Source organism: Pseudomonas sp. KSR10, assembly GCF_022355455.1.
GTDB lineage: Bacteria > Pseudomonadota > Gammaproteobacteria > Pseudomonadales > Pseudomonadaceae > Stutzerimonas > Stutzerimonas stutzeri_E.
The window spans coordinates 172631-286947 of sequence record NZ_JAKOEN010000015.1; the positions used below are offsets into that span (position 1 = coordinate 172631).

Genomic DNA, 114317 nt, shown 5'->3' on the forward strand with positions numbered 1-114317 from the left:
GAGGCGGGCGTTATAGGGATCATTCACGCCTACGATCTGAACCTGGGCACGCATCAATGGCGCGCTGCTGGAGGTAACGAAACCTCCGGTCGGCCGGGCCAACTTGGCCATGAACGACGCGGCAGCAACGATGGACGGCTCCTCGACCACCAGAGGAATCAAAACGTCACGCCCGTTGATTTGAAAGTTGCCGGCAATCGCGTAGGGCAACTCGAACGTACCCACGACGTTTTCGATCATGCCCTCGGCAATCTCCAGGGGCAGCGCCCCGGAACCACGCAGCAGAGCGGCGTCCGCGTCGGACAGGGAAAGCAATTGCTGGATATGTGTAAGGCGGTCGGCGGGCGTGAGGTTTCGGAAATTGGGCAAGCGGGAATCGATGGACATCGGGGCGCTCCTGGGGAGTCGGTTGTTATTGGATGAACCAACGTTATCCCCATCTGTAACCTTGAAAGAAGGTACAGTTTCGAGAGACAGTTGACCTTCATTAACCAGAGTTCGCCATGGCCCGTCAGACGCTTGCCCAAAAGGTTGCCAATGCCATCGCACGGCAAATCGCAGACGGTGCCTTCAAGGCCGGCGACAAGTTGCCGTCGCTACGCGAGTACATGCGCCTGCATCGGCTGTCAAAAAACACCGTGATCACCGCGTATGAGCACCTGGCCGCGCAGGGTCTGGTCGAGGGCCGTCACGGCAGTGGATTCTTCGTATGCGATGTCGTCCCATCGATCGGCTTGGAGGACGAGGAGTCAGAGCCCTATACGCGTGCCCTGGACACCATCTGGATGATGCGCCAACAGTTCGTCCGCGAGCCGGGTCATTCGCATCTGGGCGAAGGCTTCCCGCCCGTGGAATGGCTGATGGACATGCGCCTGGACAAGTTTCACCGCCAGGTCGTTCGGGGCGGGGTCACCACCCTGTTTCGCTACGGCACCCGTCTGGGCAATCCGGCGCTTCGCCACCGGCTGATCCAGAAACTGGCGGATTACGCCATAGCCGTTTCACCCAGGCAGGTCGTGACGACCCTGGGTGCCAACCACGCCATGGACCTGATCATCCGTCGTTACGTTGCGCCGCGTGACGTGGTGCTGGTCGAGGATCCGGGATACTACCCCCTGTTCGGCAAGCTGCAGCTGCAAGGCGCGCGCATGCTAGGCGTACCGCGCCATGCCGATGGGCCGGACCTCGACGCGCTGACGCGCATCCTCAAGAGGCACAAGCCCAAGTTGTTCTTCATACAGTCGGTTGGCCACAACCCCACCGGCTCGGACCTGTCACCCGCCAAGGCCCATCGACTGCTGCAAATGGCGGAGGTGCATGACCTGCTGATTGTCGAAAACGATGCCATGGCCGACTTCAAACCCAGCTCGGCAGTCAAGCTATCGGCCCTGGATCAGTTGAACCGCACGCTGTATTTGGGCAGCTTTTCCAAATCGATCTCGGCGGCGCTGCGCGTCGGCTTCATCGCCGGCAGCAAGCAGCGCATCGAGGAACTGGCAGATCTCAAAATGCTCCTGCACAACAGCGGCGCTGAATACAGCGAGCGCACCATTGAAGTGATCCTGGGAGAAGGGCACTTTCTGAGACATCTGGCGCGTCTGCAGAATCGACTGCACGAGGCCACGCAGCGCGGCTTGGAAATTCTCGACGGGCTGGGCGCCGAGGTCTTCTGCCGGCCGGAGCAAAGCCTGTACCTCTGGGCCCGCTTTCCCGGCATTGAGAATACGAACGAATTGACCCGGCACTGCCTAACCAAAGGCGTAATGTTGGCGCCAGGGTCGATCTTTGCCGTGAACCGCAACGTCCCGGTACCCTGGACGCGTCTGAATGTGGCCTACCTGGACGATCCGGCATTCCGCAACAGCTTGCAGACCTAACCAGTCTTGATAACGGGAGACGTCCGTGACCTTTGACGAAGCGGTTGCCGCTGTGACAGATCAACTGGAGCTGTGCCTGACCGGGCTCACGCTCGATCGGAAGGGAGAGTGTCTGATCCTGCACGCCAGGCAGGCGGAGCCCTCTGTGGTATTGCTGTGCCAGACATGACAGTGGTGCAGAAGGTCACATAACGCCGCCGCTTGCGGCCGGCCAGTTACCGACCGGCCGGTGTGCCGTAATCAATTGCTTGATCGTGTTGCCGCCTGACGAGGCTGCTTCGAATGGCTGCATGGGATAATCTTGCGTCACGACAACCATGAAGCGGCGAGCTGAACGATGGGTTTTGAGCAACTAGCTGAGCTACGGGACCGCCTGCGGGCTGAAAAGCAGCAGGTGAAGACTGAAAGTACGAAGCAGCGCAAGCGGGAGCCGGCCTTGCAAACGAAGCCTCGTGAGCAAGATCCTGCGGTGGAAGCAATATGGCGATTGCAGAAGCATTTTCCGTTGGCCTTCCCGGTCAACCCGGCCCCCAAGGTCCCGCTCAAAGAGGGCATTCTCAAAGATGCCGAGCAACACTTGGAGCTGCTCGGAATATCCAGCGAACAACTCAAGTTGGGCATCGCGACCTGGTGCAGGGGGAGCCGATATTGGGCAAGCATGATTGAGAATGCTCCGCGTCTCGACTTGAACGGCCAGGCGGTTGGCTCGGTGACAGCCGCTCAAGCGCTACACGCGAAGCAGCAGGCTAAGCGGCAACGCGGACAAGCGCGACGCACTCAGTCAAAGGTGAAAGAACCTCTCCCTGCAGCCGATACTATTGCGCAAAAGACTGCGGATTAAATCAATTGCGTCCGGCACCGAGACGCCCGATCAGCCCAGCACTGGCAGCATGTAATAAGAGGAATGATTAGGCGACTCGAGGGAACTGAAGCCCGGCTAGCTCGTTACTACCGATAAGGGGGCTAAGCCCTGGCGTCGGCTTCCCCTTCGGTCACGCTGCGCTTCTTAAACTCGCTTATCGCGCTGTCCAGTTCATGCCAGTTCCATGGCGCTTAGCTGCTTGGGGCAGCAGTACGAGTGCGCTCGTGAGCCCAGGTTGGCGAGGGCTCAGCTCAGGTGCTTCTAGATCGTGTCACTCGGTATTGATGACCGTCGCTCTGAGCAGACAATATTTCTAAGTGGACACGCTTAAAGACCTAGCAGATAGCCACCGAGCACGATCAACAGCATCAGTCCGGAGGCCTTCAGCATACGGTTGGATGTGATCAGCCTAACGAATGCCGCGTTTTTCCTCGCACGCTTCTCACTGATCTCGGACGCGGCATCAGGATGCAGATCGCCGATGAATGCTCGGTTGCTGTAGAGCAGATACCTCGCTTGTTCAGCTTCAGAGGCAAGCGGGCAGGCAATACCGTAGACGTTCCGACCTTCCGCATTAGGCCCTATTGGCGCTACGAATGAATCGACTCCGTAACGTCGAAGTGCTGAGTTCAGATAGTCGGCCTGGCCTTCGTCTGTGGTTTCATGTACGTAAAACATCCTGTGTCTCGTTAGTCGCAGAGCGGTGGTGACATTGATAACCGCTCCAGGGCTCGCTGATCTGGAGCCGGGACGACATATTAGCTTGTTGTAGCGATATGGCGCGGTGTTTCAGGACCTGGTGATCGATAATGCGGTTAGACGCTTACTCGGGGCGTAAAGCAGTGCTCTAGATTGACCAGAGCGACCATTAGGCGACGCAGTTCGACGTTACGGTCACAGCCCTGATCGCTCTGTCGCGCTCATGCTGGGTGCTTAGGAGCCCCACGAATATGGAACCACGGCTGGAGCGAAGGCGCCCAGGATCGTTGCGTTGCGGTTATTGTCTCGGGCCATAACCGTCAGCGGGCTTGTGGCCACTTCTATGTAGGACAACAGCAGAACGCCGCCCCCTAAACCCGTCGCCCCACCAACTGTTCGGCCAGCCGGTTAATCTGGTGTACCACATTGGCCGCGTCTCAGTCGGGGGAGCCGCTGGCCGCCCAAGCTCCGGGCTGTTGCGCGACCAGTTGCCTTGGCGGCATGGCGAGAAATCGAATGAGCAATGTTCGAAGAGGTGCTCCACTATGCTCGACAGCCCCGGCTACCGACAGCAGTGTAGCTTGCACAGGCAGGACGCAGTGCAACGTCGGTAGAGCTTGCGGAGGTGTGTTGCAGTGGAACGGCCCCTGTCGGGGCCATTCTCATCAGCTCGAACGTTAGCGAACCCTGAAGCGATTCACCAAGGCCGTTAGGCGGGCATTGGTGCCAAGTAGGGACTCTGTGCTTCGGTCGACGCTCACGCCGCTTTCGACCAGCTCTTCAACCACGTGGCGCACAGCGACCATGTTCCGGTTGATCTCCTCGGCCACGGCGCTTTGCTCTTCGGCGGCTGTCGCGATCTGAGTACTGAGGTCGTTGATGTGAACGACCGAGCTGGCCATCTCGTCCAGCCCGACAGTGACCTGAGCGGTCTTGTCGGCTGTCGCCTGGCAACTGACCTTGGTTTGTTCCATGGCCTGCACGGCAGAGCCCACAGCTTCTTTCAGGCGTTGGAGCGTTTCATTGATTTCGGACGTGCTCTGTTGGGTACGTGCGGCGAGTGCGCGGACTTCGTCGGCGACGACTGCAAAACCACGGCCCTGCTCGCCGGCTCGTGCCGCTTCGATCGCGGCATTGAGTGCGAGTAGATTGGTTTGTCCGGCGATGTCACCAATGACGCCCAGTACATCGTTGATGCGCTGGGCGTCGGCCTGCATCGCCTGGACCTTGGCCGTCGCGCTTTCCACTTCGCTGACCAACGAGCGCACGCTGCTGGATGCATCGTCAACCACCAGCTTGGATGAGATCGCGTTGTGGTTGGCCGTTTTGGTGAAGGTCGCCGTGTCGCTGGCGCTGTGAGCAACCGACTCGGCAGTCGAGCTCATTTCGTTGATCGCCGTAACGGCTTGGTCCGTTTCCGAGGCATGCCGGGCAAGCGCATCGTTGGTAGAACGTGACAGCTGCTTGAGTTGCGCGATCTCGGACTGGATCTGGGTGGTGGCGTCACTTACGTCGATCATCATCTTCTGCAGGTAGCCGATGAATCCATTGACGGAGCGTCCGACCTGGTCGACCTCGTCTTCACCCTTGATATCGATACGCTTGGTCAGGTCGGCGTCGCCCGCGGACAAGGAATCGATGTTTGTCCTTAGAACGCCAAGTCGCTTCATGAGCTGGTTGATCGCAACAAGCATGAGGACTAGCAGGACGAGCACCATTGGAATTTGCAGGGATGCAAGCGTCCTGAGCATCGCATCGCTTCGTGCCTCGAGCTTGGCGGTCGGTAGGGCGGCGGCGAGGAACCACGGCGTACCATCGACAGGTGCCATGAAGAAAGTGAATTCTTCTCCGGTCTTGTTCGTGAATACCTCCCGTCGTAGCGGTTGCGGCGGACTGGCGAGCGCCTTCTGTACGGTCGCGATGAAGGGCGACTGGCTGGCCATGTCGGAAACGTTGCGCAGCACCATGTCCGAGCCCAGCTGCGGCTGGTTGCTGAGGATCTTGCCATCGGCTTCGACGATCATGACTTCGCCTTCGATCTCATCCTGCTTTTCTGCAACCAAGCGGTTGAAGAAGCCAAGGGTGAGATCGATCGTCGACACGCCCCAGGGGGAGCCGTCCTTATAGATGGTCATGGCGCAATTGGTACGTGGCTCCGCACTGGCGTCGTCCTGGTACGCGGCTGCCCAGACGCATTTGCCGCGAGGTGCCTGCATGCCGGCCCGGTGCCATGGCTCCTCGAAGTAGTTACGCGACTCTGGCGAGTTCCAGTGGGTATTGACGATAAGCTTCCCCGACGCGTCCCGGTGGTAGAAGGTGCTGTGCTTTGCGCGGCCTGGCGTGCGGACCTCTGGGAGCGGCCAGATGCCGCCGCCGAAGACCTTGATATCACCGTACTGGTCGACAAGGCCGGGCAGGACCCGATCGATCCCGTCACTGTCGAGCATCGGCACCGTCTGGGTGATGCTGCGTGCTTGCGCCTCGACTCGCGCCAGTTCCATCGCGATGTGCTCGCCAATCTCAGTGACCTGGGACATGACGATGGTTTCGCCCGCAGCCATGAGTTGCGGGGTAACGAAGCGCTTGACGCCCAGCATCGTGAGCAGCATGACCAAGAGAACGAAGCCGATGAAGGCGGTTGTGTAGCGAGCTTTAATGGTACGCATGGATCCTGAACCTGTAGACAGCCGGCCCGACCCGGGCGTGGCGATGGCTCCCTATCGGCTAGTTGACCGATTAGTTAAGAAAAGGGCGACTGGCGGTCATTGTGGTTCGGTGCTCGATACGCCCAGCGACCGATGCGCTTGTGCCGAAGTCCAGGGCGTCACTGATTCACAGGGCCGGGGGGTGGGCTTATGGTCGACAATGGAAGCTGAGCATGCTTCCCTGAAGCGTCCAGTCGCTAATGGACGAACGCATATTCGCTCGCGGTCGTGAAGCGCCACAGACCGCATTCAAGGGTGCATAGGAGCCTTAGAGTGTCAACAGGGAAGCAAGACAGTCACCGGTTTTCTAGGCCGCTTGCCGTACCGGTCGAGCAGTCGCGGATGCCCGCTCTCGTTGTTGGCTTGGAGACGCGGCGGCAGGTGGTTCTGGTCGGGTATCACAGACCAGACCGGTGCCGTCGTCGCTTAACCCAACAGTGCATCGATACGTGAACTGGCCCGCTTGACGGCTTCATCGAGTTGATCACCGCCGATGGCCGTGTATTCCAGACTGACCGTTGCCACATCGTGGATGCCCAGCATGCCCAACACTGCAGTAAGGTAGGGCTCCTGGAAATTCATGTGTATGTAAGCTCCCCCTTCACCGTACCCATGGCCGCCTCGCACGAGCAGCAGATACGCTTTCTTGTCGAGCAATAGACCTGCGTAGGGGCTGCCGGGTGTGCCGGGCACCAGGCGGGTAGTGATTCCCATACGAATAATCTGATCAATATAGGCTTTCAGCGTACTGGGCACCGACAGGTTGTGCATGGGGCAGCCGATCACGATCTGGGTGGCTTGCTTCAGCTCGCTCACCAGTTCGTCGCTGAGCGCCAAGATGTCTTTCTGTTGAGAGTCCCGGCCCTCGGGCGGTGTGAAAGCGGCCTGGACCCAGCGCTCATCCACATGTGGAATTGGCTGGTTGCCCAGCTCGCGGTAGACGATTTCGCCGCTCGGGTATCGAAGGCGCCAAGAACGCACAAAGCGTTCTGTCATTTGCCGACTGTACGACGCACTGCGCTGCGGGCTGGTGTTGATGACGAGCAATTGTTCCATGAGCGACTCCTTGGTCTTTCGATATCCAGAATTACCGTTGCACCAGTTCGGGCAGCGAATCCGGTCTGAGGATCTGGGGCAGTAGTCGTGGCTCGGCTTCACCCGCTCCGTACCACAGGTACAGCGGAACGCCTGAGCGACCGTGGCGTTCTAGAAATGCGGTGATGACGGGATCGCCATTGGTCCAGTCGCCACGCATCACTTCAACCCCGGCAGCGGCAAAAGCCTGTGCGGTTGCGTCACGGTCGATGGCGACTTGCTCGTTCGCCTTGCAGGTGATGCACCAGTCAGCGGTGAAGTAAAGGAACACCGGTACCTTATCAGCACGAAGTTGGGCCAGTTGCTTCTCGTCGAACACGTGCCGCTGCACATCCGAAGCCGGTGCGGTTTGCCCTGTTACCAGACTCCAGCCCAGGCCGAGCGACAGGATCAATGCAACAGCAGCGGGTAACCAGGCGTTGCGTTTCAGTTTCTGCTGCCAGAGGCCAGTCAGCCAGAGCCCGAGTGCAAGCAGCATGGCGCAGCCCAGGGATGCGACCAGTGCATTGGCCGGCACCTGATGGCTAAGTACCCAGAGGAGGGCGAGCGCGGTGAGAAACATTGGCACCGCGAGGACGTGGCGCAAGGTTCCCATCCAGGGGCCGGGTCTGGGCAAGCGTCGTTGTAGCGAGGGGACGAACCCCAGCGCCAAGAAGGGTAACGCGATTCCCAGACCAAGCCCGGCGAATACCAGCATGGCTGCGGCAGTCGGTAAAACCAGCGCAGCGCCCAGGGCTGCTGCCATGAACGGCCCGGAGCAAGGCGTGGCGATGAAGGCCGCGAGCGCGCCGGTCCAGAATGCACCGCCGACGCCGCTTTGCTTGGTTAGCTTGGCTCCAGCATCGATCGCTGCCAGCTCGAACAGCCCGGCCAGATTGAAGGCGATGGCGGTGGTAAGCAACATCAGGGTCAGAATCACGCTAGCGTTCTGCAGTTGGAAGGCCCAGCCGACCTGGGCGCCAGCAGCACGCAGGGCGAGTAGAACGGCGCCGAGCAAGACGCACACCAACACCACACCGCTGGTGTAGGCCACGGCGTCGCGACGAGCTATAGCCGGGCTGATGCCAGAGCGCGCCAAGCTCAAGGCCTTGAGGCTCAGGATAGGGAAAACGCACGGCATCAAGTTCAACAACAGTCCGCCGGCAATCGCCCCGGCCAGCGCGAACAGGATGACGCTCAAGCCGCTGTCGGGCGCGCTCGCCGGGCTGCCGCGTTTCGCATGTATATCCAGCCCCAGGTCATCACTCAGTTTCAGCGTGGCCTGGAAAGCATCGGGTACTTGAGCTCCCGCGCGGGTTTCCAGAATCAGTTCATCGCCGCGGCGCTCAACGCGTTGGGGAGCTGCGTTGTCGATCGCCCCCTTGGTTGCTGAAAACAGATGAGGATTCCGGATCGAGACGCCGGCTGGAAGGGGCACGCGAAGGCTTAGGCGATCGCCGTCCACGTCATAACTGGCCGGCGCGGCCAGTGGCCTGGGCAGCGCCTGGCGCCAGCTGGCGAAACGGGCTGCGACGCCCGGCGACTGATGACCGTCGCCGACATGCAATGTCATGCCCAGCGAGGCCCGCTCAGGGACGCAGGCGTCGTACCGACAGGCCAGATATTGCATATCCACACGGATCGGCAATGCGGTCCCGTCTGGCAGGTTGTCTTCGAGAGACAGGTCTACAAGCAACGCATAGGGATGCTCGTAGACATGGTTCATCAGACCTTCGATCAGCAGCGTTTGCGGCAGCGGATAAGCGGGATCGCCCACCGTTACACCGTCCGGCAGATGCCAGGTGAACTTGGCGGGGAGACCGACATCGCCTGGTTGCTTCCAGTAGCCATGCCATTCGCCCTGGGGTTCCATGAAGATCGCCAATGTTGTGGTCGACCCGGATGAAGGCGCCTCGGTTGAAGCGATCAGCGAGGAGGCGATCAATACATCGTCCGGCCCAGGCATCTCGGCTGCCAGGCTAGGCAGATTGAAAGCGCACAGGCAGAGGCAGAGCAGAAGCCTGTTTAGCGATAGCAGTGGCATGCGGTTCCTGACGAAGGTATCGAGTGAACAAAGAGAGGAGGCATCATGGCGCCTCCTTCCGCAACCGCGGGGCGCAACGGGTCAGGGCAGCGCTTTTACGGTCTCTACGAGATTGCTGTCCTGCGGTTTGAGGATGCTGGTGACACGGCCTTGCGCATCCAGGAGTACCACCGTCGGGATGTCCCGAATGGCGAAGGCACGAAAGAGCTCGTCCTGCTCGTCGAGCGCCAGCGGCAGAGTGGTCGGTGTGGTGTTCTTGTAGTCCTGCAGGTCGCTGGCCGAGACCCACAGGCCTGAAGAAACGCCCAGCCATTCCATGTCGCTCTGGCCCATCAGGTTGTCCACATCCTTGCGTACCCGTAGGCAAGCCTGGGACGTCTCGGGCCGGCTTTCCTCGAGATAGGACTCGCACCAGGGGGCGAAGAACACCAGCGCACGTGGTTTGTCACCCTTGCCCAGCTTCACATGATCACCGTCGAGGGTTTCGATGCTCAGGTCGGTCACGGTGTCGCCCACGCCGAACTGCGGCGTTTCGGGCGCTGTGTTGGCCTCCGAGTGACTGGCGGAGGCCGTCTGCTCCGATACGGCACGCTCCAGCGCAGCGTGCAGCGCCTGATCATCGAGGTGACCAATATGGGATATCAGTCCATCCCGGCCGATCACCACATGCTGGGGGGTTACCCGTAGGTTGAGGTCCGCCGCCAGGCTGCCGTCATCGATCACGATCGGCATGGTCAACTGATGCTCCTTGCGGTATGCGCGGATCGAGTCAATGTCGTCGCTGAAGCCGGTGTTTACCGCGATGACCTGCACCTTGTCGCCCATCGTCTGTTGCAATTGCTCGAAGCCGGGCATCTGCTGGCGGCAAGGCACGCACCATGTGGCCCAGAACTTCAGGTAGACCGGCTTGTTACCGTACAGCTCAGCCAGATCGATTTTTTTTCCATCGATGGTTTCCAGCACAGCAACCGGCCCGGGATGTCCGATCAGCGAAGCGCCGGCGGTGCGTGCCCGCCGCTCACCCTCATCGTCGAGACTGTCGTCGGCGTGAGCCGAGTGGAACACGAAACCGAGCACGAGCAGTGCCGCGAACTGCTTGATGAATGACAGGAAAGACGGTGATTGCAAGGGGAACTCCTAGACCGGGTTGGGCATGAAATAGGTCGTTGTAGTGCTTCATCATATGGATTGAAGGTTCAATAAAAAGGCCCATGAACGGCAAATCTGGCTGTACCATCGGCGCGCCTGTACCGCTTTCGAACGCCAGGCCTCCTTTCGTCTTTTTGTCAACGCCAGCGGGTGATGGATGCATGGAAGATTTGCGCATTGAACTCAACCGCGAGGCGGGGCTTTCCCTGGTTGAGCAAATCGTTGGAGCCATTGGCAGATCGATCGGCGAGGGGCATTTGTACGCGGGTGCTCGCTTGCCATCCTGGCGGGACCTCAGTGTTCAACTAGGCGTAGCCCGTGGCACCGTGCGGGCGGCTTATGAGCGATTGATCGACGATCAGTTGATCGTCTCCCGGGGCGCTGCGGGTACCTTTGTCGCGCAGCCGTTACCTGCGGTCCGGGCGATTGACGCCAGCAGTTTGCGCTCGCCATTACCGGACTTCTACCAGCATCCATTCAGCAACGCACCCATGGTGTTCCAGGCTGGCATACCCGCGCAGGACGTTTTTCCCTACAAAGTATGGTCACGCATTGCCGCGGGCGCGGCCCGTCAGGCCGCAATGGCTCCGGTCAGCTACCCGGACCCTCGCGGCGAGCCCGGTTTGCGGACCGAGATCGCCGCCTATCTTTCGGTGGCGCGAGGCGTCATCTGTGCGCCAGAGCAGATCGTCATCACCTCGGGCTACTCGGGTGGCCTAGGGCTGATCCTGCATGCGCTCGGTTTGCGAGGGCAGACGGCATGGATGGAAGATCCCGGCTATCCAATGACCCGAACGGCGCTTTCCATGGCGGGGATCGAGTCGGTACCCGTCAGGGTTGATGCACAGGGTTTGAACGTCGAAGAGGGTATCCGACACGCGCCGAACGCGGCGTTGGCAGTCGTCACCGCAGGGCAGCAGGCACCTCTGGGTGTGACGTTGTCGCTGGCACGGCGCCTTCGCCTGCTGGAGTGGGCTGAGAGGAATGGCAGCTGGATCATAGAAGATGACTACCTGAGCGAGCTGCAACTCGCAGGTCGAGCGGCCCCGGCTCTTGCCTCCCAGGATCGTTCAGGTCGGGTCATTCACATTGGCACTTTCAGCAAAACCATCAACCCGGGTTTGCGCCTAGGGTTTGTCGTGGCTCCGGCATCCTTGGCAAACCGGGTCGCAGACACAGCGGCTGCGCTGGCACCTGCGGCGTCGATCGCCAGCCAATGGGCGCTCGCCGAGTTCATGCGCAAGGGCCATTACCTGCGCCACCTGCGCAGAATGAAGCGCACCTATGCCGCCCGGTTGGCCGCTCTACAGCGTGCCTTGAACGTTCCAGGCACGAGCGAAGCGATGGCCGGACTTGCTTTGCTGTTGCACTTGCCTCGAGGCACGGACGACGTTGCCATCAGCCAGGAGGCGTTGGCATTCGGGATTGCGCCGTTACCGTTATCCATCTGGTATGCCGATGCTGCACAGGCCCAAAGTGGATTGCTGTTGGGCGTGACCAATGTTCCAGCCGAAGGCATTGAGGATTGCTGCAGACATCTGGTTCAGCTCACTGAATCACTGATATAGGCGCGGATTCCCGGCCCAGAATACGGTACCAGGCCGTTTGCAGGTTGATTACCGCAGGTCGGCGGTGCTCGGAAGAAAGCCGGTATCGATTGGTCTTGCAGAAGCTCACCGCACCGTTGGATGGCTTGCTGGCGGTATGGCTGTCAGGCGGCGGCCCGGGCATCGCCGTCCGATGCGGATCAGGAGGCCCTGTCGTTACGAAACACATCGCACCGTTCGCGAGGGGATTCATGCTGCGTCTGGTCGGCCGAAGCGTTATCGCTCACATCTCAGGTCCCGTTGAAATGCAGTGCGTTGCTCGATGGGTTGGGCTGTCATTGAATTTTCATTCATGAGGGTTCTCATGGACGGTGTTTACATCATCCGATCCAGCCAGTAGCGAGTATTGCGCCCGGCCCACGTAAGCTCATGTAGTCACTGTACTTTTCTGGTGCTTCGAGAAAGGAATAGACAATGACCGTCAAAGCGACGAGTAACGCAGGCGACAACCCCAGAACGGACTCGAATTCCACAAGAGCGTGGGAGCAGGCGGCTGAGGGGGCCAAGGAAGCTGGCATAAATTGGGAGCGTCCAGCAGACGACAAACGCTCAGCACAAGAGATTATCGACGATACGCCGCTGCTGAAAAATCTGGGAAACCAGAGCGGCGTGAAGGACAAGTTGAAAGAGCGCGTCGGCGATTTCGAGAAAGATGCCGATGCGGCGTACCGGGCCGCGCAGGTCCTGGAGCATATCGAGAAGTTCGACGAAAGCGGCAACCGTATCGCCAGCAACGATGTGGATAACGGCAGAGTAGACGGGTTCACTAGCAGCGGCGAGGCGAGACATGCCACCGAAGCGGGTCGACTGCAGGACTTCGGGAAATATGGCTTCACCCACCTCAAGGGTGAGCTCAACGATGTCAGCACTGTTGGCGACGACACCGAAGCCCGAGAGCAGGCCGAGGCCGCCGGCATCCAATGGGAACGTCCGGACGGGGATGACCGCTCAGCGCAAGACATCATCAATGACAATCCCCTGCTCAAGAACCTAGGTAACCAGAGCGGCGTCAAAGACATGCTCAAAGAGCGGGTCGGCGATTTCGAAAACGATGCCGATGCCGCTTACCGAGCCGCTCAGGTACTGGAACATGTCGAGAAGCTTGATGGCGACGGTAACCGCATCATCAGCGGCGACATCGGCAACGGCAGTATCAATGGCTTCACCAAGAGCGGCGAGGCGAGGGCGAACACCGAGGCCGGACGTCTACAGGATTTTGGGAAGTATGGATTCTCTCACCTCAAGGGGGAGCTCAATCAGGTGTCCGCTGCAGCGGATGACAAGCAATCACGCGAAATAGCCGAGAAGCTGGGAATCAAATGGGAACGTCCCGAAGGTGATGAGCGCTCTGCCCGGGACATCATCGACGACAGCCCGTTGCTGAAAAACCTTGGGAACCAGAGCGGCGTCAAAGACATGCTCAAGGAGCAGGTTGGCGACTTCGAGAAGGGTGCCGATGCCGCTTACCGAGCGGCTCAGGTTCTCGAGCATATCGAGACGATGGACAGTTCAGGCAAGAAGATCGCCGGGAAAGATGTCGGCAATGGGAGTGTCGATGGCTTCACTAAGAGCGGCGAAGCGAAGAACGGCACGGAGGCCGGGCGTCTTCAGGACTTCGGCAAGTTCGGTTTCTCCCACCTCAAAGGCGAACTCAAGGACCCGGCGTCGGCCGCCAATGACAAGGACGCTCGCGAACAGGCGGAACAACTCGGCATCGTGTGGGAGCGGCCGGACAGCGATAATCGCTCGGCACAAGACATCATCAATGGCGATCCATTGCTGAAGCATCTCGGGAACCAGAGCGGCATCAAGGACATGCTGAAAGACCAGGTCGGCGATTTCGAGAAGGATGCCGACGCCGCGTTCAGGGCTTCGCAAGTACTCGAATTTATCGAAACACATGACAGCGACGGAAAGCTTTTGTCTGGAAGCGATGTGGGCAATGGCAGCATTGACGGCATCACCAAGGATGGCGAAGCGAGGAATGGCACCGAAGCAGGCCGCCTCCAGGACTTCGGTAAGTACGGTTTCTCAAGCCTCAAGGGACCTGAGGCTACCGAAGACAGCAGACTGGATTTCGAACGCAAGAGCGCCGGTCTGCCTTTGGATTCCGAAACGGATGTGGCCAACCTGGAAACCACGACTGCCGATCCGAATGACAAGAATCGCAAGTTGACCGTAGGCGAGCTGACCTGGCAGAACCTGATCAGCGAATGGAAGACCGGCATCGACAACGGCAGCATTGCAAAGGACGACGACCGCGCCAAGTTGTACAACGCCTTGCGCGCCCAGGCTGCCAGCGAGAATGGCCTGGACATGGTGACGCTGGACATGTCGATGGGTCAGAGCACGTCCAAGGTCAACGGCGAGGACTTCGCCTCGATCATCGATCGAGCCAAGGTTGATGAGCAAACGGCCGAGCTGTTCGGCTCCAGCATTGTGCAAAAAGATTTCCAGGCCCAACAGGGCAAGGCCCTTGACGCGCTGCCGGACAAAGACGCGGTACTCGACAAGCTTGAGAAGATGGCCTTCTCCGAGGAGTACTCGCGCTACATTGCCGATCTGAAGGAGAGCGGCAAGGCTGATCTGGCTGAAGCCGATATCGGCAAGACCTACGCATCGCTCGCTGCCTTCGATCCGGACAAGGCCGCACAGTTTTCGCAGCACATGATGATCGATGCGACGACCATGGACCTGGACAAGCTGCTCGCCGATCCCTCCGGAATCAATGACGAAAACACGGTACTTGCGACCCAGGACACCATCAAACCCCTTCTGACTGCGCTGAAGAGGGGTGGTGTCGACATGCCCCGCCGTACTGTGGAAACCGAGCGTTTCGTGCAGGAGTTTCTTGGCAACAAGCAGACCGCCAAAGCGTTCGGTGAGGCCTTGAAGGAACTGGGCGCGACCTTTGCCAAAAACGGGACCGTGACCGCGGCCGATATCGACAAGGTCATGGGCAAGGACATCTACAAGACGTTGGGTGAGGGTGCCCACGGCAGCATGTTGAAGACCATCACCGAGCTCAATAGCAACGGCGTGCTCGGGTCGGCAGGCGGTCTGATTTCGCTGGCCTCTGGCATCTATCAGATCGCGGGCAAGGGCGGCACGCTGGCGGACACGCCAGAGGAGCGACTGGCCATCGCCAAGGACTTCGTCAGCGTGTTGGGCGCAGGGCAGCACTTCGTCAACTTGGGCAGCAATATCGTCGACAGCGTCCGTGGCACTCACGTCAATCAAATGTTGGGGCTCGACAAGTCCTTGCCGCAGATATTTGGAAAGGACGTGCCAGGCGGTGCCGGTCGTAACATGGGGCTGGTCGAAGGCGATTTGCATAAGATTCTCACGGACTTCAACACCGCCGTTGATGCCGCACCCATCGAAGACAAGGACAAGCTGGCGAAGAAGCTTGATCTGACGCCCGATCAGTGGGATCAGCTTAACGCCGGCTTCCGCGACGGCTTCGCCAAGAACCCGGGACTCAACGGCAGCACGCCGACCACCCGGGGCGTCTCGGCCTTTCTTCGGGTAATGGATGCAGGGGCCAATACCTTTACCGGTGTGGCCGACCTTGTGCTCGGGGGACTGAAGATCAAGTCAGGACTAGCCAGCAACGACAAGGTTGCAGTGGCGCAAGGGGCTATCACCGTGGCCGCCGGAGCATTCAACTTCGCTGGCGGTGGCGCACAGATGGCGGCGCTTCTGGGCTCCAATGCCGCCCGGGCCATTGCCGCGCCGCTACTGTGGGTAGGCGCCGCACTGACCGTGGCGTTGACCCCGTTCCTGATCGTCGAGGACATCAAGCACAACAATCGCATGGACGCCCATCGCGACGACCTGCAGCAATTGTTCGCTGATCTGGACGAGCAGGGTCTGTTGACCGAAGACGGGTTGCAGCGCTTCGAGTTTCTTGACCAGTACATGTACAGCTATGGCCAGCGTGACGCGCCGGACGACCAGAGCATCTTCGAGTACCGCGAAGAGGAGTACGAGTTCTTCGTTGAGGATGGACATCTGCCATCGCCAGGCTTTGACTACATCACACACGTGGACTACGACGGGGACGGAAGTAACTTGCAAACCCAGATGGATGAGGGAAGTACCGTAGCGAGTTGATCCATTTGTTCGGCCCCCTCGATCAAGGAAACCGAAGCACCAAGCTTGCCCGAGTGGCCCCTGGCCGTTCGGGCTTTTTTTTGCACTGACGGCCGATTGCTCGCGTGCATGATGGCGGTCGTCAGTTCTGGGAGGCGCTTGGCCAGAAGGGGCGTAAACGGCTCTACCGTCTGTCAGGTACGTGTCAATAAACTGCTCTGCATCAAGCATCTCGCCATATTACCGTCACCTTTGGCCTTCATCCTGAAAATGCAACGGACAGCGCAGCCCAACGGGGTGTTTTGTTCGTAAGCAGTGTGCAGGTTGCAGCCGAGCAGTCGCGGTTTGCGCATGTCCTTCTATCCCTTCAAGGAGACATCGATATGAGTACTGTTGCCCCTTCCAGCACCACCAGCGCAGACGCCGCAATCGCCAAAATGGAAGCAGCGTTCGACGCCGCTATCGAAAAATCGGCCAAGATCACCGAGATCACCACCGAGAAGAAGACTGAGCTCGACGCCACCAAACAGCGTCCTCAGAACTGATTCGCGACCGGGCGGCGAACAGTCGTCGCCCGGCCGTTCAGCATCGATTTCTTCATCATGTGGCGAGTAGAACGCCCCATGAACACCGCTCCGGGGCTCGAATCCAATGACTGCCCAGATCCTCACCACCCACTCGGCGCCGACGCCACCGCGATTCGTGGTCTCGGCCGGCGCGCATGCTGGTGCCTCATTTCTGCTTACCGATGAGCGCTGTCGGATCGGCAGCGACCTGACCTGCGATGTAGTGCTCACTGACGCCGTGATCGCGCCCGAGCACTTCGCGCTGCAACTGGTCAAGCGCAAGGGGTTGCGCGTCGAAGCCGTTGGTGCCGATCTGCATGTCGACGGCACCCATGTCGCGCAGGGCTGCGGGTACCTTGGTCGGCTACCTGTCACGCTCAGGATCGGTGAGGTGGAGATGCACATTTGCGCGGGTACCACTGGTGCGATCGCGACGCCGCTGCAGAGCTGGCTGGATCGTCGCGCTGCGGTGTTAGCCGGAAGTGTCGCGGGTCTCGGGTTGTGCCTGTTTCCTTTTCTGGCCATGAGTGGCGCTTCGTCGCGTGTAGAGCCAGAGCAGCCCGCCCAAACATCCATAAGCGTTGCCCCAGCGTCTGCCGACCCTACCGAAGAACTGCGCGCCCGGTTGGCAGACGCGAATCTTCAAGCGCTACGCCTGGATGTTCAGGGCAGCTACCTGCAGGTGACCGGCGCGCTCGATGCCGACAGGATGCAACGGTGGCGCGATGTCCAGCGTTGGTTCGACCAAACCTACGGGCACAGCCATCTGCTGCACGGTGCGGTCAGCCCGGCCGCGCCGATCGAACCGCCTCGCGTGCGGGTGCAAGCGATCTGGACAGGGGAAAACCCCTACGTGATCGGCGAAAACGGACAACGCTTATACCCGGGTGCAGCAGTGGACGGTGGTTGGGTGCTGGCGAGCATCGAAGCCGAGCGCCTGCTGCTGCGTCGCGATGGCGCCGAGTTCGTGCTGACCCTATGAGCCGACAAACGCTAGACATCCACCGGAGCTCATGGCGATGAGAATCGATCCCCATCGACTTGGTCGTTCAGCGGGCCCGGACGTGTCGGCAGCAACCACTGCCGATGCGGTGCGGCGTTTCAATCCGGTCGTCAACGGTACCGCTGGTGACACCTTCGAGCGCTTGCTGCGTACAAGGCGCGGCGCTCAGACTCGGTCCCTGATCAGCGCGTTGGAGCGGGCAACGATGCCCATCATTGACGATCCGGCGCTGCTCGGCGAAAGCCGTTCGCTGGAAGTTCTTCAGTACCTGCTGGACCAGGTGCTGCCATCGTTGGAAGGCGACGCTGAAACCTTGGAAACCCTCGAGTGCATGCTGCTGGAAGAGTGCGATCAGCAGATGGCGCTTCTCGAATGGTTATCGCCGGATCCGATTTCATGAGCATTCACCACCACGAGGCCGCGCAATGGCTACAAGTGCGTGGCGATCTTTACTCGCGCGCGGGACAGCCCCAGCGCGGGCTGGCAATGCTATTGCTCGCCGTGCGCCTTGCCCCCACGCAGCCTTCCATTCTTCGGACGCTGATTGGTGGCTTCCTTGCTGCGGGTGATGGCCGCCGCGCGCTGCTAGCGATCGATCAGCTGGCCTTGCTCGAAGGCGAAAAGGCCGACCACCAGTTATTGCGCAGCCGGGCCTTATGGATACTCAACCGGCGTGACGATGCGCGCGAGTGTTTTCACCGCTATCTGGCCTGGAGAACCGAATGACCCTGGCTCCGTTGAATCGCCTGGCGCAACTGGCTGCTGGTCGCAGCGACGTGGTGATCGCCGCGTTCATGCTCCTCGCTGTGGCGATGATGATCATGCCGCTGCCGACCTGGCTGGTAGATCTGCTCATTGGCATCAACATCGCGTTCAGTCTGTTGATCCTGGTTGTTGCGTTTTACCTGACCCGAGCAGTGGACTTTTCCGCCTTGCCGCCAGTGATCCTGCTGAGCACCTTGTTTCGGTTAGCGTTGTCGATCACGACCACTCGCCTGATCCTGTTGGAAGGCGACGCTGGCGAGATCGTGCAAGCCTTTGGCGAATTCGTCATTGCCGGTGAAGTGCTGATCGGCCTTGTGGTATTCCTGATCATCACGGTTGCGCAGTTTCTGGTGATTACCAAGGGTTCGGAACGCGTGGCCGAAGTAGCCGCCCGCTTTACGCTCGACGCGATGCCGGGCAAGCAGATGAGTATCGACAATGATCTGCGCAACGGCGACATCGATCAGCAGGAGGCGCGCACGCGGCGCTCCCGTCTGGAGCGCGAGAGCCAGCTCTACGGAGCGATGGATGGCGCGATGAAGTTTGTCAAAGGCGACGCGATCGCCGGCCTCGTGATCCTCTTCGTCAACCTGTTCGGCGGTTGGATGATCGGTATGCTCAAGCGTGGAATGCCGTTTGACGAGGCCCTTCATACCTATTCACTGCTGACCGTAGGTGATGGTCTGATCGCCCAGATTCCCGCGCTGTTGATTGCCGTTGCGGCGGGCACGGTAGTGACCCGCGTCGCGTCTGAAGACGAGCGCGACCTGGGTACGGAAATCGTCGGTCAGTTGGGTGCCAACTCGCGGGCGCTGGGGCTGACGGCCGTCATTCTTGGCGGCATGGCGATCGTGCCGGGCTTCCCCGCCCCTGTGTTTCTGGCCCTGTCTGCGATTCTTGGCGCCTTCGCCTACCGTCTGGCGCGTCGCGAGCGGCCAGTACAGGCGGCCGGTGCCGACCCGGTGCTCGAAAGCCTGGTTGCGACGCCGCCGGCTGCGCCGCAGGTTGGACCGGCCTTGGTGGAAAGCGATGACCGGAACTGCCGCGTTACGCTGTGGCTGGGGGCTGCGCTGGAGCGTGATCTGGTCCTCGACGCTGTAAGAGCTCAGGCGGGCGAAGCGCGTCAGCAGGTCATGGATGAACTGGGCATCGAGCTGCCGCGTGTCGGTGTGCGATGCGATCCGAGCGCAGCGCAGGGCCGCATCGGTGTCGATATCGATGGGGTGCCGATCGCCGAGGCGAGCGTCGCGCCGGGCTGTCTGCAGGTACTTGACGACACGGTGACGCTGTCACTGGCCGGCTTCGACGCACAGAACCTGCCGCCTTTGATCGGGCGGCGGGAAACTTTATGGGTCGAACGAGGCGCACGCACTGCGCTGAATGAGGCAGGAGTGGCCTGCCGGGGAATCGACGAAGCGCTCGGCGCCTATCTGGCGCACACGCTACGGCGGTACGCCGCGGAGTTTCTCGGTATCCAGGAAACTCGCCAACTGCTGTCGCGAATGGAAGCTGAGTATCCTGAGCTGGTCAAGGAAGCCCAGCGCGTCGTGTCGTTGCAGCGCACCTCCGAAGTATTTCGGCGGCTGCTGGACGAAGGCATTGCACTGCGCAACTTGCGCGGCGTGCTCGAAGCGCTGGTGGAGTGGGGCGGGCGCGATCTTGAAATTCATGTGTTGAGCGAGCATGTCCGTGCGGCACTGTCGCGTCAGATCTGCCACCGCCACGCCGACGGCAACCGCGTCATCGCAGCCTTTACCCTCACCCGTCCGTTGGAAGAGGCGATCAGACAGGCGCTACGTCGTAGCGATCGCGCCCAGGCATTGCCCGAAGCCCTCTCTCGTGGCGTGTTGTCCCAGCTCCAGGGGCATTACGACGGACTGAGCGGCAACCTGGAACCGGTGCTGATGACATCACCAGACCTGCGCCGCTATCTGCGCCAATTGGTTGTCCGGCAAGGGCTCGATATCGCCGTACTGAGCTTCCAGGACCTGACCCGCGAATTTTCCGTGCAGCCACTCGCGCCTGTGGAACTGCCGCGGGGCTATAAACCGTTGCCAGAACGCGCCCCTGCGTCAATGGCAGCCTCTTGAGCCGGCAAGGAGCGCCCATGCCCGAACGTTTCCTGAACGCTATTCGTTGGCTGACTGCGGCCACGTACCGGCCGCTGTGCTGGTTGGTGCTTGCCTTCGGATTGATGCCGGTCATGGTTCAGGCCCGCCCGGTCACGATCGATCCTGGCAGTGCCCAGCAGATCGGCCTGACGCCGGGGGAAGGGCGGGTGCTGCGCTTTCCTGCGGCCGTTGAGTCACTGTTTGTCGCCGATCCGACGATCGCTGACGTACGCGTCGTCTCCGACGGCGTCGCTTATGTCTACGCCAAGGCGGTTGGCAATACCGATCTGATCGCTCTGGGGCCAGAACAACAAACACGCGGCACGGTCAGTCTGGACGTTCGGCCCGACGGTGGTGGCAAGGTGCGTGTCGATCTTGCCGGGCGCCGCGCGTTCGCAACCGGAGAAGCGGATACGGTGCAGTCTGCGCTGGCTACCCAGGCTTCGTTGGACAGCCAGGCTATAGAAGGCCAACCGGCCATCAATGCGACCACTTATGCCGGCTCGCCACAGGTCAACATCCGAGTTCGGTTCGCCGAGGTTTCACGTCAGCAGTTGCTCAGTTATGGCGTTAACTGGAACGCCTTGGTCAACGCCGGCAACTTCTCCTTCGGCCTGGTGACCGGTGGCCCGTTGGCCAGCGCGGCAGCCAACGGGGCGACCAACCTGATCGGTGGCGGTTTCAGCTCCGGCAGCGGCAGTGTCGACGTGCTGCTCGACGCGCTGCAGAGTAACGGTATTCTCGAGATTCTTGCCGAGCCGAATATCACGGCCATGACCGGGCAGACTGCAAGCTTTCTGGCGGGCGGGGAGATCCCGGTGCCGGTCCCCGTCAGCAACGAGCTGGTGGGTATCGAATACAAACCTTATGGCGTCTCGCTGATGTTCACCCCGACGCTGCTACCCGGCGAGCGGATCGGTCTGCGGGTGCGACCTGAGGTCAGCAGCCTGGATGGCAGCAGCACGGTTGAAATCGCCGGGCTGACGGTGCCGACGTTCCGTATCCGCCGCGCCGATACGCGGGTAGAGGTAGGCAGCGGACAGACCTTCGCCATTGCCGGGTTGTTCCAACGCAATAACTCGCAAGATATGGATCGCCTGCCGCTACTGGGAGATATGCCGGTGCTGGGCAGCTTGTTTCGTTCCCGGCGCTTTCAGCAGAACGAGACGGAGCTGGTCATCCTGATCACGCCGTATCTGGTCGAGCCGAGCGGCGAGCGCGACTTGGCGACACCGCTGGACCCGGCGGGCACCAATCCCGCCTGGCAACTGGCTGGCGCGTCAGCGTTCACGCGTCGTACGGAGTTCGGCTTCCATGTTGAATGAGATCCGCTTTTTTTCTGCAACGGTCGTTTGGGTGGGGCTGGTTGCGATGCTTGGCGGCTGCGCTACTGAGCTGGACTCACCACACTATTCGGCAGGGTTCGATGTGGACCTGCCCGGCGACTCGCGGCCTTTTCCCGATACGTGTCTGGCCATTGCCAATGGAACGAATTCGCCCCGCCTGCCGGTCGGTTGCGCCAATGCGCTCAATTTGCAGCGGATGGTCGAGCGGCCTGATGACCTGCGTCGCGGTCGCGATACCGGACCGTCCTTCGCGGCGCCAGTTGCCCAGGCCGCGGAGCGCTACTTGCGTGGCGATAACGAAGATGAGCGCGAGCGCAGCCGGCGTCTGGAGCAGGAGAGCAGCACAGGCGCACCCTGACAGGTCAGAGTTGGGTAGAGGTCAACAAGCCGACGGCACGCGCGCGGGCCGCGGGATCTTTGATAGAACGGATCGCCCGAGCTTGAGCGAGCAACTCGCCGCGCTCTGCCTTGGGTAAACCAGCCAGCGCATCAGCTGCGGATTGATCATCACCAAGCAGGGTCAATACCAGCATTTGCTGGCGCACGTGATGCGGTTCGGATAATGGGGATTCGGTAATCGCCGTAGCCTCTGCTCGTGCTCGCTGGGCTTGACCGTCAAGTGCGAATGCCAACGCCAGGTTGCTGCGAATGTCCAGGTCGCCGCCCGCATGCGCCAGTGCGGTTCCGTAGGCGGCTTGGGCTTCAGTGAACGCGCCGGACAGCACGTACGCGGTTCCGAGACGGTTATAAGCTACCGCCGTGTCGATCTGCGGCGCGGCGGCTTGGAGAGACCGTACGGCGCGCTCGACGCGACCCTGCTGCAGGTCCGCGGTGCCCAGCCCGAGTAGCGCCTGTGGGTCGTCCGGATTGCGGGTCAATACCGCGCGAAACGCTTGTGCTGCCCCGCTTGCATCACCTGTAACCAGCATCGTATCGCCGAGTGCGAGCATGACCTCCGGTGCCTGATCGCTCAGCTCGGCGGCTCGTTCATACAGCGCGACAGCCGAGGCTGGGTCCCCGCCACGTCGCACCTGTTCGGCCAGCGATAGGAGACGGTCGCGATCACTGACAGGGGGGGTGGGATTGCTGGCGCAGGCGCTTAGCGCCATGCAGACGAAGACAGCCGACAGGCGGGGGCGGACAAACTCTGGCAACGGATAGCTCCTGCGTGGGTGCAGCAAGCGATTGGGCCAGAGCGGCATGACAATGCCATGACATTCCGCCGACGCCATCAGGGCCGCTGCAATCATGTTGTCATCTGGGGCCGCAATACTTTTGCCATTCGAGAGGTCGCTGACGCGACTTCCGCGTTTCGGCTGCTGGACGTGGTCGTTGTAGTCGCGCAATACCAGGATGGCTGTTTTTCCTAGCGGGCCCGCGCCCGACTGTCGCCTTTCAAGGTGATGGTATGGATGGAACGAACATGACCTCGTATCGCCACGATGACGCCTTCAACATCCTGCGGCCATTCCGTCATGCCGCGATCTGGTTTTTCGCTTGGCTTGCCCTCGCACAACCTGCGCAGGCCACGTCTGACCCCGACTGGTTCGCTCAACCCTATCGCTATCGCGTGATTGATCAGGACGTGCGCAACGTGCTGGCTGAGTTCGGCCGTAACCTGAACGTGCCGGTCATTCTATCTGCACGCGTGAAGGGCAGAGTGCGAGGGGACATCCAGGCGCCGGACGCCGCAGCCTTTCTGAAGCGTATTTCAACCGCTGCCGGGCTTACCTGGTACCTCAAGGGCGATGCGGTCGTGGTCGATTCAGCCACCGAACTCGCTAGCCGCAGCTTCAACGTCGGCCCGTTCGACAGCGATGCGCTTGATCATCTGCTTGCCACGCTTCGCCACGGAACAGGCGTCGGGGCGCGTCTGGACGAGCGCCGCGCGACACTGAACGTCTCAGGCCCGCCGGGCTACATCGCTCATGTTCAGCAACGCCTGGATAGCCTGCGTGGCAGTCCGGGTCGAGCTCCGAGTATCGGCGTCCGCATATTCCGGGGCGGCGCCGACACCGAAGTCGTCAGCAATCGCAGCTGACAACCACTGACCGTGCCCTGGGCACATCCACGCAGGAGAGTTCCATGTCGATCAATCCCGTAGATACCAGCGTCATCACCGACGGCTCCAGTGCCGCTTCCAACGAGCGGACCTTCGACGAGGCCATCGAGAACGCCCAAAACGAGCTGTCGGAGGCCGACTTCAACGAGCAATTGATCATCGGGGCCATACAGGTCGGTGGGCAGATGATCCTGATGCCGCGCGCCACCGAGATTCTCAACGAAGCCATGTCGGACGAGTAAACGTCTGCACCACAGACAGAAGGGGAGACGCGATGACGCCAGCAATTTCCACCACCAACCTCGCCAGCGGGGGGCAGGAGTTGGCATCGCAGAACCTTTTCGAACACCTGGCTAGCCAGGCCCAAAGCGCGGGACAGGGAGCCAGCCCCGCGCAGTTGGGTGAAGGGCTGGTCAATGGACTCGACGGGTTTCTGGAGCGGTCCCAAGCATTTGCTGCCCGCGCTGACAGCCTATCCGGCAGCGGGTCAACTGCCGTCGACGCGCAGGTCAGCGTGGTTGATCAGCCTGGCGCACCGACGCGCATGGCCGACGCTCAGCTCGAAAAGGTTGCCGAGTCGTTGAGCCGGATGTTCGATCATGCCATCGAGACGCAAATGGTGGTGCGCGGTGCGACGCAGATATCTGGTGCGGCCAATACGCTGCTGCGAGGCCAATGACATGCGGCTCAGGTTGATCCCGTTGTTTGCGCTGATGCTATTGCTGCAGGCCTGCGACACCGAACTCTACAGCGACCTCGAGCAACGCGAAGCGAACCGTATGGTGGCAGTGCTGCTGGAGCGGGGTATCGCGGCTGATCGAGTCATGCAGAAGGATGGACGGTTGACCGTGACAGTGGACAAGCGCCGCTTCGCCGACGCCGTGTCGTTGCTTGAGGATGCCGGTTTGCCGGAGCAGAGCTTCACCAATCTAGGCGAGGTGTTCCAGAACAATGGCCTGGTGTCGTCGCCTGTGCAGGAACGCGCACAGATGATCTATGCGCTCAGTGAGGAGCTGTCGCATACCGTTTCCCAGGTCGATGGCGTGCTATCGGCGCGCGTGCACGTGGTATTGCCAGATAACGATCTGCTCAAGCGCAACACAGTGCCATCTTCGGCCTCGGTGTTCATCCGCCATGAACCCGGGCTGGATATCAATCGCTTGTTGCCTCAGGTGAAAACGTTGGTGGCCAACGGCATCTCCGGGCTGAGCTACGAAGGCGTCTCGGTGATTCCCGTCGAAGCGCCGGCGCCCGTCGAGCGTGCGACCGAGCCGCTGGTGAGATTCTTCGGCATAACCCTGCAACAGGCTAGCCTCGATCAGGCACGCTGGGTTTTCGGCAGCCTTCTGCTGGCGGTGCTGGCACTCGCCGGCGTCTGCATTTGGCTGTTGCGTCGTCCCGCTGGCGGGGCGCGCGTCTACCCATTGGTGCCGCGCACATGAGTGCGGACGCTATGGATTGGCCGCCGTCGAGCACCGAGCTGCTCAGCCTGCTCGACGTGTCTGCGCTGGCTCGTCAACAGATAGGTGTCGCCAGTGTCGATGTGCTGCTCGCCGAGCCGCGTTTCCATGACCGGCTACTTCAGTTGCTCGCAGGCAATGCCGTCCCCCTCGATCCGGTCCTTGATGCAGGTGATCGTCATCTGTTGCGTGCCAGTGCCAGCCAGTGGTCCGAGCTGAGTCGAGCCTGTGGCGCTGTTTGCCATGCGCAAACCTTCGCGTGTGCCATTCAGGCGGCACAGGTGCAGACGCTAACCGAGCGCTTTGGCCGGCCGCTGTATGAATTGGCACTGCGACACCGAGCGCTCGCGTGGTTGCCGGCGGTTTCGGATGATCCGGCGGGACTGGAAGCTGCCGTCTGTGCCACAGGCGAAGCCTGCATGGCCGCCTGGTACGTCCAACTATCGCTGTCGTCACGGGACTGGATGCGTCTGCGCGGATTTGATGAGGGTGCGCCTGTGGGTGATGAGCATGACGCACGTCGACTCGAGATCGTGCGCGTCGTCGCCGTCGATTACTTCGCTGAGGCAACTGACAAGCCATGAGTGATCTGCCGACACAGCCGAACCGCATCATCCTTCGCGCTGACGAGGCGCAGGCCTGGGCCGACGGCTTTGCTTTTCTTCAGGCGGCGCGTGAGCAGGCCGAAGCCTTACGCGAACGTGCGCTGCAGGAGGCCGATCAACTTCGCGAGCAGGGTTACGCCGATGGGCACCGGCAGGGAGCCGATGCGGCGGCAGAGCTCTTGACTAAGACCCATGCGGACGTCGAACGCTACCTCGCCGGTCTGGAAGGTGATCTGGCGAAGCTCGCTCTCTCTGTTGTTCGTCAGCTGATCGAAGGTTTGGACGATGCTGAACGCATCGCCCGTCTCACTGCGAAAGCACTGAAAGCGTTCCGTGATCAACAGGTGCTGACGCTACACGTCGCTCCTGAGCAGGTTGCAGCGGTGCAGGCCAACCTTGACGCGCTGGTGGGCAGCCGGTCGCCGACCGTAACCGCGGATCCGCAGCTGGTGGGTGCTCAGGCCATGCTCGCCAGCCGTTCGGCAGTGGTGGACCTAGACCTCGATGCGCAGCTCGAAGGACTGTCGAAGGCGCTCCATCCGTCCAGTCGGGAGCTATCGGCGTGAGCGAACTACCGCTGGACCAGCGCCTGAGCGACCTGTTGCCACGCTTGCAGGAGCGCGCCCTACAGGCCGATCCGCGTCTTCCGCGTGGCCGTGTACGTCGCGTTCGCGGTGTGATGGTCTATGCCAGCCTGGCGATGGCGCGAATTGGTGAACTCTGTTATCTGCGTGATCCACTGACTGGACGGCAGATTCCCGCTGAGGTCGTGGGCTTCGCCGACGAAGAAGCGATTCTTACCCCAATTGGCGATCTCGACGGGATGTCCACCCGTGCCGAAGTCATTTCGACCGGCTCGGTTTTGCAGGTGCCAGCGGGTGACGGGCTTCTCGGCAAGGCGATCAACGCACTTGGCGAATGGCTCGATGGGCCGGAAGGCGAGAGCCTGCCGCCGATGGGGCGTTGTTCAGTACAGGCCGAGCCACCGGCGCCGTTTGATCGTCAGCTGATCGAGCAGCCTTTGCAGCTGGGTATTCGCGCAATCGACGGCCTACTGACACTCGCGCGCGGCCAGCGGATGGGCTTGTTCGGCGAGGCGGGGGTGGGCAAGTCGTCACTGCTGGCCTCGATGGTGCGAGGCACCGAGGCGGACGTGGTGGTGCTCGCGCTGATCGGTGAGCGTGGCCGGGAAGTGCGGGAGCTGCTGGACCGTCATCTCGATCCGACGGCTCGGGCCCGCACCGTTGCCGTTGTCGCTACCTCAGATCGCCCGGCAATGGAGCGGGTGAAAGCGGCCTATGTCGCGACAGCTCTCGCCGAGCATTTCAGGGACCAGGGCCGCCATGTTCTGTTGTTGATGGACAGCGTGACGCGCTTCGCCCGCGCCCAGCGTGAAATAGGTCTGGCCGCTGGCGAGCCGCCGACCCGACGCGGCTATCCGCCCTCGCTGTTCGCGGCGCTGCCTCGCTTGCTCGAACGCGCGGGGCCGGGGGCAAGGGGCAGCATCACGGGCCTTTACACGGTACTGACTGAAGGCGAGGGCAGTCAGGATCCGGTGGCCGAGGAGGTGATGTCGATCCTTGATGGGCACATTCACCTCAGTCAATCGCTCGCCCAGCGCAACCATTTCCCCGCCATCGACGTGCTGCGCAGCCGCAGCCGTCTGATGGATGCAGTGACCCGGCCCCTGCAACGGCAAACCGCTGCGCGCATTCGTGAGTCGCTGTCGCGCTACCGGGATATCGAATTGCTGTTGCAGGTTGGCGAATACAAGGCCGGTAACGACCCGGAAATAGACGCTGCAATCGCCCGGAAGCCGGTCATCGACCGCTTTCTACGCCAGGCTACGGACGAACATTCGACGCTCGGCGACACCCTGCGGGCCATGACGGAACTGGCCCGATGACCGGCCCAACCCTTGATCGCCTGATGAGCTTGCGTCAGCTGCGAGAACATCAGGCTGCTGCTGCGCTGGCCCGACAGACCCAGACCGCAAGGGAAGCGGCACGGCGTGCAAACGATGCGCAGCAGGACTATCAGCGTTTTCTCGACGAACTCGAGGCCGAAGACGCATCGACACTCCAGTACCTGAACGGCGATCGGCTTGATCTCGACGCGCTGCAGCAGGAGCACGCCCGGCGAATCAGCGTTGCCAGCGAAGAGGCCGGCCACCAGCGAACGATCGAACAGGCGCGCGTGGCACAGGACGACGCCGAGACGCAGAGGGATGCGCTTGCCCGTACCCATTCGCATCAGCGCAAACGACGCGAGGCGATGGAGCTTCATCGTCAACGTCAAGCAAACAAGGCCCGGGTGGACGCCGATCTGCACGACGAAGACGAGGCTGAACGCCTCACGCGCCCCGACTGGCCCTAAGGAAGACCGAGTGACGACACCCGAGCGTTCATCTGATTACCGGCCTCTGCGTGACAGCTTGCCCGCCGTTCCTCCCGATCTCCTGCCTCTGATGGCGCGCCTGCATCGGCGACGGCTGCCGGTACCCATCAGTACGGTGGCGGGTGAGCGGCTGGCGAAACTGACGGCGCCCAAGACGGCACACCAGGCGCTGATCGGCCTGCCGCTGAGCATTGGCTCTGCGCGCGCCTGTCTGCATCTGGGCGTCCAAGCGGCTGCACTGATGGGGATCGAAAACTGGCCGCAGTTGCCGTCGCCCTGGCGAGCGTTGTATGTGGAACAGGCACTGCTCGGGCCGATCGCCCAGCTGGAAGAGCGTCTTCAGCGGCCAATTCGTTTCGATATCTACGGTCCCGTTGATGCCTGCCGGTTGCGTCTGGGGGTCACCTTCGGATTGCCGTCAGCCGAAGCACATGGCTGGATCGATCTGGATGACGGAGCCGCGCATCTGCTGGCCGATCTGCTCGAACAACTTCCCATCGCGCCGCATCGGCTACCCGTCATACCACTGCATGCGGTGGTTGAATGCGGATGGCAGTCGCTCACGCTCGGTGACCTGCGCAGTCTGCGTCCTGGTGATGTCGTGATGCTCGATCGTCCCGCTGCCCGCTATCGACTGTGTTTGGCCGAGGCGTTTGAAACCTCGTGTGAGTCCGCCGGGCCCGCCGCGGTTCGGCTGCTTGCACCCCTATCTTCCCTTCGTCTGATGGAGCCTAACCCCATGGAAGCCTCGCTTGATTCCACGACTTCACATGCATCGCCTAACGATGCACTGGACCGCCTGCCGGTACGCCTGGTTTGCGAGGTAGGCCGGTTGGAGTTGCCGCTGGGTGACGTCCGTGAATTGGGCGAGGGCAGTGTGCTGGAGCTTGGATGCAACCTCACCGAACCGGTGCAGCTCACCGTCAACGGCCGGTGTATCGGCCGCGGCGAGTTGGTAACGCTTGGCACGGGGCTGGGTGTGCGACTGACGAGCTTCGCCGCCGATGAATGAGTTCGAGCCGAACCTGTTCGGCATCATTCTGCTGGTCGCCACCATTGGCCTGCTTCCGCTGGCGGTGGTCACCATGACCGGTTTTCTGAAGATCTCCGTGGTGCTGTTTCTCATCCGTAACGCACTGGGCGTTCAGCAGACGCCACCGAACCTGGTCCTCTACGGCATTGCGCTGATTCTGGCCGTGTATGTCACTACCCCTCTCGCAGGAGAGCTGTTCCGTCAATTGGAGAACCGACCCTTGGCGCTCGACAGCGTCGAGGAGGTGAAAGCCACCGCCGGTGTGCTTCGCGCGCCGTTGCAGGCGCATCTGTCGCGCTACGCTGAGCCGAGCGAGCGGGCATTCTTTCTTGATGCCACCGAGGACCTATGGTCGGAAGAAGCGCGGGCTGGCCTGCGCGATGATGATCTGGTCGTCCTGATCCCGGCATTCGTCAGCTCGGAGCTGACCCGCGCGTTCGAGATCGGCTTCCTGCTCTACATACCCTTCCTCGTGATCGATCTGATCGTCTCCAACGTGCTGATGGCGATGGGCATGATGATGGTTTCGCCGACGCTGATTTCGATCCCCCTGAAGATCTTCCTGTTCGTGGCGGTCGATGGCTGGTCGCGGCTGATGCATGGTCTGATCATGAGCTACGGAGGCTGACGTGGGCGAAGCCGCTTTCGTGGCGTTGATGAAGGACGCTGCGCTGTTGGTGCTGCTGCTGTCCGCACCGGCGCTTGGCGTCGCCATCCTGGTCGGCTTTGGCGTCGGTCTCTTGCAGGCGCTGACGCAGATCCAGGATCAGACGCTGCCGCAGGCGGTCAAGTTGGTGGCGGTGTTGCTGGTGTTGATCGTCACCGGGCCGCTCTTGGGCGGTGAAGTGGCTGACCTGGCGGGACAGATGCTCGATCGTTTTCCTGCCTGGACCCGCTAGGCCGTGTTTGCCGGCGGTGAATTGGCCTCAGCATTCTTCGATCTGGCCTATCCGTTACTCAGCGCATTCGGCTTGGCAGTCGCACGCGCACTGGGCCTGGTGATGATCACGCCTGCGTTCAACCGGCTCGGGCTGACCGGTCTGCTGCGTTCGGCGGTGGCAGTGGTTCTTGCGATCCCTGTGGCGCCTTCGGTGTTCTTGGCATTTTCGAGCCTGGACGCGCCGTCGCCACTGATGCTGTCGGGGCTGTTGGTCAAGGAACTGGTGATCGGACTTGCGATCGGGCTGTTGTTCGGTATCCCGTTCTGGGCGGCCGAGGTCGCCGGTGAGCTGATCGACCTGCAACGGGGATCGACCATGGCGCAATTGCTCGATCCGCTGGGTATTGGCGAGGCGAGTGTGACCTCGACCTTTCTCACGGTAGCGCTGATCGCGTTGTTCTTCATGACCGGCGGGTTCATTGCCATGCTCGATGGCTTCTATCGCAGTTACACCCTATGGCCAGCGCAGGCTTTGACGCCGGTATTGGTCGAGAGCACCGCGTTGCAGTTGCTGCACGTGCTCGACCGGCTGATGAGCATCGGCGTGCTGATGATCGCGCCCGTGGTCATCGCTCTGCTGGTGGCGGATCTGCTGCTGGCGTACCTCTCAAGGATGGCACCGCAGCTCCATGTGTTCGACCTTTCGCTGCCGGTCAAGAATCTCCTGTTCGCCTTTCTGCTAACGCTGTATGCCGCGTTTCTGGTGCCGTTCATGCTGACGGAACTGGAGGCGCTGCCGACGCTTTTCCAACGCTTCCTGGATTCGAGCCTCGCCATGGGGGCGGCTGCGTTCGACTGACGACGGGCCGCCTACTGCAATACCTCTGTCATCGTGTCGCGGCAGAGTCATACCAAAGCGGCTGGATAGCCGCCTCGCATTAGCTTGTTTGGCTTCGGGATGGAAGTCGTGTCGTCTGGCGTCGAAATCCCGAAGGAGACAACGCATGTCCATCGTGTCCGGTGGCCTGAGTATGAACGGCTGCTCGCTGATTCCGCGTGGGCGCGAGCACTGGTGCCTGAACGCGAGGCACGGCTGCGGTGAGTGACAAGAGCGAAGAGAAATCCCAGCCTGCATCCGACAAGAAGCTGCGTGATGCACGGCAGAAGGGACAGCTCTCAAAGAGTCAGGATCTTGTGACCGGCATGGTCATGCTCGTCTGCACTCTGTGTGTGGTCGTGCTGATCGACGGCATCCATGCCCGCGTGCAGCAATTTCTCGGCACTGTGGCACGCGTCTATGTAGAGCCATTCGCCACGGTCTGGCCACGCGTGCAATCCGAGGCGTTCAGCCTGCTGATCGCAGCAACGCTGCCGATCTTGGTGGCGACCGTCGCAACGGTAATCGTCACCAACGTCGCAGCCATGCGCGGCATGGTATTCACCGCAGAGCCGATCAAACCCGACGTCCAGCACATCAATCCGGTTGCGGGCTTCAAACGCCTGTTCTCGATGCGCAGCATCACCGAATTTCTCAAAACGCTGTTCAAGCTGCTGGTGGTAGCGGTGGCTCTGGTGATCGTCTATCGCCTCGGCTTGCAGGCCTTGATGGAGTCGTCCCGCTGCGGCGCCGCCTGCGTCTATTCCTCCTTCCTTTCACTCCTGACGCCGTTGGTAGTGACCGCGCTCATCGCTTTTCTGGTCGTGGGGGCAGTGGACCTGCTGATCCAGCGCTGGTTGTTCAGTCGCGAAATGCGCATGACCAAGAGCGAGCAGAAGCGTGAGCACAAGGACATGGAAGGTGACCCCCTGATCAAGCGTGAGCGGCGGCGTCTGCGGCAGGATTTCCAAACACCAGGCGCGCGCCTCGGTCTTGAGCAGGCGACGCTGATAGTGGGCCAGGCCGGTGGTTGGCTCGTCGGGCTGCGCTATGTCCGTGGGCAGACGCCTGTACCGGTCGTGGTGTTCCGCGCGGCACCCGAACAATCCTCGGCCGTGCTGGCACGCGCCGCGCAGCTCGGCCTGCCCCTGGCCACCGACAGCGAGCTGGCCGAGGCCATCGGCAAGCGCACGCCGCCTGGCGCTCCGGTGCCTGATCGTTATTTCCAGCGTGTGGCGGACCTGCTGGTCTCCGCACGGTTGATATAAGCGTGCACGACGTGCTCGTTCATTGCTCTGCCCGTATGGGCCTGCCTTTCAACGAACCTTCGGAGAACATCACATGGCTCTGCTGATCGACGATTCGGGCGCGCGCCGTCTAGTGCGCAACCTTCAGACCCAGGCACAGGAAGAGCGCGAGCGTTTCCGCCAGGCCGTGCAGAAGGCTGTAGGCGATCGCGCCAGGGCGTCTGACGATGCGCGTCTGGACCAGCAGCAACCACAGGAGCGACTGGTGGTCGTCGAGCGCGGCGATACCTTGAATGACATCGTCGAGGCGTACGACGTCGAGCTGCCGGAGGTCGAACAACTCAATCCGCAGCTGGAAAGTCTCGATCACATCGACACCGGAGAGGTGCTGTTCCTGCCGCCACCATCACCTGTGGAGCTGGCTCAGCGACCCAACGGCGAAGCCTTGTTCCTGAATGATCTCTATACCCGCGGCAACGCCATCGAATACGCGGACGCCAGTGAGATCGATCACCAGGCCGAGGTCGACACGCTGGTGGCCGACGTCCGTGAATACCTCGGCGCGCTGCCTGACGGAGAGCGCAAAGATGCCGCGCAGCGCCTGTTCGATGAGAACTGGACCGATGCCGGGCCGGCACAAATGGCGATAGAACAGGCCGCCAGCGCCGAAGGCATTACCCTTGCGGCGTCCTCGCATAGCGGTAGCGCCATCGAGACGAAGGCCCGCCAGCTCGTTGCCGACGCGCAAGCGAAGACCGATCCGCTCGAACGTCTCGAGAGCCTGAACACAGGTTTCAAACAAGCATCACCCGAGGTACAGCAGGCGCTCCTGCGGTCGTCGGACGCGCGGGACATCATTGAGGGAGCTGCCGATCAGGCATTGGCCGCGCTGACCGAAGAGCACAAGGATGCGGTGGACCCACACGTATTCAAGACCTTGGAGCTGTTCCGTCGCCTTGATGAAATGAGCGCCGATCTGGAACCCGCGCTCACCAGCGAACTGGTCGAGGCGGCGCTGCCCGGATTGGAGGAGGCATTCGCCGAGTCGCTCAGTAGCGATTTTGGCGCGCTGCGCGTGGGGACTCAGGGCATGGACCATCTGCTCAATCTGACCGGCCGGCTCGACCCCCAGGCCGATCAGCGTTCGTTGGAGCGGCTGAGCGCGATGGGCTTCTACCACATGCACGGCATTAGTCAGCATCTCGCCGAAGGTGGCAGCCTGAACTATCCGCTGGCGCTCACCGGGCACTACGAGGGCGACTTTCCGACCACGCTCACTGAAGGCGACATCCTTCCCGGCTTGACACAGAACACACAGCGCATCGGCGAGCACGTCGATGCCTACCAGAACCATCTGCTGGAGCTGACTTGGCTGGAGGAAAACGGCGGATCGGTGATGACCGATGACCAACTCGCCGATGCGGTAGACCAGTACGTCGAGGGCAACGAGGGCTGGCAGAAAAAGGCCACCGACTTGCGCGATCAGCTTGCCGATGATGGTGAGCAGGTGCTGGAAAACCTCGCGACCATCGACGCGCACTACCCGCAGCTATTTGAAGGTGAGGAAGAATTCACGACCGAACTGCAGAACATGGGCAGCGCTGAACTGGATGCTCGGCTGAGCCGCATCGAGAACCCCGAAGAGAGCGCCTTCGCAAGGGAACTGATTGCATCCTTCGATAACCCCGACACCTTTACCGCGCTGGGCATGGCACTTGATCGTGATCCGTCGCTACTGTCCGACCCGCAAAGCATGCAGCTGCTCGGCCAGTACGGTCGTTTGACCGACCGGGGGCGCAAGTTCGTCGAGGAAACGGCTACGCAGATCATTCGCCGTACCGTGTTACCGGAGCTTGCCTCGCTCGATCCCGCCAATCCGAAGAGCTACCAGTACGCGCAGAACGCGCTGGACAATTTCAACAGCAAGTCGACCGCTCGTTTGCTTGGGGTGACCGAAGCCGACCTGGACGAGGCGATGAAGGTGATCGAGCGTGCAATGCCGCAGCCGGGTGAGAGCACCGTCGATGCGCGTGCTCGGTTGCAGGCGATGAACGACGATTTCGATCGACTGAGTTCGTCCCGTTCCGGCGTGCGTGCCTTCAACCGCGACACCGCGCCTGGGCAGGTTCTGCGACTGTTGGGTGTGGTCGGCAATACAGCGGTTATGTTCAATTCACAGACGAACCTGGTGAACGACCCGAATGTCTGGACGGCACTGAAACTCTCCCTGGATACCGCCGGCGTGGCGCAGAAAACCACGGAGTTGATGATCGGTGTCGGCATGTTCGAAAAGGGCGGTACGCTCGACAAACTGGTCGGCGGCAGCAATCGCATGCCGGTGAAGGTACTCGGTGTGCTGACCTCGCTCTACGACTTCCGCAATGCCTGGCAGGCTGGTAATCAAGGGGATGCGGGGGCAGCGGCGCTGTATGCCAGCACCGGCGTGGGCGGGGTGATGGCGGCGGTCGGCACCGGCAGTATGTGGGGGCCGATCGGTATCGGCGTGGTGTTGCTGGGTACCGGAATCCATATGAAGTACGACCAGGTCAAGCAGGCCAACCAGTACCAGACTGAAACCACGGTGACGTTCCTGACACAGGCCGGCTTCAGCAACAGTGCTGCCCAAATACTCTCGGATCAGAGTGGGGAAGGGTATAGCGTGTTGCCCCTGCTCGAACGCTACGCCAATAGTCGGGGATTCGACCTCAATGATGCAGCTGATCAGCAGGGATTCGTCTCCTGGATCAATGCGATGCCCGCGGATCGTCTTGGTGTGCTGCGAGACAATCTTCACCGGTCCCTGGATGAGGTGGACAATGATCTCGAGCAAATTCCGGACGCCAGCGACGACGATGACTTCTTTGAATTCAACAACACCGATCGTCCACACTTCACCTACAGCGGCTACGCCACGCCCCTGTCGATGAACCAGATGGACACGGTTCTGCAGATCCTGGACCTGCAAACACTTGCTAGCTAGTCGGCACCTAGGACGCACGAGGCGTCCAGGCGGCCGGCCGACTGGCGCTCAGTGAAGCGAGCGTAATAGCTCGGTATGCTTTTTTGTGCCAGGAAGACTCTCGGCTGGCCTCACAACGCCTAGCACGAACGTCGACATTTAGGTGCATAAATACCTACATCAAGCGGAGCAAACCCGCCGATTTGCCAAAACCTGCCCGCGCATTCGCGCAATGACCCGTTGATATCGTCCTGTTAGCCACCCGTCACATTGACGTCAGTCTGCTCTCCCTAGAGTGGTGGAACCTCTAGGGTTAAGGAGAGTGTTGTGGCGACGCTCATTACGTTCAGGAAATCGCTGGCTTCGGCCTTGGTCATAGGCTGTGCGGCCGTTGCTACTGCCGTCTTTTACGGGGATTCGTCGTCTGGTGCCACAGTCGCTGCGACAGCGCCGGCGGTGCCTGTCAGGATCGGGATCGTTGAGCAACGCTCTGTACCGGTACTGATCCGCGCCCTAGGCAATGTGCGCTCCCAGCGCAGCGTTGAGATTCGCGCGCAGGTCGACGGTGTGCTCGTCGAATTGCCGGTCAAGGAAGGGCAGCTTGTCCGACGCGGAGACCTGCTCGCTCGTATCGATGATCGATCGATTGTGGCTGCGGTAGAGCAGGCCAAGGCACAGGCAGCGGTGACCGAGGCTCAGTTGGTGTCCGCCCGGCTGGATCTGCGCCGCTATCAATCGTTGGCCAAAACCCAGGCCATTGCTACCCAGACGCTGGATCAGCAACGTGCGCTGGTGGCCCAGCTGGAAGCCACTTTACGCACCCACGAAGCCAGCGTGGCAGCCAGTCAGGTACAGCTCTCACATACTCAAATCCGTGCACCGAGCGATGGTCGGGTAGGGATTCACAACGTACATGAAGGCAATTTTCTAAGGGCCAGCGATGCACAGGGGCTGTTCTCCGTGGTGCAGCTGGACCCGATCAGCGTCGAGGTGTCGTTACCCCAGCGGATGTTGCCGCAATTGCAGGCGCTGCGGCCTGGCAGCGAGAGCGACCCGGTGATGCTGCAGGCGTACTCGGGCGACGGTGGTTTGCTGCTCGGCGAAGGGCTCCTGACGCTGATAGACAACCGAGTGTCGACGCAGACTGGAACCATCCGGATCAAGGGCGACTTCGCCAACCCAGACGGACGCCTATGGCCGGATCAGTCAGTGACCGTGAGCCTTCCGGTGCAGACCTTGCCGAACGCGTTGGTGGTGCCACATCGAGCACTGCGCCAGGGTGTCGATCAGGTCCTGGTCTGGCGTGTCGTGGACGGCAGCGCCGCGCCCCAAGCGGTACAGGTGCTCCATTCTGATAACGAGATTGCTGTGATCAGTGGCCTGGCCGCTGGGGACACCGTGGTGGTCGATGGGCATTCGCGGCTGCGGCCGGGCGTGGCCGTCCGTACGCTCGATGAGGCCCAGCAACCGGAACCTGCGATGGCCACCCGGAGGGGATTCTGATGGCCCCGCGCAGCCTCTACGCCTGGTTCATGGATCACCCGGTCGGCACGATTCTGCTGACCGTCGCCCTGGTGCTGCTTGGCGCGCTGGCATTCCCGCGCTTATCCATCGCGCCGTTGCCCGAGGCAGAATTTCCGACCCTGCAGATAACCGCCAGCCTGCCCGGAGCCAGTGCCGAAACCATGGCCTCGTCCGTGGCGACGCCTCTGGAAGTTCAGCTCAGCACGATCTCGGGCATCACCGAGATGACCTCGTCCAGTTCCCTGGGCATGGTCACGCTCAACCTGCAGTTCAATCTGGAAAAAGACATCGACAGCGCCGCCCAGGAAGTCCAGGCCGCGATCAATACAGCCTCGGCGCGGTTGCCGGAGGACATGCCGAGCCTGCCGACGTGGCGTAAGGTCAACCCGGCCGACAGCCCGATCCTGATCCTGCGCGTCAACTCCGATCACTTGTCCCTGATCGAGCTTAGCGACCACGCCGAAACCGTTCTGGCGCGGCAGCTCAGCCAGATTCAAGGCGTCGGCTTGATCGATGTGGTCGGTCAGCACCGGCCGGCCATACGCATCCAGGCCCGCCCGGAAGTGCTTGCCGGCGCCGGGGTGACACTGGGCGACATACGCGAAGCCGTACAGCGCTCCAGCGTCAACCTGCCGAAGGGGGCGCTGTACGGCAACAACCGCATCTCCACCTTGGCGGTCAACGACCAGCTGTTCGAGGCGCACGAATACGAGGACATAATCGTCACCTACCGCAACGGATCGGCGGTGCGGATCAAGGACTTGGCGACGGTCCGGGTCGGAGCGGAAAACGACTACACCCAGCACTGGCCCAATGGTCGACCCGGCGTGGTTCTGGTGATTCGGCGTCAACCGGGCGCCAATATCGTGGCCACTGCCGAGCGTATTCAGGCAGCCCTGCCGGGGTTGCGCGAAGCGCTGCCGGCGGCGATGGAAGTCGAAGTGCTAAACGACCGTACGCGCACGATTCGTTCCTCGCTGCACGAAGTCATGCTGACGCTGGTCATCGCGATTGTGCTGGTCGTAGGGGTGATGGCGCTGTTCCTGCGCCAGTGGTCGGCAACGCTGATCGTCGCAACCGTGCTGGGGGTTTCGCTGGTTGCGACCTGTGCGGTGATGTATCTGGCCGGCTTCAGCCTGAACAACCTCACCCTGGTCGCTATCGTGATAGCGGTAGGGTTCATCGTTGACGATGCCATTGTGGTGGTCGAGAACATCCACCGGCATCTGGAGGCCGGGGACACTCGCTACGACGCGGCGCTCAAGGGTGTACAGGAAATCGGCTTCACCGTGGTGTCGATCAGTGTGTCGCTGATCGCGGCGTTCATTCCGCTGTTATTCATGGGCGGTGTGATTGGACGCCTGTTCCGTGAGTTCGCCTTGACGGCGACCGCCGCCATCCTGATCTCGGTGGTGGTCTGTCTGACCCTGGTGCCAACGCTGGCGGCGTTGTTCATGCGGGCACCGAAACACCGTCAGTCCAGCACGACGGGCATAACCGGGCGGCTGGTCAGCGGCTATGACCGGGTATTGCGTTGGGCGCTGGATCACCAGCGCACCATGCTCGGCATCTTCGGGTTGAGCGTGATGCTGAGCGTGGCGAGCTTCGTGATGATTCCCAAGGGGTTCTTCCCGCTGCAGGACACGGCTTTCATCGTCGGCTTCACCCAAGCCGCACCAGACATCTCCTATGACGAGATGGTCGCCAAGCACCAGGCGCTGCAGGCGGTTATCAGCCAGGATCCAGCCATCATCAGCTACAACCATGGCGTCGGCGGTGTTGCCAGCGACTCGATAGGCAACGGCCGCATGTGGCTGGTGCTCAATGATCCCGGGGAGCGTGACGAGAACGTCAGCGAAGTCATCGACCGACTGCGCCCACAGCTGGCGCAGGTGCCGGGAATCCAGGTCTTTCTGCGTGCGGCCCAGGACATCAACATCGGCGCTGGGGTGCCCCGTGCCCAGTATCAATATGTCCTGCGCGCACAGAGCAGTGCGGAGCTGGCGCAGTGGACCCGGACGTTGACCGATCGACTGCGGCAGATGCCCGGGTTCCAGGACGTGTCCCATGACCTGCAACTGGACGCCAATATCACCCGCCTGAGCATCGACCGGGATGAGGCCGCCCGCTACGGTTTCTCCGCCGTTGACGTCGATAACGCCCTGTACGACGCCTTCGGCCAGCGCCAGATCAACGAATACCAGACTGAGACCAACCAGTATCAGGTTGTGCTCGAGCTGAGCACGGCGCAGCGGGGCAACGCCGAGAGCCTGGCCTTCTTTCATCTGCGTTCGCCCACCACGGGCGAGATGGTGCCGCTGCGTACCTTCGCCCGCCTCGAGGACCAGGAAAGCGGCCCTCAGGTCATTTCCCATAACGGCATGCTGCCGGCCGCCAATATCTCGTTCAACCTGCGTGCCGGTGTCGCCCTGGGTGACGCAGTGGCGCAACTCAATGCGCTGCAGTTAGAGATCGGCATGCCGGCTTCGGTGACCGGCACCTTTCAGGGCGCCGCTGAAGCGTTTCAGGCTTCGCTGGCCAGCCAGCCGCTGCTGATCCTCACTGCATTGCTGGCGGTTTACATCATCCTTGGCGTGCTCTATGAGAGCTTCGTCCATCCGCTGACCATCTTGTCGACGCTACCGTCGGCCGGCGTTGGCGCCATTCTGTTGCTGTGGGCTTGGCAACTGGATTTCTCGATCATGGCGTTGATCGGGCTGATTCTGCTGATCGGCATCGTCAAGAAGAACGGCATCCTGCTGATCGACTTCGCTCTGCATGCCCAGCGGGTAGGCGGGTTGTCGCCACGCGAGGCGATCCACCAGGCTTGTCTGACGCGCTTCCGTCCGATCCTGATGACTACCCTGGCCGCGCTGCTCGGGGCGGTGCCGCTAATGCTGGCGTTCGGAACCGGGGCGGAGCTGCGTGAACCGCTGGGCGTGGCCATCGTCGGCGGGCTGATGCTCAGTCAGGTGCTGACGCTGCTCACCACCCCCGTCGTGTACCTGGCACTGGATCGCTTGTCCCGGCGCGATCGCGCACCGGCCACCGCTCAACCGACAGGAGAGGTGGCATGAACGCGCGAGCATCATGGGTACTGGTGGTCATGCTCGGCTTGGCTGGATGCGCGGGCCAGGCGGGCAGGGACGAACCGCTCGAGCAGCCAGCATCCGCACTGCCGTCAGCACTGGCTGTTCTGTCTCCGCGCTGGTGGGAGAGCTTCGAGGATCCATCGCTCGAGCGTCTGATTCGCCTGGCACTGCGCGACAACCTCGACCTGTTGAGCGCCAATGAGCGGGTACGCGAGCAACGTGCGCAACGACGTCTGGCTGCGGCTGCTCTGGGGCCTGATATCGCCATCAGCGGTCAATACGGACGTGCCCGCAACGCGCAGGACGGCCGAACGAACGACCACTTCTACGGGTTGGATCTGGCTTGGGAGCTGGATGTATCCGGTCGGTTGCGTGCCCTGCGCGATGCCAGCGACGCCGAGCTACGTGCCTCTTGGGAGGACTACCGGAGCTTGCGCATCGGGTTGATGGCCGAGGTTGCCAACACCTACCTGAGCTATCGTCTGGCGCAACAGCAGTTGGCGATCGCCACCCGCACTGGCGAGACGCAGCGTGAAATCGCCCGGGTGACCCGTGAACGCTTTGCCCAGGGGACCGTGAGTCGCCTGAATCTCGAGCGGATCGAAGCCCAGGTGCAGATCACCGAAGCGGAAATCCCCGTCGCACGTCAGCAACAAGTCGATGCACGTTACGCGCTGGCCTATCTGCTGGCCACTGAATATCAACAGGTTGACGCGATTCTTGCGGATGGGCCAGAAACGACAAGCCTGCCGAATGAGGATGCGTTGGCGGCGTTGCTCGAGGTGCCGGTGGAGATCCTGCGAGAACGCCCCGATGTACGCGCAGCCAGTGAGCGCCTCACGGCGGCGGGAGCGGGGCTGGCTGCCAGCCGGGCCGCGCGCTATCCGCAACTGACGCTGGGTGCCTTGGGCGGATTCGAACGTGGCACCAGCGTCCCCGCCTGGTCGCTGACCGCAGGGCTGCTGCAGCCGCTGTTCGACTTCGGCCGCATTCGCGCTGGCATCGAGGCCAGCGATGCACGCCAGGCACAGGCGCTGCTGGCCTACGAAGCGTCGCTACGCCAGGCGATGCGGGAAACCCAGAGCGCCATTCATGCCTACGGTCAGGGCTGGCAACGCCAGCAGCGCCTCGACCAGGCGGCTACGTCCGCCACGCGTGCGGTCGCGCTGGCGCGTAACCAATACCAGATCGGCACCGTGTCGCTGTTGGAGGTCCTGGATGCCGAACGCAGCCTGTTCGATATCCAGCGCAATCAGGTGCAAGCGAGCGCCGACATCTCGCTGCGCTGGGTCGAGCTGCACCGGACGATCGGCGTCGCGCCCGCCCTTCCTTCCACGCCGCTTGCCGCGAACGGTAACTGACCCATGCGATCGCTATTCACTGCGCCGGAGCGCTCGAAGCTCGGGAGCGATCGAAGCGGCATTGAAAGAGGTGAACAACGCTTGGAATCTTGGGTGCTGCTCGACCTGTTTAGTCGTCAACGCTAGCGGAGTTGATCGGCGGCGCCTTCAACGTCCAGGCGATCGCTTCCCATTCAGACAAATCCGATCCAGCGGCCAGCGATGAGGATCGAAAGCCAAAGCATGGCGGAGGCGGCGGCGAGGGTACGAACTCGAACAGTTAGCTGGTTGCTGCACAGGGCGGCATCAACGCGGCCGCCGCGATGCTGGAGAGTGATGTTACAGATTGCCACCACTAGCAGTGCCGCTTTGTAGCGAAACGCTGGGTTCTCTACGTATTCGACCGGTTTCACGGAGAACAACCAAAGGCCCGTAATCACCGCGAGCGTGAAGCCCGTCGCTGCCGCGCGTACAAGAAAGGGTCCAAGGATTGGCAGAGCCCGCGCGTGCCGTGACCGTAAAACGAGCCAATCGAGGGGCAAGATCGCGCCTAGCAGTAGCCCTATGCCAAGGATGTGAGCTGCATTGACGACGAGATAGGCGATCCAGGATTCCTGCAGGAAGACGGCGCCGGGCCAGGCGGCGATTGATTGCAGAAAAACTGTCATCGCCGCGGCGTCATTCCTTGATGCGTTCCGGATACATGTCGTATTGCTTGCCGCCGACCGTAACCCGCACGGCTTTCATATGCGCTTCGTTCGGCTCTTTGGTACGGTTGCCGAGTACCGTGATGTCATCGCCCACTTTGGCAGTATCGCCAGTAAAACCGGAACGTTGTGTCTGGTTCGGATTCCCCAGATCAACTCGCCATACGCGGCCGTCTTGAGCCTTTACGCGTAAGACCGGATGAGGTGGAGCCATCGAAATTTCATCAATTGTGCCCTTCAATTCCGAGAGCTCTTCTTCTGCCCAGGCCCAACCGTGGTGAGCGAAGACTTGTGTTGTAGCCAACACTATCGCTGTGACACAAAGGACTGAGGCCATACGACGGGCAAATTTGTTCGCCGTGATGGAGGCTGCTCGGATGGCGGTTCGGCTTTCGCTTGATATCGACATGATGATGCTCTTGAGGCGAATAAGTAGGTGTTGGACACATTGAACGCGGCTTCCGGTAAAACAAGAACTGCCAGTGCCTACCGTCCTAAATGATGTGTAGCAGGTTCTGGGGACTTTCGCTTTCAACGTCATGTTCAAACGCTACGAGCTGGACGCAACACCGGACGAAGACCCAACCAAACGTCAGATCGCTTGTCAGTTTCATTACCGCGCACGAATAACCAGATAAGGAACTGACATGAAAAAGAGCTTATTGCTGTTGGCCGGGCTTTGCGCGGCGCTAACTGGCGGTGCCCATGCCCAGGAGAAGCCAACCGTTCAGTTCATTGCCACCGGTGGCACGATTGCCATGAAAATCGACCCGGTCAAAAAAGCACCCGTACCTGCCATTTCTGGCGATGATTTGCTGGCCACCGTGCCTGAAGTGGCAAAGCTCGCCAAGATCGAAGTCAATAATCTATCGAACGTGCCTTCGGACTACATGGATCCCCCGCGTTGGGTGGAGCTTTCCAAGGCAGTAAACACTGCACTTCAGAATCCGGAAGTTTCGGGTGTGATCGTGTCGCACGGCACTGACACCCTGGAGGAAACCGCCTTCTGGCTTGACCTGACCGTAAAATCGGAAAAGCCCGTCGTCGTTATTGGGGCACAGCGCAACGCGTCCTCTTCCGACTTCGACGGCCCCCGCAACCTGCTCAACGCTGTGCGGATTGCGGTTGATGAGCAAGCAAAGGGCAAAGGCACCATGCTGGCCATGAATAACCAGATCAATGCTGCGCGCCATGTGACCAAAACCCATACGGCCAACGTAGAGACCTTTCAATCTGGCGATTACGGTTTTCTAGGGGAGGTGTATCCCGACCGCGTGATTTTCGCCAGGGAGCCACTACGCCGACAGCATATCGAGATCAGCGCCGACACCATGCCAAAAGTGGAGATCGTTGCCATGTATGGAGGCGCCGATGGCAGCCTGCTGCGCAGCGCTGTCGACCAAGGCGCTGAAGGAATCGTGGTGCAGGCGCTGGGCATGGGAAACATGAACCGGCCGATGTTCGAGGCGGTGAAATATGCGCTGGGCAAGGAGGTACCGGTAGTCATCTCGACGCGCGTCTATAACGGGCGAGTCATGGCCAATTACGGCTTCGAGGGTGGCGGTAAAACGACCGCCGATGCAGGCGCCGTCATGGCAGGAAATCTGAGTCCACAGAAGGCGCGCATTCTGCTGATGCTGCTTTTACAAAGCGGTAAATCGGGACAACAAGACCTACAGGCCGCATTCGACGAGATGTGAACACCCTGGACATGCAACAGTCGGCGCACGCAGGCCGCGAAGCAATGTAGCGGCGGCGCTTGAGTCGCGCAGCCTCGGTCACTGATCGTGGTCTTAAAGCCATGCACCTGAGTGCCGATATGTTGGGCTTCCTCATGGAGGCCCTCATGAGACTTTACGGTTTGCAATGGCGGCAATGTTGGGATTGGCGCCGGGATACCGGGTGGCCCCACCGAGCGCGAATGATCAATCGTTAGCGAAGCTGACGGAATACGATCGGGATGATGCGAATCGCATCCGTCACGTAGCGCTTCACCAGGCGCCGCGGCTCCGTGCACATACGATGCAGCCATTCAAGTGACATACGTTGCATCCATCTGGGCGCGCGCTTGACCTTGCCGGACAAAAAATTGATTGACGCGCCCACACAAAGCCCGACGCCTTGAGCCCCTCCGTTCGCATGGATCAGCTGGCCCAGAAGTTCCTGACGCGGACACCCGACGGCCAGCACGACCAGTTGTGCCGGGTGGTCGGTAACGAAATCCAGGCACGCTTGGATCTCCTCTGGGCGATCGAAGAAACCCATGGGTGGGTTGTGATGGATGAAAGTCACATTTCGGTATAGCTGACGCATCGTCTGTATTTCCGAGGCGTCACTGCCAATCACCGCTACTCGCCATTTCCTCGCGTCCGCGATGCTCATGAGTTCCTCGGTCAGATTGCTGCCAGGGATGACCTCGCGCACCTGGATACGCATGAGCTTCATCAATCCTTTCAAGACCTGGCTATCGCATATCCGGTGGCTGGCGTTGGCATAGGCGCGACGTAGCTCGGGATCGTCTTCGAGCCGTACCACATGATTGACGTTGGGCGTCACGATATAACTGAACTCGGTATCGCTCGCCTCGATGATGTGCGAGATGAGTTCGGCATTTGATCCATTGTAGAGGTCGATATCGAATACCCTGAGCGTGTTTTGTCTGTCATTGCAACAGGACGGTCCTTCGTCTGCACGAGGCTCACTCCATCGCGGTTGCTTATGCAAAACTCTGCCTCCTCGTTCGGCGTTTGGGATGCGTTCAAGCCAAGAACTGCTGTGTCGCTGCAGTTCTTTCGTTGCTCTTAAACTGAACCCAGTCGAACGAAGAGGTTCGAGCGAGGTGCCGAGAGGCCAGACGCAGCAGCTGAACCCGCATCGATGGCCAGCGCCGAGAATGCTGTCGGTCGCCCGGTGCATGCCGTCCGGCCATGAGTGCGAACTTCCTCGGCACTAGACCCGCTCGATGTGCGTCGGGAAACACCACACCGGCAATGGCTTGCGGTGAAAGCCTGGGTGTGGCGGGGTGCCCAAAATGTCGAGCATTTCGATATGCGGGGTGTTACCGCGTCTCGCACGCATTTGCGTGGACGTTCCGGTAAAAGTGCATCGACACGGCATGAACAGCGCAAGCCGAGTGGGGGCTTCTCAACCCGAGAGACCGGCTTCGGCCGCCGAATCGAGTATCCAACGACGGAACGCGGCGACCTTTGGTCGTTCGTGTCGGGCTTCTGGGTAGACCAGATAGTAGGCAAAGTCCTCTAGCAGCGTGACTCCCGCAACCTTAACGAGCTGCCCCTGCGCGAGTTCAGGAGCCACCATGGCGGCCGGCAGCAGCCCCACACCCTGGCCCGCCAGTACGGCCTTGACCAGCAATCCCGAGTCATCGAAGGATGGACCCCGGGGCGGACCCACATCTTCTATTCCTTGCGACTGGAACCAGCGATGCCAGGCCTTGCGCTCCGCATCATGTACGTGCGGCCAGTGCGTCAGGTCGGATGGCGTTGCTGGCTGACCCAATCGTTCAACGAGTTGCGGGGCTGCCACCGGAACGATCTCCGCCGCCAACACGCGGTGACTCGCCAGCCCCGGATAAACGCCAAGTCCGTGCCGGATGGCGACATCAACGCTATCGCGGGAGAAGTCCACCAATTGATTGCTGGTTACCACCCGCAGATCGATCTCCGGATTGTCGTTCTGGAATTGCGTCAGACGCGGTACGAGCCAGGCTGACGCGAAGAACGAAGTCACGCTCACAGTCAGCATTCCCGTCTCCATGGCGCTGGCAATGCGACTGGAGGCTTCGGTTATTTGCCTGAAGGCGTTGCGTACCGGCGGCAGGTAAGTCTGCCCGATATCGGTCAGGAAGATGCCCCGGTTCACCCGGTGGAATAGCTTGACGCCCAGATGGAACTCGAGCGTTTTGAGCAACTGACTTACTGCGCCAGGTGTCACGCATAGTTCTTCAGCGGCGTTCTTCACCGACAGGTGTCGTGCCGTAGCTTCGAACGCACGGAGTGCATTCAGTGGGGGCATCTTGCGCTCGATCATTTAGCTCACCTAACTCGAAATCGACAGAAATACTCGTTTGCGCGAGCGTTTGTGCAGGGTCACTATTCTTTCAGCTTAGTCACCTTGATGCGAATCATGCATGCGTGATCAAGCTTATCTATACCTTTCGTGGAGATGGATCACGTGACCACCCAACCGACAGCTCTGCATTACCTTGAATTGACTCAGCTCGCGGCTCACATAAGAACGCGCCAGATATCACCAGTCGAGGTCGTGCAGGCGCAGCTGGACCGGATTGCAACCATGGACGGTAGCCTCGGTAGCTACGCGCTTGTGACGGCGGATATTGCTTTGTCCCAAGCTGAAGCGGCCGAGGCGGAGATCGCGGCGGGCCGATACCGAGGGCCCCTGCATGGCATACCGATCGCGGCAAAGGACCTGTTCTGGACCAAAGGCATACCGACCGCAGCAGGCATGCCGATTCATCAGGACAATCTCCCAACCGAGGATGCCACTGTCATGCGGCGTCTCAAGGAGGGCGGGGCCGTCTTGCTGGGCAAACTGCAACTCACCGAAGGCGCTTACTCCGATCACCATCCCTTGATTACCGCACCCAAGAATCCTTGGAATACTGACTTCTGGCCTGGTATTTCTTCCAGCGGTCCGGGCTCTGCGACGGCGGCGGGGCTGTGCTACGGCGCGCTTGCCTCCGATACGGGGGGCTCGATTCGTTGGCCTTCTGCCGCCAATGGTGTGACAGGCCTGAAACCCAGCTGGGGGCGCGTCAGCCGTCACGGCGTGTTCGAGCTTGCTGCAAGCCTCGATCATGTGGGCCCTATGGCCCGGAGTGCCGAGGACATCGCCACGCTGCTCGCAGCCATCGCTGGCGGTGATCCGAAGGACCCCACTGCGATAACCGATCCGGTCCCAGATTACGTGGCGGCTGTAGGCCAGGGCATCCGGGGCGTACGGATAGGCGTGGACCCCGAGTGGAACAGCGCCGATGTTGACCCCGCTATTCAACGGGCGCTATTGGACGCGCTGGAGGTGTTTCGCTCGCTCGGCGCGCAGATCGCCGAAGTCGCCTTTCCGGACGTCCAGCAGGCGGTTGCGGACTGGCACCCGATATGCGCGGTGGAGGCGGCCGTCGCGCACCAGGCAACCTATCCTGCGCACAAGAGCGAATACGGCCCGGTGCTGGCGTCCGTTATCGAAGCAGGTAGCGCTCTGTCCGGCATCGATTATCAGAAGCTACTGCTGCGGCGACTGACTTTCCGTGGCAGCGTTTGCACCTTTTTCAACACCGTTGATTTGCTGCTTACGCCGGTACACCCCTTCGCACCACTGAGCCTCGACGCGATACAGACATTGGGTGAACAGCCCGAACTGATCGCCAGGCTGCAACGCTACACCTGCCCATTCAATCTGACCGGCAATCCCACCATCACCTTGCCCGGTGGCTTCACCGAATCGGGTTTACCCATAGGGTTCCAGCTCGTCTCTGCGCATCTTGACGAGGCAATGCTCCTTCGAGCCGGCGCCGCCTTTCAAAGCGCTACATCCTGGCATCGTTGCCATCCATTGGCCTAACGGGCATTTCCATGACAAACAATTCGATGCCGTCTCGTGTTTTCTACGGCTGGTTTGTGGTGGCGGCCGCTTTCGCCGTCACCTTCGTCGGATTCGGAAGCGCCTATAGCTTCAGCGCTTTCGTCATCCCTCTTCAGAACGAGTTTTCAGCCTCGCGTGGCTCGGTTTCCCTGGCGTTCTCACTGGCGGGCTTTCTGTATTTCGGCCTGGGAGTTGTGAGCGGGCCGCTCGCCGATCGCTGGGGTTCCCGGACGCTGGCGGTCGCCGGCATGATCCTGGTGGGGCTCGGTTTGGCGTTAGCCGGTATGGCCCGCACTCTGACGGAAGTCTATATCGCCTACGGGCTTGGGGTAGGGCTCGGTGTAGGTCTCTCTTATGTACCTGTGCTGAGCACCATCCAGCGATGGTTCGTTCGCCGTCGCGGGTTCGCATCCGGCGTCGCGGTCAGTGGGATTGGCGTCGGCACGCTTGTGATGCCGCCATTTTCCGCTCTGCTAATCGAGTCCATCGGGTGGCGCGATGCCTACCTCGTGCTCGGCGGGCTCGCCGCGGTCGTTGGTGCGGGCATGGCGCTGCTGATCGTCAACAACCCCAGGGATCGAGGCGCTGCGCCCGACGGCGACCCCGTGCAGGTGGGCGCACGAGACGAACCACGCAAAGGCTTCGCTGTAGCCACAGCCGTCAAGTCACCGCGCTTCATCGGCCTTTATGCCGCCTGCTTACTCTGCTCATTCGGCGTCTTCGTGCCGTTTGCCCATCTCGCTCCTTACGCTATGGATCTCGGGATCGCGCCCGCACAGGCCGTCTACCTTCTGGCTGTAATCGGGTTAGGAAGCACGGCTGGGCGTTTTTTGCTTGGCGGCTTTGCCGATCGGTACGGGCGGCGCTTTTCCCTTTTGATCATGTTCGTCGGCATGGCGCTCGCCATGCTGATCTGGCTGATCGCGGCGGAATTCTGGTCGTTAGTCATCTTCGCGCTTGTCTATGGCATTTTTTACGGTGGGTGGGTCGCAGTCCTCCCAGCCCTCGTCATGGACTACTTCGGCGAAGCCAAAGTCGGCAGCCTCATCGGTATTCTGTACACCAGTGTGGCGTTCGGTACGCTGATAGGCCCTAGCCTGGCGGGATACGCCTTCGATCTGACCCAGAGCTACACGACACCAATCCTGGCAAGCCTCTGCGCGAACCTGGTTGCCACGGTAATCGCGGCGGGTACATCGATCAGACGCGCTCGGTTTTCCACTAGCGAGGGGACACCAGACGCTTCACTTCACTGAAAACGTCGTCACGCAGCGCCCATGGGCATCCCCAGTAATCGTAGATGCCACCATCCGCACTGTTTTGCCCGCAAACCACAAACACGCCGGTGCCAAAACTCGCTTTAAGCCGCGCGGCTAACCATCCCACGAAACCCGAATTATCAGCGTCCGCTGGGAAGTGAAACCGCCAGACTGCAAAGAGCTCCATGCTGGCGTCGTTGCTTTTCACCAACTGGCTCCAAACGTGCTCATCGCGCACCATCGCCAGTGCTTCCACATTTGCCCGATTGGGGAAATGTGCCAGCGGAAATTCCTCAAAAGCATACGGCTCGTCAAAAAGCGTAAGACGGCTTCTTTGGATGATCGACTCGAGGCGGCTAGCCGTTTTCTCCGGTGTTTCATGCGAGATACTGACCATCGTTCACCTCAGGAGTATGCGGGCGGATCACGCCTGCCGGTGTATGCGGACGCGATCTTAGCTTGGCAGCCGGCTCTGGGTTCAACCCCGTTCGCGATGCATCAGCCAAAGAAAATAGGGGCAGCCGATAAATGCGGCCAGCAAACCCGCGGAGACCGGCCAAGGATAGGCGATGCTGCGCCCCATCCAGTCGGCGACAAGCATGATCAAGGCCCCGATGAGCGCGGCGAGCACAAGTTGCGGCACGGCATGACGTACACCGAGCTGGCGAACGATGTGAGGCGCAATCAGCCCGACGAAGCTGAGCGGGCCGACCACCAGCGTCCCGGCCGCCGTAAGCAGCGCCGCGAGCATCAGGATCGTCAGCTGGCTCAGACGCAGGCGCAGCCCCAATGCAGAGGCGGGTCCCGTCCCTAGCGTGAGCAGCTCGAGCGGGCGCGCCAACAGCAAGCATAGCGGCAACAGCAGACCGGCAACGCCCAGTGCGACCAGCGCTCGGGTGTCATTGACATGGTAGGTGGAGCCAGTCATCCAGCTCATCAGCATGGTCATACGTGGATCGCCGCTGGCCATCATCAAGGTACTCAGCGAGCCGAGCAGGGTGGTCAGACAGACCCCCGTGAGCAGCATGCGCTCAGCGCTGAAGGCGCTGCGCCAGCCGAGCCAGAGCAGCAGGCCGAGCGTGAGCAGGGCGCCAACGCTGGCAGCTGGCAGCATCAGCGGTTCGGGACGGCTGACGACAAGAAACAGGATCAGCACGGCAAGCGCGGCGCCGGAACTGGCGCCAAGCACCTCCGGACTGGCCATGGGATTGCCGGTGAGGCGTTGAATCAACAGACCGGCAGCCGCAAGCATGGCACCGGCAGCGATCGCCGCCACAGCGCGCGGCAGCCGCCATTGCAGCACCGGCTGCAGCTGACCGAAAGAACTCCAGTGCCAGCCGTCCGCCACGGGCGCCAGGAGCAGTGCGACGGGCAGCAGCACAAGCAACAGCAGACCGACACCGACAATCAAACGAGCGGTGGACACTTTTCGGCGACCGATGCCGGCGCGTGCCGGACGAATACCACCGGCACGTTGACGGCTCAGCAGCCAAAGCAACAGCGGCACGCTGAACACCGAAGTGAGGATGCCGGCTGGGACTTCTCCCACGAAGCGCGAAATTTCACGGGCGCACTGATCTACCAGACAGAGCAGTACGGCGCCCAATATCGGCGCCCAGATCAGTCGCTGGCGCAGCGTGCGGGCCCCGGTCAGACGAGCGATGGCCGGCGCGGCGAGGCCGACGAACCCGATAATGCCAACGCAACTGGTGACGAAGGCGCTCAACGCCACCGCGCTGAGCAGTGCCAGGCTGCGCGTGGTGCGCAGCGATACGCCGAGGCTGGAGGCGCTTTCGTCCTCCAGGCCAAGCGCTGCCAGTGGGCGCAGCAGGAGGCTTGCGAGCAGTGCCGCGCCGAGCAGGCGGGGCAGCAGGTAGGTGACGCCGTCCCAGCTGCTCTGGTTCAGCGATCCGGCTTGCCAGAGCAGCAAGTCGATCAAATAGTCGTGGTTGAACAGCACCAACAATGCATTGATGGCATTGCAGTAGAGACTGATGACCATGCCGGCAAGGATGAAACGCAATGGTGAAAGCGTCCGCCCCCAGGCAATGGCGAACAGCGCCAGGGTTGCCAGCCCGGCACCTAGCAGCGTGGCCCATTCGACACCGAAACGTGCCAACAGCCCAGGCGCGCCGATGGTGAACACCGACAACGCCAAGTTGGCGCCACCCGCTACGCCCAGGGTTACTGGTTCGGCCAGTGGGTTGCGCAGCACCTGCTGGAACAGTGTGCCGGCCAGTCCAAGGGCGGCGCCGGCCAGCAGACTGACCAGCAGCCGAGGCGCGAAGCTGTAGTGCAGCATGACCTGACGCGAATCGTCGAGATCCGGGTTCCACAGTGCTTGCCACCAGACCTCGCGGGGAAGCAGTCCTTGCAGGCCATGGACCGCCAGGGACAGGGCGACCAACCCGAGCGCCAGGACCCAGGGCAGCGGGTTGCGGTAGGGCTCGCCGCGTCCGGCGGGCAGAGCGGTGAGGGAATCAGACATGCGGTTGGCTCTTCAGAAGGTAGCCGGCAATGCGTTCCGCCAGGCTCAGGGCGGAGGCAACGCCACCGTAGGGGTAGAATTTGCCGAGAGGCTGGCTCTGACCGTTACGTACGGACGGCAGGTTGTCCCACAGCGCGTTGGGCTGGCGCAGGCTCTGCAGACGCGCTGACGTGGTCGGGATTTCGATATAGAGCAAGTGAGTGTCAGGCGTTTCTGCGAGTCGCTCGACCCCGGTCAAGCTGAAACCCATGGCATTGCTCGGCCCTTGCCAGGCATTGACCAGACCGAGCCGATCGAGCACGTCCTGGGCCATGCTGTGCCGGCCATAGACCGTCGCGTGGCGGCCGTCCTGGTTGAGCACCGCGATACACAACGGCGGCTGGGGACGGCTTGCCAGTCGTTCGGCCAAGATCTCGAGACGCTCATTGGCTGCCTGGAGATAGGCGACGGCACGTGACTCCAGCTCCAGGCGCGCGGCGAGTCGCAAGGTGAAGGCGCTGGCGCTGCGCCAGACGCCTTGTTCGGTGGGGTAGATGTCTACCACCTCGGTGGGTGCAATGCTGCGTAGGGCACGGTCGACCGTAGGGGGAAGCGGATCGCAGAGAATCAGTTCTGGCTTCAATTGCTGGAGCAGCTCCAGGTTCGGCTCCCAGTAGGGGCCGATATCCAGCACCGGCGGCTTCACCGGCCAGGTCGGCATTCGCCGGTTGTAGTAGCCGACATCGGAGATGGCCAGCGGGGCAACACCGAGGGTGAGCAAGGTTTCCGCCGCGGCCCAGTTGATCGCCACGACGCGCCGCAAGGGTTCGGCCCTGATGCGCAGCGGCAGCCCGGCCGCCAGCGCCAACCCTCCCATGCCAAGCTGGCGGAGCAGTAGGCGGCGACTCAGTGGCATGCGGGACTCCAGTGTTTCGAAAGCAGCATGACGGCTCCGGAAATGCGTCGGGCCCCTCGCTGAGGGGCCCGGGATGGTGGGCAATCGGTAGTACGCGGGGTTACCAGGCGTACTTCACGCTAGCCATGAGGTTGCGCTCCAGACCCGGGTAGCAGCTGGTAGCCGAATCGCAGGTGGCGGTGTAGTCCTCGTTTAGCAGGTTCTGTGCGTACAGCCCCAGGGTGACCTGCGGAGTTAGCGCATAGCTGGCCGAGGCATCGAACAGGGTGTAGCTGTCGATGGCGAATGTGTTGTTGTTGTCGCCGTACATCGAGCCGACATAGCGGGCGCCGCCGCCAAGGGTCAGGCCGCGCAGCGTGCCGTCGGTGAAGCTGTAGTTAACCCAGGCGGAGGCCATATGCTCCGGCACGTTGGCAGGACGATTACCTTGGTTACCGTTGTTGCTTCGGGTGACCTCTGCCTTGGTGTAGGTGTAGGAACCCAGCACGTCCCAATGCTCGCCGAGTTTGGCTCGGGCCTCGGCCTCGATGCCACGCGAGCGCTGCTCGCCTTCGGCGACGTCGAGACCGGTGGGTAGGCCGTTTGGACCTAGCTGGCGGGTGAGAATGTTGGTCTTGGTCAGATCGTACGCAGCGAGGGTCAACAGCAGGTCGTCGTGCGGTTGGTATTTCACACCCGCTTCCCACTGCTCGGCTTCGCTAGGGTCGAAGGTGCCGCCGCCGGGTGCCTGGCCGCTATTGGGGCTGAACGACTCGGAATAGCTGACATAGGGCGCCAGCCCGAAGCTGGTCAGATAGGTGAGCCCGACACGACCGGTATAGGCGTCGTCCTTCTGCCGGGTTGTCGAGTTGGAAGTGTGATCGTCCAGCTCGTTGTCTACCCGGTCGTGGCGGCCACCCAGCGTCAGCAGCCAGTGATCGTCGAAGTGGATCTGGTCCTGCACATACACGCCGAGTTGCTCAATGGTCTGGTCGTAGTCGGCGGCGACCTGACCGTTACCGCGTGACGGGCGGGGTACCGGCTGCCCATAGGTGGGGTCAAGCAAGTCGAGAGTAGGCCCCAAATTCCGATAGAAGGCGACGTCGGCGTCCTGCCAGCTGTAATCAATGCCAGACAATAGCGTATGACGTATCGAGCCAGTCATGAAATCTGCCTGCAACTGGTTGTCGATGTTGAAAGTGTTCATGTGCTGGTCGCGACGGTCAGCAATACGTGTCAGGTTGTTTCCGACCTGTGTAAAGGGCAGCAGGTTGTTGAAAACTAGATCAACCTGGCCATAGCGCAGGTTCTGGCGGAACTCGAAGGTGTCGTTGAAGCGATGACGGAATTCGTAGCCGAGGCTGTACTGGTCCTGATCGAAGTGGTTGAAGCTGTGGTCGCCCAGCAGGGTGTCGGTCGGATGACCGTTTGGCGGCGTGTAGACAAACACGCTGCCGCCGTTGCGATCACGAAGGAAATCGGTGAGCACGGTCAGGCTGGTGTCCGCATCGGGCGCCCAGGTGAATGACGGAGCGATATACAGGCGATCGTCTTCTATTTCATGGCCGTCGTCGTATTCGATCTGAGTATCGCTTTCGCGGGCCAGGCCGACCACGCGATAAAGGAATTGGTTCTGCTCATCGAGCGCGCCGCCAACGTCGAACTGCCCCTGCTTACGGTTATGGCTACCGCCAGTGATCTGTATTTCGTTGGTTTGGTTGGCGGTCGGCCTCTTGCTCACTCGGTTGACGATACCGCCGGCATCACCTTGACCGAACAGGGTAGAGGCGGGGCCGCGTACAACGTCAATGCGTTCCAGCGAATAGGGCTCGCTGCGAAAGAAGGCATAGTTGTTGTTCTGCTGGCGCAGGCCATTGAGGTAGTCGCTGGTGGTCATGCCGTTGAAGCCGCGCAGGAACAACCAGTCGAAACCTTTAGGATCCAGGCCGTAGGTTTCCACCTTGACCCCAGGCACGTAGCGCAGCGCCTCGGTCACGGTCTGTGCGCCTTGGGTTTCGAGTTGGGCACGGGTGATTACCGAGACCGACTGGGGGATTTCGAGAATCGGTGTGTCGGTCTTGCTACCGCTGTTGGACATCTTCGGCACGAAGCTGTCGTGGCCTTCGATGACGCCTTCGACCACCGTCTCGGGCATGACTAGAGGGGCAGCTGCGCTGGTTTCGTCGCCCACCAGGGACACGCGATTACCTTCGATCCGGTAGCGAATGCCGGTGTTACGGAGCAGCGTTTCAAGTGCCTCGGTCGGCTCCATCTCGCCGCGTACGCCGGGGGTGCGCAGATTCTGTACCTGTGCTTGGTTGAAGAGAATCTGCAGGTCGGTCTGCGCGCCAAGGTTCGTCAGTGCAGAGGCCAACGGTTGGGCGGGAACATCGATGCTGACCGGCGCTGCGATTGCGCCGGTGGCGCTCAATGTCAGCCCAATCGCGGCGGCACGGATGATCGCCGCCAGTGGCTTTTTGCGATGCGAAGCGCTGAGAAACCGTTTCACTGTGTAGCTCCTTAGATCGAAGTGTTGTTAAGAACTATTTAGATTTATATGACGCGTCAGTGACCAAAAACCGGAAAAAATAATTGTCCTAATGCACAGCGGCATCCTGCTGCTGCGTGCGGCGTGGGTTATCGCTGATTTCCGTGATACGCCCTGCGCTCATCCGTAGCAGGCGATCGGCCATATCGAAGTAGCGATCGTCGTGAGAAATCACGATCAGAGTGCGGCCTTGCGCGCGCAGTTCCGGCAGCAGCTCGGTGTAGAAAATCCGGCGGAACTCCGGGTCCTGGTCGGCCGCCCATTCGTCGAACACCAGCACTGGGCGCTTTTCCAGCCAAGCCTGGACCAGGGCCAGACGCTTGCGCTGGCCTGTGGAGAGATCGATGGTGGAGTAGTTGTGCCCATCCAGCGTGACCTTGTGAGCGATTTCCAGACGCTCCAGATAGCGACTGGCTTCGACGGGGATGTCTTCGCTTTCTTTGAGCAGATCTTCGAAAAGGAAATAGTCGGCAAAAATCGTGGTGAACAGCTGACGATAGTCATCGCGGTTGCTGTCCGTCACCGCCTCACCGTTGACCCGTAGCTCGCCGGCCTGAGGCACGTAAAGGCCAAGCAGAAGCTTGATCATGGTGGTTTTTCCGCAGCCGTTCTCGCCGGCGATGAAAAGGATCTCGCCGGGACGCACGGTCAGGTCCAACGGGCCGACACCAAAGCCCTGGCTACCGTCCTCGGTGGGGTAGTGGTAGTGCAAACCGCGTAGCTCTATACCTTGCATGGGCATCGCTGGACGACCGTCGTCACGCAGCAGCAGGTTGGGCTCCGGAGACGAGAAACGTACCGAAAGCTCGGCGATGCGACGGAAAGCGACTTGCGCGCGGCTGACGATGGGCAGTTGGCCGATCAGGTGTTCCAACGGGCCTTTCATATACAGCAGCACGAGGATGAATCCGCTCAGAGTGGCCTTGTCGGTGCTTGGCCAGATCGTCTGGTAGGCCAGTGCCACGCCGATGACGATGAAGAACAGCGTCGAACCGAAGCCCTTTGCAATTACGAACAGGTTGATCGAGCTGACCTGGATGTCGCAGATGCGGTCGGCAGTGCCCTGCAAGCGCTCACTGTAATGCTGGAAGCGCCGTGGGCGGCTGATCCGCAGCTCCTTGGCGCCTTCGGCCATGGCCCGGTAGTGCTTCTGCAACTCATCCTCTTCGTCACGCGCCTCGAAGAAGCCACGAATGCCCTTGCTACGCGCGACATATTGCACAGCGCTACCGATCACGATGGCCAGCGCGGTAGCCAGAAACATCGGCAACGACAATGACGCGAGGTACCCCAAGCAGCCGATGCTGACGGTGAAGGAAACGGCCAGCGGCGCGAAGGCAAAGGCGAAGTCGCTGATGGTGTCGATGTCATGGGTTAACACCGGAATCAAGCGGTGGCTGCGGTAGCGCTCGATCTGATCGATGGGGGCCGAAATGATCTTGCTACCCAGATCCTTACGCAAACGGGCGATGACGTGTTGCCCGACATAGTTGGTGCCGATGTCAGATACGACCGAGCCCAGTAGGGCCATCAGGCACAGGCCGGCAAAACCCAGCAACAGGCCGCTCTGCAGACCTTCATCGGAATGCAGGCTGTAATTGATGGTGGCCAGCAGTGCGGTGATGCTGGCGCCACCGAGCATGCCGAGCAGCGTGGCGCCAAGCAGTTGCGGTCCGAACGGACGAAGGAGCCTGAAGAGTTCGCGGAGCGTGCTGTTCGTGGATGTCTGCATCGTTGGGTCCTAACAGGGGATCGTCACCAGCCAGGTGGCGGTAAATCCGAATCGTTCCTGTTAAGACGTATGAAGCGATAAAAAACTGAATAAAAAAGATTGGGTTTGTTCGTCAGCCCGACGCCAATAAGGGAAGGGCGGCTCAGGGCCGCTTGTTTCGGCTTACCAGGACTGTGCTGCCATCGTCTCGTCGTGTGAGCTCAACCGGCAGGACTACGGGTAGCGAGTCGATCAGCGCGCGCAGGTCGTTGGTCTGGTAAACCCCTCCGATCCGCATGCCGGCTGCTTCGTCGTCGCCGAGGCTGGCAGGCTTATCCAGATAGCGATTGATCAGCGGCAGCGCGCTGCTCAAAGGCAGATCGTCCAGCACCAGTTTGCCTTCGAGCCAGGCTATCGCGCCGGCTGGGGCCACCTGATTCACCTCGATTCGCCGGCTGGTCTGGGTGTAGCGCGCTTGCATGCCTGGCATGAGCTGCGCGCTGTTGCCGCTCACGCCTTCGGGTGGGCTCAGCGTCACCGAGCCGTCCAGCAGCGTGACGAGCAATTGCTGGGGATTGGTCCAGACGTTGAAACGGGTGCCGGTGACGCGCACCTGGCCGTTGTCGGTATGCACGGTGAAGGGTTGCGCTCGGTCGTGACGGACTTCGAAGAACGCTTCACCACCACCGTTCAGCCAGACACTGCGGCGGTCGCGGTAGCTGGCGAAAAACAGCCGAGTATGGCTGTTGAGCTGAACGTGCGAGTTATCGGCGAGGATGACCTGGCGCGGTGCGTCTTTGGCTGTGTAATAGCCGACCCGAGAAGGCAGGAGGCTTGCCGACCAGCCAGCCGACCACAGTGTGGCGACCGTTAGCACCAGTACCGCTGCGGCCGCGGCGATACGCCCCGGATCGCGCCGTCGACGTGGACGAACCGGCGGCGTGGTTGGATGCGCAAGGGCGGAAGCGCCGGCCGGTTTCAAACCTTCTGCCAACTGCCAGATGGCCAGCATCGCATCGTACTCGGCGCGGTGACGCGGATCTTCTGCGACCCAGCGAGCAAAGTCCCGACGCTCTTCGTCAGTGCAATCCTTATCGTGCAGACGTGTGCACCAGAGCGCGGCCTCGGCGCTCAGGCGGTCATCGTCAGAAGGGAGCGGGTTGCCAATCATTCGAGAAGTTCCGGAAGCGCTAACACGCTTTCATTTCAGAAAAATGCGAGTGATTATAAGTACGGGGTGACATGGACTGCCAGCATGCATCCGCAAGATGCGTCACGCCCGAAACCTGCATGGGGCGGTTTCGGGCGGGAACGCCGAAGGGAAGCCGTTGTGATCCGTCATTATCAGGAACTCGTCCATTACCTCAGTCGCCTGCTCGGCGATCGCCAGGTCGCCACTGACCTGGCTCATGACGCTTTTGTGCGTCTGCTCGATCGTAAGGCCGGGAGCGACATCGAGCAGCCTCGTGCCTTCCTTTTCAAGACCGCTACCAATCTCAGCATTGATATGCATCGCCGCACCCGCGTGCGACGCAACGAACCGCTCGACAGCCTCGATCACGAAGAATGGCTGGATGAGCGCGACCCGGAGGGGAACGCCATCCAGGCCCAGCAATTGAAGCTGTTGCGGCGGGCGCTGGAGGAACTGCCGGCCCCTTGCCGGGAGGCCTTCTTGTTGCGCAAGGTGGAGGGTTGCTCTCACATGGAAATCGCCGAACGCCTTTCCCTTTCGCGCGACATGGTGGAAAAGCACATCGTCAATGCGATGAAGCACTGTCGTGTCCGACTGCTCAGCTGGACGCGATAATTTCTGCTCGTTCTGACCGCTATCCCTGTTCGTAATGAGAATGATTTAAATTTCTCGCCTTCTGCCTCGTCTTTTCTTCAAAGCCGCTTTCACCCCGTCGACATCACGGCGGAGGCGCGCTTCCGGTGGTCGCCGCGTACGCGTCGGCCCGTGGTAAACGGCTAGAGGACACAGGCACCATGACTCAATTGATCGCTCCAACGTATGACGTGCTGGGCATCGGCTTCGGCCCTTCCAACCTGGCGCTGGCCATCGCCCTGCAGGAGCAGACCCAGCGCCAGAAGCGCGATTGCCACATGTTGTTTCTTGACAGGCAGCAGGACTATCGCTGGCATGGCAATACGCTGGTGGCGCAAAGCGAATTGCAGATTTCCTTTCTCAAGGACTTGGTGACCCTGCGCAATCCCACCAGCCCCTACAGCTTCGTCAACTACCTGCACGAGCAGGGCAGGCTGATCGATTTCATCAACCTTGGCACCTTTTATCCATGCCGTCTGGAGTACAACGACTACTTGCGCTGGGTGGGGCGCCAGTTCGCCGACCAGTGCGCCTATGGCGAGACGGTGACACGTGTCGAGCCGGTCTCCGGCGCTCAGGGCATCGATCGGCTCAAGGTGATGTCCACCGATACTCAGGGGCGTGAGCATTTTCGTCTGGCGCGCTCCATCGTCCTTAGTACCGGCGGCACGCCGCGTATCCCCGAAGCCTTTGTCCACCTGCGCAACGATGCCCGCGTCTTTCATCACGCCCGTTATCTGGAGTGCATGGCGCAGCAACGCTGCACGCGCCATGAGCCGATGCGCATCGCGGTGGTCGGTGGCGGTCAGAGCGCGGCCGAGGCGTTCATCGATCTGAACGACAGCTTCCCGTCCGTGCAGGTGGATATGATTCTTCGCGCCGCGGTCCTGAAACCGGCTGACGACAGTCCCTTCGTCAACGAGATATTCGCGCCGAACTACACCGATCTGGTATTCAACGAGCCGGAAAGCGAACGCGAGAAGCTGATTCAGGAGTATCACAACACCAACTATTCGGTCGTCGATCTGGATTTGATCGAGCGCATCTACGGCATCTTCTATCGCCAGAAAGTCGCCAATGACGCACGCCATGGCTTCCTATGCCGCCGCTCGGTGGAAGCGGCCCGCGCCGATGCTAACGGCGTCGAGCTGACCCTCTGCGACAGCGCCACCGGTATGGTGGAGAACCGTCGCTACGATGCGGTGATTCTTGCCACCGGTTACGAGCGCACCTCACATCGCGAACTGCTCGCGCCGCTGCAGGAGTATCTGGGCGACTTCAGCGTCGGGCGCGACTACCGGATGCGTGCCGACGCACGCTTGCGGGCCGGGATCTATCTGCAAGGGTTCAGTCAGGACAGCCACGGTCTCAGCGATACTCTGCTGTCGGTATTACCGATGCGCGCCGAGGAAATCGCCGTTTCGCTGTTCGACAGTCTTCCGGCGGTCGCGACGGTACCGCATGCCCGAGCCGCGGAAAGCGCCTGAGGATTGCTCGGCGCGTCTGCTATTCGAGTCGTTCGGTGACGACTGTCATCGAGCGACTAATTTTTTCAGGCGCTCGTTCGTCTTGAGTTTTTCGAGGTAATACACATGACCAGTTGCTCCATTCCCTTGCCTGATGGCCGACGGTTGCTCGTCGATGGCGGCGAACACGCGCTCAGCCTGCTGGTCGACGATCAAACGCTGGGTCGAGCCGAGCGTCAGAACGATTCCTGGCGATTATCGGCTATCAATATGCCGCCGGCGGTCTGGGCGCTGGCCTACCAGGCGTTCGCCAGCGATCCGCTGTGCCAACGACTGGTGCTGAGAATGGATGAGTGTCCGGCGGAACTGCTGCACAGCGGCCTGCTCAACCGGGACTCGAGCGGTACCTGGCAAGTGGAGCGGGCGACGTTCTGGCAGTTACCGGCACCCTGGCGCCTCGGTCCGGCCAGCGAAGGCTATCCGCAACGCTTGCGCATAACCGACGGCAAGCGTCATCCGCTGCGTCCGCCAAAGCCTGGCGGTGAACTGTACCGGCGTTTCGATGTACGTCTAGGCAGTTGGATTTCGTTTCGTGCGCTGGATATCGACACCGACCTGGAACGCTTTAGCCGCTGGCAGAACCAGCCACGCGTCGCGGCGTTCTGGCAGGAGGAAGGTAGCCTCGAGCAGCATCGGCAGTACCTGGAAAAGGTCGCGGCCGATCCCCATACGCTGGCCCTTATAGGCTGCTTCGACGGCCAGCCGTTCGGCTACTTCGAGGCCTACTGGGCCAAGGAGGACCGCATCGCGCCGTTCTACTCGGCCGACGACTACGACCGGGGCATTCATATGCTGGTGGGGGAAGACGCGCACCGTGGCCCGCACAAGGTTGAAAGCTGGCTGCCGTCTCTGATTCATTACCTGCTGCTGGATGATCCGCGTACCCAACGCATCGTTGCTGAGCCGCGGGCCGACAACGCCCGGATGATCGAGCACATGCAGCGTCTGGGTTTCTGGCAGGAGAAAGAGTTCGATTTTCCGCACAAGCGCGCCGCGCTGATGGTGCAGAGTCGTGAACGCTTCTTCGAGCGATGCCGCTTGTGCTGAGTCGCACGCTCTGCGTTTACCGGGAGCGGCAATGATCGCCGCGCTCGCGCCCCTGTATATCGGCGAGTTCGCCAGCTACCGCGACGTCCTGACGACCCGGGACGACGCGCGCGCGTCGATACCCGCGCCCCTGTTGCTGCAACCGGCTCGGCTCGATGCGATCTTCCAGCGTTTCGACCCGCTGCATACCGGGCAAGACCGTCGTGCGCTGGCCTCGCAGTGGTCCAAATACTACTTGGTTCGCTTGATTCCGCCGGTTGTGGCCGCCGCCCTGGTGCTCGGTTGGCGTCTGCCGTTGGCTTTCGATGACGTCGAGGTGGTGCTGGACGAACAAGGTCTGCCGCACGCGTTCAAACTGCCCGCTGAGGGCGGTCCTTTCAGCACGCCGCCAAACGATCCGTTCCAGCGTTTCGGCGAGCTGATCGACGCGAATCTGCAGCCCTTCATCCAGGGGTTGGCATCGGAGGTGCGTCTGTCGCCCAAGGTGCTGTGGAGCAGCGCGGGCAATTATCTGGAGTGGTTTATTGGTGAGATGGCCAAGGCGCTACCGGGGGCGGTGCTGACCCATGGTCATGAGCTGCTGTCGAGCGAGCACCGCCCCGATGGCCGCCGCAATCCGCTGTTCCGGCCTGTTCGTTACGTGGAGGTCAGCCCGGCGTTGCGCCCGGATGGTCTCTGGCGTCAACGTCGGGTCTGTTGCATTCGGTATCGGCTGGAACATTTCGAGCATTGTGACAACTGTCCACTACTGGACCAGCCGCCAGCCTATGTGAGCGATCTGTAGCCACTCAGCGCTGGCGGGGCAGGGCGCAGTCTGGTGGCGGGCCGCTGCTCAATGCACGTAGCAGATCGGCGAGCCGTCCGCTGGATTGGCCAGCACACCCATGGAAATGCCGTAGATGCGCTCCAGGGTTTCGCCGTGCATGAGCTTGGTCGGGCTCCCTTGGGCCAGCAGTCGACCGCCGTGCAACGCCAGCAGGTCGTCGCAGTAGCGCGCAGCCATATTGATATCGTGCAACACCACCAGCACGCCGAGACCGAGCTGGCGGCTGAGATCCTGAACGCGCGACAGGACTTCCACCTGGTGGGCGATATCCAGCGCTGAAGTGGGCTCGTCCAGTAGCAGATAGCGGGTGTTCTGGGCCAGCAACATGGCCAGCCAGACACGTTGACGCTCGCCACCGGACAATTGATCCACCAGGCGCTCGGCGAAGGCGCTGGTGTCGGTCAGTTCGAGCGCACGTTCCACTTGGGCGCGATCTTCGCTGGTGAAGCGTCCGAGCGCGCCATGCCAGGGGTAGCGACCGAAACCCACCAGTTCCCGAACGGTCAGCCCATCGGTTTGTGGCAGCTGCTGCGGCAGGTAAGCGACCTGTTGGGCGAACTCGCGCTGGCTCCAGTCCGATAGGGCCTTGCCGTCGAGACGGATATGTCCGCTGCTGGGCAATTGCTGTCGGGCCAGCAGCTTGATCAGCGTGGACTTGCCGGAGCCGTTGTGACCGATCAGACCGACCATGCGTCCGGAGGGGATGCCTAGGCTCAGAGGGTGCAAGAGGGTGCGTTCAGGAATACTGAAGCTGACGCTTTCCAGTTCGAACATGGGTCCATCCACCGGATATTTTCGGGAAGCCGGATAGCCTAATTCAAATGCTAATGGTTATCAATTTTGGCGAAAGCTGCCTACATCGTTTTCCCGTGCTCCGTGAGTACCGTCTAGGGCCCATCCGCTTGGCGATGCTCAGGATTCCTTTCGCTCCATCTTCTTGAGGGCATGCCGGCAATGGATCAGCGTGTCGCGCACCATGAAGTTCACCAGCGTTGGCGAGACCCCCAGCTCAGCAGCGATCGCGCTCTGCGTTTTGCCCTGCAATCGGTACATCTCGAAGGCGTACCGGGTGCGTTCCGGTAGTTGTGCGAGGGCGTCGGAGAGTGCTTCCAGTGTCTGCCGGCTTTCGTGAAGGCCTTCCGGCGATGCCCCTGAGGCGCAGATATAGAGACCTTCTTCCTCACTGCCGCAATAGCGCTTTTCCAGGGCCTGACGTCGATAGCGGTCAATGGCCAGGTTGCGTACTACGCGCAGCAGGTAACTGATCTGGGAGTGGGGGCTGGGAACCGCGGCCGCACCGCGCAGCTTCAAATAGGCATCATGCACCACGTCTTCGGCGTGGCTGCGACACCCGAGAATGCGCGCCGCCGCGTTGATGAAGGTCTGCCTGTTCGTGACGAACATGTCATTCAGGGCCGGATGCTGCTCTGCTGAAATTGTTTTTGGCATGTGAAATTTCCTGTACGACGCGAAGGCGGACGTCCATATCGGTTGGACTTGTCCTGGGCAGTTGAGCGAACCGCCCGCTCAGCCTGGCCCACCTGTACTGGCTTGAAGGCGAGCAATCTAGTCCAAATGATAATACTTATCAATTCAGATCTTAGTTGCTTTCTGCTGAATGGCAGCGTTCGTCGGACTCTCGCTCGTGCTGCATGTTCCATTGTGTTGAGAATAAATCTCATACGCGAAGGCTAACTATTCCGCTCGCTCCTTCGTCTTCATCGGAAAGCGGCCAACAGGTGCTCTGCCACCGTGCCGCCCGATCAACCGCCCCGTACGGGGAGAAGGAGAGTACAGATGGCATTCGATCGCGAAGACGCGTTGTTCAAGGTTCTGGTCAACCACGAAGCGCAGTATTCCCTCTGGCCGGACTACAAGGCGGCGCCGGCCGGCTGGCAAGAGACCGGTCAACGCGGTAGCAAGGCTGAGTGCCTGGCCTACGTCGAGCGTGAGTGGACCGACATGCGGCCGCTGAGCCTGCGCCAGGCCATGGATGCACAAGCGGCGGGGCAGTAAACGATGGCCGCTCGCTTGCGTCTGTTCTGCCTGCCGTATTCCGGGGCCAGCGCAATGGTCTATGCACGTTGGCGCCGCTCTCTGCCTGAGTGGATCGAGGTGGTTCCGCTGGAGCTGCCCGGCCGTGGCCGGCGTTTCAACGAGCCGCTGCAGACCGACCTGCTCGGCCTGGCCGACCAACTTGCTGCTGAACTGGAAGAGCGCCTGGACCTGCCCTATGGGCTGTTTGGCCATAGCCTTGGTGGCCTGCTTGTTTTCGAATTGGCGCACGCAATCCGCCAACGCGGCCTTCCTGCGCCGCGAGCGCTGTTCGTATCGGCTGCGCCCGCGCCATCGCGCCGCGAAAACCATCTCGAGCTGGCGGTGGAGCAGAGCGATGCTCAGCTGCTGCAGCGTTTACACCGTCTTGGAGGTACTCCCGAGGCGGTGTTCGCTGACGAGGAGATGCTGCGTCTGACCCTGCCGGTGCTGCGCGCCGACTTCCTGCTATGCGGCCGTTACCGCTATTACCGCCGTGCACTGCTTGCTTGCCCGATCCATGTATTCGGTGGCAAGGCCGATCGGGTCTCGGTGGACGCGCTGGCTGCCTGGCAGGACGAAACCGCCGAAGGCTTCTCGCTGGAGATGCTCGAGGGGGATCACTTCTTCATCAATGCCTGCGAGGCGCGCCTGCTCGAGCTGATGCTCGGCAAGCTGCGCCAGGGCGGGCGTGATATCCAGGCCATCTGGGCCTGAACGGAGAGCTCGATGGAACTGTTTTCCATTCAACCTCTGGCTGAAGCACGTGGCGGGCTGCCGCTGCTGGTGCAGGCCGAGGACGAAGTCGACCTGTTAGAGGCCCAGGCTGAACTGCGCGGGCTGATCGATGAGCACCTCGAACGCTGCGGCGGGGTGCTGCTGCGCGGTTTTCGTGTTGGCGAGGCGGAGCGCTTCCGCGCATTCGCCGCTGGCTTCGGCGATCCGCTGCTCAATTACGAATTCGGCTCGACGCCGCGCAGCAACGTTACCGCCGGCGTCTATACGTCCACCGAATACCCGCCGCACCAGCACATTCCGCTGCACAACGAGCAGGCCTATACCCGCGAATGGCCGATGCGCATTTGGTTCTATTGCGTGCAGGCCGCGCAGAGCGGTGGCGAGACGCCCATCGCCGACAGCCGGGTGATCTACCGCCAGGTCGGCGAGGCGATCCGCCAGCGCTTCGCCGAGCGCGGGTTGATGTACGTGCGCAACTTCGGCAATGGCCTTGATGTGGCCTGGGAACAGGTATTCAACAGCGACGACCGCGCCGTGGTCGAGGCCTATTGCCGCGCCCATCGCATCGAGTGCGAGTGGAAGGACGACGGCGAGCTGCGTACCCGCCAACGCTGTCAGGCGGTGGCCCGCCATCCGCGCACCGGTGAGTGGGTGTGGTTCAACCAGGCGCACCTGTTTCATGTCTCCAACCTGCCGGAGGAGGTGCGCGAGAGTCTGCTGGAGATCGTCGACGAGGAAGACCTGCCGCGCAACGTCTACTACGGCGACGGCAGCCCCATCGAGGAATCCCTGCTCGACGACATCCGCGGTGTGCTGGCCGAGGCCACGGTGAGCTTTCCCTGGTACAGCGGCGACGTGCTGATGCTCGACAACATGCTCACCGCCCATGCCCGTGCGCCGTTCAGCGGCCCGCGCAAGGTCATCGTCGCCATGGCGCAAGGCCACGGTCTTGACCATCCCAAGGCCTGAGGGCTGCGATTTTCCAATTCCTCGGCGGGTGCCAGACACTCGCCGCGTTTCAAGGTGATGCCATGAATGATCGTTACGACGCTGCCGCCAACCTGCTCGAGGTGCTGTGCCAGCGCGCCGCCGAAACGCCACACGATATCGCCCTGCGCTTCATTGCCGAAGGGGTCGACGAACCGCTGACGTATCGCGCGCTGGACGAGCGCGCCCGGGATCTGGCCGTCTGGTTGCTACAGCATGGCCAGCCCGGCGACCGCGCCGTGTTGCTGTTGCACAGCAGCCCGGAATACGTGGCGGCCTTCTTCGCCTGCCTCTATGCCGGCATCATCGCGGTGCCGGCCTATCCGCCGGAATCGGTGCGCCCCCAGCACCTGGCGCGTTTGCGGGCGATCCTCGACGACGCCGAGCCCAGCCTGGTACTCACCGACTCCAGCCTTATCGACGCCCTGCGTCCGGCCTGCCAGCGGACCGGCGGTACCTCGCCGCAGCCGCTCGCGCTCGCGGTCGACCAGACGCCCACCGGCCTTGCGTCGGGATGGGGGATGCCGGAACTGAGCGATACGCACATTGCCTTCCTGCAATACACCTCCGGCTCGACCTCGACGCCCAAGGGCGTACAGGTCAGCCATGGCAACCTGCTGGCCAATGAGCGGTTGATCCGCCGTGGGCTGGACATGGGGGCAGATGACGTGATGGTCAGCTGGCTGCCGCTGTTTCATGACATGGGCCTGATCGGCGGCCTGCTGCAGCCGATCTACAGCGGTATTCCCTGTGTACTGATGTCGCCGCGCTACTTCCTCGAGCGTCCGCGGCGCTGGCTGGAGACGATTTCGCGTTATGGCGGCACGGTGAGCGGCGGCCCGGACTTCGCCTTCCGGCTGTGCTGCGAGCGCATCCGTGAGTCGGCGATGGACGGCCTCGACCTGAGCAGCTGGCGGCTGGCGTTCTCCGGTTCCGAACCGATCCGCCCCGATACCCTGGAGCGTTTCGCCAGCACCTTCGCCCCGGTGGGGTTCGATCCGAACGCGCTCTACGCGTCCTACGGCCTCGCCGAAGCGACCCTGTTCGTCGCCGGCGGACAGCGCGGCAAGGGCATCGGTCTGATGGCCGTGGATCCGACGGCGCTGGCCGCCAATCAAGGCCGTCCCGGCCAGGGCACCACCCTGGTCAGTTGCGGGCGTCCGCAACCGGGCCACGACGTGCAATTGGTCGACCCGGTCAGCGGTGAGACGGTGGCGCCGGGTGGCGTCGGTGAAATCTGGAGCAGCGGTCCGAGCGTGGCGCTGGGCTACTGGCGCAACCCCGAGGCCAGTGCACAGGTGTTCATCGAACGCGACGGCCGCACCTGGCTGCGCACCGGCGATCTGGGCTTCCTGCACAACGATGAGCTGTACGTGACCGGCCGGCTCAAGGACCTGATCATCGTCCGCGGCCAGAACCTTTACCCGCAGGATATTGAGCGCTGCGTGGAAGAGGAGGTGGACGTGGTGCGCAAGGGTCGCGTGTCCGCGTTCGCCGTTGAGCACAATGGTCGTGAAGGCATCGGCATCGCCGCCGAGGTCGGTCGCAGCGTGCGCAAGCTGGTGCCAGCCGCCACGCTGATCAAGGCGATCAGCGCCGCCCTGGCGGAAACCTTCCAGGAAGCGCCGCTGGTGGTGGCGTTGCTGGAGCCGGGCGCATTGCCGAAGACCTCAAGCGGCAAGTTGCAGCGCTCCGCCTGCCGGCACAAATTGGCTGACGGTACCCTCGATACCTATGCCGTACAGCGTGCCGGGGAGTCGTCGGTCGCTGATCCGGCGACTGTCATCCTGGCATCGCTGAATGAGGCCGAGCAGGCCATGGCCGCGCTCTGGTGCGAGGTGCTGCAGGTGCCGCAGGTCGCTCGCGACGACCACTTCTTCACGCTCGGCGGTGACTCGATCCGCGCCACCCAACTGCTGGCTCGCCTACGGGAACGCCACGGTCGCGCCGTGGACATGCGGCTGTTGTTCGAAGCGCCCGAACTGGGCGCGTTCGTCGCGGCCCTGGCCAGCCACGCGGCATCCGCTGAAGCACCGCGCAACGTGTCGCGCCTGGCGCGGGCGGATCTGTTGCCCCTGTCACCGGCCCAGCGCCGTCTGTGGTTCCTCTGGAAGCTGGAGCCGCACAGCCCGCTCTATCACATCGCCGGCAGCCTGACCCTGCTTGGCGAGCTGGATCGCCCCGCGTTGCGACAGGCATTCGCCGATCTGCTCGTGCGCCACGAAACCCTGCGCAGCCGATTCATCGAAGGCGCCGACGGTGAGGTCCAGCTGCGACTCGCCGAGCCCGGCGCGGTGCCCTTCAGCGAGATCGACCTGAGCGCCCAGCCGGATACCGCCGAGGCCGATGCGGCCTGTTTCGCCGCCGAGCCCTTCGATCTGGCCAGCGGCCCGCTACTGCGCCTGCGTTTGCAACGCATGGGTGAAGGCCGACAGACGCTGCTGCTATGCGTGCACCACATCGTCGCGGACGGGGCCTCGCTGAATCTGCTGCTGGAGGAATTCGCCGCCTGCTATGCGGCGCGCCTGCAAGACCGTTCCGCCACGCTGCCTGCGCTCGAGGTCCAGTACCTCGACATCGCCGCCGCTCAACAGCAGGCCCTGGATGCCGGGGAGGGCGCACGTCTGCTGGATTGGTGGCGTGCGCATCTGGGCGACGAGCATTCACCGCTGGAGCTGCCTTACGCCCTGGCCAGTACCCACAAGGCGGGGCGCCGCGCCGGTTTCGTCGAACAGCGCCTCGATGACAGCTTCGCTGCCGACCTGCGCGGCCTTGCCCAGCGTCATGGCGTCACCCTGGTCATGCTCCTGCTGGCCGCCTTCAACCTGCTGCTGCAGCGCTTCACCGGCCAGCACGACTTGCGCGTCGGGCTCACCCAGGCCGGCCGCGACCAGCTTGCCAGCGAGCGGCTGGTGGGCTTCTTTGTCAACCTGCTGGTGATGCGCTGTGACCTGTCGGCCAACCCGACCCTGGCCGGGCTGCTGCGCCAGGTACGTGACGGCTTGCTGGAGGCCCAGGCGCACCAGGGCCTGCCGTTCGAGCAACTGGTCGAAGCCTTGCAACCCGAACGTAGTCATGGCCGACATCCGTTGTGCCAAGTGGCCTATGACTACCAGGTGCGCACCGATCCGAGTCTGCCAGGCCTGGCCGTGGAAAGCCTGCGGCAGATCGACCTGGAAACGCCTTTCGACCTGGTCCTGCGCGTTCGTGAGAGTCGTGATGGCGTCGAGCTGAGCTTCTGTTACGCCGCCGAGCGGTATGCCGCCGAGGGCATGGCGCGCATGGCCGAGCAGTTCCTCGCGCTGCTGCGCGTTTTGCCGACCCAACCAGCCGAGTCGCCGCTGGAGGCCAGCGCCTGGCTCGATGCCGCGCTGTGGCGCGCCGATGCGCCGGTCCAGGACGCCACCTTCGAACCCCTGGCCGCGCGCATCGCCACCCAGGCTGCCGAGCGTCCTCAGGCAGTGGCGGTGCTGGATGATGAATGCGAGCTGAGTTTCGCCGAGCTGGACGCGCGCGCCAACCGCCTCGCCCAGGCGCTAGTGGCGGCCGGTGTCGGCCCGGAATCGCGAGTCGGCGTAGCCCTGCCGCGCGGGCTCGATATCCCGCTCGCACTGCTGGCCGTGATGAAGGCGGGCGGCGCCTACGTGCCACTGGATCTGGACTACCCGCACGAGCGCCTGAGCTGGCTGATGCAGGACGCCGGCATCGGCTGGCTGATCAGCCACGCCTCGCTGGCCGAGCGTTTACGCTCGACAGAGAACGTGCAGCGCCTGGATCTCGACCGCTTCGACTACGCCGGCTGGCCAGCCGAGTGCCCGCCGTCGCGGATCCATCCGGCCAATCTGGCGTACCTGATCTATACCTCCGGCTCTACCGGCCAGCCCAAGGGCGTGGCGGTAGCCCATGGCGAGATCGCCGCGCACTGCCGTGCCATCGGTCAGCGCTATGCCATGAGCCCGGCCGACCGCGAGCTGATCTTCATGTCCTTCGCCTTCGATGGTGCTCACGAGCGCTGGCTCACTGCGTTGTCCCATGGCGCCAGCTTGCTGGTGCGCGGCGAGGCGCTATGGACGCCGGAAGAAACCCTGGAACGCCTAAAGCGCCATCAGGTCACGGTCACCGCCTTGCCACCGGCCTATCTGCAGCAACTGGCCGAGCAGGCGGCGCGCCTCGGCCATGCGCCGAGCATGCGCATCTTCTGCTTCGGTGGTGATGCAGTGCCCGAAGCGGCTTTCGAGCTTGCACGACGCAGCCTTAAGGCCGAGCACCTGATCAACGGCTACGGGCCGACCGAAACGGTGGTGACGCCGTTGCTGTGGAAAGCCGATGCCACCGCGCGCTGCGGTGCAGCCTATGCACCCATCGGCGAGGCAGTCGGTGCCCGTGCGCTGTACGTGCTCGACGAACACATGCAGCCGCTGCCGCGCGGCGTGGCCGGCGAGCTGTACATCGGCGGTGAGATGCTGGCGCGCGGTTACCACCGGCGCCCAGGGATGACTGCCGAGCGCTTCGTCGCCTATCCGTTCGGCACGGCTGGAGGCCGTCTCTATCGCACCGGCGATCGAGTGCGTTGGCGTGAAGACGGGGTGATGGACTACCTCGGCCGGGTAGACCAGCAGGTGAAGATTCGTGGCTTTCGTATCGAGCCGGGCGAGATCGAAGCGCGCCTGCGCGCGCTGGACGGCGTACGCGAGGCGGCGGTGGTCTGCCGCGAAGGCGCGGGCGGCCGCCGGCTGGTGGCCTACGTGGCGCCGGTGCAGCCGATCGATGCGCTGAAGGCGGCGCTGCGTGAGCAGTTGCCGGAGTACATGGTGCCGGCGCAGATCCTCGGCCTGGAGCGCCTGCCGCTGAACGCCAACGGCAAGATCGACCGCAAGGCGCTGCCCGAGGTCGCGGAGGTAGCAGCCGACCACTATGTCGCGCCACGCGCTGGGCTGGAACATCAGCTCGCCGAATTGTGGGCCGGTTTGTTGGAGGTACCACGGATCAGCCGCGAGGACGACTTCTTCGAACTTGGCGGCCATTCGCTGTTGGCCACCCGGTTGGTGTCGCGGATTCGTCGTGACCTCAAACTGGATTGCCCGCTGCAGGTGATTTTCGAGGCGTCACGGCTGGATGCCTTCGCCACCCGTGTCGCTGCGCTCGGTAGCGGCGCAGGTCGGCCGCCGCTGCGTGCGCTGCCGCGCGACGGCGCCTTGCCGCTGTCGCCAGCGCAGAGCCGCCTGTGGTTCTTCTGGCAGATGGAGCCGCAAAGTGCGGCCTACAACGTGCCGGGTGCACTGCGCCTGCGTGGCGCGCTGGATGAAGCTGCATTGCGGCAGACCTTCGCTGCGCTGGTGGCGCGCCATGAAACCCTGCGCACTACCTTCGACGAGCGCGACGGCGAGCCGTGCCAGATCATCCATCCCCATGTGGAGCTGCCCCTGGCGCGCCTGGACCTGTCGACCCAGCCAGACGCAGAAGTTCAGACACGCCGTCTGGCAGAGGAGGAGGCCGCACGCCCGTTCGACCTGCGTGACGGTCCGCTGCTGCGCCTGACGTTGCTGCGCCTGGCCGACGAGGAACATGTGCTGCTGTTGACCCTGCACCACATCGTCTCCGACGGCTGGTCGATCCGCGTGCTGATGGATGAGTTCGCGGCGCTCTACCGTGCTGCCCTCGATGGCATCGAAGCACAGTTGCCGGTGCTGCCGGTGCAGTACGCCGACTACGCACAGTGGCAGCGGACCCTGCTCGCAGACGGAGAAGGCGAGCGCCAACTGGCCTGGTGGGTGGAGCAACTCGGCCGCGACAACCCGATACTCGCCCTGGCTACTGATCGCCAGCGTCCGGCCCAGCAGAGCTACCGGGGTGGCAGTCTCGGCTTCGAACTAGATGCCGAGCTCAGCGAGCGCCTCAAGGCCCTGGCGCGAAGCCAGGATGTCACCCTGTTCATGCTCTTGCTGAGCGCCTATGGCGTGCTGCTGCGCAGCTGGAGCGGGCAGGACGACCTGCGCGTCGCCGTGCCGGTCGCCAATCGCCAGCAACTGGAAACCGAAGGGCTGATCGGTTTCTTCGTCAACACGCAGGTTTTCCCCTGCCGGATCGACCCGCAGGCATCCTTCGCCGATCTGCTGGCTAGCCTCAAACCCCTGGCCCTCGGTGCCCAGGCGCACCAGGACCTGCCGTTCGAACAACTGGTCGAGGCCCTGCAACCCGAGCGCAGCCTGGCCTGGAACCCGCTGGCGCAGGTCAAGTTCAACTTCGGTTTCGATGTCAGTGCGCTCCCTGCTGCCGGCCCGCTGCGTCTGGAACTGTTTAGTGAGGAGCAGTACGGCGCGCGCTTCGATCTGGCCCTGGACATGGCCGAAGCCAGTGATGACGGCCGTCTGCGCGGTAGCTTCGTGTTTGCCCGGGATCTGTTCGACGCCAGTACCGTGGCACGCATCGCCGCCGTCTTCGTCTGGCAGCTCGAGCAGCTCTGTGCCCGGCCGTTCGAACCGCTCGCACGGCTGGCCCCGGCACCGGCCGAGGCACGTTCGGAACTGGCCGGAGAGCGTCGCCCATGGCCAGCCGCCGACGTTCTACGACTGTTTGCTCGCCAGCGCGATGCGCGCCCGGACGAGGCCGCGGTCGAGGCCTGGGATGGTCGCTACAGCTATGCCGAATTGGACGCCGCTGCCAACCGCCTGGCCCATGCGCTGCGAGCCGAGGGGCTCGGCCCTGGCGAGCGGGTCGCGTTGTGTGAGGCACGAGGCGCGCGCTGGGTGTTGATGCTGTTGGGTGTCCTCAAGAGCGGCGCCGCCTACGTACCGCTGGACCCGGCGCTGCCGGCCGCTCGCCTGCAGGGGCTGCTGGTCGAGAGCGGGGCGCGGCGCGTGCTGGTGGGAAATGCCGAAATCGCCGCGATCTTCGGTGATGCCGCGCTGCAGGTGGATGCCGATGGTCCACAGAACTTCCCGGCCCAGGCGCCGTCCCTTGTCATCGACCCGGCCAGCCCGGCCTACGTCATCTTCACTTCCGGCTCCAGCGGCCAGCCCAAGGGCGTGGTGGTCAGCCATGCGGCCCTGGCCAACTACGTCCAGGGTGTACTGACGCGCCTGGATGGCCAGCCCGGTGAAGGCTGGGCGATGGTGTCTTCGGTAGCGGCCGATCTCGGCCATACCAGCCTGTTCGGTGCCCTGTGCAGCGGTGGGCGGCTGTGCCTGGCGAGCGCTGATGAGGTGGGGGATGCCGAGCGTTTCGCGGCATTCATGCAAGGGCGCGCCGTGGATGTGCTGAAGGTTGTCCCGAGCCATCTCGCCGGCCTGCTGGCTGCTGCGCCGCAACCGGCCAGCGTGCTGCCGCGTCGCCTGCTGGTGGTCGGTGGCGAGGCCACCAGCGGGCCGCTGTTGGCCCGTCTGCGCGAGCTGACGCCGGCGCTGCGGGTGGTCAACCACTATGGCCCGAGCGAAACCACGGTCGGTGTGCTGACGCATGAATGGCGTGCAGGTGATGCACTACCGGACGGCAGCCTGACCATCGGTAGGCCGCTGCCGAATGTCCACGTGCGAGTCGTCGATTCCCAGCTCGCCAGCCTCCCGCTGGGCGTCCCTGGTGAACTGCTGATTGCCGGTGCCGGGCTGGCCGAGGGTTATCTCGGCCAGCCGGAGCTGACGACTGAGCGCTTCGTCGAGCTGGACGGCGAACGCCACTACCGCAGCGGTGACCGCGTCCGGCTGCGCGCCGACGGCGAAATCGAATTTCTGGGCCGTCTCGACGAGCAAGTGAAGATCCGCGGATACCGGGTCGAGCCTGCGGAGCTGGCCCAGGTCCTCAAGCGCTTGCCGGGCGTTCGTGATGCGCAGGTGTTGGCCGAACGTGAGGGCGACGGCCCGCTGCGCCTGCTGGCCTGGTGCGTGGCCGACGGTGACGCCGAGACGCTGCGCCAGGCCTTGGCCGCCGAGGTACCGGAATACTTGCTGCCAGCGCACCTGATGCTGCTGCCGGCGCTGCCGCTGACCGCCAATGGCAAGGTCGACCGCCAGGCGCTGCCGCGTCCGGGCGCTGCGACCGTGCACGACGAGCAACCGCTGAACGAGCTGGAAAGCCAGCTGGCGGCGATCTGGCAGGCCGTGCTCAAGGTCGAGCGAGTGGGCGCCGAGGATAACTTCTTCGAATTGGGCGGCGACTCGATTCTCAGCCTGCAGATCATCGCGCGCATCCGCAAACTGGGCTTCAAGCTCAGCCCCAAGCAGCTTTTCGAACGGCAGACCGTACGCCAGCTGGCGCAATGGCTGGAGGTCCGCGCCGTGCCGACGGCCGTTCCGACGACGGTCGTCGCGCCCGCCAACAGCGAAGCGCCGCTGGCACCGGTGCAGGCACGTTTCTTCGAGCGTGTGCCGGCGGCACTGCGTAACCACTGGAACCAGGCGGTGCTGCTGGAGCCACGGGAAAAGCTCGATCTCGACGTGCTGACTCGGGCCCTGCATGCCCTGCTGGAGCGCCATCCGTCGCTGCGTCTGCGCCAGGACGGCGATAGCCCGCGCCTGCGCATCGCCGAGCTCGGCGCGCTCGACTTGACCTTGCTCTGGCGCCGTCGTGCTGCCGACCAGCAGACGCTCGAACGCTTGTGCGACGAGGCCCAGCGTAGCCTCGATCTGCGCCAGGGTCCGCTGCTGCGCGCCATGCACGTCAGGCTGGAGCAGGGCGGCGAACGGCTGCTGCTGGCGATTCACCACCTCGCAGTGGATGGGGTGTCCTGGCGGGTGCTACTGGAAGACCTGCACAGCGTCTATCGAGCCGCCCGTTCCGACCAACCCATCGTGTTGGCGATCGAGGGTGACAGCCATGCCGTCTGGGCTGTCCGCCAGCAGGCGCTGGCGGCGAGCCCGGCGTTGGCCGCCGAGTTGCCATACTGGCAGGCGCAACTGGCGGATGCTCCGTGCTTCCCGCAAGCAGTGCCCGATGCGCCGACGACTTGGCGCGAAGCGGAGCAGCGGCACGTACAGCTGGACGTAGCCTCTACTGCCGAGCTGCTTGGCCCGGCCCTGGCTAATCAACGCCTGCGGATCAATGACCTGTTGCTAACGGCCTTAGGCCGCGCGCTGTGCGACTGGACCGGCGCGGACGAGGCGCTGCTCGAAGTGGAAGGTCACGGCCGCGATGCCTTCGACGAGGGCGAGCCGCTGGAACTGTCGCGCGCGGTCGGCTGGTTCACCAGCCTTTACCCGTTGCGCCTGCGTCCGACCGGCGAGCCCGGTACGGCGTTGCGTGCGGTGAAGGAAGCGCTGCGGGCGGTGCCGCGCGCCGGTATCGGCTATGGCGTGCTGCGCTACCTGAGTGACCATGCCGACGTTTTGAAAAGCGCTGGCCAGCCCCGTGTCACCTTCAACTACCTCGGCCAGTTCGATCAGCAGTTCGGCGCGGAGGCGACATTCCATCCCGCCAGCGAGTCCGCCGGCCGCAGCCAGTCGGACATTGCACCCCTGGGCAACTGGCTGGTGATCAACGGCCGCGTACTCGGCGGTCGTCTGAAACTGGAACTGACCTACAGCCGCGCCATGTTCGCTGGCGAGGCCATCGACGCGCTTGTTCAGGGCCTGGAGCAGTCGCTGCTCGGGCTGTTGGCCCACGTGAAGGAGGCCGAGCCGCGTCTTTCACCAAGCGACGTGCCATTGGCAGGGCTGGACCAGGCCGCGCTGGACAGCCTCGCGCTGCCCGTAACCAATCTGGATGACCTCTATCCGCTGTCGCCGATGCAGCAAGGGCTGCTGTTCCATGCCCTCGATGTGCCGGGCTCGGGCCTTTACATCAACCAGCTGCGGGTCGATCTGGACGGGCTCGATGCGTCGTGCTTTATCGCTGCTTGGCGACAAGTGATTGCCCGTCATGCCGCATTGCGCACCGGTTTCCTGGTAACCGAGGGCGGCGCACCCTTGCAGTTCGTGCTGCGCCAGGCCGAGTTGCCGGTACGCGAGCATGACTGGCGCGAGCGCGGCTTCGATCCGGCGGCAGCGGATGCCTTGGCCGATGCCGAGCGAGAGGAAGGGTTCGACCTGGCCGCGCCGCCGCTGCAGCGTGTGACTCTGGTGCGGCTGGGCGAGCACCGCTATCACCTGATCTGGACCTGCCATCATCTGATCGCCGACGGCTGGAGCAGCGCTCGGCAGATCGGCGAAGTACTCGCGCTTTACCGCGGCGAGTCGTTGCCGGCGCAGATTGGGCAGTACCGCGATTACATCGCATGGTTGCAGATTCAGAACGCCGATGCCGGCGAGCGCTTCTGGCGCGAGCGGCTGGCCGACTTCGAGGAGCCGACCCTGTTGGCCGGCGCGTTGAGTCAGGCAGCCGACGAGCCCGCGCGGGAGGTGAACAGCCGCTTGGATGCCAGCGCGACACGTCGCCTGCAACAGTTCGCCCAGGCCCAGCGAGTGACCCTCAATACACTGCTACAGGGGGCCTGGCTGTTGCTTTTGCAGCGCTACACGGGGCAGGCGCGACCCTGTTTCGGCGCCACCGTCGCTGGCCGCCCGGCCGGATTGCCGACGGCGGAAAGCCTGCTCGGGCTGTTCATCAACACCTTGCCCATCGTCCATCCGGTCGAGCCGGAGCAGGGTGTTGGCGACTGGCTACGCGATCTACAAGCGTTGAACCTGGATGCCCGCGAGTTCGAGCATAGCCCGCTGCACGATATCCAGCGCTGGGCTGGCAAGCCGGGGCAGGCGTTGTTCGACAGCATCCTGGTATTCGAGAACTTCCCCATGGATGCCGTCCTGGCGGGCGGCGGTGATGGCCTGAAAGTCCTGAGTCAGAAACCGCTGGAAAGCACTCACTTCGCTCTGGCCCTGGTGGCCAGCGCCGGCGAGTGTCTGGATGTGCGCTACGCCTACCGGGCAGACCGCCTGGCGGCGAGCCAGGTGGAGCGCGTGCGCGAGCACTTCGAGCGCTTGCTGCTGGCTCTGGCAGAGGACGCTGGCCGCCGTCTGGCCGAGTTGCCGATGCTGGCAGAGACCGAGCGCGAGCAACTGCTGCAGGGCTGGAATGCCACCGAAGCGGCGTTCCCTGATGCCGTTCAATTGCAAACGCTACTGGAACAACAGGCCGCGCGCCAGCCGGATGCCCTGGCGCTGCAATTCGGCGCACAGCGCCTGAGCTACCGCGAGCTGCACAGCCGTGCCAACCGCCTGGCACGCTGGCTACGCGGGCAGGGTGTGGGGCCGGATGTACTGGTAGGTGTGGCCGCCGAGCGTTCCGTCGAGCTGGTGGTGGCGCTCTTGGCCATCATTAAGGCCGGTGGCGCCTACGTGCCGATGGACCCGGATTACCCGCGCGAACGCCTGGAACACATGCTGGCCGATAGCGGCGTGACGCTGCTGCTGACCCAGGCACATCTGCGCGACACGCTGCCGGCCTCGAACGCCCGGCTGTTTTGCCTGGATAGCGATTGGTCGGACGTAGCGGCACTGGACGACAGCGACCTGCCAACCCTCGGCACGCCGCAAAACCTGGCCTACCTGATCTACACCTCGGGTTCGACCGGCAAGCCAAAAGGCGCCGGCAACAGCCACGCGGCGCTGATCAACCGCCTGCACTGGATGCAGAAGCAATACCGCCTGACTAAAAACGACCGGGTGCTGCAAAAGACCCCGTTCAGCTTCGACGTCTCGGTCTGGGAGTTCTTCTGGCCGTTGCTGACCGGTGCGGCGCTGGTGGTGGCCGAGCCTGGAGCGCATCGCGATCCCTTGGCGCTGCGCCAGGTGATCAACGCGGGCGAGGTCAGCGTGCTGCACTTCGTACCGTCGATGCTGCAGGCCTTCGTCGCCTCCGGCGAGCTGGAGCAGTGCTCGTCGCTCAAGCAGGTGATGTGCAGCGGCGAGGCGTTGCCCTACGAGCTGCAACAGCAATTCCGCCAGCGTCATCCGGCCAAGCTGCACAACCTCTACGGCCCGACCGAGGCGGCCATCGACGTCAGCTACTGGGCTTGCGAGGAGGAAAACCCGCGGCACATCGTTCCGATTGGCCGGCCCATCGACAACCTCAAGCTGTACATCCTCGACGCCTGGCTGGAGCCAGTGACGCCAGGTGTAGCCGGTGAGCTGTACATCGGCGGCGTGGGCTTGGCGCGGGGTTATCACGCCCGGCCGGGGCTGACCGCCGAGCGCTTCGTCGCCGATCCATTCAGCGAAGGCGGGCGGCTCTATCGCAGCGGCGACCTGGCGCGCTGGCGCGAGGACGGCGCCATCGAGTACGTCGGCCGCATCGACCATCAGGTGAAGATCCGCGGGCTGCGCATCGAACTGGGCGAGATCGAGGCCCGCTTGCAGGCCCATCCGCAGGTGGACGAAGCGGTGGTGGTGGCGCGTGACACGCCGCAGGGCAAGCAACTGGTGGGCTACGCCGTGGCGAGCTGCGACGGCGACCTGCTGCGCCAGGCACTGGCCGAGCAGTTGCCGGACTACATGGTGCCGACGCGCATTCTGGTGCTGGAGGCCATGCCGCTGTCGCCCAACGGCAAGCTGGACCGCAAGGCGCTGCCGGAACCGGAGTTCGGCTCCACGGCAGCGGGATACGTCGCCCCACGCAACGATCTGGAGCGTGAGCTGGCGGCGATCTGGGCGCAGGTGCTGCAGGTCGAGCGGGTCGGCATCACCGACGACTTCTTCGCGCTCGGTGGGCATTCGTTGCTGCTGACCCAGGTCGGCATGACGCTGCGCAACCGCCTGGGCGTCACGCTGCCGTTGCACCGCCTGTTCGAATTGAATTCCATCCAGGCGCTGGCCGCCCACCTGCAGGCGCAACAGGACAGCGCGCCGCCGGAGAACGCCGAACTGGACCTGATGGATGAGTTGCTGGGCGAGCTGGAGAACTTCTGATGACGATGCTAGATGCGCAAACCGAACAACTGCGCGTGATTGCCGAGCGCCTGGGCGCGCTCCCGGAAGAACGACAGCTGACCTTCCTGCGTCAGTTGCGGGAAAAGGGGGTGAGCCTGGAGCGCTTGCCCATCGGCCGCCAGCCCTGCGAACGCGCGCCGTTGTCGCCGGCGCAGAGCCGCCTGTGGTTCCTCTGGCAGATGGAGCCGGACAGCGCCGCCTATAACATCCCAGCGGCGGTTCGCCTGCGCGGCGTATTGGACCGTTCCGCCCTGCGTCGCGCCTTCGAGGCGCTGGTGGTACGGCATGAGAGCCTGCGCACGCTGTTTCGCGACGAGGGCGGTGAGCCGCTCCAGGTGATCCTGCCCTCGCTGCCGTTGGCGCTGGTCGAGAAGGATCTGTCGGCGCTGCCTCAGACTCAGCGTGAAGCCAGCGCCGGTGAGCACCTGGAGCAATCCGCCCGGCGCCCGTTCGACCTCGCCGAAGGCCCGCTGCTACGGCTCGACCTGCTGCGTCTGGACGCCGATCATCAAATCCTCCTGCTGACCCTGCATCACATTGTCTCCGATGGTTGGTCCATGGGCGTGCTGATCGACGAGTTCGCCAAACTCTACAGCGCCTTCGCCGAAGGTCGGGAGGCCGATCTCGCTCCGCTGCCGATCCAATACGCCGACCATGCCCGCTGGCAACGCTTGTGGATGGCGGCTGGCGAGGAGCAACGCCAGCTCGACTACTGGACCCGGCGCATCGGCGATCCGGCGCTGGTGTTGACCCTATCCAGCGATCGCCCGCGTCCGCCAGTGCAAAGCTACCGGGGCGCCGCGCAGAACTTCGAGCTACCGCTGCCGCTGGTGATCGGCCTGCGCAGCCTGGCACGCGGTCAGGGGGCGAGCCTGTTCATGGTGCTGCTGGCGGCGTTCGAAGTGCTGCTGATGCGCTACAGTGGCCAGCGCGAGTTGCGCGTCGGCGTGCCGGTGGCCAACCGGGGCCGCGCCGAGTGCGAGCGGTTGGTGGGCTTCTTCGTCAATACCCAAGTGTTGTGCAGCGAAATCGACGAGCACGCCTCGTTCGCCCAGTTGCTCGGCGAGGTGCGCCAGGCCGTGCTGGATGCCCAGGCGCATCAGGAGCTGCCCTTCGAGCGGCTGGTGGACGTGCTACAACCAGAACGTAGCCTGAGCCACAACCCGCTGTTTCAGGTGGCCTGCAACCATCTGCCGAGCGCCCGCGACGCGTTGCGCGAACTGCCCGGCGGCGAGGGCGGTCGGCTGACGCTGGAGAGCCTGACGCTGGACGTCGGCATCGCCAAATTCGACCTGATGTTGCAGACCGAGGAGGGCCGTGACGGGCAGGTGCGCGGTCAATTCGTGTACGCCACCGACCTGTTCGATGCGTCGACCATCGAGCGTCTCTGCGGACACTTTCTCAACCTGCTGCAAGCGTTGGTGGCCGATCCGCGGCAGCCGGTGGGGCAGTTGCCGATGCTGTCAGAGACCGAGCGCGAGCAACTGCTGCACGGCTGGAATGCCACCGAGGCGGCGTTCCCTGATGCCGTTCAATTGCAAACGCTACTGGAACAACAGGCCTCGCGTAGCCCGGATGCCCTGGCCTTGCAATTCGGCGCACAGCGCCTGAGCTACCGCGAGCTGCACAGCCGTGCCAACCGCCTGGCACGCTGGCTACGCGGGCAGGGTGTGGGGCCGGATGTACTGGTAGGTGTGGCCGCCGAGCGTTCCGTCGAGCTGGTGGTGGCGCTCTTGGCCATCATTAAGGCCGGTGGCGCCTACGTGCCGATGGACCCGGATTACCCCCGCGAACGCCTGGAGCACATGCTCGCCGACAGCGGCGTGACACTGCTGCTGACCCAGGCGCACCTGTGCGAGGCGTTGCCTGAGTCGAGTGCTCGACTGTTCTGCCTCGACTGCGACTGGCCGCAGGTGGAAGCGCTGGATGGCGGCGATCTGCCGACTCTCGGCACACCGCAGAACCTGGCCTACCTGATCTACACCTCCGGCTCCACCGGCAAGCCGAAGGGCGCCGGCAACAGCCACCAGGCCTTGATCAACCGTCTGCACTGGATGCAGAAGCAATACCGCCTGACTGAAAACGACCGGGTGCTGCAAAAGACCCCGTTCAGCTTCGACGTCTCGGTCTGGGAATTCTTTTGGCCGCTTACGACCGGCGCGGCGCTGGTGGTGGCCGAGCCAGGCGCGCACCGCGATCCGCTGGCCTTGCGTCAGGTGATCAACGAGGGCGACGTCAGCGTGCTGCACTTCGTGCCGTCGATGCTGCAGGCCTTCGTAGCCTCCGGTGAGCTGGAACAGTGCTCGTCGCTCAGGCAGGTGATGTGCAGCGGCGAGGCATTGCCCTACGAACTGCAACAGCAGTTCCGCCAGCGCCTCGCTGCCAAACTGCACAACCTCTACGGCCCCACCGAGGCGGCTATCGACGTCAGCTACTGGGCTTGCGAGGAGGAAAACGAGCGGCACATCGTGCCGATCGGTCGGCCCATCGACAACCTGCGCCTGTACATCCTCGACGCCTGGTTGGAGCCGGTACCGCAAGGCGTGGCCGGTGAGTTGTATATCGGTGGCGTGGGCTTGGCGCGGGGCTATCACGCCCGGCCGGGGCTGACCGCCGAGCGCTTCGTCGCCGATCCGTTCGGCGAAGGCGGGCGCCTCTATCGCACCGGTGACCTGGCGCGCTGGCGCGAGGACGGGGCCATCGAGTACGTCGGCCGCATCGACCATCAGGTGAAGATCCGCGGCCTGCGTATCGAGTTGGGCGAGATCGAGGCACGGCTGCAGTCTCATCCGCAGGTGGAAGAAGCGGTGGTGGTCGCGCGTGACACGTCGCAGGGCAAGCAGCTGGTGGGCTACGCCGTGGCGAGCTGTGACGGCGACCTGTTGCGCCAGGCCCTGGCCGAGCAAATGCCGGACTACATGGTGCCGGCGCGGATTCTGGTGCTTGAGGCCATGCCGCTATCGCCGAACGGCAAGCTGGACCGCAAGGCGCTGCCAGAACCCGACCTCAGCCAGCCGCAGGCCGATTACCAGGCCCCGGTGACGGCGCGCGAAGTATTGCTGGCGGATATCTGGCAGGGCGTGCTGGGTGTGCAGCGCGTCGGCCGCGAAGACAACTTCTTCGAGCTGGGCGGTGACTCCATCGTCTCCATCCAGGTAGTCAGCCGCGCCCGCCAGGCGGGATTGCAGCTCAGCCCCAAGGACATGTTCCAACATCAGACCCTGCGCACTCTGGCGGCGGTCGTGCGGGACGCCGCGGTGCAAGACGTGCAGGGGCCGGAGCAGGGTGAAACGCCGTTGCTGCCGATCCAACGGGCATTCCTCGCCACGCCCATGCCGCGCCGTGCTCATTGGAACCAGGCGCTGTTGCTGGAGCCCCGGGAAGCGCTCGATCCTCGGCGGTTGGCCGAAGCTTTGACGGCATTGGTCGCTCATCACGACGCCCTACGTCTGCGTTTCGCCGCCGACGGCCTTCACGCCGGGCATGCCGAGCAGCCGGATCCCGACCTGCTCTGGCTGCGTGAGGCGGCGGACGCCAGCGAGCTGCAAAGCCACTGTCACGCCGCTCAGACCAGCCTCGACCTGGCGCGTGGCCCGTTGCTGCGCGTCTTGCTGGTGACCATGGCCGACGGCAGCCAACGGCTGTTGCTGGCGATCCATCATCTGGTGGTCGATGGCGTGTCCTGGCGCATCCTGCTGGAAGATCTGCAGGCGCTCTACCGGAACCAGCCCTTGGCACCGCGCAGCAGTTCGTTCAAGCGCTGGGCGCAGCACCTGGGTGAATGGGGCGGCAGCGAGGAAATGGCGGCGGAACGAGCCTACTGGCGTGCTCAACTGGAGGGCCCCGCCGCGACGCTGCCCAATGCCCGCACTGACGTCCGCCTGGTCGAGCGGGAGGCGTATACGCTGCGTCTGGAACTGGACGAAGCCAACACCCGCGCATTGCTGCAACAGGCCCCGGCGGCCTACCGCACCCAGGTCAACGATCTGCTGCTCACGGCTCTTGCCCGCACGTTGTGCGCCTGGACCGGCGCCGACAGCGCCTCGCTGATGCTGGAAGGACACGGCCGAGAAACCCTGTCCGAGGACATCGACCTGAGCCGCACGGTGGGTTGGTTCACAAGCCTCTATCCGGTGCGTTTGCATGCCGGTGGCGAGCCAGCCGCGGCGATCAAGTCCGTCAAGGAACAGCTGCGCGCGGTTCCGCGGCGTGGTCTCGGCTACGGTTTGCTGCGTCATTTCGGCGAGGGCCTGGATGATCTGCACGAGCCGCGCGTGACCTTCAACTACCTCGGCCAGTTCGATGCCAGCTTCTCCGACGATGCACTGCTGCGGCCGGCCAACGAAAGTGCAGGGCCGAACCGCGATGGCGAGGCACCGCTGGGTAACTGGCTGAGCATCGATGGGCAGGTACTCGATGCCCGCCTGGGCCTGCGCTTCACCTTCAGCCGCGAGATGTTCGAGGTCGCGACAATCGAGCAATTGGCCGGCCGCTATCTTGACGAGCTGCGCGCATTGATCGCGCATTGCCTCGAAGGCGAGGCGGGCGGGGTGACGCCGTCGGACTTCCCGCTGGCCGGCATCGATCAGGCGCAGCTCGATGCGCTCGACTTGCCAGCGGTGCAGATCGAGGACCTCTATCCGCTGTCGCCGATGCAGCAAGGCATGCTGTTCCATGCCCTCGACAACCCGGGCTCAGGGCTCTACGTGAACCAGATCAGCGTGGCGGTGGAGCATCTCGACCCGTCGCGTCTGCAAGCCGCTTGGGCTCAGGTAGTGGCCCGCCACGAAACGCTGCGCAGCGGTTTCCTCTGGCAGGGCGGTTTGCGCCAGCCGCTGCAGGTGGTACACCGCCAGGTGCCGGCCGAAATACGGGTGATCGAGGAAGAGACGGACGTCGTCGCCTTCGCCGAACGCGACCGTGCCGAAGGCTTCGATCTCGCCCGGCCACCTTTGCAGCGCATGAGCCTGCTGGCGTTGGGCGATGGCCGCTGGCAACTGATCTGGACCATGCACCACCTGCTGACGGACGGTTGGAGCGGAGCGCAGCTGATCAAGGAGGTGCTGCAGGTCTATGCCGGCGAGTCCTTGCCGTCGCCGATCGCCCGCTACGCCGATTACATCGCCTGGCTACAGCGCCAGGATGCGGTCGCCGCCGAGGCCTTCTGGCGTGAGCAACTGGCCGGGCTGGATGAGCCAACACTGCTGGCAGATTGCTTGCCGCGTCCGGCGGAGGGCAGCGGCCATGGTGTCACCTACAGCCGCTACGACACGGCCGCCACCGAACGCCTGCGTGCCTTCGCCCGCCGCGAGCGGGTGACACTCAATACCCTGTTGCAGGCGGCCTGGCTACTGCTTCTACAGCGCTACACCGGCAAGCGCCGAGTGGCTTTCGGCGCCACGGTCGCCGGCCGGCCGACGAATCTGCCCGGTGCCGAGGGGTTGCTGGGGCTGTTCATCAATACCTTGCCGGTGGCCCAGGCGCCGGCGGCGCAGGCCGAACTCGGCGACTGGCTGCGCGAGCTGCAGGCATACAACGTCGAAGTCCGCGAGTACGAATACACGCCGCTGTACGACATTCAGCGCTGGGCCGGGCACAGTGGCCAGGCGCTGTTCGACAGCATCATCGTGTTCGAGAACTATCCGGTCGACGAGGCGCTCAAGCAAGGCGGCGGCACAGGCCCGCGCTTCGGCGAGCTGGTATCCAAGGATGTCACCAGCGTGCCGATGGACCTGGCGATACGGCTCGGTGATGGCCTGGAAATCGAGTACCAGTACCTGCGCAGTCACTTCACGGACGAGGCGGCGTTACGTATTCGCGCCAATCTGGAACAGATCCTTGCCTCGATGCTGGAGGGCGGCGACCGGCGCATCGCCGATCTGGCTTGCTTGAGTGTCGCCGAGCTGGACGCCCAGGCGCGCTTGCACGGCCACGCGCAGGCCGTTGAGGACTTCGAGCCGGTGCACCTGGCGATTGCCCGGCATAACCGCGAGCGACCGGAAGCGTGCGCGCTCATCAGTGAAGGCGTACGCCTCGATCGCAAGGCACTGGAGGAAGGCTCCAACCGCCTGGCGCGGCGCCTGATGGCGCTTGGGGTCGGCCCCGAGGTGCGTGTCGGTGTGGCCCTGCCGCGCGGTGTCGAGCTGCCCTTGGCGCTGCTCGCGGTGCTCAAGGCCGGCGGCGCCTATGTGCCGCTGGATGCCGACTACCCACGCGAGCGCCTGGCCTTCCAGATGCAGGATGCCGGCATCGCCCTGTTGCTTACCGACAGTCGTCTGCGCGACCGTTTGCCCCTGCCCGAGGGTGTCGCTTGCCTGGAGCTGGACGGGCTCGAGTTGTCCGGAGAGCACGCCGAACTTCCGCAGGTATCGTTGCAGCCGGGCAACCTGGCCTACCTCATCTACACCTCCGGTTCCACCGGCCAGCCCAAGGGCGTGGCGGTGGCCCATGGCGACATCGCCATGCATTGCCGTGCAATCGGCGAGCGCTACGGGATGGGCCCGAACGATCGCGAGCTGATCTTCATGTCGTTCGCCTTCGACGGTGCCCATGAACGCTGGCTAACCGCGCTTAGCCACGGCGGTAGCCTGCTGATCCGCGGCGATGCGCTGTGGGCACCGGACCAGACCCTGGAGCAACTGCGCGAGCATGCGGTGACCGTCGCCGCGTTTCCGCCAGTCTACCTTCAGCAATTGGCCGATCAGGCCGCGCGTGTCGGGCATGCCCCGAGCATGCGGATCTACTGCTTCGGCGGCGATGCGGTGGCTGAGGCGGCCTTCGAGCTGGCCCGTCACAACCTGCGTGCCGAACATCTGATCAACGGCTACGGGCCGACCGAGACCGTGGTCACGCCGTTGCTCTGGAAGGCTGATGCAACGACCCGCTGTGAAGCGACCTATGCCCCCATTGGCACGGCGGTCGGCTCGCGCCGGTTGTACATCCTCGACGAAGCGCTGCGCCCAGTGCCGTTGGGTGTGGCTGGCGAGCTGTACATCGGCGGCAGTGGCCTGGCGCGTGGCTACCACCAGCGTGCGGCGCTGACTGCCGAGCGTTTCGTCGCCGATCCATTCGGCGAGCCGGGTGGCCGCATGTACCGCACCGGTGACCTTGTGCGCGGTCGCTCAGACGGGGTCGTCGAGTATGTCGGGCGTATCGATCATCAGGTGAAGATCCGCGGCTTCCGTATCGAGCTGGGCGAGATCGAAGCCCGCCTGCAAGCCCATCCGCAGGTGCGGGAGGCCGTGGTGGTCGCCCGTGAAGGTGCGAGCGGCAAGCAGCTGATCGGCTACGTGGTCGGTGACGTCGATGGCGACACCTTGCGCAGCTATCTGCGCACGCAGCTGCCGGATTACATGGTGCCGGCCCAGATCCTGGCGTTGCAGTGCCTGCCGTTGTCTCCGGCCGGCAAAGTCGACCGCAAGGCGCTACCCGAACCGAGCTGGGAAGGGAGCGGCTATGTCGCGCCGCGCAACGACGCCGAGCGGATGCTGGCGGCGATCTGGGCGCAGGTGCTGCAGGTCGAGCGGGTCGGCATTCACGATAACTTCTTCGACCTGGGCGGTGATTCGATCCTCAGCTTGCAGGTGGTGTCCCAGGTGCGCCAGGGTGGCGATCCGGCGCTGGACATTCGCCTGCGTGATCTCCTCCAGTACCAGACCATCGCCGCGCTGCTGGAACGGCGCGACGCACAGCCCGCCCTCGCGGCCGAACAATTCACTGCATCGGCAGCGCAGGATGGCGACTGCTTCGGCCTGCTGCCGATCCAGCAATGGTTGTTCGAACAGGGCCTGCAAGAGGCCGACCATTTCAACCAGTCGGTGCTGCTGGCGTGCCGGCAGCCGCTGGACTGCGAACAGCTCGAAGCGGCGCTGCGCGCGGTCCTCGGTGAGCACGGCAGCTTGCGTCTGGCGTTCCAGCGGGGCGCGGACGGTCAGTGGCGCCAGCGTCTGCAAGGCATGGACGCGCTCCGGCTGGATGAGGATCCGCTGCTGTGGGTCCGGCCGGCGGCCGACCCCGCGGCGATGGTGGCCATCGCCAATCAGGCCCAGCGCAGCCTGTCCATCGCCGACGGACGCCTGTTTCGGGCGGTCTACAGCGAAATGGACGACGGTAGCCGACGTCTGCTGCTGGTGGCGCACCACCTGGGGGTGGATGGGGTGTCCTGGCGCATCCTGCTGGCGGAGCTGAAACAGACCTACCGGCGCCTGTGCGAAGGGCAGGCAGCGAGCTTTCCTGCACCGAGCTGCAGCTACCAGGCGTGGGCCGATGGCTTGCGCGGCTATGCCGGGCATCCCCGCCTGGCGGCGGAACTGCCTTACTGGCTGGCACAGACCGAGCCGGCCGGATTGGTCGATCTGCCTCGCGACAACCCGCGTGGGCACGCCCGGGTGGCCTATCGCGAGCAGGTGCAGTGGAGCCTTGCGCCGGAGCAGACCGAGCGACTGCTGAAGGTCGCCCCGGAGGCCTATCGGACGCAGATCAACGATTTGCTGCTGACCGCTCTGGGCCGCACACTGTGCCGCTGGAGCGACAGCGCCTCGGTGCTGGTCGGCATGGAAGGTCATGGTCGTGAGGACCTGTTCGATGATCTGGATCACAGCCGCACCCTGGGTTGGTTCACCAGCCTGTTCCCGCTGCGCCTGACACCGGGCGAGGGCGGTTACGCTGAAGCGATTCCGGCGGTCCGTGATCAGCTGCGCGCCTTGCCGCAGAGGGGCATCGGCTACGGCGTGCTGCGCTATCTGGGTGACGAGTCGACACGTCGACGCCTGGCGGAGCGGGCGCAGCCGCAGGTCATCTTCAACTATCTGGGGCAGTTCGATCAGGGCTTCGACGACCAGGCGCTGTTCGCGCCGGTGCAGGAAAGCGCCGGTGATGCCTACGCCGCCAGCGCGCCGCTGAATGCATGGCTGGAGATCGTTGGCCAGGTCTATGAGGGGCGATTGAGCCTGCGCTGTGTGTTCAGCCGACGCCTCTATCGCCGTTCGACCATCGAGCAGCTGATGGCCGGGCTGCAGGAAGAGCTGCAGGCGGTGATCGAGCATTGCTGTGCGACGCACGGTGAACGCCAGGAACAGGCGTGCCTGCCCGCATGAACCATTCATCAATCAACTATCCAGCGCTGGTCCGGCGACATGCCGGGCCGGCGATCCCTTGAGTGAGGTTGCAATGCTGCATCAGGAACTTTCCGCTTTTCTCGATATGGTCGACGAACGCCGCCAGAGTGGGCGTCCGGCCCTGCATGAGTTATCGGTCGAGCGGGCGCGAGAGGAATTCGAGGCCGCTTCGCAAGCCTTGAAGGCCGGTGCGCCTCGGATCCCAGTGGAGCAACTTGAGCTGGAACTCCCAGGGCGAACCCTGCCTGCGAGGTTGTACCGCCCGACGCCGCAAAGCTCGGCGCCGGTAGTGCTGTACTTCCATGGGGGTGGGTACGTGGTTGGCAGCCTGGAGTCCCACGACGGTTTGTGTCGGACCTTGGCCGAGGCCTGTGGCTGTACGGTGCTGGCGGTTGGCTACCGACTGGCGCCGGAGCATCCGCTTCCCGCCGCGCCTGATGATGCGCGGGCGGCCTGGGAATGGCTGCGGGTTCGGGCCGCTGGACTCGGCATTGATCCAACCCGGGTGGCGGTGGCTGGCGACAGCGCCGGCGCCACGCTGGCCAGCGTCCTGGCGGCGCAACTGGCGGCGGAGGGCGGCCCATTGCCCTGTGCGCAACTGCTGTTCTACCCGGCGGTGGATGCCCAGGATGGAAGCGAATCGCGCGAATTGTTTGCCGACGGTTACCTGCTGGAGAGCGCCACGCTGGAGTGGTTCTACCGACAATATGCACCGGAGCAGTCGCAGCGGTGTGACTGGCACTGCTCCCCGTTGTATGCAGGCGAACGGCTGCGCGGCAGCGCCGCGGCGTTATTGCTGATCGCCGAGTTCGATCCTCTGGTGGACGAGGGACTGGCCTATGCGAAGGCGTTGCAGGAACAGGGCGTGGATGTCGAGGTGACGCTTTGCCGAGGGTTGACCCACGACTTCCTGCGCATGTCCAGCCTACTGCCCGACGTGGCCGCGTACTTCCACCAGATCGCCCGCTTTCTTCGCGAGCGCTGGTGACGGGAAGAGCCAGGCTTGCACCTACGAAAGCGTCGGAATCATTGAACCTGTCATCGGGTAAGACCCGCCGCGTTCCGCGCCCCTTTCGCTGTCTTCTCAAACGGCGAGATGCCCCGTCAGGTTTGGATACGACGCTGGCTTACCTATATCCGGTCGTCGGATAGTCATCGTACAACCACTGGGCTATGATACAGATTACTTCGCTTCAATGAGATCGATGTGTCCATGGAAAACCAGAGCGCTCAACCACGCGTCCGCCGGAAGCACCGCAGTCTTGCACAGGAACTGGTCACGGAGCTGTCCCAGCAGATACGCGACGGCCTCATCAAGCGCGGAGACAAGCTGCCCACCGAGTCTGCAATCATGCAGGCGCAGGGTGTAAGCAGGACGGTGGTGCGCGAAGCGATCTCACGCTTACAGGCGTCCGGTCTGGTGGAAACGCGTCACGGCATCGGTACCTTCGTACTCGACACGCCCAGTACCACGGGTCTTCGCATCGACCCGGCAACCATCGGCACGTTGCGTGACGTATTGTCGATTCTCGAGCTACGTATCAGCCTTGAGGTCGAGTCAGCCGGGTTGGCGGCGATGCGTCGCACTCCAGAACAACTGGCGGCGATGCGCGCGTTCCTGGATTCGCTGCAGCAGAGCGCGGCACTGTCCAGCGAAGCCGCGGTTTCCGATTTCCAGTTCCACCTGCAGATTGCCGAGGCAACCGGCAATCGCTATTTCACCGACATCATGAATCACCTCGGCACAGCGATCATTCCGCGCAGTCGACTCAATTCGGCCCGCCTGGCGCACGATGACCAGCCGCACTATCAGCAACGCCTCGGCCGAGAGCATGAGCAGATCTACGACGCCATCGCTCGCCAGGATGCCGAATCCGCTCGCGCCGCGATGCGCCTGCACCTGACCAACAGCCGCGAGCGGCTGCGCCAGGCGCACGAAGAGGCTGAAACCGACAAGGTTGGGTGAACCTCAGCGCTGGTTCATGGCCATGCCGGCGACGCGTACCGCAGCAGAGGCTCGCAGTGCAGCGGCGCTATACCGGGCTCATGGATGAGTCCACCGGTAATCAGCTGCTCCTTCTAACGTCCAATACCGGCTTCTCTAGCGCCACTCGGCGGCTCAGCGTTCCGTCGTGTTAGCGAACGATCGCCGGTGTGCCAAGACGGTGATCCTCAACGGAATGACCGTCAGGCCGGTTGTCCTTTCGCCTCAATGCTTGCGGTACGCCAGTAGAACGATACCGCTGACGACGATCAGGCCACCCAGCACTTGCAAGGGCCCGAGCAATTGGTCGAGCACCAGCCAGCCCAGCAGCATGCCAGCGACCGGCTCCACATTCATTACCGGCGCATTGCGCGCGATATTCAGGCGCGGCATACAGATGAACAGCGTCGAGAACGCCGCCCCGTAGAGCAATATCAGGCACCCCAGGGCGATCCAGCCGGCGCTCGCGCTTGGCAGGCTCAGACCACCCGGTATCAGGCCGCTGGCGCCAAGCAGGGCGGAGCTGCTGAATACGACGACCAGCGTCAGCATGCTGCGCACCGAACCGGCCATCGTCGATAGCTTATGTTCGGTAACCCACAGCGCGATCGCAAACACCGCGGCCGCGGTCAGGCTGAATAATATGCCGGCGACCCACTGGCCGTCCGGCGCCTCGCTGCTGACCAAGCGTGCCGGGACGTCCAGTACCAGTACCAGGCCGAACAGGATCATGCCCATGATCGCCAGCGCCTGCCGGGTCGGTCTTGGGCCGCCTAGCAGCCAGGTGAGCAGCGCAAGCATGATGGGCGACAGATTCACCACCAACAGGGCCAGCGCCACGGGAATGCGAGCCACGGCTGAGTAGATACAGAAGCTCTGAACCGCGATCAGCAGGCCGAGCAGAATCTGCCAGCGCCAAGTGGCGCTGCTCAGGCGCAGGGATTCGCGCCGCCAGAAGACCAAGGTGCCTAAGGCAATCAGGGTAACGCCAGCGCGACAGAGCATGGCCAGCAGCAGTCCGGTGTCGTGATCGAAAGCAATCCGGGCGGCGATGTGATTGCCTGCGAACGAGCAGGCCAGGGTGGCCAGAACCAGTACGGCGATATGGCGTGGGAAGGGCGCAGCAGTTTGCATGGGGTCAGTCCTGTCCTGGGCGGAATCCGTTCCGTTCGGCCGTGTAGCCAGATGGCAGTGGTGGCTTTTTGATGGTTATGGGTGGCGAATTGTTCGTTGGCTTGCAAAGCAAAACGCCGCCCGGGTGGGCGGCGTCCTCGCTCGTGCGCTGAGGACTGTCAGAGCACCATGCTTGGCAACCAGAGCGAGATGGCCGGAATGTAGGTTACGGCTATCAGTACCAGCAGCAGCGCGGCATAGAAGGGCAGCAGCGCTTTGACCGTGTTCTCGATGGTCACTTTGCCGATTGCCGCGCCGACGAACAAGACAGCGCCTACCGGTGGGGTGATCAGACCGATCCCGAGATTGACCAGCATGATCATACCGAAGTGCACCGGGTCGACCCCGATGCCGGTAATCACAGGCATCAGAATCGGCGTGAGAATCAGGATCAGCGGCGCCATGTCCATCAGGGTGCCGAGTACCAGCAGCATCATGTTGATGCACATCAGAATCACGTAGCGATTATCCGACAGCGTCAGAAACATCGTGGTGATCTTCGAGGGAATCTGCATCAGCGTCATGATGTAGCCGAAGCTGGCGGCGAACGCGATCAGGATCATCACCACCGACAGCGTACGCACCGTCCGGTGCAGCAGCTTGGGCAGCTCACGCCACTTGTAGTCGCGGTAAATGAACATGGTCACGAAGAACGCCCAGACGACGGCAATCGAGGCGGATTCGGTCGCGGTGAATACCCCGGAAAGAATGCCGCCAAGGATGATGACCATGGTCATCAGGCCCCAGAGCGCTTCGACACAAATCTTCAGCGCCTGCTTGAGTGGAACGACCTCACCTTTGGGGTAATTGCGCACCCGAGCGAAGATCAGACACATGGTCATCATCACCGCGCTCAGCAGCAGTCCAGGGCCGATGCCGGCGATGAACAGCGATGAAATCGAGACTGTGCCGCCGGCTGCCAGCGAGAACAGCACCGAGTTATGGCTAGGTGGCGTCAGAAGTGCCTGGACCGAGCCACTGACCGTAACCGCGGTGGAAAATTCGCGCGGGTAGCCCTTCTTCTCCATTTCCGGAATCAGCACCGAACCCACCGAAGCGGTATCCGCCAAGGACGAGCCTGAGATGGCGCCGAAGAAGGTGGAGGCCATGATGTTGACCAGGGACAGACCACCGCGTACGAACCCAACCAGCACGGCAGCGAAAGCAACCAGCCTCCGCGACATGCCGCCTTCGGCCATGATGGCTCCTGCCAGCACGAAGAATGGGATCGCCAGCAAAGAGAATTTGTTGACGCCGCCCGCGACCTGAATCATCACCGCGTCGAACGGGATGTCGATCCACCAGGCGCCGATCAGTGCCGACAAGCCCAGCGCATAGGCGACCGGCATCCGTAGGAGGAACAGCACAGCGAAGCTGCCAAGTAGTATCAGCGCATCCATTACACCGCCTCCTTGCTGTCTTCGACCAGCTCGTAGTTGACCGCTCGTCGATGGCTCTGGTCACCGAAAATGATTCGTTCGAGCACGAACAGCAGCGTGATCGCGCCGCCAATTGGAATAGGGGAATAGGTGATACCAACGCGCAACGTCGGCAAGGTGCTCATGAATTGGTTCCAGGTGGCGATGCACAGCTTGACGCCCCAGATGGTCATGAACAGACAGATGATGGCCATCAGGATTTGCACCAGCAGTTCGACATGGCGGTGCAGATGTTCAGGCAGACGGTCGGTGAACATGGTCACCGCCATATGCGCTCCGGCTCGATAGCTCGCCGCAGCGCCAAGAAATGTAAAGATCACCATCAGCAGGATGGCCACCGGTTCAGGCCAGCCGCCACCGGAGCCCAGCACGTAGCGCGCGAAGATCCCCCAAGGGATGATCATGGACATGACCACGATGGCCAATCCCGCGACCCATACACAGGTCATGTAGATCGCGTCGTTGACGCGCAGCAGCGTGTTTTTCATCAGACTTCACCACAAGCGCGGTGACGGGCGCAGGCCCGCCACCGCGAGACTTTTCAGAGAGAACGAATTACTGGACGGCTTCGATACGCTTGATCAGCTCGGCGTAGGGTGCGCCGTACTTCTCGCGAACCGGGGCGGTCGCGTCGTAGAAGGGCTTCTTGTCCACCTCGATGAAGGTGACGCCTTCTTCCTTGAGCTTGGCTTCGCTGCTGGCGGTCTTCTCGTCCCACAGTTTGCGCTCTTCCATCTGCGCTTCCTTGGCGTACTTCTTGACGATTTCCTGCTGTTCCGGGGTGAGCTTGTTCCAGGTCGCCTTGGACATCACGATCGGCTCGGGGAGAATCAGGTGACCGGTCAGCGAATAGTTCTTCGCAGCACGGAAGTGGTTGTGCTCAAGCATGGTTGGCGGATTGTTTTCGGCGCCGTCAACCACGCCAGTTTGCAGGGCGCTGAAGATCTCACCGGTATTCATTGCAACGCCTTGTGCGCCCATGGCGTTCAGAGTGTCGATGAACAGGGGGTTGCCCATGACACGAATTTTCATCCCCTTGAGATCTTCCAGCTTGCGAACCGGCTCTTTGGTGTAGAGGTTACGCACACCGCCATCCATCCATGCCAGACCGACCATGTTGAATTCGGAGTTAGTGATCTTGTCGAGGATCTCCTGGCCGATTTCACCGTCGATGACCTTGCGCATATGTTCATGGTCACGGAACACGAAAGGCATGTTGAAGGCGTTGACATCCGGTACTACCGGACCGAGCGTGCCGAGGCTGACGCGGGTCATTTGCACCGCACCGATCTGGACCTGCTCCACCACTTCTTTTTCCGAGCCAAGCACGCCGCCGGAGAACATGCGGAACTTGAGTTCGCCGTTCGTGGCTTCTTCAATCTTCTGGCCCATGTGTTCCTGAGCCACGACCGTCGGGTAACCGGCTGGATGGATTTCAGCGATCTTCAATGTCATGGCCGCATGGGCCGCGCTGGACAAGCAGAAGGCGAAGGGGAGTGCAGCGATGAGCAACTTGCGTTTGAAGTTCATGTGGATCTCCATCTTGTTGTTGTTGGTGAGCAGCGTTGGAACTTCAAGGCCGGACAACCGCGAGCCGGTCCTTGCATGGGTGAATCATTGACGAAAGGGTGTTTCCTCCAGTCCGCAGACGCCGGGTTGCAGGGCGAACACGCCGCCCGCTAACGGCTGGTCGGAGAGATCGCCCCCCGGACGGATGGACGTGACGAACAGGGTGTCGAGGCCAGAGCCACCAAAGGCGCACATGGCTGGCTTCTTGACAGGTACTTGCAGCGAACGATCAAGACGGCCGTCCGGCGTGAAACGGTGGATCAGGCCGGCATCGTTGCCGCAGATCCAATAGCAGCCGTCGACGTCCACCGCAGCGCCATCTGGGCGACCGGCATATTGGGTCATGTCGACGAACAGACGGCGATTGCTCGGGGTGCCGCTGTCGATGTCGTAATCGAATGCCCAGATGCACTGCACGCTGGGGTGCGAGTCGGACAGATACATGGTTCGGCCGTCCGGGCTGAAGCCCAACCCGTTAGGCACGATGAAGTCGTTTATCTGTGCAGCGAGCGAACCGTCGCTGGCGGAACCATCAAAGCGGTACAGCGCGCCAGCCGGGATGCCAGCAGCCATATCCATGACCATAGTGCCAGCCCAGAAACGCCCCTGGCGGTCGCAGCGTCCATCGTTGAACCGCATACCGCGGTGACCGTGCTGCACATCGATGAGGCGAGTGGCGGCAAGCGTGCCGTCATCCTGCGGAGTGATGTCGAAGACGCCGTCTTCCATTCCGGCGATCCAGCGATTCGCAGCGCCATCGCGGCGCGCGATGCAGGCGACCATCTGCTCGCCAGTCCAGCGGGTCACCGAAGCGTCCGCTGCCGCCCAGCGCTGCAATTGGCGGTTGGGAATGTCGACCCAGTAGAGCGCCTGTTCGGAGGCGATCCACACCGGGCTCTCTCCGGTAGCGTTCCGGGCATCGACGATCAGTTCTGCTTGGTTTGCCATGGCGATTCTCTTGTTGTTTTTCGCGGCGTGGCGCAAGGCGATCAATCGTCGAAGGGACCTGCTTCGCAGAACGCACCGCCTTGGTAGATCAAGGCAGGATCGTTGGGGGCGTAGGGTGGTTGCGCTTCGACCTTGTCGCGGAATACTTCTGATGTGTCCTTGGGTGTGAAGCCAAGGTGCGCCGCCATGTGGTTGTCCCACCAGACATCCCGGTTCGCCGAGGCGCCATAAACGACGGTGTGACCAACATTGGGAGTGAACAGCGAACGTCCAATCAGATCGGTCAGGTCTCGATAGCTGAGCCAGGTGGCCATCATTCGACGATTGAGCGGTTCGGGGAAGGAAGAGCCGATGCGAATGCTGACGGTCTCGATGCCGTAGCGATCGAAATAGAAGCTCGCCATGTCCTCGCCGTAGGATTTGGACAGGCCGTAGTAGCTGTCTGGGCGGCGCGGGGCGTTAGCGTCGATGGTTTCGGTCTGCTTGTGAAAACCGATGACATGGTTGGAACTGGCAAAGATCACGCGCTTGATGCCGTGCTTGCGTGCGGCTTCGTAGATATGAAATACACCGCGGATGTTGGCTTCGAGAATCTCTTCGAAAGGCCGCTCGACAGAGACGCCGCCAAAATGCGCGATCGCATCGACACCCTCGCAAAGTGAGTGTACGGCTGCTTTATCGGAGAGATCGCAAGGCATCACCTCTTCATGCGGGCCGGTGGCAGGCTCCATAGAGGCAATATCGGAGAGACGAATAACAGTGGCATAGGGTCGAAGCGTTTCGCGTAGCACCTTGCCCAAACCTCCCGCCGCGCCAGTCAGCAGGAGGCGATTGAAGGGTGTGGGTGTGGTCGTCGTGCTTGTCATTATGGGCCTGCCCGTCGCTTATTGTTTTTGATGTCATCGGTTGTCGGATGACTTGAGCTGATTATTTCTGCGACCATCGAGCTTTGTCAACCGCGATTGCGATCTTCTTGCTGATGCCCAAAATGCTTGCCTTGCCTGGGAAAGCTCCGTTCGTTGCGCCTGAAAGTGGCTTGTTCTCTAGGCTTCATAGCCTTCAGAGGTGAATGCAAAGCATCACGCTAGCGGGCGCAGCGGGGCAATCACATACCACTAAAGTCGAGTAGGACTCCCGTATTGGAAAAGGATGAGCAAGTCGGTCGAACCCCGTGTAGTTGTATGATGACAGCGCCAGGAGTAAGGGTGTTCAGATGTGGGCTTCAGAGCCCGTTCCTCATCCCCATGAGGCGCCTCGACGATAGACAGTCATGAGCGACGGTAGACGGTCATGAGCAGAAAGTAGCCCGATGTTCGCCCGCCAGGCACGCCAACGCTGATCGAAGTGGCCAAGGTCGCGGGCGTTTCTCCAATCACCGTGTCGCGCGCTGGATCGGCCGAACGCGACGGGGGGCGTGGTGGTCTGCAGCTCCGACACCCTGGCTCAAGGTGTACTGGCGGAGGCAGCCAGTCGCGGTCTGGCCGTCCCTGCAGACCTGGCGCTGATGGGCTTTGGCGATCTGTCCAGCGCGGCGCACAGCCCCCCCGTTGACCACTGTACGGGTCGATGGGCCGAGGATTGGCCGAGCCATTGCCGAAGCGTTGCTGGCGCGCATTGCCGAGCCCGCTCAGGCTCACGATCCGTTGCGCCTGGATGTTGTCTTCGAGCTGATCGTGCGAGACCGCGCCTGATATTTTTAGGACTCGAATGATTGCGCAATCATCATAGGGTGAATCGGGCACTTCATTTTCGACGGTCTGACAGGTCTATGTGATTGTCTGGTCACAGCGGGCTCGGGTAGGTCGTCGGTTCCATCACCAGGAGGTTCCATGAACGACAACTGCGCGATCATCTATGCCGACGATGACCGTATCACCTGGCTACGTCTGCGCTCGGTGGCGCTGCCGCTGGCCCATCCTATAAGCGATGCGAAGGTACTCACCGGCCGGCAAAAGCCGATGACCGAAATCGCCATCCTGATCGCCGAAATCGAAACCCGCGACGGCCACCAGGGGCTGGGGTTCAGCTATTCCAAGCGCGCCGGCGGCGCGGGACAGTTCGCCCATGCCCTGGAGGTGGCGCCCAATCTGATCGGCGAGAATCCCAGCGATATCGCCAAACTATGGGACAAACTGTGCTGGGCGGGCGCATCGGTGGGGCGCAGCGGCCTGGCGACCCAGGCCATCGGCGCCTTCGACGTGGCGCTGTGGGATCTAAAGGCACGTCGCGCCGGACTGTCGCTGGCGCGTTTGCTGGGCGCGCAGCGCGATTCGGTACGCTGTTACAACACGTCTGGTGGCTTCCTGCATACGCCGCTGGATCAGTTGATGAAGAACACTGATTTGTCGCGCGAGAAGGGCATCGGCGGGATCAAGCTCAAGGTCGGCCAGCCGGATTGGGCGCTGGATCTGCATCGGGTCGGCACGGTACGCCAGCACCTGGGCGAAGCGTTTCCACTGATGGTCGATGCCAACCAGCAATGGGACCGACCGATGGCCCGTCGCATGTGTCGACGCCTGGAACCCTTCGATCTGATATGGATCGAGGAGCCGCTGGACTGCTACGACGCCGAGGGGCACGCCGAGCTGGTGCGCCAGTTCGATACGCCAATCGCAACGGGCGAGATGCTTACCAGCCCGGCCGAACACTGGGAGTTCATTCGTCAGCGTGCTGCCGATTTCCTGATGCCTGACGCCCCGCGCGTCGGCGGCATCACGCCCTATCTGCGGGTGCAGACCCTGGCGGAACAGGCCGGCATGACATTAGCGCCGCACTTCGCCATGGAGCTGCACGTGCATCTTGCGGCGACCCACATTCGTGAACCCTGGGTCGAGCACTTCGAATGGCTGGAACCGTTGTTCGAGGAACGACTGGAAATTCGCGATGGGCGGATGCTGGTGCCGAATCGACCCGGTCTGGGCTTGAGTCTGAGCGAACGGGTGGCTGGCTGGACCGCGCAGCAGGCCGAGGTGGGTCAGCGCGCCTGAGCGGGCTCGCTGGCCGCATGACGCACTGCTTCGCGAAGCGCGGCGACGGCCGGGTTGTCGTTATCGTCGCGCCAGACCAGATGTAGCTCGCTGTGTACGCCTATCGGAAGGTCGAGCGTGCGCCAACGCACTCGCTCGAAGCTCACCGCACTGGCGCTGCGCGGCACCAGTGCCAGGCCCATGCCGACGTTCACCAGGGACAGGATGGTCAATGTGTTGCTGAGTGACTGGACATAGTCCGGTTGCACGCCGGTGGAGCGGAACATGCCGGTGAGCAGCTCATTGAACGGCTGCCAGGCGGCATGCGAATAAAGGATGAACGGCTGGCCGTGCAATGCCGCCAGTTCAAGCGGCTCGAGTCGTGCCAGCGAATGCTCGTCGTGCACGGCCAGGACGAAGGGCTCGCGCACCAGACGCTCGCTGACAAGGCCCGGATCGTTCAGAGACGCACGCACGATGGCCAGGTCGATGCGCCGCGTGCGCAGGGCCTGCAGTTGCTCGAAGGTGGTCATCTCCTGTAGCGCGATCTGTACACCGGGGCGGTCGCGCCTGGCCTGTGCCACCACCCGAGGCAAAAAATCGTAAACCGCGCTGGCGACGAAGCCGATGCTCACTGTCCCGCTTTCGCCCAGCGCAATCAGTCGCGCAGTCTGTGCCGCCCGGTGGGCCTGCTCAAGCAGCGCCTGGGCTTCGACGAAGAAGGCACGACCCGCGGCCGTCAACGCCACCGCACGGGTACTGCGGGTGAACAAGACGACGCCCAGTTGATGCTCCAACAGCTGGATCTGCCGGCTCAGTGGCGGCTGGGTCATGTGCAGGCGCTCAGCGGCGCGACGAAAATTCAACTCCGTCGCCAGAGCGGTAAAGCATCGCAGTTGCGCCAGATCAAACATTGATGCATTTCCGGTATCAATCAAGAGGGTGATTAGATTAGCTCTGCATCAATCGCAACGTCCATCATGCTTTCCATACATCGTCGCGACCATGAAGGTGGACATGAAAACGTACATTTCCGATCGCATTACCTGGGTCGGTCTGCGCTCGGTGGAGCTGCCACTGGCGCACGCTGTCAGCGATGCCAAAGTGGCGACCGGTCGGCAAGCCGCATTGGCCTCGGTCAGTCTGTTGTTTGCCGAGATCGAAACCGAACAGGGGCACGCCGGCCTGGGATTCAGCTACAGCCTGCGCACCGGCGGGCCGGCGCAATATGCCCACGCTCAGGAACTCGCACCCTTGCTGATCGGAGAAGATCCCAACGACATCGCCCGACTCTGGAGCAAGCAGGCGTGGGCAAGTGCTTCGGTAGGGCGGGGCGGTGTCGCGGCGCAGGCCATAGCTGCGATCGACATCGCCTTGTGGGACCTCAAGGCACGGCGCGCAGAGCTACCGCTATCCAAACTGCTGGGTGCGCAGCGCGGCTCGGTGCGCTGCTACAACACCTCGGGCGGCTATCTGCAGGCCTCGATCGAAGAGCTCATCGACAAGGCGACGCAGTCTCGCGAGCGCGGCATTGGCGGCGTGAAGATAAAGGTCGGGCAGCCGGATAGCCGCCTCGATCTGCAGCGGGTTGATGCCTTGCGCAAACATCTCGGCGACCAGGTGCCACTGATGGTGGATGTCAATCAACAATGGGATCGCATCACCGCATTACGTGTGGGGCGAGCGCTGGAGCAGTATCAGTTGGAATGGATCGAGGAACCGCTCGATGCGCATGACGTTGCGGGGCACGCCGCTTTGGCCGCGCAACTGGATACGCCCATCGGTACCGGCGAGATGCTCACCAGCGCAGCAGAAGCTTTGGGCTATGTCGACACCGGCGCGGTCGATATGATCATGCACGACGCGCCTCGCATGGGCGGTATCACGCCGTTTCTCAAGGTCGCCCAGGCAGCCGAACAACGCGGCATGATCATGGCGCCGCATTTCGTCATGGAAATCCATTTGCATCTTGCGGCTGCCTACGAGCATCAGGCCTGGGTCGAGCACTTCGAATGGTTGGAACCGGCCTTCAACGAGCGACTGGAAATACGCGACGGCCACATGATCGTGCCAGACCGGCCAGGCCTGGGCCTCAGCCTGCACGAGCGCGTAGCTGACTGGACGTTGGCAAAGATCGAAATGGGTAAGCGTGGCTGAGCAAAAAAACCGCGCCAAGGCGCGGTTCTATGCCCGGCGGCACCGCTTGCGCGGCACCGCTTGCGCGGTGCCGCACGCTCAAGCGCGCTGCAGTTTTTCCACTGCGCTTTTACGACCGCGCAATGCGCTGAACAGATGCCAGAGCACCGACAGCAGGGCCAGCGCCAGGAAGGCCGCCGAGATGGGATTGGTGAGGAAACCCATGAAGTTGCCGTCCGAGAGCATCAGGCCGCGCCGCAGATTGGTTTCGGCCATCGGCCCGAGAATGAAGCCGATGATGAACGGCGCCGCGGGCATTCCGCCTTTGACGAAGCCATAGCCGATCAGGCCGAACAACAGAATGGTCCAGACATCGAACACCCGGCTGCTCAGACCGAACGCACCCACCACGCACAGCACCAGGATGATCGGCAGCAGAATGTGCTTGGGTACCGCCAGCAGTTTGATGAAGATCCGCAGCCCATAGAACTCCAGTACCAGCATCATTACGGAGGCCAGGATGAGGGCGGCGAAGATGGTGTAGACCAGCGCGCCCTGGGTAATGAACAGCAAGGGGCCCGGCTGGATGCCGTGAATCATGAAGCCACCGAGCAGGATCGCGGTCACGGTATCGCCCGGAATGCCGAGTGTCATCAGCGGGATCATGGCGCTGCCGATGCCGGCGTTGTTGGCCGTCTCGCTGGCGACCACGCCCTCGACCGCGCCCTTGCCGAATCGCTCGGGATGCTTGGAGCGCTTCTTGGCAATGATGTAGGAGACGATGTTCGAGGTGCCGGCCCCGATGCCCGGCAATATCCCGATCCCGATGCCGATCAGCGAGGAGCGAAACGCATTGGGAATCTGCCCGAAGAACTCCTTTATGGAGAAACCGAAGCCTTTGACGCCCTTCATGCTGACGGACGCGATCTTGCTCTTGTGCGCGGCGCGGCCCGTTTCGGCAATCTTGATCACTTCGGCCACGGCGAACATACCGATCATCACCGTCAGCATCGCGAAACCGCCGTTGAGGTTGGGCGAGTCGAAGGTGAAGCGGCGGATGGCATCGACCGGAGCGATGCCTACGGTGGAAAACGCGAAGCCCAGGGTGCCGGCGTAGATGCCCTTGAGCAGCGAGCCGGTGGACAGCGTGGCGATCAGCGTCAGCGAGAAGATCGCAATGGCGAAATACTCGTGAGGGCCGAAACGCAGAGCGATCTTCGCCAGCGAGGGGGCGATGGACATCAGCGCGACGATACTGAAGACGGTGCCGATGAAGGAGAACACCACGCCGACCCCAAGGGCCTTCAGACCTTCGCCTTTTTCCATCATCGGCCCGCCGTCGAAGGTCGTGGCGATGGAGGCTGGCGTACCGGGAATTTTCAGCAGAATCGCCGAAATCAGACCCCCGGATGTCGCGCCGATGAACAGGGCCACTAGCAGCGATAGGCCGGCCGCCGGGCCCATGGTGTAGGTCAGCGGCAGGCACAGGGCGATTGCCATGGTCGCCGAAAGCCCCGGAACTGCACCAAAGACAATGCCAACGGCGACTCCAAGGGTAATCAGGATGAAGATATAGGGAGAGAAAACCGCACCGAAACCGGCCTGCAGAAGCTCGAACATGGCCGCCTCCTAGAATTTCAGAAAGCCGGTCGGGAGCATCAGATCGAAGCCCTGCCGGAAGGTGAAGAAGATCACTGCGGAGGTCACAACCGCGATGACGACATAGGCGATGTGGTTGATCTTCTGTTCGCGAGGCGTGATCACGATGAACTGCGCATACAGATAAAGCACGGTCATGATTGGAAAGCCGACTTTCTGCAGCAGCGCGACGTATACGGCGATCAGGCCTAGCGTCTTGAAAACCGTCGGGTAGTCAGGTGGCGTTCCGGTAGATGGGTCAGCTGCCGCATCGGGATCAGCCGAAGGTTGCGTCGCCCTGGTTGCAGTCAGCAGTTGCAACACGCCCAGCAGGCAGAGCCCGACGGACAGTACATAAGGAACGGTTGATGCGTCGATGAAACCTTTGCGCGGAAGATTGATTGTCAGGAACAGGTAGAACAGGCCGGCGCCCAGCATCAGGGCTCCGACCAGTAACTCCTTTCTCTTGTAGGTATCCATGGGGCTGCTCTCGATTCAGAAGAAAGGCTGCCGGGCGCAGCGAGCGCGCCCGGCATCGGGTCGCAGGCTTACTTGCTCTGGCGCAGATCGTCCTTGTATTCCATGAACTGCTCACGGGTGTTCTTCAAGCGGTCGATGGACGCGTCGGTACCGAAGTAGCTGACCGGTTGCTTGAACGTCTTGCGCAGCTCTTCCTCGTATTCAGGCGTCTCGGTGATCTGCTTCACGATGCCGGCCATTTTTTCGATGATGGCCGGATCGGTGCCGTCCGGGAACGCGACGACATAGGGCTTCTCCATGACGAAGTCGACGCCTTGTTCCTTGAAGGTCGGCACATCGCCCAGCAGCGGGTTGCGCTCGTCGTTGGGCTGGCCCAGGGCGACCATCTCACCGCTCGTTACGTAGTCCTGTACCGAACCGTAGCTGATCGCGGCGAGGTCGATACGGTTACCCAGCAGGGCGACGACCTTTTCCGACACCGTGCCGGCGTCGACCATCTTCAGCTTGGTATCGGTCAGACCTTCGAACATCAGGCCTTGCAGGTGCGAGTAGCTGCCCATCTCGGTGCCGTAGGTCACGCTGCTTGGCTCTGCCTTGGACTTAGAGATCAGGTCTTCCAGTGATTTCAGGCCTGAGCTTTTCGAGGCGACGAATACGGTGCCCTTGTCGACGCCCGCGATGCAGCAGATGTCGAATGCGTCCAGGCTGTCCTTGGTCAGGCCTGCGACTTCGTTGACGATCAACTGGCCCGTGTGGGTGAAGAGAATGGTATTGCCGTCCGGGTCGGCCTGCTTGACCTGCTCGGCAGCCAAGGTGCCGCCGCCGCCCGCGACGTTGGTGATGACCATCGCTTCGCCGGTGATCTTGGTGAAGTATTTGGCCATGGTGCGGGCATTGAAGTCGGTGTCGCCGCCGGCATTGGCGATGACCACGACCTGCACAGGACGCGTCGGCCATTCGGTTTCGGCGGCATAGGCGCCGCTGACTGCGGTTGCAAGCAGGGCGGAAACGAGGGAGGCGCTGATAGCTTTTTTCATTGTTGGGTCTCTCCGTGGTTGGGGTTGCGGCGCTTCGTTTGTATCTTTTCTGGTTATTGACGCCCCAGGCTTGGCTGCTTGGGATCGTATTTCCAGCCAGGCACCAGATACTGCATGGCCATGGCATCGTCTCGGACGCCGGTGGCGACCTTGTTATAGAGCTCGTGCGCGGCAGCGATTCGATCCATGTCCGGTTCGATGCCGAGTCCCGGCTTGTCTGGCACTTGCACCGCGCCACCGACAATCTGCAGCGGTTCGCGGGTCAGGCGCTCCTGGCCTTCTTGCCAGATCCAGTGGGTGTCGATGGCGGTGATGTTGCCCGGCGCTGCAGCCGCGGCGTGGGTGAACATCGCCAGCGAGACGTCGAAGTGATTGTTCGAATGCGAACCCCAGGTCAGGCCGAACTGCTCGCACATCTGCGCCAGTCGAACCGAGCCCTGCATGGTCCAGAAATGTGGATCGGCCAGCGGGATGTCGACTGCTTCGAGGCGCAGCGAATGGCCCATCTGCCGCCAGTCGGTGGCGACCATGTTGGTGGCGGTGGGAATGCCCGTTGCGCGCTTGAACTCGGCCATGATCTCGCGACCGGAGTAGCCGTTTTCGGGACCGCAGGGATCTTCGGCGTAGGACAGGATGTGGCCCTGGCCTTTGCACAGCTCGATGGCTTCGGCCAGGGACCAGGCGCCGTTTGGATCGAGCGTGACACGTGAGTCCGGAAAGCGCGCCTTGATGCCTGCAATCGCCTGCATCTCTTCGCTGCCGCGCATCACGCCGCCTTTGAGTTTGAAGTCCTTGAAGCCATAGCGCGCCGTGGCGGCTTCGGCAAGCCGGACGATGGAGGCTGGGGTGACCGCCTCCTGATGGCGAAGGTGGTACCACTCGTCGGCCGAACCGCTGCCGGCCAGATAAGGCAGGTCGGTGCGGGTGCGATCACCTATATAGAAGAGGTACGCCAGCATCGGCACACTGTCACGCTGCTGGCCGCTGCCGAGCAATTCTGCGACAGGCACGTTGAGATGCTGTCCGAGCAGGTCGAGGAGGGCGGCTTCGACCGCGGTGATGACATTATCCAGTCGCAGGTTGATCTCGTGTGGCTGTTTGAGTACCGCGGCTTCGGCTTCGGAGGTCACCTCATGTTGGGTGGCCTGCGGCCCTTTCGCCGAGCCGCCCGCAATAGCCTGGCGCAGGGCGTTGAGCACGCGGTTGTAGCGGCCGACCTGCTGCCCCACGACGAGCCCTTTGGTGCGCTCCAGCGCTTGACGGATGCCTTCGCCGCCGGGGACTTCGCCGATCCCCTTGTGCCCGGCGCTGTCTTCAAGCACCACGAGGTTGCGAGTGAAATAGGGCGCATGCGCACCGCAAAGGTTCAGCAGCATGCTGTCGTAGCCCGCCACGGGGATGACCTGCATCCTGGTCACGATAGGGGTATTGGCTTTGAGGTCTGACATCGAGTCGCGGGCTCCTGATTGTTCTTGTGAGCTCAATGATTGGATAGGGAGGGTGGCGCTATCAGCCAAGCCCTCGCGTACAGCTGTCTGACCGTGAACGATTCGCGGCCGGCGCGCTCGCCAGGCTGTAATGGTTATCGGAACGACTTGCCCGCTGAGGCAAGACAGCGGTGGAGATGTGGGCAACAGGCCTGGGCGCTGCAGAGGAGAAATGCGCGGAATGAGACATGGCTTTTTAAGCTCTGTTTGTTTTGTCATACGTTGTCGTATGACTTGGTTCGATTTTTATCAGCGCCGATGGTGGTTGTCAAATGACGGAAACATAAAAATTGTTCTGTGTGACTGCTCGGTCGACGCCAGGTTTCGCCTCCTTCAGGATCTGGTGTTCTTTTTCAGAATAGAAGAAATGCCGCGAATCCCGCCTATCGCGATGACTCGGGGGAGTTGGCCATATTCAGAGGGAGCGAACGAGGAGAAGAAGAAAATCGTCAAAACCGGTAGCGTGTTTTAGAGTTGTACGATAACGTATCTCAAGGCTGCGGCCCCTTCCTCAAATACCGATAGCTTCACAGGATGCTCAAACAATGAACCCACAAGAACTGAAGGCCATCCTCTCTTCTGGTCTGCTCTCTTTTCCTGTTACCGATTTTGACCAGCAAGGCGACTTCAATCGCGCCGGGTATATCAAGCGACTGGAGTGGCTGGCACCTTATGGCGCGACTGCCTTGTTCGCGGCCGGCGGCACAGGCGAGTTCTTCTCGCTGACCCCACAGGAGTATCCGGACATCATCAAGACCGCGGTTGATACCTGTGCCGGTCAGGTGCCGATCCTCGCTGGCGTTGGCGGTCCTACCCGTCAGGCCATTGCCTATGCGCAGGAAGCTGAGCGCCTTGGCGCGAAGGGTCTGCTGCTGCTGCCGCATTACCTGACCGAAGCCAGCCAGGAAGGTGTTGCGCGTCATGTGGAAGAGGTCTGTAAGTCGGTCAACATCGGCGTCGTGGTTTATAACCGCAACGTGTGCCGTCTGACCGCGCCGCTGCTAGAGCAACTGGCCGAGCGTTGCCCGAACCTTGTGGGCTATAAGGATGGCCTCGGTGACATCGAGCTGATGGTCTCCATTCGCCGTCGCTTGGGCGATCGCCTGACTTATCTTGGCGGTCTGCCTACCGCAGAAGTCTATGCCGCCGCCTATAAGGCACTCGGCGTACCGGTTTATTCCTCCGCGGTGTTCAACTTCGTTCCGAAGTTGGCAATGGACTTCTACGGCGCTATCTCCCGTGACGATCATGAAACCGTCGGTAAGCTGATCGATGATTTCTTCCTGCCGTATCTCGACATCCGCAATAAGTGCAAAGGCTACGCGGTCAGCATCGTCAAGGCGGGCGCGAAGATTTCCGGTTACGACGCAGGTCCCGTGCGCGCACCACTGACCGATCTGCGCCCGGACGAGTACGAAGCGCTCGCCGCACTGATCGCGAAGCAGGGCGCTCAATAAAGGCCCGCCCGCTCTATCACTCGCCCCACCCGCCGCTTCAGATGCCCGTCATCATAGTCAGGGCATCGGCGGCGGACCTCACGAAGGAGAGTTCCGTGGCAGAAGCAAAGCGTTATGACAACTACATCGATGGCCAATGGGTAGCAGGCAAAAACTACCAGGCCAATATCAATCCGTCCGATCTGTCGGACGTCATCGGCGAATACGCTCAGGCGGACGCGTCGCAGGTCGAAGCCGCCATCGCAGCAGCACGTAAGGCATTTCCCGCTTGGTCGACTTCCGGTATTCAGGCACGTGCCGATGCCCTGGAAAAGGTAGGACTGGAAATCCTGGCGCGCCGCGAAGAGCTGGGTAATCTGCTCGCTCGGGAAGAAGGCAAGACCCTGCCGGAAGCCATCGGTGAAGTGTCCCGTGCCGGCAACATCTTCAAGTATTTCGCGGGTGAATGCCTGCGCCAGGCGGGTGAAACCCTGCAGTCGGTCCGCCCGGGCGTCAGCGTTGAAGTCACTCGGGAACCGCTGGGCGTGATCGGTCTGATTACCCCCTGGAACTTCCCGATCGCCATTCCGGCGTGGAAGATTGCCCCGGCGCTGGCCTACGGCAACTGCGTGGTGATCAAACCGGCGGATCTGGTTCCCGGCTGCGCCTGGGCGATCGCCGAGATCATTTCACGTGCTGGCTTCCCGGCGGGTGTGTTCAACTTGGTGATGGGCAAGGGCCGCGAAGTGGGCGAAGCCATCGTTAACGACAAGCGCGTCGATGGCGTTAGCTTCACCGGTTCGGTGGGTGTTGGTCGTGGTATCGCGGCGACTTGCGTGGGACGTCAGGCCAAGGTTCAGCTGGAAATGGGTGGCAAGAACCCGCAGATCATTCTGGACGATGCCGATCTCAATACCGCCGTCGAACTGGCCGCGCAAAGTGCGTTCTATTCGACCGGCCAGCGTTGCACCGCTTCCAGCCGCATCATCGTGACCGAAGGCATCTACGATCGTTTCGTCGAAGCCATGATCGAGCGCATCAAGAAGATCAAGGTCGGTTCTGCTCTGGAGCAGGGCGTGGACGTCGGCCCGGTGGTTTCTCAGGCCCAGCTGGAACAGGACCTGAAATACATCGAAATTGGCAAGCAAGAGGGTGCACGCCTGGCCTGCGGTGGCGAGCGTGTCAGCTGCGGGACAGAAGGTTACTTCCTGGCGCCGACGTTGTTCGTCGACAGCACCGCCGACATGCGCATCAGCCGTGAAGAGATCTTCGGGCCAGTGGCCAACGTGGTGAAGGTCAAGGACTACGACGAAGCGCTGGCCATGGCCAACGACACCGAGTTCGGCCTGTCGGCTGGCATCTGCACCACGTCGCTGAAGTACGCCAACCATTTCAAGCGTCATTCTCAGGCGGGAATGGTGATGGTCAACCTGCCGACCGCCGGCGTGGATTACCACGTGCCATTCGGCGGGCGCAAAGGCTCGTCCTATGGCCCGCGCGAGCAGGGACGCTACGCCCAGGAGTTCTACACCACGGTGAAGACCACCTATATCGGCTGATCAGCCGTGCCGCTTGACACGGCGCACCCTGTCCGAGCCGCCTAGCGTCTCGGCGGGTCGCGCCCATGGCGAACAGATCGCTGTACCCGCAACGCGGACCATAAGAACAAAAGAGAGACGCATATGAACAATTCTGTGAATCATGGTGCTCCGGTAATCACCGAACTTCGGGTGGTTCCGGTCGCAGGTCAAGACAGCATGCTGCTCAACCTGAGCGGCGCCCATGGTCCGTATTTCACCCGCAACATCCTCATTCTCAAGGACAGCGCCGGCAATACAGGTGTCGGCGAGGTCCCCGGTGGCGAGGCGATCCGCAAAACGCTGGACGACGCTCGCGCCATTCTGATCGGCCAATCGGTTGGTAATTTCAACGGTTTGCTGAACCAGGCGCGCAAGGCCTTCGCCGACCGCGACGTTGGTGGCCGCGGCTTGCAGACCTTCGATCTGCGCATTGCGATCCACGCGATCACCGCCATCGAGTCGGCGCTGCTCGACCTGCTCGGCCAGCATCTCGGCGTACCGGTTGCTGCACTGCTCGGTGACGGCCAGCAGCGCGACGAAGTCGAAATGCTCGGCTATCTGTTCTTCATCGCCGATCGCAACAAGACTGACCTCGGCTACCGCGACGAATCGAACGCCAGCGATAACTGGTTCCGTGTGCGCAACGACGAAGCGCTGACCCCCGAGACAGTCGTGCGCCAGGCCGAGGCGGCCTATGAGCGTTACGGTTTCAAGGATTTCAAACTCAAGGGTGGCGTGCTGCCGGGCAGCGAAGAGGTCAAGGCCATCCGCGCGCTGGCCGAGCGCTTCCCCGATGCCCGCATCACCCTGGACCCAAACGGCGCTTGGTCACTGGCTGAAGCCATCGACCTGTGCAAGGACCTGCACGGCGTGCTGGCCTATGCCGAAGACCCATGCGGCGCCGAGAACGGTTACTCCGGTCGGGAAGTCATGGCCGAGTTCCGCCGTGCCACCGGCCTGCCGACCGCGACGAATATGATCGCGACTGATTGGCGGCAGATGGGTCACACCGTCCAGTTGCAATCAGTGGACATCCCATTGGCGGACCCGCACTTCTGGACCATGAGCGGCTCGGTTCGTGTCGCGCAGATGTGCAACGACTGGGGCCTCACCTGGGGCTCGCATTCCAACAACCACTTCGACATCTCATTGGCGATGTTCACGCATGTAGCCGCAGCCGCGCCGGGAAAGATCACCGCGATCGATACCCATTGGATCTGGCAGGACGGCCAATACCTGACCCGCGAACCGCTGCAGATCGTCGGCGGCAAGGTCGCTGTACCGGCCAAGGCGGGTCTGGGTGTGGAACTGGATGAAGATGCGCTGCAGAAGGCTCACGAGCTTTACCTGGCCAAAGGACTGGGCGCGCGCGACGATGCCATCGCCATGCAGTACCTGATTCCGAACTGGACCTTCAACAACAAAAAGCCGTGCATGGTGCGTTGATTTCACCCACCAGCCAGTAGGGCGGGCTGGACGGCGATCCGCCTCAGTCCACCCTATGTCTGTGATTCCCTTGCGCAGAGCACCAGACAACAACCGGCCTGACCGGAGACCGATATGAACGACACCGTGGAACTGATTCAGCATCAAGATTCGCCGCGTTACATTCGCCTCCACGAGGCGGACAACGTGGCCGTGGTGGTCAACGATGGCGGTGTGCCGACCGGTGCCCGGTTCGAGGATGGCCTGGTGACGGTCGAAAGCGTGCCCCAGAGCCATAAGGTGGCGCTGGTGGACATTCCCGAAGGAGAGCCTGTGCGCCGCTATGGCCAGATCATCGGCTATGCGCTCGAGCCGCTGCGTCGCGGCTCATGGGTGAAGGAAACCCAGCTGAAGATGCCCAGCGCGCCACCGCTTGATAGCTTGCCGCGTGCCAATGCCGTACCGGACAAGCTCGCCCCGCTGGAAGGCTACACCTTCGAGGGTTATCGCAACGCCGACGGCACGGTGGGCACGCGCAATATCCTCGGCATCAGCACCACAGTGCAGTGCGTGACCGGCGTGCTGGAACACGCGGTCAAGCGCATTCGCGATGAGCTGCTGCCCAAATACCCCAACGTCGATGATGTAGTGGCGCTGACTCACAGCTATGGCTGCGGCGTGGCCATCAATGCGCGCGACGCCTACATCCCGATCCGCACCGTGCGCAACCTGGCGCGCAACCCGAACCTGGGTGGCGAGGCGCTGGTCATCAGCCTCGGCTGCGAGAAACTCCAGGCCGAGCAGGTGATGCACGAGGGCGATCCTTCGGTGGACCTGCGTGACCCCTGGCTCTATCGCCTACAGGAGTCCAATACCGGATTTGGCGAAATGATCGAGCAGATCATGGCCCTGGCCGAAACGCGGCTGAAGAAACTCGACCAGCGTCGCCGCGAGACGGTACCGGCGTCCGAGCTTGTGCTTGGTATGCAGTGCGGCGGCAGCGACGCCTTCTCGGGTATCACCGCCAATCCGGCGTTGGGCTATGCGTCGGACTTGCTGGTTCGCGCCGGCGCCACCGTGATGTTCTCCGAAAATACTGAGGTTCGCGACGCGGTGTACATGCTCACCGCCCGCGCCGAGTCGACTGAAATCGCCGACGCACTGATCGCCGAGATGGACTGGTACGACCAGTACCTGGAGCGCGGCGCCGCGGATCGCAGCGCCAACACCACGCCGGGTAACAAGAAGGGCGGGTTGTCCAATATCGTCGAGAAGTCGCTGGGCTCGATCGTCAAATCCGGCAGCGGCGCCATCAATGGCGTGGTCGGGCCGGGCGAGCGGGTCGATCGCAAGGGGCTGATATTCTGTGCCACGCCAGCCAGTGACTTCGTTTGCGGCACGCTTCAGTTGGCAGCCGGCATGAACCTGCACGTGTTCACGACCGGCCGCGGCACGCCGTACGGCCTGGCCATGGCGCCGGTGGTGAAGGTGGCGACCCGTACCGAGCTGGCCGAACGCTGGCCGGATCTGATCGACATCGACGCGGGCCGCATCGCCAGCGGCCGCGCGACTCTCGAGGAGCTGGGCTGGGAGCTGTTCCACTACTACCTGGATGTCGCCAGCGGTCGCAAGAAGACCTGGGCCGAGCAACACCGGCTGCACAACGACATCGTGCTGTTCAATCCGGCGCCCATCACCTGACCACAGCACGAAAATGAATCAACGCATCCGCCTGGTGCGCTGTAGCGAATGTTCTAACTGCGGGAGGTCGAGATGAGCATGCTGCCGGACGAATTCATCCGCGAGATTGAACGCATCGTCGGTGCAATCGGCATCGTTCGTGATGCCGAGCGCATGCAGAGCTATCTGAGCGACTGGCGCAACGCCTACCGTGGCGACGCGGCGCTGGTGATTCGCCCGGCCAGCACCGAAGAGGTCGCATCCGTAGTACGGCTCTGCAACCAATACCAGGTGACACTGGTTCCGCAGGGTGGCAATACGGGTTTGTGTGGCGGCTCGATTCCGGATGCAAGCGGCACCCAGGTGGTGCTGTCCTTGACCCGCATGACCCGTATTCGCGAAGTCGACCCGGCGAACGAAACCATCACCGTAGAGGCGGGTGTCATCCTGCAGACGCTGCAAGAGGCGGCTGCTGAGGCAGGGCGGTTGTTTCCGTTGGCGCTTGGCGCGCAGGGCAGCTGCACTGTGGGTGGCAATCTCGCCACCAACGCCGGCGGCACTGCGGTGTTGCGCTACGGCAACATGCGTGATCTCGCCCTTGGCCTGGAAGTTGTGCTGCCGGACGGGCGGATCTGGAACGGCCTTCGCGGGTTGCGCAAGGACAACACCGGCTACGACCTCAAGCAGCTGTTCATTGGTTCGGAAGGCACGCTCGGCGTTATCACTGCGGCGGTGCTCAAGCTGTATCCGGCCGTGCGCAGCACGACCACCGCCTGGGTGGCCTTGCCCAGCGCCCAGGCCGCGGTGGAGTTGATCGGCGTCATTCGTGAGCTCTGTGGCGACCGTCTGACCGGCTTCGAACTGATGTCGCGGCAAAGCGTCGAGTTCGTGCTGAGCCACGTCGCGGGATGCAGCGATCCGTTCGCCGAGCCTCACCCCTGGTATGTACTGATCGAACTCAGCGATACCCAGCCGGATGCGCCGCTCAACCAACTGTTAGAGGTGGGCATCGGCGAAGCGCTGGAGCGCGAGCTGGCGATCGATGCCGTGCTGGCCGGGAGTGAAGCCCAGGTGGCGGCGTTGTGGGCCATGCGCGAAGGTATTTCCGAGGCGCAGAACCATGAAGGTCCAAGCCTCAAGCACGACATCAGCGTGCCGGTGAGCTCGATTCCGGCATTCATCGAAGCGACCAATCAGCGCCTTATCGAGCAGTTCCCCGGCGTACGCATCGTTGCCTACGGCCATGTCGGCGACGGCAACCTGCACTACAACATCAGCAAGCCGATCGGCTGCCAAGATGCGGTCTTCAAGGCGCACCAGGAGGCGATCATGCGGGTGATCTATGACGTCACCATGAGCCTGCGTGGCAGTATCAGCGCCGAGCATGGGCTTGGCCAGGCCAAGCGCGACGCGGCCAAGCATTACAAGGACCCGCTAGAGCTAGAGCTGATGCGCGCGCTCAAGGCGACGTTCGACCCCAAAGGGTTGATGAATCCCGGCAAAGTGCTCTAACCGAATCTCTCTCTCAGAGGTAATCCCGTGACCTGTATTCTCCAGCTCGGCCCCCTGACCGAACGCTTCAACCGCGACCTGGCCGCGGAGCATGAGGTACTGCGCATCTGGGAGCAGGACGCGAATGTTTTGCTCGATCAGCACGCCCAACGCATCGAAATCGTGGTGACCTCGGCGCGCTTCGGTTGCACCGCAGAATTGATCGAGCGGCTGCCCAACCTTAAGGCGATCATCAGTTCCGGTGTCGGTTATGACTCCATCGCCGTGGGAGCGGCGCGGGAGCGGGGCATTCCAGTAAGCAACACGCCAGATGTGCTCAACGACTGCGTTGCAGACCTTGCCTTCGGGTTGGTTATCGACTGTGCTCGCCAGATTTCCCGGGCTGACCGTTTCGTTCGTAACGGCGAGTGGCTCTCAGGTGGCCTGCCTTTGGCGAGCAAGGTTTACGGCAAACGACTCGGCATCGTCGGTCTTGGTCGCATCGGCGAGGCTGTCGCCAAGCGCTCCAGTGGTTTCGACATGCAGGTGCGCTACCACAATCGTCAGCCGGTCGAAGGTTGTGAGTACGGCTACGAGTCTGACCTGATCGAATTGGCACGCTGGAGTGATTTTCTGGTGCTGACCTGCCCTGGCGGGAAAAGCACCCGTAATCTCATCCATCGCGAGGTTCTGGACGCGCTTGGCGCGAAAGGCACGCTGATCAACGTATCGCGCGGCTCGGTGGTGGACGAACCGGCATTGGTCGAAGCGTTGCTTGAGGGCCGCCTGGGCGGTGCCGGGCTGGACGTGTACGCCCAGGAGCCGAATGTGCCGCACGCCTTGCTCGACCTGCCGAACGTCGTCCTGCTGCCTCATATCGGTAGCGCCACCGAGGAAACCCGGCGGGCGATGGAAGAATTGCTGTTGGCCAATCTGCGCGCGTTTATCGAGCGTGGAGAAGTGCTGACAGCGGTCTGAGCGCACTTACCGGAGCGCTTCGGACTGGAGGCGGCAACCGTCGCCACAACGAGCCCTGGCCAGAAGCCCGGGTTCGACATTTCTGAGCGACATCCCAATGGCGTTACCACAGCCACAGTCACAAGCGTGTGGGTGTGGGGCGCCGCTTACATTCACATCCGCGAGTGATAACGGCTCGCCTGAGGAGTCATCTGCCATGTCCGATCGCCAACCGAGTCTGACCGAGATCGAACTGCGGCATGGTTCGCTGCAGGTGTCGGTTTGTCCGGGGTTGGGTGGGGCGATCACGCACCTGAGTATTGACGGTATCGACCTATTGCGGCCATGGGACGGTTCCGACAGCGTCCGCCGTGCCGGCTGCTTCGTCCTGGCACCATTTTCCAATCGAGTCGGCGGTGGCGCCTTCGAGCACGAAGGCGAGCACTATCCACTGCGCCGATTGTCACCTGACCATCCGCTGCCGATTCATGGCGTCGTCTGGAAAAGGGCCTGGATCGTGGCCGAACAGGCATCGGCCAGCCTGAGCCTCGCCGTCACGCATCGACCGGAGGGCGACGCGGTCCTTGATTGGCCGTTCGCCTTCGAGCTGGAGCATCGAATTGAGCTCGGTGATGGAGGCGTTACGCTGCACCTGAATTTGCGCAATACCGACACCCGCTCGATGCCTGCCGGGCTAGGTTGGCATCCGTACTTCTTGCGCCATGACGATTGCCGGCTGCAGTTCGCGGCGCGCTCCGTTTGGCAAAACGACTCGCAAGGCGTGCCGTCGCATCTGTCGCAGATTCCGGCACAATGGGACTTCGCGACCGCCAGGCAGCTGCAGGAGCCAGGGTTGGATAACTGTTTCGTTGGCCGTACCGCGCCAGTGCTGATTCGCTGGCCAGGGCAGGGCGTCGAGCTGAGCATGAACGCCAACGAGGCACTTGCTCATCTGGTGGTGTTCACGCCACCTGCTGATATGGGCTTCTTCGCAGTGGAACCGGTATCCCACGCCAATAACGCCCTTGGCATGGACGATCCGGTCGCGAACGGGATGCGGCTGTTGTTGCCTGGCGAGACGATGCAGGTCAGTTGCCAGCTGAACATCAAGCGCATCGGTGTCGAGTAAGACTGCCACGCGATGCGGTGACGCATAACCGCGGCGATCGCTTTCCTGCTCTGGCTGATCGCCTGCAAGGGACCAGCATCCCTGGGCGCCTACGAAGAGGTCCAGCTATTCGAGCGCGCGATGCGCCGATCTCTCCACTTGTTCGTGCAGATCCTAAGTCTCTCTTCAATCACCGAAAAAAAGCCCGTCACGAGGACGGGCGAAAGTTTCCGCAACAGGAGCGA

General features: G+C 62.4%; 81 protein-coding genes and 2 pseudogenes (1 of these 83 cut by a window edge). 53 read left to right on the forward strand and 30 right to left on the reverse strand.

The features are described from left to right. On the reverse strand, positions 1-387 hold the beginning of the coding sequence (locus tag MCB86_RS06590) for a hydroxymethylglutaryl-CoA reductase, degradative (protein ID WP_239610372.1). Its footprint begins 897 nt before the window's first position; only the first 387 of its 1284 coding nucleotides appear in the window; its start codon is at positions 385-387; its stop codon lies off the left edge, out of view. Positions 388-503: 116 nt separating this feature from the next. Here MCB86_RS06590 and MCB86_RS06595 point away from each other — a divergent pair, with 116 nt between their 5' ends. From MCB86_RS06595 to MCB86_RS06605, 3 genes are all read left to right on the forward strand, one after another. Beyond that, positions 504-1877, forward strand: coding sequence for a PLP-dependent aminotransferase family protein (locus MCB86_RS06595; RefSeq protein WP_239610373.1), 1374 nt, complete (start codon positions 504-506; stop codon positions 1875-1877). A 25-nt stretch (positions 1878-1902) separates the two neighbouring features. Next, complete coding sequence (locus tag MCB86_RS06600; protein ID WP_239610374.1) at positions 1903-2046, forward strand: hypothetical protein; 144 nt, start codon at positions 1903-1905, stop codon at positions 2044-2046. A 168-nt stretch (positions 2047-2214) separates the two neighbouring features. Next, positions 2215-2718 (forward strand): ProQ/FinO family protein, encoded by a 504-nt coding sequence (locus MCB86_RS06605; protein WP_045162130.1) that lies wholly within the window; start codon positions 2215-2217, stop codon positions 2716-2718. 348 nt (positions 2719-3066) lie between these two features. On the opposite strand, the gene MCB86_RS06610 is transcribed toward MCB86_RS06605, so the two are convergent. The 5 genes from MCB86_RS06610 to MCB86_RS06630 form a co-directional block, all read right to left on the reverse strand. Continuing rightward, positions 3067-3417, reverse strand: a complete 351-nt coding sequence (locus MCB86_RS06610) for a hypothetical protein (protein WP_239610375.1) — start codon at positions 3415-3417, stop codon at positions 3067-3069. A gap of 698 nt (positions 3418-4115) precedes the next feature. After that, positions 4116-6104 carry a methyl-accepting chemotaxis protein gene (locus tag MCB86_RS06615; protein WP_239610376.1) on the reverse strand — a complete coding sequence of 663 codons (1989 nt, stop codon included), beginning with the start codon at positions 6102-6104 and terminating at the stop codon, positions 4116-4118. Between the two features lie 465 nt (positions 6105-6569). Continuing rightward, positions 6570-7199, reverse strand: a complete 630-nt coding sequence (locus tag MCB86_RS06620; RefSeq protein ID WP_239610377.1) for an NAD(P)H-dependent oxidoreductase — start codon at positions 7197-7199, stop codon at positions 6570-6572. Positions 7200-7230: 31 nt separating this feature from the next. Further along, positions 7231-9261, reverse strand: coding sequence for a thioredoxin family protein (locus MCB86_RS06625; RefSeq protein ID WP_239610378.1), 2031 nt, complete (start codon positions 9259-9261; stop codon positions 7231-7233). An 81-nt stretch (positions 9262-9342) separates the two neighbouring features. Beyond that, entirely contained in the window at positions 9343-10389 is a 1047-nt protein-coding gene (locus MCB86_RS06630; protein ID WP_239610379.1) for a redoxin domain-containing protein, read from the reverse strand. A 182-nt stretch (positions 10390-10571) separates the two neighbouring features. On the opposite strand from MCB86_RS06630, the gene MCB86_RS06635 reads away from it, so the two are divergent. The 9 genes from MCB86_RS06635 (at position 10572) to MCB86_RS06675 (ending at position 22261) form a co-directional block, all read left to right on the forward strand. After that, complete coding sequence (locus MCB86_RS06635) at positions 10572-11978, forward strand: PLP-dependent aminotransferase family protein (protein ID WP_045162137.1); 1407 nt, start codon at positions 10572-10574, stop codon at positions 11976-11978. 453 nt (positions 11979-12431) lie between these two features. Further along, entirely contained in the window at positions 12432-16133 is a 3702-nt protein-coding gene (locus tag MCB86_RS06640; protein ID WP_239610380.1) for a hypothetical protein, read from the forward strand. Positions 16134-16495: 362 nt separating this feature from the next. Further along, positions 16496-16657, forward strand: a complete 162-nt coding sequence (locus MCB86_RS06645) for a hypothetical protein (protein WP_177330795.1) — start codon at positions 16496-16498, stop codon at positions 16655-16657. Between the two features lie 106 nt (positions 16658-16763). Beyond that, positions 16764-17660, forward strand: coding sequence for an FHA domain-containing protein (locus tag MCB86_RS06650; protein ID WP_239610381.1), 897 nt, complete (start codon positions 16764-16766; stop codon positions 17658-17660). Positions 17661-17697: 37 nt separating this feature from the next. Continuing rightward, on the forward strand, positions 17698-18081 hold the full coding sequence (locus MCB86_RS06655; RefSeq protein ID WP_045162138.1) for a hypothetical protein: 384 nt from the start codon (positions 17698-17700) through the stop codon (positions 18079-18081). Beyond that, positions 18078-18407: a hypothetical protein gene (locus MCB86_RS06660; RefSeq protein WP_045162139.1), complete on the forward strand. Its 330-nt coding sequence runs from the start codon at positions 18078-18080 to the stop codon at positions 18405-18407. Before MCB86_RS06655 ends, MCB86_RS06660 begins: the two co-directional genes overlap by 4 nt. Next, positions 18404-20536, forward strand: a complete 2133-nt coding sequence (gene sctV / locus MCB86_RS06665; RefSeq protein ID WP_239610382.1) for a type III secretion system export apparatus subunit SctV — start codon at positions 18404-18406, stop codon at positions 20534-20536. The genes MCB86_RS06660 and sctV overlap by 4 nt, the downstream gene beginning before the upstream one ends. 17 nt (positions 20537-20553) lie before the next feature. Continuing rightward, on the forward strand, positions 20554-21882 hold the full coding sequence (locus tag MCB86_RS06670; protein WP_239610383.1) for a type II and III secretion system protein family protein: 1329 nt from the start codon (positions 20554-20556) through the stop codon (positions 21880-21882). Next, entirely contained in the window at positions 21872-22261 is a 390-nt protein-coding gene (locus tag MCB86_RS06675) for a hypothetical protein (protein WP_239610384.1), read from the forward strand. The genes MCB86_RS06670 and MCB86_RS06675 overlap by 11 nt, the downstream gene beginning before the upstream one ends. Positions 22262-22265: 4 nt before the next feature. On the opposite strand, the gene MCB86_RS06680 is transcribed toward MCB86_RS06675, so the two are convergent. Then, a complete protein-coding gene (locus MCB86_RS06680; protein ID WP_239610385.1) occupies positions 22266-23153 on the reverse strand; it encodes a tetratricopeptide repeat protein in 888 nt (295 codons plus the stop codon). A gap of 173 nt (positions 23154-23326) precedes the next feature. On the opposite strand from MCB86_RS06680, the gene MCB86_RS06685 reads away from it, so the two are divergent. The 17 genes from MCB86_RS06685 (at position 23327) to MCB86_RS06765 (ending at position 41400) form a co-directional block, all read left to right on the forward strand. Beyond that, entirely contained in the window at positions 23327-23944 is a 618-nt protein-coding gene (locus MCB86_RS06685; RefSeq protein ID WP_239610386.1) for a hypothetical protein, read from the forward strand. Positions 23945-23988: 44 nt separating this feature from the next. Continuing rightward, on the forward strand, positions 23989-24207 hold the full coding sequence (locus tag MCB86_RS06690) for a hypothetical protein (protein ID WP_045162142.1): 219 nt from the start codon (positions 23989-23991) through the stop codon (positions 24205-24207). A gap of 32 nt (positions 24208-24239) precedes the next feature. Beyond that, positions 24240-24644: a hypothetical protein gene (locus tag MCB86_RS06695; protein WP_239610387.1), complete on the forward strand. Its 405-nt coding sequence runs from the start codon at positions 24240-24242 to the stop codon at positions 24642-24644. A gap of 1 nt (position 24645) precedes the next feature. After that, complete coding sequence (gene sctJ, locus MCB86_RS06700) at positions 24646-25407, forward strand: type III secretion inner membrane ring lipoprotein SctJ (RefSeq protein ID WP_045162144.1); 762 nt, start codon at positions 24646-24648, stop codon at positions 25405-25407. Beyond that, entirely contained in the window at positions 25404-26009 is a 606-nt protein-coding gene (locus MCB86_RS06705; RefSeq protein WP_155397626.1) for a hypothetical protein, read from the forward strand. Before sctJ ends, MCB86_RS06705 begins: the two co-directional genes overlap by 4 nt. Continuing rightward, complete coding sequence (sctL, locus tag MCB86_RS06710) at positions 26006-26596, forward strand: type III secretion system stator protein SctL (protein ID WP_239610388.1); 591 nt, start codon at positions 26006-26008, stop codon at positions 26594-26596. The genes MCB86_RS06705 and sctL overlap by 4 nt, the downstream gene beginning before the upstream one ends. An 11-nt stretch (positions 26597-26607) precedes the next feature. Then, positions 26608-27936 carry a FliI/YscN family ATPase gene (locus MCB86_RS06715; protein ID WP_239610431.1) on the forward strand — a complete coding sequence of 443 codons (1329 nt, stop codon included), beginning with the start codon at positions 26608-26610 and terminating at the stop codon, positions 27934-27936. Then, complete coding sequence (locus MCB86_RS06720; protein WP_239610389.1) at positions 27933-28406, forward strand: hypothetical protein; 474 nt, start codon at positions 27933-27935, stop codon at positions 28404-28406. The genes MCB86_RS06715 and MCB86_RS06720 overlap by 4 nt, the downstream gene beginning before the upstream one ends. 10 nt (positions 28407-28416) lie before the next feature. Further along, the gene (gene sctQ / locus MCB86_RS06725) at positions 28417-29439 is read left to right on the forward strand and encodes a type III secretion system cytoplasmic ring protein SctQ (RefSeq protein WP_239610390.1); all 1023 of its coding nucleotides are present in this window, start codon (positions 28417-28419) and stop codon (positions 29437-29439) included. Further along, the gene (gene sctR, locus MCB86_RS06730; RefSeq protein ID WP_239610391.1) at positions 29432-30088 is read left to right on the forward strand and encodes a type III secretion system export apparatus subunit SctR; all 657 of its coding nucleotides are present in this window, start codon (positions 29432-29434) and stop codon (positions 30086-30088) included. The genes sctQ and sctR overlap by 8 nt, the downstream gene beginning before the upstream one ends. Before the next feature lies 1 nt (position 30089). After that, on the forward strand, positions 30090-30359 hold the full coding sequence (sctS, locus tag MCB86_RS06735) for a type III secretion system export apparatus subunit SctS (protein WP_045162148.1): 270 nt from the start codon (positions 30090-30092) through the stop codon (positions 30357-30359). A 21-nt stretch (positions 30360-30380) separates the two neighbouring features. Further along, positions 30381-31199, forward strand: a complete 819-nt coding sequence (sctT, locus tag MCB86_RS06740; protein WP_239610392.1) for a type III secretion system export apparatus subunit SctT — start codon at positions 30381-30383, stop codon at positions 31197-31199. A gap of 239 nt (positions 31200-31438) precedes the next feature. Beyond that, positions 31439-32485, forward strand: a complete 1047-nt coding sequence (locus MCB86_RS06745) for an EscU/YscU/HrcU family type III secretion system export apparatus switch protein (RefSeq protein WP_239610393.1) — start codon at positions 31439-31441, stop codon at positions 32483-32485. 73 nt (positions 32486-32558) lie between these two features. Then, entirely contained in the window at positions 32559-35444 is a 2886-nt protein-coding gene (locus MCB86_RS06750) for a LysM domain-containing protein (RefSeq protein ID WP_239610394.1), read from the forward strand. A gap of 435 nt (positions 35445-35879) precedes the next feature. Then, positions 35880-36926 (forward strand): efflux RND transporter periplasmic adaptor subunit, encoded by a 1047-nt coding sequence (locus tag MCB86_RS06755; RefSeq protein ID WP_239610395.1) that lies wholly within the window; start codon positions 35880-35882, stop codon positions 36924-36926. Then, positions 36926-40024 carry an efflux RND transporter permease subunit gene (locus MCB86_RS06760; RefSeq protein WP_239610396.1) on the forward strand — a complete coding sequence of 1033 codons (3099 nt, stop codon included), beginning with the start codon at positions 36926-36928 and terminating at the stop codon, positions 40022-40024. Before MCB86_RS06755 ends, MCB86_RS06760 begins: the two co-directional genes overlap by 1 nt. After that, on the forward strand, positions 40021-41400 hold the full coding sequence (locus tag MCB86_RS06765; protein WP_239610397.1) for a TolC family protein: 1380 nt from the start codon (positions 40021-40023) through the stop codon (positions 41398-41400). The genes MCB86_RS06760 and MCB86_RS06765 overlap by 4 nt, the downstream gene beginning before the upstream one ends. A gap of 173 nt (positions 41401-41573) precedes the next feature. On the opposite strand, the gene MCB86_RS06770 is transcribed toward MCB86_RS06765, so the two are convergent. Both MCB86_RS06770 and MCB86_RS06775 read right to left on the reverse strand, forming a co-directional pair. Continuing rightward, entirely contained in the window at positions 41574-42047 is a 474-nt protein-coding gene (locus tag MCB86_RS06770; protein WP_239610398.1) for a DUF2214 domain-containing protein, read from the reverse strand. Between the two features lie 10 nt (positions 42048-42057). Then, complete coding sequence (locus MCB86_RS06775; RefSeq protein ID WP_230623616.1) at positions 42058-42495, reverse strand: DUF6152 family protein; 438 nt, start codon at positions 42493-42495, stop codon at positions 42058-42060. Between the two features lie 238 nt (positions 42496-42733). On the opposite strand from MCB86_RS06775, the gene MCB86_RS06780 reads away from it, so the two are divergent. Then, entirely contained in the window at positions 42734-43786 is a 1053-nt protein-coding gene (locus tag MCB86_RS06780) for an asparaginase (protein WP_239610399.1), read from the forward strand. A gap of 232 nt (positions 43787-44018) precedes the next feature. On the opposite strand, the gene MCB86_RS06785 is transcribed toward MCB86_RS06780, so the two are convergent. Together MCB86_RS06785 and gcvA are read right to left on the reverse strand one after the other, a co-directional pair. Continuing rightward, positions 44019-45002: a WecB/TagA/CpsF family glycosyltransferase gene (locus MCB86_RS06785; protein ID WP_239610400.1), complete on the reverse strand. Its 984-nt coding sequence runs from the start codon at positions 45000-45002 to the stop codon at positions 44019-44021. 228 nt (positions 45003-45230) lie between these two features. Then, entirely contained in the window at positions 45231-46133 is a 903-nt protein-coding gene (gcvA, locus tag MCB86_RS06790; RefSeq protein ID WP_045162161.1) for a transcriptional regulator GcvA, read from the reverse strand. A 135-nt stretch (positions 46134-46268) separates the two neighbouring features. On the opposite strand from gcvA, the gene MCB86_RS06795 reads away from it, so the two are divergent. Continuing rightward, positions 46269-47684 (forward strand): amidase, encoded by a 1416-nt coding sequence (locus MCB86_RS06795; protein WP_275589441.1) that lies wholly within the window; start codon positions 46269-46271, stop codon positions 47682-47684. A gap of 11 nt (positions 47685-47695) precedes the next feature. After that, the gene (locus MCB86_RS06800) at positions 47696-48961 is read left to right on the forward strand and encodes an MFS transporter (RefSeq protein WP_239610402.1); all 1266 of its coding nucleotides are present in this window, start codon (positions 47696-47698) and stop codon (positions 48959-48961) included. On the opposite strand, the gene MCB86_RS06805 is transcribed toward MCB86_RS06800, so the two are convergent. The 6 genes from MCB86_RS06805 to MCB86_RS06830 all read right to left on the reverse strand — a co-directional run bounded on the left by MCB86_RS06805 (position 48927) and on the right by MCB86_RS06830 (position 57756). Then, complete coding sequence (locus MCB86_RS06805) at positions 48927-49361, reverse strand: DUF6196 family protein (protein ID WP_045162166.1); 435 nt, start codon at positions 49359-49361, stop codon at positions 48927-48929. The genes MCB86_RS06800 and MCB86_RS06805 overlap by 35 nt on opposite strands. Before the next feature lie 81 nt (positions 49362-49442). Then, a complete protein-coding gene (gene fhuB, locus MCB86_RS06810; protein ID WP_239610403.1) occupies positions 49443-51452 on the reverse strand; it encodes a Fe(3+)-hydroxamate ABC transporter permease FhuB in 2010 nt (669 codons plus the stop codon). Beyond that, positions 51445-52347 (reverse strand): ABC transporter substrate-binding protein, encoded by a 903-nt coding sequence (locus MCB86_RS06815; RefSeq protein ID WP_045162169.1) that lies wholly within the window; start codon positions 52345-52347, stop codon positions 51445-51447. Before MCB86_RS06815 ends, fhuB begins: the two co-directional genes overlap by 8 nt. 100 nt (positions 52348-52447) lie before the next feature. Continuing rightward, positions 52448-54835, reverse strand: coding sequence for a TonB-dependent siderophore receptor (locus MCB86_RS06820; RefSeq protein ID WP_239610404.1), 2388 nt, complete (start codon positions 54833-54835; stop codon positions 52448-52450). A gap of 88 nt (positions 54836-54923) precedes the next feature. Continuing rightward, a complete protein-coding gene (locus MCB86_RS06825; protein WP_239610405.1) occupies positions 54924-56606 on the reverse strand; it encodes a cyclic peptide export ABC transporter in 1683 nt (560 codons plus the stop codon). A gap of 142 nt (positions 56607-56748) precedes the next feature. Further along, positions 56749-57756 (reverse strand): FecR family protein, encoded by a 1008-nt coding sequence (locus MCB86_RS06830; RefSeq protein ID WP_239610406.1) that lies wholly within the window; start codon positions 57754-57756, stop codon positions 56749-56751. 153 nt (positions 57757-57909) lie between these two features. Here MCB86_RS06830 and MCB86_RS06835 point away from each other — a divergent pair. The 4 genes and pseudogenes from MCB86_RS06835 to fhuF all read left to right on the forward strand — a co-directional run. Further along, positions 57910-58392: pseudogene (locus MCB86_RS06835) on the forward strand (sigma-70 family RNA polymerase sigma factor); the annotation flags it as partial. 179 nt (positions 58393-58571) lie between these two features. Next, positions 58572-59897 carry a SidA/IucD/PvdA family monooxygenase gene (locus MCB86_RS06840; protein ID WP_239610407.1) on the forward strand — a complete coding sequence of 442 codons (1326 nt, stop codon included), beginning with the start codon at positions 58572-58574 and terminating at the stop codon, positions 59895-59897. 105 nt (positions 59898-60002) lie between these two features. After that, positions 60003-60983, forward strand: a complete 981-nt coding sequence (locus MCB86_RS06845; protein WP_045162177.1) for a GNAT family N-acetyltransferase — start codon at positions 60003-60005, stop codon at positions 60981-60983. Between the two features lie 31 nt (positions 60984-61014). Next, positions 61015-61767, forward strand: coding sequence for a siderophore-iron reductase FhuF (gene fhuF, locus MCB86_RS06850; RefSeq protein WP_239610408.1), 753 nt, complete (start codon positions 61015-61017; stop codon positions 61765-61767). 48 nt (positions 61768-61815) lie between these two features. On the opposite strand, the gene MCB86_RS06855 is transcribed toward fhuF, so the two are convergent. Further along, positions 61816-62583, reverse strand: a complete 768-nt coding sequence (locus MCB86_RS06855) for an ATP-binding cassette domain-containing protein (protein WP_239610409.1) — start codon at positions 62581-62583, stop codon at positions 61816-61818. A 138-nt stretch (positions 62584-62721) separates the two neighbouring features. Continuing rightward, positions 62722-63258 carry an RNA polymerase factor sigma-70 gene (locus MCB86_RS06860; RefSeq protein ID WP_275589442.1) on the reverse strand — a complete coding sequence of 179 codons (537 nt, stop codon included), beginning with the start codon at positions 63256-63258 and terminating at the stop codon, positions 62722-62724. A 348-nt stretch (positions 63259-63606) separates the two neighbouring features. On the opposite strand from MCB86_RS06860, the gene MCB86_RS06865 reads away from it, so the two are divergent. From MCB86_RS06865 to MCB86_RS06895, 7 genes are all read left to right on the forward strand, one after another. After that, positions 63607-63825: an MbtH family NRPS accessory protein gene (locus tag MCB86_RS06865; RefSeq protein WP_045162181.1), complete on the forward strand. Its 219-nt coding sequence runs from the start codon at positions 63607-63609 to the stop codon at positions 63823-63825. 3 nt (positions 63826-63828) lie between these two features. Then, a complete protein-coding gene (locus MCB86_RS06870; RefSeq protein ID WP_045162182.1) occupies positions 63829-64560 on the forward strand; it encodes an alpha/beta fold hydrolase in 732 nt (243 codons plus the stop codon). A 12-nt stretch (positions 64561-64572) separates the two neighbouring features. Then, positions 64573-65550 carry a TauD/TfdA family dioxygenase gene (locus MCB86_RS06875; protein ID WP_239610410.1) on the forward strand — a complete coding sequence of 326 codons (978 nt, stop codon included), beginning with the start codon at positions 64573-64575 and terminating at the stop codon, positions 65548-65550. A gap of 62 nt (positions 65551-65612) precedes the next feature. Further along, positions 65613-78401 carry a non-ribosomal peptide synthase/polyketide synthase gene (locus tag MCB86_RS06880; RefSeq protein WP_239610411.1) on the forward strand — a complete coding sequence of 4263 codons (12789 nt, stop codon included), beginning with the start codon at positions 65613-65615 and terminating at the stop codon, positions 78399-78401. Continuing rightward, complete coding sequence (locus MCB86_RS06885) at positions 78401-87517, forward strand: non-ribosomal peptide synthetase (protein ID WP_239610412.1); 9117 nt, start codon at positions 78401-78403, stop codon at positions 87515-87517. The genes MCB86_RS06880 and MCB86_RS06885 overlap by 1 nt, the downstream gene beginning before the upstream one ends. Positions 87518-87575: 58 nt before the next feature. Further along, a complete protein-coding gene (locus MCB86_RS06890) occupies positions 87576-88526 on the forward strand; it encodes an alpha/beta hydrolase (RefSeq protein WP_345772238.1) in 951 nt (316 codons plus the stop codon). Between the two features lie 225 nt (positions 88527-88751). Further along, positions 88752-89504, forward strand: coding sequence for a FadR/GntR family transcriptional regulator (locus tag MCB86_RS06895; RefSeq protein WP_045163721.1), 753 nt, complete (start codon positions 88752-88754; stop codon positions 89502-89504). 243 nt (positions 89505-89747) lie between these two features. On the opposite strand, the gene MCB86_RS06900 is transcribed toward MCB86_RS06895, so the two are convergent. The 6 genes from MCB86_RS06900 to MCB86_RS06925 form a co-directional block, all read right to left on the reverse strand. Further along, positions 89748-90656 (reverse strand): DMT family transporter, encoded by a 909-nt coding sequence (locus tag MCB86_RS06900; protein WP_239610413.1) that lies wholly within the window; start codon positions 90654-90656, stop codon positions 89748-89750. 158 nt (positions 90657-90814) lie between these two features. After that, on the reverse strand, positions 90815-92095 hold the full coding sequence (locus MCB86_RS06905) for a TRAP transporter large permease (RefSeq protein WP_045163719.1): 1281 nt from the start codon (positions 92093-92095) through the stop codon (positions 90815-90817). Continuing rightward, entirely contained in the window at positions 92095-92622 is a 528-nt protein-coding gene (locus MCB86_RS06910; protein WP_045163718.1) for a TRAP transporter small permease, read from the reverse strand. The genes MCB86_RS06905 and MCB86_RS06910 overlap by 1 nt, the downstream gene beginning before the upstream one ends. A 67-nt stretch (positions 92623-92689) precedes the next feature. After that, positions 92690-93664, reverse strand: coding sequence for a TRAP transporter substrate-binding protein (locus MCB86_RS06915; protein ID WP_045163725.1), 975 nt, complete (start codon positions 93662-93664; stop codon positions 92690-92692). An 84-nt stretch (positions 93665-93748) separates the two neighbouring features. After that, entirely contained in the window at positions 93749-94651 is a 903-nt protein-coding gene (locus MCB86_RS06920) for an SMP-30/gluconolactonase/LRE family protein (RefSeq protein WP_239610414.1), read from the reverse strand. Between the two features lie 41 nt (positions 94652-94692). Beyond that, complete coding sequence (locus MCB86_RS06925; protein ID WP_239610415.1) at positions 94693-95517, reverse strand: NAD(P)-dependent oxidoreductase; 825 nt, start codon at positions 95515-95517, stop codon at positions 94693-94695. A 548-nt stretch (positions 95518-96065) separates the two neighbouring features. On the opposite strand from MCB86_RS06925, the pseudogene MCB86_RS06930 reads away from it, so the two are divergent. After that, a pseudogene (locus MCB86_RS06930) lies at positions 96066-96342 on the forward strand (substrate-binding domain-containing protein); the annotation flags it as partial. Between the two features lie 138 nt (positions 96343-96480). Beyond that, positions 96481-97638 (forward strand): mandelate racemase/muconate lactonizing enzyme family protein, encoded by a 1158-nt coding sequence (locus MCB86_RS06935; protein ID WP_239610416.1) that lies wholly within the window; start codon positions 96481-96483, stop codon positions 97636-97638. Here the strand turns inward: MCB86_RS06935 and MCB86_RS06940 are convergent. Next, positions 97626-98531, reverse strand: coding sequence for a LysR family transcriptional regulator (locus MCB86_RS06940; protein WP_239610417.1), 906 nt, complete (start codon positions 98529-98531; stop codon positions 97626-97628). The two genes, MCB86_RS06935 and MCB86_RS06940, sit on opposite strands and share 13 nt — an antisense overlap. Before the next feature lie 103 nt (positions 98532-98634). Here MCB86_RS06940 and MCB86_RS06945 point away from each other — a divergent pair, with 103 nt between their 5' ends. Then, positions 98635-99774 carry a mandelate racemase/muconate lactonizing enzyme family protein gene (locus MCB86_RS06945; RefSeq protein ID WP_239610418.1) on the forward strand — a complete coding sequence of 380 codons (1140 nt, stop codon included), beginning with the start codon at positions 98635-98637 and terminating at the stop codon, positions 99772-99774. Between the two features lie 78 nt (positions 99775-99852). Here the strand turns inward: MCB86_RS06945 and MCB86_RS06950 are convergent, their stop codons facing one another. The 4 genes from MCB86_RS06950 to MCB86_RS06965 all read right to left on the reverse strand — a co-directional run bounded on the left by MCB86_RS06950 (position 99853) and on the right by MCB86_RS06965 (position 104356). After that, entirely contained in the window at positions 99853-101373 is a 1521-nt protein-coding gene (locus MCB86_RS06950) for a tripartite tricarboxylate transporter permease (protein ID WP_045163712.1), read from the reverse strand. A gap of 9 nt (positions 101374-101382) precedes the next feature. Continuing rightward, positions 101383-101871 carry a tripartite tricarboxylate transporter TctB family protein gene (locus MCB86_RS06955; protein ID WP_045163711.1) on the reverse strand — a complete coding sequence of 163 codons (489 nt, stop codon included), beginning with the start codon at positions 101869-101871 and terminating at the stop codon, positions 101383-101385. A gap of 68 nt (positions 101872-101939) precedes the next feature. Then, on the reverse strand, positions 101940-102908 hold the full coding sequence (locus MCB86_RS06960; protein WP_239610419.1) for a tripartite tricarboxylate transporter substrate binding protein: 969 nt from the start codon (positions 102906-102908) through the stop codon (positions 101940-101942). 53 nt (positions 102909-102961) lie between these two features. After that, positions 102962-104356: an enolase C-terminal domain-like protein gene (locus MCB86_RS06965; RefSeq protein ID WP_239610420.1), complete on the reverse strand. Its 1395-nt coding sequence runs from the start codon at positions 104354-104356 to the stop codon at positions 102962-102964. Positions 104357-104940: 584 nt separating this feature from the next. Between MCB86_RS06965 and kdgD the strand changes: the two genes are divergently transcribed. The 7 genes from kdgD (at position 104941) to MCB86_RS07000 (ending at position 114093) form a co-directional block, all read left to right on the forward strand. Next, the gene (gene kdgD / locus MCB86_RS06970; RefSeq protein WP_045163708.1) at positions 104941-105852 is read left to right on the forward strand and encodes a 5-dehydro-4-deoxyglucarate dehydratase; all 912 of its coding nucleotides are present in this window, start codon (positions 104941-104943) and stop codon (positions 105850-105852) included. Between the two features lie 95 nt (positions 105853-105947). Continuing rightward, complete coding sequence (locus MCB86_RS06975) at positions 105948-107390, forward strand: aldehyde dehydrogenase family protein (protein ID WP_045163707.1); 1443 nt, start codon at positions 105948-105950, stop codon at positions 107388-107390. A 123-nt stretch (positions 107391-107513) separates the two neighbouring features. Further along, the gene (gene gudD, locus MCB86_RS06980) at positions 107514-108857 is read left to right on the forward strand and encodes a glucarate dehydratase (protein WP_239610421.1); all 1344 of its coding nucleotides are present in this window, start codon (positions 107514-107516) and stop codon (positions 108855-108857) included. Positions 108858-108983: 126 nt separating this feature from the next. After that, positions 108984-110537: a galactarate dehydratase gene (gene garD, locus MCB86_RS06985; protein WP_239610434.1), complete on the forward strand. Its 1554-nt coding sequence runs from the start codon at positions 108984-108986 to the stop codon at positions 110535-110537. Positions 110538-110609: 72 nt separating this feature from the next. Further along, on the forward strand, positions 110610-112028 hold the full coding sequence (locus tag MCB86_RS06990) for an FAD-binding oxidoreductase (RefSeq protein WP_045163705.1): 1419 nt from the start codon (positions 110610-110612) through the stop codon (positions 112026-112028). Between the two features lie 27 nt (positions 112029-112055). Next, positions 112056-112985 carry a 2-hydroxyacid dehydrogenase gene (locus MCB86_RS06995; RefSeq protein ID WP_045163704.1) on the forward strand — a complete coding sequence of 310 codons (930 nt, stop codon included), beginning with the start codon at positions 112056-112058 and terminating at the stop codon, positions 112983-112985. A 196-nt stretch (positions 112986-113181) separates the two neighbouring features. Then, positions 113182-114093, forward strand: coding sequence for an aldose 1-epimerase (locus MCB86_RS07000; protein ID WP_239610422.1), 912 nt, complete (start codon positions 113182-113184; stop codon positions 114091-114093). The last annotated feature ends 224 nt before the right edge of the window (positions 114094-114317 follow it).

Excerpts from the sequence above, each read along its gene's own strand:
- MCB86_RS06595 (WP_239610373.1), top strand. The coding sequence starts at position 504 with ATGGCCCGTCAGACGCTTGCCCAAAAGGTTGCCAATGCCATCGCACGG.
- MCB86_RS06605 (WP_045162130.1), top strand. The coding sequence starts at position 2,215 with ATGGGTTTTGAGCAACTAGCTGAGCTACGGGACCGCCTGCGGGCTGAA.
- MCB86_RS06610 (WP_239610375.1), bottom strand. The coding sequence starts at position 3,417 with ATGTTTTACGTACATGAAACCACAGACGAAGGCCAGGCCGACTATCTG.
- MCB86_RS06615 (WP_239610376.1), bottom strand. The coding sequence starts at position 6,104 with ATGCGTACCATTAAAGCTCGCTACACAACCGCCTTCATCGGCTTCGTT.
- MCB86_RS06620 (WP_239610377.1), bottom strand. The coding sequence starts at position 7,199 with ATGGAACAATTGCTCGTCATCAACACCAGCCCGCAGCGCAGTGCGTCG.
- MCB86_RS06625 (WP_239610378.1), bottom strand. The coding sequence starts at position 9,261 with ATGCCACTGCTATCGCTAAACAGGCTTCTGCTCTGCCTCTGCCTGTGC.
- MCB86_RS06635 (WP_045162137.1), top strand. The coding sequence starts at position 10,572 with ATGGAAGATTTGCGCATTGAACTCAACCGCGAGGCGGGGCTTTCCCTG.
- MCB86_RS06640 (WP_239610380.1), top strand. The coding sequence starts at position 12,432 with ATGACCGTCAAAGCGACGAGTAACGCAGGCGACAACCCCAGAACGGAC.
- MCB86_RS06645 (WP_177330795.1), top strand. The coding sequence starts at position 16,496 with ATGAGTACTGTTGCCCCTTCCAGCACCACCAGCGCAGACGCCGCAATC.
- MCB86_RS06650 (WP_239610381.1), top strand. The coding sequence starts at position 16,764 with ATGACTGCCCAGATCCTCACCACCCACTCGGCGCCGACGCCACCGCGA.
- MCB86_RS06655 (WP_045162138.1), top strand. The coding sequence starts at position 17,698 with ATGAGAATCGATCCCCATCGACTTGGTCGTTCAGCGGGCCCGGACGTG.
- MCB86_RS06660 (WP_045162139.1), top strand. The coding sequence starts at position 18,078 with ATGAGCATTCACCACCACGAGGCCGCGCAATGGCTACAAGTGCGTGGC.
- sctV (WP_239610382.1), top strand. The coding sequence starts at position 18,404 with ATGACCCTGGCTCCGTTGAATCGCCTGGCGCAACTGGCTGCTGGTCGC.
- MCB86_RS06670 (WP_239610383.1), top strand. The coding sequence starts at position 20,554 with ATGCCCGAACGTTTCCTGAACGCTATTCGTTGGCTGACTGCGGCCACG.
- MCB86_RS06675 (WP_239610384.1), top strand. The coding sequence starts at position 21,872 with ATGTTGAATGAGATCCGCTTTTTTTCTGCAACGGTCGTTTGGGTGGGG.
- MCB86_RS06680 (WP_239610385.1), bottom strand. The coding sequence starts at position 23,153 with ATGATTGCAGCGGCCCTGATGGCGTCGGCGGAATGTCATGGCATTGTC.
- MCB86_RS06685 (WP_239610386.1), top strand. The coding sequence starts at position 23,327 with ATGACCTCGTATCGCCACGATGACGCCTTCAACATCCTGCGGCCATTC.
- MCB86_RS06690 (WP_045162142.1), top strand. The coding sequence starts at position 23,989 with ATGTCGATCAATCCCGTAGATACCAGCGTCATCACCGACGGCTCCAGT.
- MCB86_RS06695 (WP_239610387.1), top strand. The coding sequence starts at position 24,240 with ATGACGCCAGCAATTTCCACCACCAACCTCGCCAGCGGGGGGCAGGAG.
- sctJ (WP_045162144.1), top strand. The coding sequence starts at position 24,646 with ATGCGGCTCAGGTTGATCCCGTTGTTTGCGCTGATGCTATTGCTGCAG.
- MCB86_RS06705 (WP_155397626.1), top strand. The coding sequence starts at position 25,404 with ATGAGTGCGGACGCTATGGATTGGCCGCCGTCGAGCACCGAGCTGCTC.
- sctL (WP_239610388.1), top strand. The coding sequence starts at position 26,006 with ATGAGTGATCTGCCGACACAGCCGAACCGCATCATCCTTCGCGCTGAC.
- MCB86_RS06720 (WP_239610389.1), top strand. The coding sequence starts at position 27,933 with ATGACCGGCCCAACCCTTGATCGCCTGATGAGCTTGCGTCAGCTGCGA.
- sctR (WP_239610391.1), top strand. The coding sequence starts at position 29,432 with ATGAATGAGTTCGAGCCGAACCTGTTCGGCATCATTCTGCTGGTCGCC.
- MCB86_RS06750 (WP_239610394.1), top strand. The coding sequence starts at position 32,559 with ATGGCTCTGCTGATCGACGATTCGGGCGCGCGCCGTCTAGTGCGCAAC.
- MCB86_RS06760 (WP_239610396.1), top strand. The coding sequence starts at position 36,926 with ATGGCCCCGCGCAGCCTCTACGCCTGGTTCATGGATCACCCGGTCGGC.
- MCB86_RS06765 (WP_239610397.1), top strand. The coding sequence starts at position 40,021 with ATGAACGCGCGAGCATCATGGGTACTGGTGGTCATGCTCGGCTTGGCT.
- MCB86_RS06770 (WP_239610398.1), bottom strand. The coding sequence starts at position 42,047 with ATGACAGTTTTTCTGCAATCAATCGCCGCCTGGCCCGGCGCCGTCTTC.
- MCB86_RS06775 (WP_230623616.1), bottom strand. The coding sequence starts at position 42,495 with ATGTCGATATCAAGCGAAAGCCGAACCGCCATCCGAGCAGCCTCCATC.
- MCB86_RS06780 (WP_239610399.1), top strand. The coding sequence starts at position 42,734 with ATGAAAAAGAGCTTATTGCTGTTGGCCGGGCTTTGCGCGGCGCTAACT.
- MCB86_RS06785 (WP_239610400.1), bottom strand. The coding sequence starts at position 45,002 with ATGCACCGGGCGACCGACAGCATTCTCGGCGCTGGCCATCGATGCGGG.
- gcvA (WP_045162161.1), bottom strand. The coding sequence starts at position 46,133 with ATGATCGAGCGCAAGATGCCCCCACTGAATGCACTCCGTGCGTTCGAA.
- MCB86_RS06795 (WP_275589441.1), top strand. The coding sequence starts at position 46,269 with ATGGATCACGTGACCACCCAACCGACAGCTCTGCATTACCTTGAATTG.
- MCB86_RS06800 (WP_239610402.1), top strand. The coding sequence starts at position 47,696 with ATGACAAACAATTCGATGCCGTCTCGTGTTTTCTACGGCTGGTTTGTG.
- MCB86_RS06805 (WP_045162166.1), bottom strand. The coding sequence starts at position 49,361 with ATGGTCAGTATCTCGCATGAAACACCGGAGAAAACGGCTAGCCGCCTC.
- fhuB (WP_239610403.1), bottom strand. The coding sequence starts at position 51,452 with ATGTCTGATTCCCTCACCGCTCTGCCCGCCGGACGCGGCGAGCCCTAC.
- MCB86_RS06815 (WP_045162169.1), bottom strand. The coding sequence starts at position 52,347 with ATGCCACTGAGTCGCCGCCTACTGCTCCGCCAGCTTGGCATGGGAGGG.
- MCB86_RS06825 (WP_239610405.1), bottom strand. The coding sequence starts at position 56,606 with ATGCAGACATCCACGAACAGCACGCTCCGCGAACTCTTCAGGCTCCTT.
- MCB86_RS06830 (WP_239610406.1), bottom strand. The coding sequence starts at position 57,756 with ATGATTGGCAACCCGCTCCCTTCTGACGATGACCGCCTGAGCGCCGAG.
- MCB86_RS06840 (WP_239610407.1), top strand. The coding sequence starts at position 58,572 with ATGACTCAATTGATCGCTCCAACGTATGACGTGCTGGGCATCGGCTTC.
- MCB86_RS06845 (WP_045162177.1), top strand. The coding sequence starts at position 60,003 with ATGACCAGTTGCTCCATTCCCTTGCCTGATGGCCGACGGTTGCTCGTC.
- fhuF (WP_239610408.1), top strand. The coding sequence starts at position 61,015 with ATGATCGCCGCGCTCGCGCCCCTGTATATCGGCGAGTTCGCCAGCTAC.
- MCB86_RS06855 (WP_239610409.1), bottom strand. The coding sequence starts at position 62,583 with ATGTTCGAACTGGAAAGCGTCAGCTTCAGTATTCCTGAACGCACCCTC.
- MCB86_RS06860 (WP_275589442.1), bottom strand. The coding sequence starts at position 63,258 with ATGCCAAAAACAATTTCAGCAGAGCAGCATCCGGCCCTGAATGACATG.
- MCB86_RS06865 (WP_045162181.1), top strand. The coding sequence starts at position 63,607 with ATGGCATTCGATCGCGAAGACGCGTTGTTCAAGGTTCTGGTCAACCAC.
- MCB86_RS06870 (WP_045162182.1), top strand. The coding sequence starts at position 63,829 with ATGGCCGCTCGCTTGCGTCTGTTCTGCCTGCCGTATTCCGGGGCCAGC.
- MCB86_RS06875 (WP_239610410.1), top strand. The coding sequence starts at position 64,573 with ATGGAACTGTTTTCCATTCAACCTCTGGCTGAAGCACGTGGCGGGCTG.
- MCB86_RS06880 (WP_239610411.1), top strand. The coding sequence starts at position 65,613 with ATGAATGATCGTTACGACGCTGCCGCCAACCTGCTCGAGGTGCTGTGC.
- MCB86_RS06885 (WP_239610412.1), top strand. The coding sequence starts at position 78,401 with ATGACGATGCTAGATGCGCAAACCGAACAACTGCGCGTGATTGCCGAG.
- MCB86_RS06895 (WP_045163721.1), top strand. The coding sequence starts at position 88,752 with ATGGAAAACCAGAGCGCTCAACCACGCGTCCGCCGGAAGCACCGCAGT.
- MCB86_RS06900 (WP_239610413.1), bottom strand. The coding sequence starts at position 90,656 with ATGCAAACTGCTGCGCCCTTCCCACGCCATATCGCCGTACTGGTTCTG.
- MCB86_RS06905 (WP_045163719.1), bottom strand. The coding sequence starts at position 92,095 with ATGGATGCGCTGATACTACTTGGCAGCTTCGCTGTGCTGTTCCTCCTA.
- MCB86_RS06910 (WP_045163718.1), bottom strand. The coding sequence starts at position 92,622 with ATGAAAAACACGCTGCTGCGCGTCAACGACGCGATCTACATGACCTGT.
- MCB86_RS06915 (WP_045163725.1), bottom strand. The coding sequence starts at position 93,664 with ATGAACTTCAAACGCAAGTTGCTCATCGCTGCACTCCCCTTCGCCTTC.
- MCB86_RS06920 (WP_239610414.1), bottom strand. The coding sequence starts at position 94,651 with ATGGCAAACCAAGCAGAACTGATCGTCGATGCCCGGAACGCTACCGGA.
- MCB86_RS06925 (WP_239610415.1), bottom strand. The coding sequence starts at position 95,517 with ATGACAAGCACGACGACCACACCCACACCCTTCAATCGCCTCCTGCTG.
- MCB86_RS06935 (WP_239610416.1), top strand. The coding sequence starts at position 96,481 with ATGAACGACAACTGCGCGATCATCTATGCCGACGATGACCGTATCACC.
- MCB86_RS06940 (WP_239610417.1), bottom strand. The coding sequence starts at position 98,531 with ATGTTTGATCTGGCGCAACTGCGATGCTTTACCGCTCTGGCGACGGAG.
- MCB86_RS06945 (WP_239610418.1), top strand. The coding sequence starts at position 98,635 with ATGAAAACGTACATTTCCGATCGCATTACCTGGGTCGGTCTGCGCTCG.
- MCB86_RS06950 (WP_045163712.1), bottom strand. The coding sequence starts at position 101,373 with ATGTTCGAGCTTCTGCAGGCCGGTTTCGGTGCGGTTTTCTCTCCCTAT.
- MCB86_RS06955 (WP_045163711.1), bottom strand. The coding sequence starts at position 101,871 with ATGGATACCTACAAGAGAAAGGAGTTACTGGTCGGAGCCCTGATGCTG.
- MCB86_RS06960 (WP_239610419.1), bottom strand. The coding sequence starts at position 102,908 with ATGAAAAAAGCTATCAGCGCCTCCCTCGTTTCCGCCCTGCTTGCAACC.
- MCB86_RS06965 (WP_239610420.1), bottom strand. The coding sequence starts at position 104,356 with ATGTCAGACCTCAAAGCCAATACCCCTATCGTGACCAGGATGCAGGTC.
- kdgD (WP_045163708.1), top strand. The coding sequence starts at position 104,941 with ATGAACCCACAAGAACTGAAGGCCATCCTCTCTTCTGGTCTGCTCTCT.
- gudD (WP_239610421.1), top strand. The coding sequence starts at position 107,514 with ATGAACAATTCTGTGAATCATGGTGCTCCGGTAATCACCGAACTTCGG.
- MCB86_RS06990 (WP_045163705.1), top strand. The coding sequence starts at position 110,610 with ATGAGCATGCTGCCGGACGAATTCATCCGCGAGATTGAACGCATCGTC.
- MCB86_RS07000 (WP_239610422.1), top strand. The coding sequence starts at position 113,182 with ATGTCCGATCGCCAACCGAGTCTGACCGAGATCGAACTGCGGCATGGT.